Source organism: Citricoccus parietis, from assembly GCF_042433045.1.
Classification (GTDB): domain Bacteria; phylum Actinomycetota; class Actinomycetes; order Actinomycetales; family Micrococcaceae; genus Citricoccus; species Citricoccus parietis.
The window spans coordinates 56,891-172,233 of the sequence record NZ_JBHLWH010000027.1 but is presented as its reverse complement, the minus strand read 5'-3'; the positions used below and the strand labels follow the sequence as shown (position 1 = coordinate 172,233).

Below are 115,343 nucleotides of genomic sequence, written 5' to 3'. Positions count from 1 at the left end.
GGACACCGTCCCCGTTGACCTCGAGAGCAGCTTCGCCCCCGAGGAGTTCGGTGCCCGCATCCCGGACGAGGTCCCGGACGACTTCGGCCAGCTCGCCGGCAGCCACTGACCAAGACCGCAGCGCAGGACCGCAGACCCTCAGGGCTGCGGTCCTGTTGCTGTGCGCGGACGGAAGGGTCCCGAGATGAAGCACAGTGAGTTCCGCCGGTTGATGGACGACGAGTTCGGCCCCGGCAACGCCGGTGTGATCGCCGCGACCCTCGTGCTGCCCTCCCTCCTGGAGACCGCAGACCGGGCCCTCGAGGCGGGCGTGGACCCGCGGCGCGTGTGGCTCGACGTCTGCGACCTGCAGGGCGTCCCCGAGGGACGCCGCCTCGGCCGTGACCTCCCGGTGCGGGACCGCGCCCAGGACTGAGTCCGGGGCTGATCCGGGACGACTCTGAGGACACGCCGGGTCCGAGCTCTTCGAAAACATCTTCGAACAGCGGTAGGCTCCTCCACAGGACATGAACCGGGTCTGCCCCGGGCATGTCATCCACAGCACCAGCGGCGTTCCGCTAACCCGTCCGGGCGATCCAGTATGTTCGTCATCAGTACAGGGGAACGGCTCGAAGGCCGCCCGCCACCAGCACACGTAGGGGTGAATCATGGCGTCAGCCACTGACCGCGAGAAGGCTCTGGAAGCCGCACTGGCCCAGATCGACAAGCAGTACGGCAAGGGCTCGGTGATGCGCCTCGGGGACGAGGTCCGCGTCCCGATGGAGGTCATCCCCACCGGCTCCGTGGGCCTGGACGTCGCCCTGGGCATCGGCGGCCTGCCCCGGGGCCGTGTCGTGGAGATCTACGGGCCGGAATCCTCCGGCAAGACCACCGTCGCCCTGCACGCCGTGGCCAACGCCCAGCGCAATGGCGGCATTGCCGCGTTCATCGACGCCGAGCACGCGCTGGACCCTGAGTACGCGAAGAAGCTCGGCGTGGACACGGACGCCCTGTTGGTCTCGCAGCCGGACACGGGCGAGCAGGCCCTGGAGATCATGGACATGCTGATCGGCTCCGGCTCGCTGGACATCATCGTCATCGACTCCGTGGCGGCCCTGGTGCCCCGCGCCGAGATCGAGGGCGAGATGGGCGACAGTCACGTGGGTCTGCAGGCGCGCCTGATGTCCCAGGCCCTGCGCAAGATCACCGGTCGCCTGGCCCAGAGCAAGACCACTGCCATCTTCATCAACCAGCTGCGCGAGAAGATCGGCGTGTTCTTCGGCAGCCCCGAAACCACCACCGGTGGCAAGGCCCTGAAGTTCTACGCCTCCGTCCGGATCGACGTGCGCCGCATCGAGACCCTCAAGGAGGGCGGCAACCCCGTCGGCAACCGCACCCGCGCCAAGATCGTCAAGAACAAGATGGCCCCGCCCTTCAAGCAGGCTGAGTTCGACATCATCTACGGCGAGGGGATCTCCCGCCAGGGCTCCCTGATCGACATGGGTGTGGACGAGGGCATCGTCAAGAAGTCCGGCGCCTGGTACACCTACGACGGCGACCAGCTGGGCCAGGGCAAGGAGAACTCCCGCCGCTTCCTCAAGGACAACCCCGACCTCGCCGACGAGATCGAGACCCGCATCCTGGAGAAGCTCGGCATCGGCGTGGCGGCCGAGGACGAGGCCGCGGGCGAGCCGCAGCTGCGCGCGGTCTCGGGTCAGTCCCCGGCCTGATGACACGTCGCCACCTCCGCGCGGTACCGGACGTCCCCGAGCACCTCGCGGATGATCCGGAGCCGGCCGCCGCGGAGGTGGCGCGGACCATCGTGCTGCGCCAGCTCACCGCCTCGCCGAAGTCGCGGAAGCAGTTGGAGGAGAAACTCGCCGAGCGGGATGTCCCCGAGGACGTGGCCGCCGCCGTGCTGGACCGCCTCGAGGACGTCCGGCTCGTGGATGACACCGCCTATGCGGAGAACTTCGTCCGCACCCGCCAACGTTCCAAAGGCCTCGCCCGCGGAGCCCTGCGCAGGGAGCTCCAGCAGAAGGGCGTCTCCGGGGAAGCTGCCGAACAGGCCCTCGAGACGATCAGCGAGGATGCCGAACGGGAGGCTGCCGTTGAACTCGTCCAGCGCAAGATCCGCGGGCGCCAGCTCCCGTCCGGGGACGCGGTCGAGGACCGGGCCGAGCGGGACAAGACGGTCCGGCGCCTGGCCGGCATGCTCGCCCGCAAGGGATACCCGCCCGGCATGGCACTGGGCATCGTCAAGGACGTCCTCGGTGGACTCCAGGACGAGGCGGATGCTTTTGCCCTGGACGAGGACTAGAATACTGCGGTGACTTCCGCCCCCCACCGTCTCGATGAGCGCACCTACCAGGTCCGCACCTTCGGCTGCCAGATGAACGTGCACGACTCCGAGCGCATCTCCGGCCTGCTGGAGGACGCCGGGTACGCGCCGGCCGCGGGGACCGCCGATCCCGACCTCGTCGTGTTCAACACCTGTGCCGTCCGGGAGAACGCGGACAACAAGCTCTACGGGAACCTCGGCAATCTGCGCGCCGTCAAGGACAACCACCCCGGCATGCAGATCGCGGTGGGCGGCTGCCTGGCCCAGAAGGACCAGAAGACCATCATCGACAAGGCCCCGTGGGTCGATGTCGTGTTCGGCACCCACAACATCGGCTCGCTGCCGACCCTGTTGGAGCGGTCCCGCCACAACCAACAGGCCGAGCTTGAGATCCTGGAATCGCTGGAGACCTTCCCCTCCACCCTTCCGACCAAGCGGGACTCGACCTACTCCGGGTGGGTCTCCATCTCGGTGGGCTGCAACAACACCTGCACCTTCTGCATCGTCCCGGCCCTGCGCGGCAAGGAGAAGGACCGCCGTCCCGGCGAGATCCTCGCCGAGGTCCAGGCCCTCGTGGATGCCGGAGCCGTGGAGGTCACCCTGCTCGGCCAGAACGTGAACACCTACGGTGTCGAGTTCGGCGACCGCGGTGCCTTCGCGAAGCTGCTGCGCGCCTGCGGCTCGATCGAGGGACTGGAGCGGGTCCGCTTCACCAGTCCCCATCCGGCCTCCTTCACCGACGATGTCATCGATGCCATGGCCGAGACCCCCAACGTCATGCCGCAGTTGCACATGCCGCTGCAGTCCGGCTCGGACCGGATCCTCAAGGAGATGCGCCGTTCCTACCGTTCCCGGAAGTTCCTGGGCATCCTGGACAAGGTCCGGGAACGGATCCCGCACGCCGCCGTGACCACGGACATCATCGTCGGTTTCCCCGGGGAGACCGAGCAGGACTTCCAGGACACCCTGGACGTGGTGGAGGCCTCACGCTTCGCCTCGGCCTTCACCTTCCAGTACTCCATCCGCCCGGGGACCCCCGCCGGTGAGATGGAGAACCAGGTTCCCAAGGCGGTCGTCCAGGAACGCTTCGAGCGCCTGACCGCCCTGCAGGACCGCATCAGCGCCGAGGAGACGGCGAAGCTGGTGGGCACCCGCCAGGAGCTGCTGGTGACGAACCACTCCGGTTCCAAGGACGCCGCGACCGGCCGGTTGGCCGGCCGCGCCCCGGACAACCGGCTCGTGCACTTCAGTGTCCCGGAGGGTGCCGAGGTCCCGCGTCCCGGTGACGTCGTCACGGTGACGGTGACAGCATCGCATCCCTACTTCCTGATCGCGGATCCCACAGCGGAGGACCCGGAGGGCTATGTCCTGCGCCGGTCCCGCGCCGGCGACGCCTGGGACCTAGCCCAGGCCGCCTCCTGCGGTGTGCCCTCATCCGGCGCGGGGGCAGACGGTGCCGAGGGTACTGCCGGCTCGGCCGGCGTGAGCCTGGGCATGCCCACCCTGCGCCCCGCATGACCGACGCCGGCCGCGCACCGATCGTGGCCGTCGTCGGGCCCACGGGCACCGGGAAGTCCGAACTGGCCCTGGACCTGGCCGAGCGGCTGGGCGGGGAGATCGTGAACAGCGACGCCCTGCAGTTCTACCGCGGCATGGACATCGGGACGGCCAAGCTCCCGGTCTCCGGGCGGCGAGGGATACCCCACCACCTGCTGGATGTGCTCGACGTGACCGAGGAGGCCTCGGTAGCCCGTTTCCAGGCCGAGGTGCGGGCGGTGATCGGCGACATCCGGGCTCGTGGTCTCGTGCCGGTCCTCGTCGGCGGCTCCGGGCTGTACGTGCGGGCCGCACTGGACGAACTCGAGTTCCCCCCGACAGACCCGGATGTCAGGGCACGGATCGAGTCCGAAGGCCATCAGATCGGCCTGGAGGGCCTGCGGAAGCGGTTGCAGGCCGTGGATCCGGACAGCGCGGCACGTCTGGGGGATGCCCGGCGGATGGTGCGTGCCCTCGAGGTCTTCGAGCTCACCGGACGCACGTTCACCTCGTACATGCCCAAGCGGACCTACCTGCGGCCTACCGTGCAGGTGGGGTTGGACCTGGACCGGCCCCGACTGCACGAGCGGCTGCACGCGCGCGTGGTCGCCATGGCCGAGGCAGGCCTGCTGGACGAGGTCCGGGCCCTGGACGCCCTCGGGCTGCGGCAGGGCAGGACGGCCTCGCGGGCGATCGGCTACGCGCAGTTCCTCGCCGTCCTGGACGGTCAGGCGGACACGTCCTGGGCCATCGAGGACACCGCCACGGCGACCCGCCGCTTCGCCCGCCGCCAGATCACCTGGTTCCGGGCGGACCCGCGCGTCACGTGGTTCGATCCCACGCGTCCCGGCCTACTCGACGACGTGCTGGGACACCTGGCCCGGTCAACGGGGCCGCAGGCCGCCACCTAGACTGAGGTCATGACCCTGCCGATCGCCCAGGACCCCGACCGTCTGCGGACCGCCCTTGCCCAATTGGCCGGGCTGGCCTTCACGAAAGGGCACGGCACCGGAAACGACTTCATCCTCGTCCCCGACCTGAGCGGGGAGACCGAACTCGCCCCGGATCACGTGGAAGCCCTCTGCGACCGCCACTTCGGGATCGGTGCCGACGGGCTGATCCGTGTGGTCGAGTCCACGCACCTCATCGAGGGACGGGACCTGCTGGAGAACCACCCCGAGGCCACATGGTTCATGGACTACCGCAACGCCGACGGATCCGTCTCCGAGATGTGCGGCAACGGTGTGCGCGTCTTCGTGCACTACCTCGCCACCCGGGGCCTCGTGGACCTGGAGGTCGGACAGCAGGTGACGATCGGCACCCGCGCCGGCCTCCGCACCGTCACCCGGCTCGGCGAGGAGCGGTACTCCACTGACATGGGGCCGTGGAGCTACATCGACCCCGAACTGGCCGAGGAACGGGCCTCTGACTCCCTGGTGCTCGCCGCCGGGCTGGCCGACCCCCGCCCGGCCCTGAGCATCTCGATGGGCAACCCGCACACCGTCGTCGCGCTGGCCGAGGGCGCGGATCTGGCGGATCTGGACCTGGCGAAGCAGCCCAACGTGGAACCGGTCCCGCCGAACGGGACCAACGTGGAGTTCGTGGTGGCCGCCGACCCGCTCTTCCTGAACGGCGTCGGCCGACTGGACCTGCGCGTCCACGAGCGGGGGGTGGGGGAGACCCTCTCCTGCGGCACGGGGGCCTGTGCCGCCGCCACGGCCGTCCGCATCTGGGCCGGAGACCGTGACGCCCTGACCTGGGAGGTGGGCGTCCCGGGCGGCACCGTGGGCGTCGAGTTCACCCCCCAGGCCGACGGCACCGATAGCGTCATCCTGTCCGGGCCCGCCACCCTCGTCTTCGACGGAACGGTGGCCTGACAAGGGCCTGACCGACGGCTATCGGATTCGGTCCACCTGCAGGATCCGGAAGCCCTTCTCGCTGCCGAAGCGTGACGCGGTGAATTGCCCCGGGAGCCGTTCGTCGAGGGCCGCGGCCATCCACGGCAACAGCGAATCGGCCCCGAGGTTCTTCTGCACCACCAACAGGGCCCGGCCCCCGGGGGCCAGCCGGGGCAGCCACTGCAACAGGATCGAGTGCAGTGCCTCCTTGCCCACCCGGATCGGCGGATTGGACCAGATCAGGTCGAAGGTCCGTTCGGCCGGGACCTCGTCCGGCCGGTAGACGGAGACGTTGTCCAGGCCGAGGGCGGCGGCATTGTCCCGGCACAACTGCGCAGCACGGTCATTGACCTCCACCCCCGTGACCTGGGCGTCGGGGCTGGACAGCGCCAGCGTGAGGGCGAGCGGCCCCCATCCGGTGCCGATGTCCAGGAAGGAGCCCGACGACGGAGGGTCCGGTACCGTACGCAGCATCGCCGCGGTGCCCTTGTCCAGGCTGTCGGGGGAGAAGATGCCGCCCGCCGTCTCGACGGTGACGTCCCGGCCGGCCAAGGTGACGCTGAGCCGTCGTCGTTGTTCCGGGCCGACCGGCTCGGCGGAGAAGTAGTGTGCGGAATCCATCACGGCCGATGCTACCTCTGCTTGACAACGTCCCTATACTGGTTGGCATGTGGATTTACCTGCGTTGAGTCGGACGTGCCCCTGCGGCACCGACGCTCCGGACCCCGATCTCCCCGCTGTGCAGCGGGTCGAGACACCGTCCGTGATGGCACCCACTCTCCCCTGAGCCTGCGTGACCCGACTGTCCGGGTCCTGGTATGCCGCGATTCCTCGCGCCGATCCCACGCCGGCCCGACCCGTGAAGGAGGCCCTGGTGGCCCCGAAAACCCCCATCCACAGCGGCGACCTGAACACTCTCGGCGTCCCCGCCAGCGACTACCCTAGAGACCACACCTCATCCAAGGAGACCATGACCGAGACCACCCCGCAGGGGAACGAACAGCCCGCGAACGAGCAGCACGGGAACGAGTCCGAGATCCGGGACGTGATCGACCGGATCCTCGCGGCCGATGCAGCCAGTGCCGCCAAGAACGCCCCCGAACAGGGCCGGGCGCTCGCACTGTCTGAAGGCGGTGACGGGCACACCGAGGCGGACGGCGAGCAGTTCGACCTGGCCGAACGTCAGGCGTTGCGGCGCGTCAGCGGACTGTCCACCGAGCTCGAGGACATGAGCGAGGTCGAGTACCGTCAGCTGCGCCTGGAGCGGGTCGTTCTCGCCGGCCTCTGGTCCGAGGGGACCGCGGAGGACGCCGAGAACTCCCTGCGCGAGCTCGCGGCCCTGGCCGAGACGGCGGGGTCCGAGGTCCTGGACGGTCTGATCCAGCGCCGCCACCTGCCCGACCCGGCCACCTTCCTGGGCAAGGGCAAGGCCGAGGAGCTGCGCGGCATCGTGGCGATGACCGGGGCGGACACCGTCGTCGTGGACTCGGAGCTGGCACCCTCCCAGCGACGTGCCCTGGAGGACATCGTCCGCGTCAAGGTCATCGACCGCACGGCGCTGATCCTGGACATCTTCGCCCAGCACGCCCAGTCCCGTGAGGGCCGCGCCCAAGTGGAACTGGCGCAGCTGGAGTACCTGTTGCCGCGCCTGCGCGGTTGGGGTGAGTCCATGTCCCGCCAGGCCGGTGGCCGTGCCGCCGGCGGTGAGGGCATCGGCTCCCGCGGCCCCGGTGAGACCAAGATCGAGCTGGATCGCCGCCGCATCCGCACCCGCATGGCCAAGCTGCGCCGGGAGATCGCCGCGATGAAGCCGGCGCGTGAGACCAAGCGGGCCAACCGGCGTCGCAACCGGGTGCCTTCCGTGGCGATCGCCGGGTATACGAACGCCGGCAAGTCCTCCCTGCTCAACCGCCTCACGCATGCCGGTGTGCTCGTGGAGAACGCCCTGTTCGCCACACTGGATCCGACGGTGCGCAAATCCGTCACCCCGGACGGCATCGGCTACACGCTCTCGGACACGGTCGGCTTCGTCCGCTCGTTGCCGACACAGCTGGTCGAGGCCTTCCGCTCCACCCTGGAGGAGGTGGCCGACGCGGACGTGATCCTGCATGTCGTCGACGCCTCGCACCCAGATCCCGAGGGGCAGATCGCCGCCGTGCGATCCGTGCTCGCCGAGGTGGACGCCCGGCAGATCCCGGAGATCATCGTGCTGAACAAGGCCGACGCCGCCGACCCGGTGGTGGTGGCCCGGCTGCGTCAGAAGGAACCGCGGTCAGTGGTCGTCTCCGCCCGCACCGGGGAGGGGATCGAGGAACTCGAACGCGCCGTCTCGGACGCGATCCCGCGCCCGAACGTGGCCCTGGACCTGTTGATCCCGTTCACGGACGGGGACGTGGTCTCGCGCCTGCACTCGCCGGACGCGGACATCATCTCGGAGACCTACGAGGCCGAGGGCACGCGGCTCCGGGTACTGGTCCGAGAGGACATCGCCGAGGACCTGCGTCGCTATGCCGCCGAGAGGTCCGCGGACGGACAGGAGCGCGCCGGAGCATGACAGAGACGGTCGAGGAAGCCGCGCCGGCTGCCGTGGCGGGGCCCGCCGCCGAGCCCCGTACCGACGCCGAGCGTGAGGCCCTGCGGCTGCTGGACGCCGCCGTCACAGCCACCGGGGGTCAGCGCCGGGAAGGGCAGCGGCGCATGGTCGTGGAGGTCGCCCGGTCCCTGGAGACCGGGCAGCACCTGCTGGTGCAGGCGGGCACCGGCACCGGGAAGTCGTTGGCGTACCTGGTGCCGGCGCTCCAGCACGCCCTGGAGGCCGAGAACCCGGTGGTGGTGGCCACCGCCACCCTGGCGTTGCAGTCCCAGATCATGCGACGGGATGCGCCCAAGCTGCTGGAAGCCCTGCGGGACGAGCTGCCCCGTCCCATGAACATCGCCCTGGTCAAGGGCCGGTCCAACTACCTGTGCAAGCACAAGCTGGAGGGCGGCTTCCCGGAGGAGGACGGCCAGGCACTGTTCGGCATGGCCGACGACGGCGAGATGCTGTCCGGATCCGACGGTGGCCCGACCAGCCCCCTGGGCCGCGAGGTCCTGCGGCTGCGGGAATGGTCCGAGGAGACGGACACGGGGGACCGGGACGACCTCGATCCGGGCGTCACCGACCGCGCGTGGCGCCAGGTCTCGGTGTCCGCGGTGGACTGCCTGGGCGCCCAGAAGTGCCCGATGGCGGCCGAGTGCTTCTCCGAGCGGGCGCGCGCGGACGCCGGAGAGGCAGACGTGGTGGTCACCAATCACGCCATGCTCGCCATCGCCGCCTTCGAGGGACTCGCGGTGCTGCCCGAGTTCGAGGCCGTGGTGGTGGACGAGGCCCACGAACTCCAGGACCGCGTGACCGGGGCGGTGACCGGCCAGCTCTCCGGGGCCATCGTGCAGGCCGCGGCCTCCTCGGCCCGTAAGCACACGGCCATCGCCGTGGAGGACCTGGTGCAGGCCGGCGCCGGCCTTGACGCCGCCTTCACCGCCACCCCCACGGGCCTGATACCGCGTGGGCCGGACGAGGTCCAGCAGAACGCCCTGAAGGCTGTCCGTGATGCGGCCCGCCAGGGGCTCAGTGATTCCAAGCCGAGCGGGGGAGGTGCCGACTCCGCGGCCGACGGCGGGCGTCAGATGGCCCGATCCCGGATGCAGGACGTCCTGGACGTGGCCGAGCGGATGCTGGAGACCACCCCGGACACCAGTCACCCCGAGGTGCTCTGGGCGTCCCGTCCGGGCCACTTCGAGCCCGGCACCGGGTGGATCCCCGGGGACGAGTCCGCGGCTCCGATGCTCTACGTGGCCCCGCTGTCCGTGGCCGGCAAACTCCGTGAGGGACTCTTCGGCCAGGCCACGACCGTGCTGACCTCGGCCACGCTGGCCATCGGTGAGTCGTTCAACCCGGTGGCGGGATCCCTCGGCCTGATGGGCGAGGGGGCGCCGGCCTGGACCGGTCTGGACGTGGGCAGCCCCTTCGACTACCCGAGGCAGGGTGTGCTCTACGTGGCCCGGCATCTGCCGAAGCCGGGTCGGTTCGCTGCCCCCGAGGCCTATGACGAACTCGAGGCACTGCTCAGGGCGTCCGGCGGCGGCGCTCTGTGCCTGTTCTCCTCCAAACGAGCCGCCGAGGACGCTGCCGCCGAGATGCGCACGCGGCTCGGTCCGAAGCCCACGATCCTGTGCCAGGGCGACACCACGCTGACCGCCCTGGTGCGTCAGTTCGCCACGGAGGAGGACACCTGTCTGTTCGGGACCATGAGCCTGTGGCAGGGCGTGGACGTACCCGGCGAGTCCTGCCGCCTGGTGGTCATCGATCGGATCCCGTTCCCGCGACCGGACGATCCCCTGTCCACGGCGCGGTCCAGAGACATCAGCCGGCATGGCGGCAACGGGTTCATGGCGGTCTCCGCCTCCCATGCGGCGGTCCGCCTGGCGCAGGGCGCCGGCCGGCTCATCAGGACCGCGACGGACCGCGGTGTGGTGGCTGTCCTCGACTCCAGGCTCGCGACGGAACGGTACGGATCGTTCCTGCGTTCGACCCTGCCGGACTTCTGGCCGACGGCCGATCCCTCCGTGGTCCGCGGCGTGCTGGAGCGGCTCCGTCCCGCTGACTAGCGGATCAGCATCTCGAGGGCGCCGACCGTGCGAATGGCCCGCCATTCGATGCCGGGGGCCGGGCTCCAGGCCGGCCAGTCCACGGACCATCCGCCATCGGGCTCCTGGGCGGATGCGAGCCACCGGCGGTCCCGGGACATCACGGCCGCAGGGACCAGGCCGCCGTAGAGGTCCGAGGGGAAGGGGACCGTCCAAGGATGGTGGACCAGGTCGAGCGCATGGATGCTCTCGTCCTCAACGCCACCCTGCACGGGGAGGGAGCCGTTGGCGGACAACCGCTCACGAAGGGCTGCCAGAATCGGGCTGTCGACCGAGCCCGTGGGAAGGCCGTCCGCAGCGAGGAACCTCAGGGCGTACTTGGCCTCATAGGCGGGCAGGTCGCCGGCAGTCGCAGCCCGGGACAAGCGGAGGCGGCACCAGTCCGAGGCGGCCTCAGCCCACCCGCCCGCGAACCCCGTCAGCAGGGCTGCGGCGGCGAAGCCATACGTGAGGTGCGAACCGCCGGGAACCGGTTGGACCCACGGTGCATGGGGCCACTCGAGGGAGGCCTCGGTGACGAACGGCACGGAACCGTCCAGCCCGGAAGTCGAGGCCACCCATTCCAGTCCAGAGCGAACCCAGGGGTGCTCGGCCAGATCCCAACCGGCCAAGAGGTCCAGAGCCGTCAGCGTGGAGAGCGCCTCACTCTTCGGTGACTGCACATCGGGTTCGAGGCCGTGACCGAATCCACCGTCAGGATTGCGGTACGCCCCCAGGGCAGCCAGGACACCCTCGGTGCCGCCGCCGTGGAGCAGCAGGTCCACCCGGCGGCGTTCGAGCAGCCGCCCGTGGGTGTAGACGAACTCCTCGGCATCCGCCACGCGGACGCCCGGCGGCAGAGGCCGATGGTTCATGGGGCTCAGAGCGCCCGGAGTACCGTGACGACCTTGCCCATGACCGTCGCCTCGTCGCCGAGGATGGGCTCATACGCAGAGTTCTGCGGCAGCAGCCACGTGTGGCCATCCCGCTGCCGGAAGGTCTTGACGGTGGCCTCGTCGTCCAGCAACGCGGCGACGATGTCCCCGTTCTGTGCGTTGTTCTGCTGACGCACCACCACCCAGTCGCCGTCGCAGATGGCCGCATCGACCATGGAATCGCCGTAGACCTTCAGCATGAACAGTTCCCCCTCGCCGGTCAGTTGACGCGGCAGGGTCATGACGTCCTCGACCTGCTGGTCGGCGAGGATCGGCCCACCGGCGGCAATCCGGCCCACCAGGGGGACCGGGACGGCATCACCGTCGGCGGCCCCGGTGTGCAGGGTCCTCACCGCCCCCTCCGGCGTGGCTGCCGATTCGGGGGACGTGACGGCGGACTCGGCCACGAGGGCCAGGCCGTTCTCGTCCAGCAGGACCTCCATGGCCCGCGGGCGGCCCGGATCCTTGCGGATGTAGCCGAGCTTCTCCAGCTGACCCAGTTGATGGGTGACCGATGACAGCGAGGCCAAGCCGGCCGCATCTCCGATCTCCCGCATGGACGGCGGATACCCGTGTGCGGCGATCGCAGAGCGGATGGATCCGAGGATGATCCGCTGACGATCGGTGAGGGGCCGGACGCCGTGATCGTGGTGCGGGTCCGGGGCGGGAGTGGGAATCCGGGGGGCCATTCGACCATCCGTTCTTATCGTGTCCGTCGGTCTTGGTGAAGTGTCTCTTGCTGGTCGCTGGGTCCGACGGTACCGGAGTCACACCCTCGATTCAAAGATATGTTCGAATTTTTCTTGGCATGTTTCGAACAGGCGTGCTAGACATGACGTCGAAGCAGTCGAACACACGTTCTAGATGGCCCGGGGTTCCGGGAGGAGAGGCAGAAGAGCATGAGCACTGCAGCATCGGTCCAGATCCGCACGGCCGGCTCCGCCGGATTCCACCTGAACCGCCGTGGTCGTTTCCTCTTCGTGGGGTTCCCCGTCATCGTTCTGGCGGTCCTGGCCGCAGTGGCCGCCGTCTTCTTCGGCGCCCACGGGATGGCTCCGGCGGCGGCCTCCGATGACCAGCCGGCTGCGGACGTGGAGACGGTCACGGTGAACTATGGCGACACCTTGTGGGCCATCGCCGGGCGCACGGCCCCCGAGTCGCCCCGCAACGAGGCCATCCTGCGCATCGGCGAACTTAATGACCTCGACGGTGGCGACCTGCAGCCCGGTCAGGTGTTGTTCGTCCCCGCTGGGGCCTGAGTCTCCGCTGGCCCCGCAGGGAGTGCCGGGGGATTCGACTCCCTTCAGCCCGCCGCTAGGATGGCCTGGGTCCGTAGTGAGGCGGATCAACTGCTGATGACGGGGCACTCATGGGGAACAAGCGCAAGCAGATGAAGTCTGTGGCGACCCCGGTGGCCTTCTCCGCCGTCGGTGCCCTCGTGGCCACTGGTGCCTTCCTCTATCCCGGCTTCGACACGGCTGACCTCGACCTGCATGATGCCGGCATCTGGGTCACCCACAACAGTGGGGGATACGTCGGCCACCTGAACCACGAGTCCACCATCCTGGACGGTGGTTTCCGGCCCCCGGTGGAGGACTTCGAACTTCACCAGGAGGATGCCACCGCCCTCATGCTGGACCCGGCCTCCGGCGCCTTGACCTCCATTGACACCACCGCCATGGTCGCCGGCGACCAGGTCATGATGCCGGCCACCCAGGATTTCGCGCTGGGCGCCGGCGTCATCTCGGCCAGCAATCCCGCCGAGGGGGCCGTCTACGCGGGGACGGTGGACCCGACGCCCCAGGTCTCGACGGACGAACCGCTCTACGAGGCCGAGGGAGCCGTGACGTCGACGACCACGGTGGGTGGCGAGGTGTTCGTGGCGGACCTCGGCCGGGACACCGTGATTCGCTTCGCGGCCGAGGGCGAGCAGCCTGGTGCCCTGGTGGAGACCCGCCAGGACGGCCTCGAAGGGTTGTCCGGAATGCAGGAACCGCAGCTGGTGGCCGTGGGCGACGTTCCGGTGGTGGTGGACCCTGAGTCCGGCACCCTGTCCTGGCCAGGCCACTCCGTGCAGGATGAGCGGCTGGTGGGTGCGGTGCCACAGCCGTCCGGTCCTGAGGTGGACCAGGTGGCTTTGTCTACCGAGCGGGACCTGGTCACCGTGGCTCTGTCCAACGGGGACATTCAGGCCATGAGCATCGTCCCTCCCACGGACGCCTCCGCCGGATCGACCTCACCCGCTGGTGCTGACGGCAGTGTGGCGGCAACGGCCCCCGTTCGGGTAGCCGGTTGCCTTCATGCCGCCTCGGCCGTCACCGGGCACTACCTGCAGGACTGTGACGGTGAAGAACAGGATCAGATCGTCCCCATCCCCGAGCTGACGGCCGGCGCGGAGCTGGTCTTCCGGGTGAACCGCGATGTCGTGGTACTCAACGACACGACGTCCGGGACCAACTGGATGGTCCTCGACCAGATGAAGGTGGTCGCCAACTGGGACGACCTCGAACCGCCCCAGGGCGAGGGCGAGGAGACGGAGGAGGAATCCGACGAGGTCACCCAGGAGACCGCTCTGCCGGAGCGGCAGGAGGAGAACAGGCCGCCCGTGGCGGAGGATGACAGTTTCGGCGTGCGGCCCGGGCGGACCACGCAATTGCCCGTCCTGTTCAATGACTCCGACCCGGACGGTGATGTCCTGACGGTCTCCCTCGAGGGTGACCAGCCCTCAGTGGGCACGGTGCAGGAGATCATCGACGGCATCGGGTTGCAGGTCGTCGTCCCGAAATCCGCGAGCGGCCGGTCCGAGGTGTCCTATGTGGCCAACGACGGGCGTGGTGGCACGGATACGGCTCAGATCTCTCTGCAGGTGGTGCCGGACAGTGAGAATCGGGGGCCCACCCAGGAGCGCAAGGCGGTGCTGCGCGTGCCGGCCGGAGAATCTGTGACGAGCCAGGTCCTGACCGACTGGATCGACCCGGACGGTGACGACCTCCAGCTCGTGGGCGCCCTGGCAGAGGAGCCGGACACCGTGCGCACCCGTCCGGACGGCCAGCTCACGTACCAAGACAACACCGGCGAAGCCGGACGCCGGGACATCCAGGTCTCCGTGACCGACGGGCGCGAGACCACCACGGGCACGGTGCAGATCGAGGTCCTCGAACGCGGATCTGTCCATCCGCCGATCACCCAGGCAGACCACGTCACCGTCCAGGCGGGGCAGGAGATCACGTTCTACCCGCTCGAGAACGACACCGATCCACTGGGCGGCCAACTGCGCCTCGCCCAAGTGGCTGCTGTAGAGAATGCGGAGATCGACTACTCGGCCGCCGGGGGATCGGTGCAGTGGTCCTCGGATGTCGCCGACACCTACTACGTCGAGTATCTGGCGGCGAACGAGTACGACTCCGCCCCCGGGTTGATCCGCGTGGACGTCGTGGAGAGTGAGGAGAGCTCCGGACTGCCGGTGGCCGTGCGTGACATCGCGCTGTTGCCGGCGGGCGGTCAGACCCTCGTCAACGTCCTGGGCAATGACACCGACCCGACCGGAGGCGTGCTCGTGGTGCAGGGGGTCCAGGATGCCACGACCGAGTCCGGGGTGCCGGCCCCGTTGAAACTGGCCGTCGAGGACTTCAACCACATCCGGGTGGTGGACACCGGCGGGATGACCGGTCCCGCCACCTTCTCCTATTCAGTGTCGAACGCCCAGGGCACCTCCGAGGGTCAGGTCACCGTGGTGCCGCTGCCGGAACCGGAGGTCATGCAGCCGCCCATCGCCGTCGCGGATGCGGCGAACGTCCGCGTCGGTGATGTGGTCACCATCGACGTCCTGGCCAATGACACCCACCCCAACCAGGAAGAACTGAGCCTGAAGCCGGAACTCGACCGCCAGGTCGCCGAAGGCCGCGGGATCGGTTTCGTCTCCGATGGAAAGGTCAGGTTCCGCGCCGGCAGTGAGCCAGGGCGGGCCACTCTCGCCTACACGGTGCGTGCCCCGGACGGGCAGGCGGCCTCGGCCACCGTGGAGATCACCATGGTGCCGATGGATCGAGAGTCCAACAACCCGCCGGTGCCCCTCTCCGTGTCCGCCCGCGTGCTCTCCGGAGAAGCCGTGGCGGTGCCGATCCCGTTGGACGGGATCGATCCGGACGGAGACTCCGTGACCCTGGAGGGCGTGCAGTCGCCACCCACCCAGGGTTCCGTACGCATGGAGAAGGGTCGGCTGGTGTACACCGCCTCCAGTGCCGCCACTGGTTCTGACCACTTCACCTACTCGATCGTGGACCGGCTGGGCGCGCGGGCCACCGGCACCGTGACCATCGGGATCGCTCAGCCGCTGAGCACGAACCATCCGCCGGTCGCCTTGGACGACTCGGTCGAGGTCCGGCCCGGGCGCACCTTCACCACGAACGTCCTGGCCAACGACGCCGATCCCGACGGCGATCAGGTGACCCTGGTGCAGGACCGATTCGCCCCCAGCCAGCCGGAGGTGCCGGTGGACATCGTGGACGGACGGGTCCGCGTCGTCACCCCGGAGACCGAGGGTTTCCTCAACATCGGCTACACCATCGCCGACCCCGCCGGCGCCACCGCTACGGCCAACCTCTCCATCCGCGTGGATGAGGAAGCCCCGCTCATGCCGCCCATCGCCCGCGACGACCTCGTTGGGGTCGAGGAGATCGACGGTCGGGAGCAGATCTCCGTCTCGGTCCTGGACAACGACGAGGACCCCGATGGCGCCGTGGAGGACCTCGAGCTCGGCGTGGACGAGGCCGCCCAGGCGGCCGGTGCCCGTGTGGAGGGCACCAACGTGGTCGTCCCCGTGCAGCCGGCGGCACAGGTCATCATGTACACGGTGACGGACGTGGACGGCGGGGTGGGCCGTGCCTTCATCCTCGTGCCGGGCAATGACCACCGCGCGCCGTGGCTGACCACCACCGAACCGCTGCGCGTGGTGGCCGGTGAGGACCTCCGCGTGGACCTGACCGATCACATCGGTGTCCGTGACGGCCGCACGCCGCGGCTGACCGACGACAGCTCGGCGTCCGCCACCCCCGCGTCCGCCGCGTTCACCGTGCGATCGGCCACCGAGGTCCGGTTCACGGCTCCGGCCGACTATGCCGGTGGTGCGTCGGTCAACGTGACCGTGACGGATGGCGAGGATGGCTCGGACCCGAACGGGCTGGTGTCCACGCTGTCCATCCCCATCACCGTCGAGCCGCGTCCGGACGAGAACAATCCGCCGACGGTGCAGTCCAGCTCGTTGCAGATCGAGCAGGGCGGCGACCCCGTGACCCTGGACCTCAGCCCGCTGGCCTCGGATCCCGACGGCGACGAACTGACCTTCTCCCGCGGTCAGGTCAGCGGCGAGTTCGCGGCCGAACTCGACGGGACCGAGCTGACGGTGACCCCCTCCTCCAACGCGGAGCGGGGCACGACGGGCACCGTGGCGTTCACGGTGTCCGACGGCGAGGCCGAGCCCGTCGCCGCAGAGATCACCGTCGACGTGGTGGGCACCTCCCGGGCGCTCCCGCGCGCCCTCGATGACGAGGTCCCGGAGGCCCGGTCCGGCGAACCCGTCACGGTCAACGTGCTGGAGAACGACGTCAACCCGTTCGAGGGCGAGGCGCCGCTGACCGTGACCGCGGCCCAGGTCGCGACGGGCGAGGGGACCGCCGTGACGGACGGCTCCACCGTGACCGTCACCCCGGGACAGGACTACTCGGGCCGGATGCAGGTGACCTACACGATCCAGGACCTGACGGCCGACCCCACCCGGGAGGTCCAGGGCAACATCACCGTGATCGTCAAGGGCCGTCCGGACGCCCCCGGCGTTCCCCGGATCGAGTCCGTGGAGGACCAGACGGTCGAGCTCTCCTGGGCCGCCCCGCCGGACAACGGCGATCCGATCACCGGGTACACCGTGACGGACACGACCACCGGCTCCACCCAGCAGTGCTCCTCCACCGCGTGTTCCATCACCGGCCTGGAGAATGCCGTGGAACACCGCTTCACGGTGGTGGCCACCAACGGCGTGGGCGAATCGGAGGCCTCGGGCGTCTCGGCGCCCGCGATTCCGGACGTGCGTCCCGAGCAGCCGGCCCCGCCCACCGTGGACGCCGGTGACGGTCTCGTCACGGTGCAGTGGACGCCGCCGGTCAACCGCGGCTCGGCCATCACGGACTATCGCGTGCAGTTGAGCCCGGCACCGCCCGGTGGCGGCCTGCGCTCGTCTGGAGCCGGGACGTCCCTGAGCTGGGACGGCCTCACCAACGGCGTGGACTACCAATTCCGCATCCAGGCCGTGAACCAGGCCGACGAGCCGTCCGAATGGTCGGGCTGGTCGGTGGCCGCGACGCCGGCCGGCAAGCCCTTCGCCCCCGGGACCCCGTCGGCGGCCCGGGACACCTCGGCCGTCGACGGCGGCGTGGTCCGGCTGTCCTGGTCCGCCGCGGACGACAACGGCGCTGCCCTCCAGGGATACACCGTGACGGCACATTCCGGTCGTTCGAGTGTGTCCCGCGACGTGGCCGCGGGGACCACGTCGATGAACTGGTCCGGACTGGACAAGTCCACCGCCTACACGTTCTCCGTGATCGCGCGGAATGCCGAGGGCACCTCGCCGCCGTCCGGACGGTCCGCGGCCGTGACGCCCTATGGGCTGCCCGGGGCTGTGAGCGGGCTGACCACGTCGCCCACCGGAGCCAACCGCCAACTGGACATCTCCTTCTCGGGGGCGGCGAGCAACGGCTCACCGGTCTCCTACGAATACTCCCTCGGCAGCGGCTGGTCCAGTCTGGGGGCCTCGACCTCGGACACCATCACGGTCCCCGCCAACGGGAACAGCTACCAGCTCACGGTGCGCGCCACCAACGCCGCGGGCTCCGGGACGTCTCAAACGGTGGCCACCGACGTGGCGTACGGCCCCTTCAACATGCCCGCCCTTCAGGCGACACCCCAGCAGGGCTCCGTGAAGTTCACCTGGAGCCCCACCAGCGCCTCGAGCATCGGCAACGGCCGGTCCGTGACCGTCACGCCGAAGGTCAACTCCTCCACGGTGGACAACACCGGCTCCTTCACGACGGCACGGACGCGGGCGGCCACCAGCTACACCATGACCCTCCAAGTGTGCGTCACCGGGACCTCCACGTGTGACACCGTCACCACGTCGGCCACCTCGCGTGCCATCCCCAATCCGACAGTCAAGATCACCCAGGGCCCCGCCTTTGGCGATCCGGAGGCCTGCGGCGAGGACAACGCGTACAAGGACTGTCACTACACGAACTGGGCCCTGGACAACTTCGACCCGAACCAGCGGCTGACGGCCTACTGCGGCGGCCGGCGCCCCAACAACCCCGGCGTGGACGTCTATTGGAACAACACCCCTGGGCTCTCCCTGACCGCCGACGAGAATGGCTCGTTCAGGTCCGGGACCTATGGCTGCTACCCGACCGACCGCGTCAACCAAGTCTGGGTGGTCGTCAGCGACGGTTCGCGGGAGTACGTCTCGAACAAGATCTCCGCACCGTGGTGATCGTCGGTGACGGCCGGTCTCCTTTCGTCGCACGGCCGCGGCGGGAGGGGTGACGGCCTAGGCTGTCTCAGGTGAGTACTACGGATTCCCAGTCCACCCCGGAGGCCCTGGCTGCCTTGCCGCTGCGCGATAACCTGCGGGGCCTGAGTCCCTATGGCGCCCCGCAGCTGGATGTGCCCGTCACGTTGAACACCAACGAGAACACGCATCCCGTGCCGGACGAGGTGGTGCACGCGATCACGGCCTCCGTGGCCGAGGCCGCCGTGACACTGAACCGCTACCCGGACCGTGAGTTCACCGAACTGCGCAAGCGGCTGGCGGAGTACCTGGGTCATGGACTGTCTGAGACGCAGCTGTGGGCCGCCAACGGTTCCAACGAGATCCTGCAGCAGCTGCTCCAGGCCTTCGGGGGCCCCGGACGAACGGTCATGGGCTTTCCTCCCACCTACTCCATGTACCCGCTGCTGGCAGCGGGTACGGACACCGGCTACCTGGCCGGTGTGCGCGGGGAGAACTTCTCCCTGTCGGCCGCCTCGGCCGCACAGCAGGTGGCCGAGCACCGGCCGAACGTCGTGCTGCTGTGCTCGCCGAACAATCCCACCGGCACGGCCCTCGGCCTGGATGTGGTCGAGGCCGTCTACGAGGCAGCCGAGGCCCACCAGGGCATGGTCGTCGTGGACGAGGCGTACGCCGAGTTCGCCCTCGACGGCACCGCTTCGGCGCTGTCCCTGTTGCCGGGCCGGCCCCGTCTCGTGGTGACCCGCACCATGTCCAAGGCCTTCGCCCTCGCCGGTGCCCGTCTCGGATACCTGGCCGCCGCACCCGAGGTCACCGACGCCCTGCGCCTGGTGCGGTTGCCCTACCACCTCTCCGCCGTGTCCCAGGCGACGGCCAACGCCGCGCTGCAGCACTACGGCGTGCTGCTGGAGACCGTCGAGGACATCAAGCGCCAGCGGGACCGGATCGTCGAGGGCCTGCGTGCCCTGGGTCTCGATCCGGCCGTCTCGGACTCCAACTTCGTGTTCTTCGGCGGACTCGGGGATGCCCATGCCGTGTGGCAGGGGCTGCTGGACCGCGGGGTGCTGGTGCGCGACGTCGGCATCGCCCACCACCTGCGCGTCACCGCCGGTACCGAGACCGAGACCACGGCCTTCCTCGACGCCCTCGCGGAGGTCCTGGCCGTGTAGGGGCGCGGAGCCACCGATCTCCGGCCTACCTCCTGCGCGCCCGGAGTCCCGATGGAGCCCGATAGAATAGACCACCGAATCGCCTCACCGTGGCGGTCCGTCGTCGTCACGAGAGAGCATCCACCACAGCAAGGAGCTGAGCCGCCATGGGCGCAGAGCTGATATCCGGACGCAAGGCCCGGATCCAGCGGACCACTTCCGAGTCCGACGTCTACGTCGAGATGGACCTGGACGGAACCGGCACGTCGGAGATCTCCACCACGGTGCCGTTCTACGACCACATGCTGACGGCCCTGGCCAAGCACTCCCAGATCGACCTGACGGTGCGGGCCACGGGGGACATCGAGATCGATGTGCACCACACCGTCGAGGACGTGGCGATCTCCCTCGGCGAGGTCCTGAAGACCGCGCTGGGGGACAAGTCGGGCATCCGCCGCTTCGGCGAGGCCTCGGTGCCGCTGGACGAGGCGCTGGCGCGCGCCGTCGTCGACGTCTCCGGGCGCCCCTACCTGGTGCACGAGGGCGAGCCGGAAGGTCAGCAGTACCACCTGATCGGCGGTCACTTCACCGGGTCCATGACCCGCCACGTCTTCGAGGCCATCACCTACCACGCGTCCATCTGCCTGCACATGGACGTCGTCCGCGGCCGGGACCCCCACCACATCGTGGAAGCGCAGTTCAAGGCGTTCGCCCGGGCCCTGCGCGCCGCGGTGGAGGACGACCCGCGGGTGACCGGGGTGCCCTCCACGAAGGGAGCGCTATGACCGGAACTCGACCGACCGTCGCCGTCCTCGACTACGGCTCCGGCAACACGCACTCCGCCGTGCGCGCCCTCCAGCGGGCCGGGGCGGACGTCGAACTGACGGCGGACGCGGACACCGTGATGAACGCGGACGGACTCGTGGTCCCCGGCGTGGGCGCCTTCCAGTCCGTCATGGAGGCCCTCCAGGCCACCGGCGCCACCCGGTGGATCGGCCGCCGCGTGGCCGGCGGCCGGCCCGTGCTCGGCATCTGCGTGGGCCACCAGATCCTGTTCGACGCCGGCGTGGAGCACGGCGTACGCACCGAAGGCATGGCTGAGTGGCCCGGCGTGGTGGAGGCGCTGCCGGCCCCGATCGTGCCGCACATGGGCTGGAACACCGTGCGGCCGCCCGCCGGCTCGGACCTGTTCCGGGGCATCGAGGACGAGCGCTTCTACTTCGTGCACTCCTACGGGGTGCTGGACTGGACCTTCGACCAGACCCACCAGGCGATGAACCCGCCGCGGGTGACCTGGTCGAACCACGGGGCCGACTTCATCGCCGCCGTGGAGAACGGTCCGCTGTCCGCCACGCAGTTCCACCCGGAGAAGTCCGGGGACGCCGGCATGCAGCTGCTCACCAACTGGCTCGGAACCCTCTGATGCCGTACTGGACCACCCTGCTCATCGCGCTGGGCGGCCTGCTGCTCGGCGGGGCCTACTCCCTGCGCAAGCAGGAGTTCCCGGTGTGGCTGCAGATCGGATTCGTGGTCTGCGCCGTGATGGCGATCGTGGCCGGATTCCTGCTGCTCCCGTAGGCATCCGGCCCACGCCGAATCAATCGATTCACCCGAATCATCCGGATCACCCCCTGACCCTGTTGTCTTTACTGCTGTTGTCTCCATTTCCGCATTCCCGAAAGGACCCACGTTGACCGAGAAGAAGCTTGAACTGCTGCCCGCCGTGGACGTCCAGGACGGCCAAGCCGTCCGGCTCGTCCAGGGCGAGGCCGGCACCGCCACCGGGTACGGAGAACCCCTGGAGGCCGCTCTGGCCTTCCAGCAGGCCGGCGCCGAGTGGATCCACCTGGTGGACCTGGACGCCGCCTTCGGCCGTGGGGACAACCGCGAGGTCATGTCCCGCGTGGTCACCGAATTGGGTGTGAAGATCGAGCTCTCCGGCGGCATCCGGGACGACGCCTCGCTGGAGAACGCCCTGGAGATGGGCGCCACCCGCGTCAACCTCGGCACCGCCGCCCTGGAGGACCCCGAGTGGACCGCACGGGTCATCGAGCGCTTCGGTGACCAGATCGCCGTCGGGCTGGACGTGCGCGGCACCACCCTGGCCGCCCGCGGCTGGACGAAGGAGGGCGGGGACCTCTGGGAGGTGCTGGCCCGCCTCGAGGAGGCCGGCTGCGCCCGCTACGTGGTCACGGATGTCACCAAGGACGGCACGCTGAAGGGCCCGAACACCGAGCTGCTGGCGCAGGTCGCCGAGAAGACCGCCAAGCCCGTGGTGGCCTCCGGCGGTATCTCCTCGCTGGAGGACATCGCCGCGCTCTACGAGATGGTGGGCGTGGCCGGCTCTGCTGCTGCCGCCGGCGTTGAGGGCGCCATCATGGGCAAGGCCCTCTACGCCGGCCGGTTCACGCTCGAGCAGGCGCTCGCCGTCGCCTCCGGAGCCACCCTCGATGCGGCGGTGGCGGAGCACCCCGCCCCGTGACCGGTTCCGATTCCGGCCGTCACCTCCCCGGGCACATCCAGGCCGCCATCCAGCGCAACCTGGAGCGCCAGCACCGGGACGACGCCGGCCGCCCCGCCGACTCGGCCGGTCTCGCCTGGGAGGGCCGGGACCTCTCCGGAGAGGGGATCGACGGCTCCGCCAACCCGCTGCACGCGTTCGACACGGACGACGGCACCGCGGACCCCGCCTGGGGTCCGGTCCTGGACCGGTTGGCGGCCGGGAAAGCGGGGGAGCCTGACGTGGTGGACGTGCTGTCCCGCACGCGCGTGTTCGCCGCCGTGCTGCCCACCGTGGTGGAGATGGCTGAGGAGATGGCCGACGATCACCAGGGGCACGATCACGCCGACGTCCACCAGCACGGGGGCAAGCACGGGGACAAGGAGTCGGACATCGCCCTGGTGACGCTGAAAGCTCCGGACGGCCGGACGGCTCTGCCCGTCTTCACGAACGTCCCGGCCCTGACGGCCTGGCATCCGCAGGCCCGGCCCGTGGCCACGTGGATGCCGCGCGCGTGCCTGTCCGCGGTGGACGAGGGAGCCGAACTGGTCGTGGTGGATCCGGCGGCCGAGCGCACCTTCGTGGTGCGGCGCCCCGCCGTGTGGGCGCTCGCCCAGCAGCAGGTCTGGACGCCGTCATACGCGGATGAGGCCCTGGCCGGTGAACTGGCGTCCGTGGTGGACCTGGTGCCCGGACTGGAGCGCATCGGCCTGGCGCCGGGCTCCGGGGTGGCCTCCCGCACCGCCTCCGGTGCCGTGCTGCCCGGCGGTGGTTCCGGGCCCGAGCTGCGGCTGGTGGCCTACCCGCAGCTGGCGCTGAGTGCGGCCCAGGACGAGGCCGGGCTGCGGCTGATGGCCGCGACCCTGCAGCAGGTGCTCGGCGAGGTGCCCTCCCTGGCGGAGAAGGCGGACTCGGTGGAGATCACCGTCAGTCGCTGAGGGAGGCGGGCTCCTCGCCTTCCAACGACCGGCCCAGCCGGGAGAACACCCGGAGCAGCGTCTCGGCCTCGCCGTCCTCGAGGCGGTCCAGGAACAGGTCCTGCACCTGGCGCGAGTGCACGGCCGCAGCCTTGCGGAAGAGGTGCCGGCCGGCGTCGCTGATCACGGCCTCCGCCCCGCGGCGGTCCGTGGCCGCGGCGCACCGTTCCACCAGGCCGCGTTGCTCCAGGGTCTTGACCTGGTAGGTCACGCGGGAGGGGGAGAAGACCATCAGCCGGGCCAACTCACCCATGCGCAGCCGCCCCCCCGGCGCCTCGGAGAGCAGCAACAGCAGGTTGTAGTCGGCCAGGTGCAGTCCGGCCGACTCCTTCAGCGTCCGGTCGAGTCGGTCCTGCAGCAGGGCCGTGGCCTCGAAGTAGGCCCGCCACCCCTGGCGTTGCACACCGGTCTCGTGGGCGCCCGGGGCGGAGGTCCGGGACCAGGCGTCAGTTTCCGCGGAGGAGTTGGTCAAAGGGGATCACCTCCACGGGCTTGGCCTCGCCGGTGGCCCGGCGTGGGCGGGCCGGCAGCCGCCCGACCACCGAGGCCAGGTCGGCACCGGCGGCCTCGATGCGCGTCTGCAGCGGAGTGGTCCGGGCCGATTCCTGTCCGCCGGTGACCTCGCCCCAGTCGTCCGAGGCGGCGAACACCGAGGAGGACAGGACCTTGGAGCGCAGGTAGCTGAACAGCGGCCGCAGCGCGGTATCGATCATCAGCGAATGGCGGGGCGTGCCTCCGGTGGCGCCGAGCAGCACGGGGACGCCACGCAGGGCATCGTTGTCCACCAGGTCCCAGAAGGCCTTGAACAGGCCGGAGTAGCTGGCCTTGAAGGTGGGGGACACAGTGACGATGCCGTCGGCCTGCTCCACCTGGTCCAGTGCGGCCTGCAGGGCTGCGGACCGGGACGGGTTGACCGTGGCCTCGGCGATCTCCGTGGCCAGCAGTCGCAGCTCCACCACATGGATCTCGGGGACGATCCCCTCGGCGGAGAGGTGGTCCGCCGCGGCCGTGGCCATCCGGTTCGCCAGCATCAGCGAGGAGGACGGATCGCCGAGTCCGCCGGAGACCACCACGAGGTGCCGGGCCTGCGGCGTGAACGGGTCCGTGGCGGTGGGGGAGCCGAAGTCCGGGATCTCTTCCATGGCTCAACTCTCCTTCGTGCTGGTGCTCGGGGCGGCATCAGCGCTGGACGCGGCCTGGGCGGCACGTTCCTGCGCATCCTTCCAGGCCTGTGAGCCCTCCTTGCCTCCGGGGACGGGGGCCTCGCCGCGCCGCGCCCGCTCCACGAGGAACTCGTGGCTCGGGGCCTCGGGCACGTCCGCGGGCTTGAGGGCCGCGAACTCCCGGCGCAGCACCGGCAGCACCTCCTCGCCCATCAGGTCGATCTGCTCCAGCACCACGTCGGTCGGCAGGCCGGCGTGGTCCATGAGGAACATCTGCCGCTGGTAGTCACCCACCCAGTCGCGGAACTCCAGCGTGCGCTCGATGACCTGCTGCGGGGAACCCACCGTCAGCGGGGTCATCTTGGTGAACTGCTCCAAGGACGGGCCGTGGCCGTACACCGGGGCGTTGTCGAAGTACGGGCGGAACTGCTTCACGGCGTCCTGTGAGTTCTTGGCCATGAAGGTCTGGCCGCCCAGGCCCACGTAGGCCTGGTGGGCCTGGCCGTGGCCGTAGTACTCGTAGCGCTGACGGTAGAGCTGCACCATCTGGATGATGTGCTCCTTGTTCCAGAAGATGTTGTTGTGGAAGAACCCGTCACCGTAGTAGGCGGCCTGCTCGGCGATCTCCGCGGAGCGGATGGAGCCGTGCCAGACGAACGGTGCGACCCCGTCCAGGGGCTGTGGGGTCAGCGTGAAGTCCTGCAGCGGGGTGCGGAAGCGGCCCTGCCAGTCGATGGTCTCCTCGTGCCACAGGCGGTAGAGCAGGTGGTAGTTCTCCACGGCCAGAGGGATGCCCTGGCGGATGTCCTTGCCGAACCAGGGGTAGACCGGACCCGTGTTGCCGCGGCCCATGGTCAGGTCCACGCGGCCATCGGCCAGGTGCTGCAGGTAGGAGTAGTCCTCGGCCAGGCGCACCGGGTCCATGGTGGTGATCAGCGTGGTGGCGGTGGAGAGGATGAGTTTCTCGGTCTGTGCCGCCAGGAACGCCAGCAGGGTGGGCGGGTTGCCCGGGGCCACGAAGGGCGGGTTGTGGTGCTGGCCGGTGGCGAAGACCTCGAAGCCGGCCTGCTCGGCGTGCTTCGCGATCTTCACAGTGTCCTTGATGCGCTGGTGCTCGGTGGGCGTCGTCCCGTTGGTGGGGTCCGTGGTGATGTCGCTGATGGTGAAGATGCCGAACTGCATGGTTGCTCCTAGCTGGCTTCCGGGGTGGCCGCCGGTGGGCCTCGTTCTAAGTATTGCAAATTTGAATCATCTGGTCCAACGGTGGGACGCCGCGGACTATTCCCTGCTCGGCCCCTGCTCTGCTCCCTGCTCCTCACCGGCCCTCATCGCGCGTCCGGTTGAACCGTGCGGCCGGGGGAGGGGAGACTGGGCGCATGAACCCCACGAGCAGCCTGAGCGGTCAGAACCTGTTGGTGATGCAGCAGGTCACCGGCTTCATGTCCAACGACTTCGCGATCGAGAACGGCGAGGGGAACGTGGTGGCCCACGGTCACACTCGGGGCTCGGCGGCCTCACGGATGTTCCGCGGCAACCGCCAGTTCGAGATCCAGGACCTGGACGGCACCCCGCTGTTCCGGGTGGAGGATCCCATGACCCTCGGCCGGGACCGGTACCGGGTCACCGGCCCCCTCGGGGAACCCATCGCCGAGATCGTCCAGCGGATCTCCTTCTTCCGTACCTCCGTGGCGATCTCCGTGGTGGACGGCACGGACCTGCAGTTGGACGGTTCGCTGTCCGGGTTCTCCTTCCGCCTGATGGCGGGGCAGGCGCCGGTGGCCAGCGTGGACCGGAAGTGGGCCGGGTTCGGCAGGGCCATGCTGGGCCGCAGCCGCTATGCGATGGAGCTGGATCCCGGCATGCCGGAGGTGGTGCGTTACGCCGTCATCGGCAGCGTGATCGCCCTCGACCTGATCCGGGACAAGGCCAACAACAGCAACTGAGCCGTGCCCGCCCGGCTACGCCCGGGTAACCTGATGCCGTGAACTTCGCCGCCTACGGGCACCTGCTGCGGGACGTGCGCATCCGCCGTGTCCTGGGCGTGGGATTCATCGCGCGATTCCCCAATGCGGCCACGGGCATCATCCTGACCCTGCACGTGGCCGTGACCATGGACCTGGGCTACGGGGCGGCCGGCCTGGCCGTGGCGGCCATGACGCTGGGCATGGCCGTGGGCTCGCCGTGGCGCGGCCGGCTGGTGGACCGGCTCGGACTGCGCCGGGCCCTGGTTCCCTCCGTGGTCACGCTGGGGGCGGTGTGGACCGCCGTGCCCTTCCTGCCGTTCCCCTGGTTATTGTTCGGTGCCTTCCTCGGCGGACTGTTCGCCCTGCCCGTCTTCTCCGTGGTGCGTCAGTCCATCGGCGTGCTCACCCACGGTGCGCGGCGCGAGACTGCGTTCGCGCTGGACTCGATCATCACCGAGACCATCTTCATGGTCGGCCCCGCGCTGGGTGCCGTGGTCGCCACCAGCTGGTCGAGTGCCTGGGGGCTGGCGATCATCGGCTGGTCCGCCGTGGCCGCCGGACTCTACCTGATGTGGTTCAACCCGCCCACGCGCTCCTCCCAGCTCGGGACCTTCCTGGCCCAGCCCGGCACCGAGCGAGAATACTCCGCCGAGGAGGACCTGCGGCGGGCGGTGGACGGATCCGTGCAGGGGGCTCCGGCGCACCTGGACCTCACGGCCACCGAACTGGCCACCGGCGCACTGCCGGTGATCCGCTCCACACCCCAGCACGACGCCGGCCCGCGCCCGGATGCCCACGCTCACCCGGGTGCCGGTGCGGATTCCCGCGCGGACTCGCCGGCCGCTGCCGCGGCCCGGCCCGGTCCGCTGGCCCGGCTGCGCGCCTCCTTCGGCTGGCTCAGCGGCACCGCGCTCGCGGTGCTGGCCGTGTCCCTGGGCTCCGGGATGCTGATGTCCGGCACCGAGGTGGCGATCGTCGCGGAACTGGAACGCTCGGGCCAGGCCGCCCAGGCCGGCGTCGTGATCGCGTTCTGGTGCGGGGCCTCGGCCGTCGGCGGCATCCTCTATGGGGCCATGGGCCGGCGGATCTCCCCGTTGCTGCTGCTCGCACTCTTCGCCCTCGGCACGCTGCCGATGGCGCTCGTGGACGGCATGTGGGCGCTCGCGGTGGTCTCCCTGATCTCGGGACTGTTCACGGCACCGACCCTCGCGGCCGCCTCCGCCCTGATGTCCACCGTGGTGACCGAAGAGCGGCGCGGTGAGGCCTTGGGCTACTACGGTTCGGCCATGACCGCCGGTGCCGCGCTGGGCGCCCCGGTCTCCGGTGCCTTCATCGACGGCATCTCGCCCGAGGCGGGGTACCTGTTCGCCGGGCTGATCGCCCTGGCCATGGTGGGCCTGGCCGTGGCGGCACGTTTTCTCGTGCGGCGTCGCCGCGCGCGGCGCTGACCCGCTTCCCGGCGCGAGCCGGTTTCCGGTTCGACCCGGTGACTCAGCCCGAGACGCGTTCCAACGTGGCGAGCGTGCGTGCCAGGACCAGCTCGGTGGCGGCGGGGTCGAAGTCCGGGTGGCCCTGCTCGGTGAACAAGTGCTGGTCGCCCGGGTACTCGTAGACCTCGGCGACGTTCCCGGCCAGCCGCCAGGCCACCGGCCGGTCGTCCTCTCCCCACGGATCACTGCTCTTCAGGTGCAGGTCCAGCGCGACGCCATCTGGCCAGTGGGGTGCGAACTGGTCCACCGGCAGCGCCGCGGAGACGGCGATGCAGGCGCGGGCTGACGGCCGCGTCTGGGCTAGCCGGTAGGCCGGCAGGGCACCCAGGGAGATGCCGAGGAAAACCGTGGCCCCCGGGTGGGCGGCCGCCGCCTCGTCCGCCCGCTGCAGGATGCCGTCCACGCCCACGTCCTGCTCGGCATGGGCCACCCCCTCCTCGATGGTGCCGAAGGTACGGCCGGCGAAGAGGTCGGGGGTGTGCACCGTAGGCCCGGCGTCGGCGAGACGCCCGGCCAGCCAGCGGACGCCGTCGGTCAATCCCAGGGCGTGGTGGAACAGCAGGATCTCAGTCATGGTGAGGATTATTCGCCAGCGGCGGTGCGCGCGGTACCGCTGGCGGTCGCGGTGGTGCCCCGACGGGCGAACAGGGCGTCGACCCCGGCCGTGATGAGGTCGAGGCCCATGGAGTATTCGGCCTCGACGTCGGCTCGGTGGCGGCTTGCTCGGCAGCGTCAGGCCCGCTGACGCCGTCGGGTCCGTCGATGGGGTCACCCATAAAGCGGCCGGTCGAGACCATGGCGGCCAAGTGGGGGAAGTCCTCGGGCGTGATGACGGTGGAGAGGCGTTCCCCTGATGAACGGCAGGGATCCCGGGGCCGATCCCTGGATCGCCGTGGCCTGGTGCCTAGGGTTCATGGCAATCGCGATCTGGCTCATCGCCGTGGTGTTCCCGCGGAAGACGGCCCGGTGACCACGTCTGCGGGAGCGCCCGCCGTCAGCTGAACGGCGACGCCGGGAGCCGGGTGGTCCGGTGAGATCATGACCGCCCGCCCCGGAACCTCCTTCACGCGCTGCAACGTCGGCCACACCATCCGGTGTTCCGGGGTGGAGCCGGCCGGAAGGTAGAAACGCGTGGGAACCAGGCCCAGGATGCGACCACCGGCCAGTTCTCGGGCTCCGAACAGCGCGGCGGCCAGCACCTCGGGACCATGGTCCCGCAGGAGGATGGCCAGATGCTCCTCCACCGTCTCGTAGCCCGTTCCGACGCGTTGCGCCGACCAACGCCCCCACGAGGTCACCACGAGATGGACGAGGTGACGCCCTGCCAGGTGACCCTTTAACTGCTCCAGTAGGTCCGCCAGGTCCTGCGGGGTGGCCCGGTCTGCTGCGAGCACGCTCCAGGAATCCGGCGCCCCGAGCGAATCCGACACGCCATTGCCGTCCAGCACGAAGGTCGGGACGGCGGGGTCCAGGCGCGCGAGGTGGTCGAGAACGGCCCGCGCTGCCACGTCGACGCCTCCGGCCGTCGTGCCGATCCAGGCCACCGGGCCGTCCCGCCCCGGCAACCAGCGCACGACGCGCTGCGCCCTCTCGTGGTGAAGATCGGCCAGGCCCACGATGGCGGCCTCCGGCAGCTCCGACCGGTCCTGTGGCGTCGGGGTCCACTGTCCGGGGAGTGCGGGCGTGACAGCCTTTGCGGGAACCGGCAGGGCGCGGGAGACGGCCTCGGCGCCGATCCGGACCGTCAGGTCCCGCCAGGGCGCCGGATCGGCATCGGGCTCACCGTCGGTCCATCGGACCAGGGTCGGAGGGCCGGTCGTCACCGAGAACTGACCTGCCTGGAAGGGCCTTGGCGGTCCGCCGCCGTGCCTCAGATAGGCGCGTCCCGGGGAATCGGCGGCGATCGTCACGGCGTCGGCAGTGCCCAACAGGTCCCACGACTCCTGCTCGGTGGCCGTGCGCAGGCAGATCACGGTGCCCAGATTGGACCGGACATCGGGGCTGACGGCACCTTGTGCCCGCTGGGTGGCCAGGACGAGGTGGAATCCGAGTGATCGTCCTGTGGCGGCCAGCCGGGCCAGCAGCGCGGCGGCCTGGGGATGGTCGTCGACGAGAACACGGAGCTCATCGATGGCCACCACCAGGCGTGGCAGATCCGCGTTCGGGTGGGCATGCCGGTAGGCACGGAAGTCTGCTGCACCGGCGGCCAGGAACAGCTCTTCCCGGCGGCGCAGCTCGGCCGAGAGGGCATCGAAGGTGCGCAGCGACTCCGCTTCCGCGAGATTGGTCTCCACCGACATGGTGTGGGGTAGCCCGGCCAGGACTGCAAAGGACGATCCACCCTTGAAGTCCATCAGGACGAAGGACACCTCGGTGGGCGGATAGGCGGCGGCGAGGCCCGTCAACAAGGTCAGCAGCAGCTCCGATTTGCCCGAGCCAGTGGTGCCGGCGATGAGCAGGTGTGGCCCGTGGGCGACGAGGTCGATGGTCACGGGGTCTTCGCCAGGTGACAGCTCGGCCCGGAGGGACTCGACGCCCGGTTGTTCCATCAGGGGCTGAGGCAGGACCAAGCGGATCGGGTCCCGGTCCACCTCCGGTCGGTGTGCCGCGCCCATCTCGTCCAGCAACCAGGTTGCGGTCCGGGCGGTCATGCCGTGCCACCGCAGAGCCGCAAAATCCAGGCCTGCGAGCGATGCAACTCCGTGGTCCGCCTCCACCCGGTCGTCCTGGCCTGGCGTGCCGCCGGCCATGGCCTCAGGATGTTGTTCTCGACCTGCATCACAGAGCAGCACACGGTGCCATCCGGCAGGAAGGTCCCGGGCAGATGCCCCGGGCCAGCAGACGATGGTGCCGGCTGAGGCCTGGGACGCACCACCCCACGGGGTGTCACCCCGAGCCGTCCGCATCACCACGCCTCGGCCTGAGGCGATCCCGTCACGGCACAACTGCACGTGCAGCCACCGTCCCATGGCCTGCAAGGTGGAGGGCTGCCCCGTGACGACCGTCGTCCGGCCGGGGAGCAACACCGAACTGACGGGCAGATCCACTGTGGACCAGCGGGCCCACTGGTCGCCCTCTTTCGCGGACTCCACCCGGAGGCGGGCGGTCCCGGTGCCCCAGCGGATGACCGGACCGTCCGTTGGAACACCGTCCAGGCCGAAGCGATCCACGGAGTCGGCCCGCGCGGCTAGAGCGAGGCGCCCTGGGGTGGGCGCCAGATCATCGAGCCGCGCGGTGATCCGCTCGGCTTCATCCCGGATTCGCCGGCCGTGGCGCCGAGACGCCGCTCGGTGCTGGAACCCCATGACGGCCACGACGGCCACCGAGACGAGACTGAACAACAGGAAATACCACAGGCCGGTGACCACGGCCATGACCACTCCGATGACCAGGGGCCCGGCAGCCATGATGGCCTGGAGCACCGCATTCGGCCGAGCTGGTTCTGGCCCGGGGTCCACGACCGGGTCCGGGATCGATCGGATGGGTGACAGGGGGTCAGGCCGGTCGCGGACCAGGCGGAAGGTCGAGCTGCCGGCCGTGTAGTGCTGGTCCCCGGTCCAGAGCAGGTGTGCCGGACGCTGATCCGTATCCGCCTCGGTGACGAGCACACCTTCCGCATCGACCTCCAGCCGGAAATGTGGGGCGGACAGATAGGGATCGGTGACGAGCCATTCGGCGTGATTCCGGCCCACGGTGAGTCCGGAACGGGGCAGCGGGGCCAGCCGGCCGGCGTCGGGACCGTCTTCGGCCACCACCGTGACATCCGGCCCAAGGCCTCGGGTATTCGCGCTGTCTCCGGGGCGGGCGACCACGGTCAGGTGGTCCCGAGTGGGCAGCCGCCCGTCAGTAGGCCGACCAGGCCGGCCGGCGTCGCCGTCGACGCCCGAGAAGCGGTATCCGGGGAATCGGTCGCGCAATAGACCGTCAACCAAGCTGACGGAATCAGGACCGGCGGTTGGCGGGCCATTGACCACCTTCCACCATTGCCCTTCCGTCGCCGGCAGGCCCAGTATTCTCAACCACACGCCAGGTTGCCTCCCGCAGTGCTGATGTTCCTCACGCCAGAATGCCGTGAAGGCAGGTGGTCTGGGGATCGGGGTCAGCGAGAGTGTGGATAACAGGCTCGAAGCCTGGATATCCACAGTTCACTGGGGATGCAGTGGGTTGGGAGTCCAGAATTCTGTACGCTCAGTCCCAGGTTGAGGCCCGATCGGGTCGTCATGGAGGGGAAACCATGGAAGCCATTCGTATTCTCGAGGATGAGGTCCGCGAGCTGATCCGCCGACGGGGCATGGATCCGCAGCGTGAGCCGGAGGAGATGCGTCGTCTGGTGCAAGCCGCCACGGCGGACTATGACGCGCGTTCCTTGATCGGTTCGCTGCCGCTGCTGCCGGACCGTGACGACGCGGAGAAGACTGTCTTCGACTCCGTGGCCGGTTTCGGAGTGCTCCAGCCATTACTGGATGATGACACGGTGGAGGAGATCTGGATCAACTCGCCCACGGCCGTATTCTGCGCGCGGGGCGGTGTGTCCGAGCTGACCAACATTTCGTTGACCGAGGAGAACGTCCGGGACCTGGTCGAGCGCATGCTGAAGTCCTCGGGCCGCCGTCTGGACCTGTCCTCCCCGTTCGTGGACGCGGCTCTGCCGGACGGTTCACGCCTGCACGTGGTCATCCCGGATATCACTCGCCGGCATTGGTCCGTCAATATCAGGAAATTCGTGGTCCGAGCCCATAGGGTCGAGGACCTGGTGCGGTCCGGATCCCTGAGCGCGGATGCCGCGCGCTTCCTCGACGCGAGTGTGGACGCCGGATTGAACATCCTGGTGTCCGGAGCCACCCAGTCCGGCAAGACCACCATGCTCAATTGCCTGTCGGCCTCCATCGGCAGCCGGGAACGTGTGGTGACCGTCGAGGAGATCTTCGAACTCAAGCTGCCCTTGCGTGACGTGGTCCAGATGCAGTGCCGCCAGCCGAACCTGGAGGGCCACGGCGAGATTCCCCTGCGCCGTCTCGTGAAGGAGGCGCTGCGCATGCGCCCGGACCGGCTGATTGTGGGGGAGGTCCGCGAAGCCGAGAGCCTGGACATGCTCGTGGCCCTCAACAGTGGCCTTCCCGGTATGTGCACGTTGCATGCCAACAGTGCATCGGACGCCCTGACGAAGATCTGCACGCTGCCCCTGATGGCCGGCGAGAACATCTCCCGGAACTTCGTGGTCCCGACGGTGGCGTCCTGTTTCGACCTCGTGGTGCATTGTGCTCGGGACCGCCACGGCCGCCGGTACGTGGAGGAGATCCTGTCCGTCGGCAGCCGGGTGGAGGAGGGGATCATCGAGTCCTCGACCGTCTTCCACCGTGTTGACGGCCAACTGGTCCTCAGCCCCTCCGCCATGTTGGAGAACCGCAAACTCGAATCCCGGGGCTATGACGTGCGATCCGTGGTGGGGGTCGGCTGATGGCGCTGTTCCTGGGGTTGATGCTGGGAGCCGGATTGTTCCTGGTGTGGTGGTCGTTCTGGCCACGCGGGGACAAACCGGTGGTGATCCGCCGGGACAGCAACCTGCGGCAACTGCTCGCCCGCGCCGGCGTCGAGCAGGTCGGCCCTGCCGGTGTGGTGGCAGCGATGATCGGCTGCGGAATGGTGGCGCTGTTGCTGGTCTTCATCGTGACGCGGGCCCTGCCGATCGCGTTGTGCTTTGGCCTGTTCGGGGCGCTGGTGCCGTGGGTCGCGCTGAATTGGCAGGCGAAGAAGCGGCGCACCCTGCTGCGCGATGTGTGGCCAGACGCTGTGGACCACCTCCGCTCGGCCATCCGCGCCGGCCTGACACTGCCGGAGGCACTCATCCAGCTGGGGGACAAGGGGCCGGAGGAACTCCAGCCGGCCTTCCGCGAGTTCGCCCGGGACTACCGTTCGGGACTGCGGTTCATGGATGCCCTGGACAACCTCAAGTTCAGGATGGCCGATCCGGTGGCCGACCGCCTGATCGCCGCCCTGCGGCTGACCCGGGAGGTCGGCGGCGCGGACATCGGCAACCTGCTGTCCACCCTCGCCGAGTTCCTGCGCGAGGATGCCCGGACTCGCAGCGAACTGGAGTCCCGTCAGTCCTGGACCGTCAATGCGGCGCGCTTGGCCGTGGCGGCCCCGTGGATCGTGCTTCTGCTGTTGGGAACCCAGCCGGACGCAGTGCGCGTCTATCAAACCTTCACGGGCCTGCTGGTGCTGGCCGGCGGCCTCGTGATCTCCGTCATCTGCTATCAACTCATGCTGAGGATCGGTGCACTGCCGGAAGAGCAGAGGGTTCTGTAGATGACGACGTTGTCCCTGGCCCTGGTCTTGGGGCTCGCCCTCGGGTCCGGGCTGGCCCTGGTGCTGGTGGCGTTGCCCTGGGGGTGGCGGCCCTCGCTGGCACGTCGCGTCGAGCCCCAGCTGAGGCACCATGCACCTGCCTCATCACTGTTGGACGAGCAACAGGTCGTGTCCCCGTGGGGCGCCCTGGGCCGGATCATGCAACCGGTGCTGTCGGCTGGCGTACGGCAGTTGGGACGGTTCAACCTCGGCCACCAATCTCTCGAGCGCAAACTCGATGCCGCGGGATCCGGCCTCTCCGTCCAGGACTACCGGGCCCAGCAGCTCATCGCCGCGGCCGGAGGAGCCGCGTTGGGGGTGACCGGATGCGTGGCGCTCGCGGTCAACGGTGCCCTGAATCCGGTCGTCGGCGTCGTGCTCGTGGGGACCTTGGCCGTGGTGGCCTTCTTCCTCAGGGACAACCTGTTGACCGGCCAGATCAATCGCCGCCGCGCGAGGATCCTCAGCGAGTTCCCCTCCGTGGCGGAGCTGTTCGCGCTGTCCGTCAGCGCCGGGGACAGTGCGGCCGGGGCCCTGGAACGGGTCGCCACCTCGGCCAGGGGAGAACTGGCCGGGGAGTTCTCCACAGTCCTGTCTGACATGCGCTCCGGATCCTCCATCCATGCCGCCCTGAAAGCGTGTGCACGCCGGATCCAGCTGGCGCCGGTGGAACGGTTCATCGAGGGGGTCCTCGTGGCCCTGGAACGGGGCACGCCGCTCGCCGATGTGCTCCGGGCCCAGGCCAAGGACGTCCGTGAGCTGTCCAAGAGGGAGCTGCTGGAGTCCGCCGGCCGCAAGGAGATCGGAATGATGGCGCCCCTGGTCTTCGGCATCCTGCCCCTGACCGTCATCTTCGCCGTGTACCCCGGGATCTCGATCATGAATCTCGGCTTCTGAACCACCACCCGCCCAACAGAATCACTCAGCCGACAACCCTACCGACAACCCATCCTGGAGGGAACCATGACAGACAAGACCGAACCGAAGTACCGGGCCCTGGCAGCCCTGACCGCCTTCCTGGGCGAGGCCCGTGATGACGAGCGGGGAGACGTGCCCGGCTGGGTGATGATCACCTTGATGTCGGCCGTGCTCGTCGCCGGACTGCTGGCCATCGCGGGCCCGGCTCTGACGGACCTGTTCAACCAGGCGATCAGCCAGGTCACCCAGAACTGACCGTGCTGAACCCGCGTGAGGGCGAACGCGGATCGGCAGTGGCCGAATCCGTCATGGTGATGGCGCTGCTCTCGATCATCTTCGCCGCGATCCTCCAGTTCGGCATCATCATCCACGTCCGCAACACGTTGATCGATGCGGCCAGCGCCGGGGCCCGGTACGGAGCGCTGGGGGACCGGACGCCCGACGACGGCGCGGCCAGGACCCGAGAACTGCTCGCCGGGTCGATTCCGGGAGGCGGCCAAGCCGACGTGTCTGCGGAGACGACGGGCGGGGACGGAACCACCATCGTCAGGATCACCGTGCGCACGCAGATGCCCATGGTCGGCTTCCTGGCCGGTCCCGTGGGATTGGAGGCCGATGGCCATGCCTACCGCTACTGACACCGCTCCTGACACCGCTATCTTCACCACGATTGACGCTCGGCGAACGGAAGATCGGGGAGAGGAAGGCTCGGCCACGGTGGAGTTCGTGCTCCTGGCCGCGCTCCTGCTGATACCGGTGATCTACTTCCTGATGCTGACCAGTCAGATCCAATCCGCGGCCTATGCGTCCGTGGCCGCTGCAGACCAGGCGGCCAAGGCGATGGCTGGAGCCCCCGATGCCTCAAGTGCCGCCGGCCGTGCAGACGAAGTCGTCGCCTTGACGCTGGGGGACTACGGGTTGGATCCCTCTGTGGCGCAGTCCGCCCTGTCCTGCTCCACCAGCCCCTGCCTGGAGCCTGGTTCCTCCGTGTCGGTGGAGGTGTCGATCCGGGTGCCGGTGCCGTTGTTGCCGCAAGGGCTCGGCTGGGACGCCGCCGTCGCCACGGTCACCAGCAGCTCTCAGCAGCCCGTGCCGAGGTTCGGATGAGGGCCCGTCCGCCGTGGCAGGACCCGCGTCAGGACGAGGCAAAGCGGGACCAAGGCGTCATGGGAGCCGGTGACGAGGGACAGACCACGGTGCTGGTCGTGGGGCTGACGGTGGTCTGCCTGTTGCTGGCCACCGTGATCCTCGCCGTGACCACGGTCAACCTCGAGGCCCGCAAGCTGCTGTCCGCAGCGGATGGGGCCACCATGGCCGCAGCGGACAGCTTCACCATCACCATCGAGGAGGGCGGGCACGCGCCGGTGCTCGCTGACGCCGAGGCCGCTGAGGCGGTGGCCGGATATCTGGCCGCCGCCGGTTCGCACGGGCGGTTCGATGGGCTCGTGGTGGAATCCGTCTCCGTGGGCGACGGCGGCCAGACCGTCGACGTGGTGCTGACGGCCACCGCCCACCCGCCCATCGTGAACTGGATCGTGCCGGACGGCATCCGGATCGTGGCCACCAGTTCGTCCCGTACCGCCTTGACGCGCTGAGGAGACTCCATGCCCGCTGACAACACCGAGAACCCCGACAACACCGAGCACCCGGATCTGCAGCGCCTGCGCCGCTGGGAGGAGTCCGGGGGCACCTGGGTGGTGGCCGGCCGCCGTGCCACGTCCTCCGGTGAGACCGTGACCCTCTCCCTGATGACCTGCGACGGGGGAGAGGAGATGGACGTCTTCTCCTCCTCCGATCCGGGGCTGGTGGAGTACGTCTCGGGGGCCGCCGGATGACCGGCGGCCGGGCCGGCGTCGGACCCGGGAACAACACCGGCCCCGCCGCGCTGTAGGCTGGACCCCACCATGGCTGAGACTGACTACACCGCTGAAATCGCGCAACTGCGCTCCACGCTGTCCAACATCGAGCAGGTGTCGGACATGGAGCAGATCAAGGCGGACATCACCCGGCTGGAGGCGGAGGCCTCCGCCCCGGACCTCTGGGACGATCCGGAGGCGGCGCAGAAGATCACCTCCAAGCTGTCCCACCGGCAGACCGAACTCGAGCGCGTCGCCAAGCTGGAGCAGCGCATCGATGACATGGAGGTCCTGGTCGAGCTCGCGGCCGAGGAGGACGACGACGCGGCCCGCGAGGACGTCGCCAAGGAGCTCGAGGCCCTCCGCAAGACGATGTCCGACCTGGAGATCGTCACCCTGCTGTCCGGCGAGTACGACGAACGCGACGCGGTCATCACCATCCGCGCCGGTGCCGGTGGCGTGGACGCCGCCGACTTCGCCGAGATCCTGATGCGCATGTACCTGCGCTGGGCTGAGCAACGTGGCTGGGCCACCAAGGTCATGGACACCGCCTACGCCGAGGAGGCCGGGCTGAAGTCCGCGACCTTCGAGGTCAAGGCCCCCTACGCCTTCGGCACGCTGTCCGTGGAGGCCGGCACCCACCGCCTCGTGCGCATCAGCCCCTTCGACAACCAGGGCCGCCGGCAGACCTCCTTCGCGGCGGTGGAGGTCATCCCGCTCATCGAGTCCGACGACTCGGTCGAGATCCCGGAGTCCGAGCTGAAGGTCGACGTCTTCCGCTCCTCCGGCCCCGGCGGCCAGTCGGTGAACACCACCGACTCCGCCGTGCGCATGACGCACATCCCCACCGGGATCGTGGTCTCGATGCAGAACGAGAAGTCCCAGATCCAGAACCGCGCCGCCGCCCTGCGCGTCATGCAGTCCCGCCTGCTGCTGGTGCGCAAGGCCGAAGAGAGCGCGAAGAAGAAGGAGATGGCCGGGGACGTCAAGGCGTCCTGGGGCGATCAGATGCGTTCCTATGTCCTGAATCCATACCAGATGGTCAAGGACTTGCGCACCAACCACGAGGAGGGCAACCCCTCGTCGGTGTTCGACGGGGCGATCGACGGGTTCATCGACGCCGGCGTCCGCTGGCGCGCCGGCGCCCGCCACGGCGAGGACTGACCACCCGGTCCCTCCGCCGAACGGACTCTTGTTCCCTTGTCCGCGCCGGAACCCCCTGCCTACAGTGACCACGAGGCCCGATCCGGGCCGTGGGCCCGTCCCGGGCTCTCCCGTCACCATCCGCAGCAGGAGGCCGGCATCATGCGCGCAGCACGGTACTACGACGCCAAAGACATCCGCATCGAGGAGATCGACAACCCGACCGCGGGCCCCGGGCAGGTGCTCATCGACGTGGCCTGGTGCGGCATCTGCGGCACTGACCTGCACGAATACCTGGACGGTCCGATCTTCATCCCGCCGGCCGGGCATCCGCATCCCATCTCCGGGGAGTCGGCTCCGCTGACCATTGGCCACGAGATGTCCGGCACCGTAGCGGCACTGGGTGAGGGCGTGGAGGATCTGGAGATCGGCCAGAAGGTGGTGGTCGAGCCCTACGTGATCCGCGAGGAGCATGAGAACGACCAGGACTACCAGCTCTCCCCGGACATGAACTTCATCGGCCTGGGCGGTCACGGCGGGGGCCTGGCCGAACAGATCGCGGTGCGGCGGCGTTGGGTGCATCCGGTGGCAGACCACGTCAACCTGGACGAAGCCGCCCTGATTGAGCCACTGGCTGTGGCCCACCACGCCTTCGTCCGGTCCGGGGCAAAGGCCGGAGACGTGGCCGTCATCGGCGGCGCCGGGCCCATCGGGGCGCTCACCGCCGCCGTCCTCAAGGGCGAGGGCCTCACGGTCTACGTCTCCGAGCTCTCCGAGCTGCGACGGCAGCGGGTCCTGGACGCCGGCGTTGTGAACGACGCCTTCGACCCCCGAGAGGTGGACGTGGCCGCGAAGGTCAAGGAGCTGACGGGTGGTCGCGGCGCGGACGTGGGCTTCGAGGCCACCAGCGTGGACGTGGTGCTGGAGATGCTCCTGGAGGCGGTGCGCCCCGGGGGCGTGATCGTCAATGAGTCCATCTGGGGCCATGAACCGAAGGTCCCCCTCCACCAGCTCGTCCTCAAGGAGATCGACCTCCGCGGCACCATCGGGTACGCCTGGGACCATCCGGCCACGATCAAGCTGATTGAAGACGGCACCGTGGACGTCAAGCCATTCATCACTGGCAAGATCGGCCTGGACGACCTCATCGATGAGGGATTCGACACGCTCATCAACCACAACGAGACCGCGGTGAAGATCCTCGTCTCGCCCACCGGGAAGGGGCTCTGAGCTGGTGGCCGAGCAACCAGACCTGCCGCCCGTCGCCGAGCGCGTCGTCACCGCCGAACGGCACATCGCCGCTGACGCCGGGGACCTCTTCGAGCTGATCGCGGACCCGGCCCGTCAACCGGACTGGGACGGCAATGACAACCTGGCGGAGGCCGCACCCGGCCAGCGGGTCACCGCCGTCGGAGACGTGTTCACCATGGTCCTGACGAAGGACGGCGCCGTCCGGGAGAACCATGTGGTGGAGTTCGAGGAGGGCCGGCGGCTCGCCTGGCTGCCAGCCCCGGTGGGCGAGGAGCCCCTGGGCCATCGGTGGCGCTGGGAACTGGAGCCGGCCCCGGACGGCGGCACGGTGGTCCGGCACACCTATGACTGGACCCGGCTGACCGATGAAACCCGTTTCCGCCGGGCCCTGGCGACCACGGAAATCACCCTGACGGCGTCCATGGACCGGTTGGCCGCACTGGCAGAGTCAGCCGGCTAGGACGGGCGGACCGGACCTCCGCTCACCGGTCTGCGGGTCCGGGTGCGCGCGGTGGTGTGTCGGGGAAGCGGTCCAGGAGATCCTGGCCGACGTCACGGACATCGTCCGGCCGGCGCGCCGCAACAGCGCCAAGGTAGCCCTCCGGAGCGGGGATCACACAGGCCCACAACTCCTCCACATGCCGGTCCAGGGCCCGTTCCACGGGGTGCCAGGTCAGGGTGTGGACCCGGCCCGCCGAGTGAAACGTGGTCTCGGCCCGGCCGGGGCCCAGCAGGAGTTGGTCCGGGGGGTGGTCCAGCCCGGTCCCGGCGGCTTTCAGCACCGCCTCCTTGAGCACCCACAGGGCGATACGCCGCGTCACGGGACCGCCGGTCGGTGTGCCCGTCGGTGTGCCTGCCGGTGTGCCCGGTGATCCGCCGATCTGTAGGCCGGCGGTGTCTCCGCGGCCGGAGAACCGCTCGCGCTCGGCCGCGTGCAGGGCATAGTCGTCGAATCCCGGCATGGTTTGGTCCGGGATGCGCTCGAGGTCCACCCCGATCCGGTCCTGCTCCCGCGCCACGCCGGCCAGGACGGCGCCGCGCCGGCTGGCGGTGCTCAGGCTGAGGCCCGGCAGGGTGGGGCGTCCATGGCCGGTGCCACAGCGCGGACAGGTCCTGTCGATCGGCAACGTGCGGGCGACGTGGGGCGATTCGCCGCGTCGGTACGCCACCAGGAGCCGCAGCGCCGCCCGCCCGGCCAGCATGCGTTGACCATCGGCGGGATCCCGGCCCAGGCCAGCCTGGATCAGGTCGCCGGAGGAGACGACGTCGGACACCCGGCCGCCAGCCCATCCGGTCACCCGGGGCATGGCACGGACCAGGGCGCCGACACCGGTGGCCACCACGGTGATCACCGGCCGACGCGCCGGTACTGCGCCACGGCCAGGGGAGCGAAGACGGCGATGATCACCACGCAGCACAGGGCCGCATACAGCGGAGCGTTCTCGGCGGGCCAGCCGGCGGCAGCCTGGAAGCCCGCGGGGGCCTCGTTGCCGAATCCCTGGCGGGCGGCAGTGGCGACCGCCGTGACGGGATTCCATTCGGCGATCCCCTGCAGCGGGCCGGGCAACGAGGCGGGGGAGACGAAGGCGCCGGAGACGAAGCACACGGGGAAGAGCCACAGCAGCCCGAGGCTCTGGGCGACCTCCACGCTGCGGGCCGTCAGGGCGATGACCGCCCCGATCCAAGAGACGGCGAAGGCGAAGAACAGGAGCAGGCCCACCGTCCCCACCACCTGGAGCGGATCAGTCCCGACCCGCCAGCCGATGGCCAGCCCGCACGCCAGGATCACCAGCAGGGAGACCACACTGGTGGCGAGATCCGACCAGGTCCGCCCGAGCACGACGCCGACGCGGGACATCGGCAGGGCGCGGAATCGGTCGATGATGCCATGGTGCAGGTCCTTGGCCAGATAGACCGCGGTGAAGGACGAGTTGAAGGTCAGGGTCTGCGCCAGGATGCCGCCGATGAGGAACTCGCGGTACTCGCTGCCGCCCAGCGTGCCGCCGAAGACGAACGCCAGGATGAGCACGAACAGGATCGGCTGGGCCACCCCGGTGACCAGCGCGCCAGGGGTGCGGCGCACGACGGTGAGGTTGCGCCGGGCGATCACGCCGCCGTCGCGCACGGCCGACGCCACACCGGCGATCACGCCCGAGGGTCGGTGGGAGACGGTGGAAACGCTGGAGACCGTGGAAACGGCGGGGCTCATGCGGTGCTCTCCTGCAGGAGTTCGGAACGCCGCGCTCCGGCGGGGCTGCGGGTGATCCTGAGGAAGACCTCGTCCAGGGTCGGCTGGCGCAGAGCGGCCTCGGTCACGGGAATCCCGGCTGATGCGAGGACGTCCAGGACGCGCGTCAGGCTCCGGCCGCCGTCCGGGGCGGCCGCGGTGATCCGGCCGGACCGCTGCTCGGCGACGGCCTCCAACTGCAGCGGGCCCAACAGGTCCAGGGCCAGTGCCACCGGACCTCCGGCCTCCAGGACCAGGTCGATGCGGGCGCCGCCGGCCATGGACTTCAGGGAGGCCGAGGTTCCCTCGGCGACGATCCGGCCGCCGTCGATCACGGTGATGGAATCCGCCAGTTCGTCGGCTTCCTCCAGGTACTGCGTGGTGAGCAGCACGGTGGTCCCATCCCGCGCCAGCGAGGTGATGGCGTCCCAGGTGTCCCGGCGGCCGCGTGGGTCCAGTCCGGTGGTCGGTTCATCCAGGATGACCACCGGCGGGCGGGCCACGATGGCCCCGGCCAGGTCCAGGCGCCGGCGCATGCCCCCGGAGTAGGATCCGGCCCGCTGGGTGCGGGGCACTCCGTCGAGCCGGAACTGCTCCAGCAACGCGGCCGCACGGTCCCGGGCCTCACGCCGGCGCATGCCGTAGAGCTCGCCCACCATACGCAGGTTCTCGGGGCCGGTGAGCTTGTCATCCACCGCGGCGTACTGTCCGGAGACACCGAGGTTGGCTCGCACCAGGTCCGGGCGGCGCCGGACGCTGTGACCGGCCACCAGGGCGTCTCCGTGGTCCGGGGACAGCAACGTGGTCAGGACCCGGACGCTCGTGGTCTTGCCGGCCCCATTGGGCCCGAGCAGACCCTGGACGGTGCCGGCGGGCACCTCCAGGTCCACGTCGTCGAGCGCCGTGTACGTGCCGAAGCGTTTCGTCACGCCGCGCAGGGCGATCACGAGACCGCCAGATCTCGCGAGGACAGCGGCGTGATGTCCCGCCAGTGTTCCTCCACGTAGTCCAGGCAGGCCGGCCGCAGGGCGGGGCCGTGGACCACCACCCATCCCGGCGGCACGTCGGCGAACTCGGGCCACAGGGAGTGCTGGCCACGGTCGTTGACGAGCACTCGGAACTGGTCGTCGTCGCGGTCGAAGGGGTTGGTCATGATCTCTCCTGGTGATCGTGGGTGGCGCCGGATCGGCGGGTCTCATCAGGGGTTCGGGGCGGAACCGGCCGCGGATGGGTCGAGGCGGCAATTTCCTCCGGCCACCAGCGGTTTCTCACGGCAGCGAGAGCTGCAGGATCTCGGTCAGGGTCCGCAGGGACTCCGCCGTGCTGAGCAGGCCATCGTGCGAGGCGGCCAGACGATGGTGCTGGACGCGTCCGGAGACATGACGGTGCCAGGATTCCGGAGCGGGCCGGTCAGCCGGCACGTCCCGGGTCGCCTCGAACAGGACCAGGTCACCCTCGAACATGGGTACCGGGGTGGCATCGAGAAGGGATCCGATGGACCGGAAACGACGGACGATGCGGTCGATGCTGTCCTCGGGGACCTCTCCCAGGGGACTCCCGGCCCGCTGCAGCCGGTCTCGGACGGACGCGGCCGTCAGCCGGTCCCCGGATTCCGTGGCCACACCATTGGCCCCCAGGAAAGCGTGCCACAGGGCCTGGGAGTCCTCGACGCCGGCCATCGAGTGACCGGCCGGATAGGCATCCAGCACGGCCAGCAGTCCGACCCGCTGCCCCGCCGACTGCAGGGCAGCGGCGATGGCGTGGGCCAACCGCCCCCCAAGCGACCAGCCGACCAGGTGGTAGGGGCCGTCAGGCTGGATGCCGCGGATGACGCGCACGTACCGGTCCACCAGTTCCGCCAGGGTCTCCGGCTCGCTCTCGGCCGGAGCCTCCGGGGAGATCCCGCCCATCTGCAGGCCCATGATGGGACGGTCCGTGTCCAGACGGTCGGCGAGGGCGGAGTAGGACCAGGCCAGCCCGTTGCCCGGGTGCAGCGCGAACAGCGGTTCACCACGCCCGTCAGGACGCAGGGGCAGCACCGGCCGCAGGCTCGCGGCCACGGAATCCGCGCCGGCGGTGGCGAGGGCAGCCAGACCGGCCACGGTCGGAGCCTGGAAGAGCGCCCGCACCGGCAGCGTGGTGCCCAGGGCGGTGTTGAGCGCGGCGATGGCCGGCTGTGCGACGAAGGAGTGCCCGCCCAGGTCGAAGAACGAGTCGTCCGCCGAGACGTCGGCGACGCCCAGCACCTGGGTGAAGGCAGCGGCCACGGCCTGTTCGGCCGGTCCCTCCGGGGCCCGGCCCGAACCACTCCGGGATTGCGCCTCGGGCAGTGCCCGTTCGTCCACCTTTCCGTTGGCGGTGAGCGGTATCTCGCTGACCACCGCCACCGCTGCCGGGACCATGTAGGCCGGAACGCGGTTCTGCAGGGCGGCGACGACGGCGAACCGGACGCGGTCCTCGGACTCGCCACCTGCATCGCCATCGACCCCAGCATCGCCTCCGCCAGCACCGCCCGCACCGTCCACCCCGCGCTCACCGTGGGCGGCGGGGACCACCCAGGCCACGAGGACGGTGCCCTGCTCCGTCTGCCGGGCACGCACCACCGCCTGGACGGCCACACCGGTGGAGCGCAACAGTGACTCCACCTCGGCCGGCTCCACCCGATGACCACGGATCTTGACCTGGCCGTCCGCGCGGCCGATCATCCTGACCCGCAGCCGCCCGTCGAGGGCTCCCGACGCCGGACGTGCCGCCACCAGGTCGCCGGTGCGGTACATCCGGCTGCCATCCGCGGCGAACGGATCCGGGACGAATCGGGCGGCCGTCTCCCCGGGGCGCCCCCGGTAGCCGTGGGCCAGTTGGGGGCCGGCCAGCCAGAGCTCACCGATCGAGCCCGCGGGCACCGGCTGCAGGCGGGTGTCCAGCACATAGGCCCGCATGGCGGCGGTGGGGGAGCCCAGCTCTGGTGCTGGGTCTCCGGCCACCTCGGCCACCAGGGCGTCCACGCCGGCCTCGGTCGGGCCGTAGAGATTCCAGCTGCGGGTCCGCCGGAGGCGGCGCAGCCAGGCCCAGAGGTCCGGATCTACCGGCTCCCCACCGAGAAGCAGGGTGACGTCGGGGGTGTCCGGGTCGTCCAGGTAGCCGTCGAGGTCGGTGGCGGAGCGCACGGCGGAGACGTAGCTCGGGGTCGTCTCCCAGGCGCTGATCCGGTGGGCACGGAAATACGCCACCAGGGCCTCCGGGTCCCGGCGGGTCTGATCCGGAACCACGTGCACCTCGTGCCCGGCGACGGCCCAGAGCACCGGGTCCAGGGCGGCGTCGAAGCCGACGCCCGTGGTGTGGGCCATCCTCGCCCGAGCACCCTGTGCGCCCGGTGCATCCGGCATCACGGTGGCGCGGTGTGAGGCGAGCAGCTGGGCCAGGGCGGAGTGGGGCACCTGGACGCCCTTCGGACGGCCGGTGGTGCCGGAGGTGAAGATCACGTAGGCCGGGTCCCCGGGTGCCGGCAGCTCCGGTGCCGCGCCCGGCGCGGGTGGCATCGCTGCCACCTCGGCGCCCGGGGCGGGGGCCTGAGCCAGCTGGTCCGTACCGAGCACCTGATCGGGAGCCAGGCCGGCCTGCCGGGCCGCGTCCGCGGCGATCTGCGCGGTCGAGGGATCGTCCGGTGCGCGGTTGGAATCCGGGCCGTGCAGCACCAGGCGTGCGCCGGCGTCGGCCATCATGTCCGCCAGGCGGGCCGGCGGCAGGGTGGAGTCCACCGGCACGGCCACCGCTCCGACCTGCCAGACGGCCAGGAGCGCTGCCACCGTGTCCACGGACCGGGGCAGGCAGAGGGCCACCGCGTCGCCACGGCAGACGTGCCGGGCCCGCAGGCCAGCAGAGAGTGCGCCGACTCGGGTCCACAGGCTGGCGTAGTCGACGGCCTCCGTGGAGTCGACGAGGGCCGTGGACTGCGGCTGGCGGCGGACGGTCTGGGCGAAGTGCTCCAGCACCGGCACCGCGTCCTCCTCGGCCGGCCACGGATCCAGTCGTGTGGCGGCCCCGGCCATCTGCGTGTGGGCGAGGGACCGGTGCGGTGCCGAGGCGACCTCTTCCAAGAAGACCAGCCAGCGGTCCATCAGCCCGTGGACGGCCGCAGCGCTGAACAGCGAGCTGTTGTACTCCAGCACGGCGTCCACGGTCGGATCGTCACCACCGCGGGGCCGGAGGGTCATGGACAGGTCCAGTTTGGCGTGGCCGGTGGATTCCGAGGGCAGCGGCGTGGCCGTGACGCCGGGAAGCTCCGGCACCAGGTCGGTGGGCTCCTCGACCGAGAGCATGGTCTGGAACAGTGGATGACGGCCCAGCCGGCGTTCGGGGGCGAGCTCCTCCACGATCTGCTCGAAGGGCACCTGTTCGTCCTCCAGCGCCTCCAGCGTGACCTGACGGGCCAGGTCCACGGTCTCCGCGAAGCTGAGCCGGCCCTCCTGCAGTGACAGCCGCAGGGGAAGGGTGTTGACGAAGAACCCCACCATGTCCAGCACGTCCGGGTCCGACCGGCCGGCGGAAGGCGAGCCGATGACGAGGTCGTCGCCGGCCCCGATGCGGTACAGGTATCCGGCGAGGGCCGCCAGCCACGCGTGGAAGCCGCTGGCGGACCGGCCGGCGGCCACCCGGCCCAGGCGGCCGGCCAGCTCGCCGGGAATCTCGAAGCGGTACTGGGCCGCCGGCTGCGCCGAGGTGTCCCGCCGCCGTCCGTCGGCCGGCAGGTCCAGCTCCTGGGGTGCGCCGTCCAGCCGGTGGACCCAGCGGGCCAGGGCGTCCGGCCCGGTGCCTTCGGCCACCTGGCGCCGGGCGACGTCGGCCATCTGCACCCGCAGCGGCCGGCTCAGGGCGAGACCCGAGGATACCCGGGCCGCGTAGGCCGTGGCGAGGTCGCGGACCAGGGGCCGCAGGGACACCCCGTCAGTGGCGATGTGGTGGATGACCAGCTCCAGCCGCCAGCACTGCTGCCCTTCAGGGACCAGCGTTGCCCGCAGAGGCGGCTCGTGGGTGAGGTCGAAGCCGGCCGTGATGTCCACCGGGCCGGCGTCGAACAGCCGGTCCGGCACGGGGCCGACGCGCTGCACGGGCGAGCCCTGCACTGCCGGGTAGACGGTCCGCAGAACCTCGTGGCGCTCGACGACGTCCCGCAGGGCGGCCTCCAGGGCGTCCGGTTCCAGAGCCCCCTCCAGGCGCATCCGCACCACCACGTTGTACTCGGCGGTGCCCGGTTCCAGTTGGTTGAGGAACCACAACCGGGCCTGGCCCGCGGTCGGCGGCAGCGGGGCCGCCGGGTCGCGGGGGTGGGCGTCCACCCACTGGCTGAGGGACACGGCCCCGGCCGATCCGGTCGATCCGGCTGATGTCTCGACGTCCCGGACCTCGGACCGGTCCCCGCCGGCGGCGGCGAGGATCAGCGCCGGGGTGGGCGCCTCGAACACCGTCCGCAGGGGCAGGTGCAGCCCGGCCTCCTGCTGCAGGCGACCGACCAGGGTGACCGCCAGCAGGGAGTGGCCGCCCAAGGCGAAGAAGTCATCGTCCAGGCCGACCTCCGTGACGCCGAGCACCTCGCCCATCACCGAGCACACGGCACGCTCCACCTCTGTGACAGGCGCCGTGGAAAGGGCTCCGGCCGCTCCGTCTCGGAGGTCCGCCAGTGGATCCGGCAGGGCCGCCTCATCGATCTTCCCGTGGGCGGTCAAGGGCACGGCAGGGATCGTCATCGCCCGGGTGGGCACCAGGTAGGGAGGCAGTTCCAGGGCAGCGGCCCGACGAGCCTCCTCGGGGTCCCGGGAGCCGACCAGCCAGGCTGCCAGCTGCTCGGTCCCCTCGCCGCCGGGGGCCACCACCCGCACGACGGCGGACGTCACCCCGTCCAGCCGCTCCAGCACGGCCTCGACCTCGGCCGGTTCGATCCGGTAGCCGCGGATCTTGATCTGGCTGTCGTTGCGGCGCAGGAACTCCAGGGACCCGTCAGCCGACCGGCGCACCAGGTCACCGGTCCGGTACATCCGGGCACCCGGGTCCCCTGTGTAGGGATCGGCCACGAACCGGGCCGCCGTCTCCCCGGGGCAGCCACGGTAGCCGTGGGCCTCGGCCGGTCCGCTCAGGTACAGCTCACCGGCGACCCCCGGGGGGACCGGGGCGAGGGTGGAGTCGAGGACGCGTGCGGTGAGGTTCGCCACGGGGGAGCCCAAATGAGGGCGGTCGGCCTCGATGGGAGCCACGAGGGCGTCCACCGTGAATTCGCTGGGACCGTACAGGTTCCAGCCGCGGAGCACGGGGGACGCGGCCACGCGATCCCAGAGGACGGCGGGCAGGGGTTCCCCGCCCAGGGCCAGCAACAGGGTGCGGTCCTGCTCCTGGAGAACGTCCTCGAGCCCGATGGCGAGCAATTGCTGCGCGTAGGAAGGAGTGGTCTCCACGACGTCCACGGTGGCCAGCGCCTCCACCACGGCCTGGGCGTCCACCCGCTCGGCCTCCGAGGGCAGGACGAGCGTGGTTCCGGCCGCGAGCCACAGGATCGGGTCCCAGGCGGCGTCGAAGCCCAGTCCCGTCAGGTGCAGCATGCGGGGCAGGTCCGGAGCGGCGAGCTGCTGGCCGGCGTCGATGATCGTGCGCCGGTGGTGGGCCAGGAGGTTGGCCAGGGCACGGTGCGGTACCTGGACGCCCTTGGGCGTGCCCGTGGTGCCGGAGGTGTGGACCAGGTAGGCGGTGTCCTCGAGACCGGGGGTGGCCGGCAGTGGCAGCCGGCTCCGGGTCCCGGCGGTGCGGAGCGTGTCCGGCCCCACCCGGGGCGGATTCGCGTCCGGGGCGTCCTCACCGATCACCAGCCGTGGCGCGGCACTGGTGGTGATGTGCGCGATCCGCGCGGCCGGATAGGAGACGTCCACGGGCACCGCGATCGCGCCGACGCGCAGGGTGGCCAGCATACTGACCAGTGCCTGGGCGGATCGCGGCAGGCAGATCAGCACCCGGTCGCCGTGGGCCACCCCGTGGGCCACGAGGCCACCGGCCACCTGGTCGACGGTCTCCAGCAGCTCGCCGAAGGTCATCCGGCCGGCGTCGTCCTGCACGGCTGTCTCCTGGGGATGGCGTGCGGCAGACCGTTCGAAGGTCTCCAGAAGGGTGCTGGTCGCGGGTACGGACGGCCCCTGGCCCCATTCCGCCAGCCGGTCTCGCGTGGCCGGTCCCACGGCATCGAGCTCGGAGAGGTGGCGCTGCGCCGAGGTGGCGAAGGCCGTGACCACGCGGTCCAGGGCGTCGAGGATCCGCTGGGCTGTGCCCGCCTCGAACAGGGCGCGGTCGTATCCCAGCACCACCTGCAGCTGCCCGTCGTCACCCTCGGGGGTGCTGACATCGATCATCAGGTCCGTCTTGACTCCGGCGCTCGTCATCTGGGCGGGCACGGTGACGTTGACGCCGTCCAGGTCCAGCACCGCCGGCGGGGTGTTCTGCAGCGTCAGCATCACCTGGAACACCGGGTGGCGTCCGGCCACCCGGGGCGGGTTCACCGCATCGACCACGGCATCGAAGGGCAGGTCCTGGTGTCCGTAGGCCCGGGTATTGGCCTCCCTGACCCGCTCCAGCACCTGGGCCAGCGTCGGATTGTTGGCCACGTCCGTGCGCAGCACGAGGGTGTTGACGAAGAAGCCGACCAGGGGCTCCAGCGCCGGGTCGCCACGGCCCGCGACGGGGGTGCCCACGACGATGTCGTCCCCGGCGCCGTGCTGTCTCAGGGTCACGGCGACGGCGGACTGGAGCACCATGAAGAGGCTGCTGCGGTGCTGGGCGGCCAGGTGCCGCAGGGCGGCGTGACGACCGGGATCCACGGGAAGGCGGACCTCGCCCATACCGGACGGCGCCGCCTCTTCGCCGCGTGCCCGGTCCCGGGGCAGGTCGATCTCAGCGGGGGCGTCCTGCAGGGCCTGCTGCCAGTACCGGTGCATCTGACGGGGGAATGCCTCGCCGTCCCCGAGGAGCTCGCGCTGCCACAGCGTGAAATCGGCGTAGGAGACCTCCAGATCCGGCAACTGGGCGGCCCGGCCGTTCCGGCGCGCCGCATAGTAGGCGGCGAGATCCTGGGCGAAGGGAGCCAGGGACCATCCATCCGTGGCGATGTGGTGCATGACCACCACGAGGGTGTGCACCTGCTCCTCCGTCTGCAGCAGGACGGCCCGCAGGGGCGTCTGGGTGGTGATGTCGAAGGGGCGCTCCGCCTCCGCCTGGACCGCAGCGCCGAGACTGGCAGCGGGGATGCGCACCGCGGTGAAGGGTGGTGCGCCCGCCTCGGGGCCGAGCACCTGCTGCACCGGTTCGCCGTCCAGCAGGGGGAAGACGGTGCGCAGGGGTTCATGCCGCCCGACCACATCCTCCAGGGCCCCGCGCAAGGCATGGGCGTCCAGGTCTCCGGTCAGCTGCAGCACCAGCGGCACGTTGTAGGCCGCCGAGTCCGGGTCCATCCGGTTCAGGAACCAGAGCCGCCGCTGTGTCAGGGAGACGGGCAGCCGCTCGGGGCGCGTCATCGGCTGCAGTGTCAGTGGACTCGCGGTGCCGCGACGTTCTCCGAGTCGTCGGTCCAGGGCACCCACCGTGGGGCACTCGAAGATGTCCCGTACCGCCACCGGCATACCCAGCTCGGCCGTCAGGACCGCGGCGAGACGGGTGGCCAGCAGTGAATGTCCGCCCACGGCAAAGAAATCGTCGTCCAGGCCCAGCCCGGAGCCGGTGGCATCGTGGCCGAGCACCTCGGCGAAGGCCGCGGCGATCCGGCACTGGCGTGCCGTGCTCGGTCGCTGGGCCTCGTCCAGGACGCGGTCGGACGTGGATGAGGAGGATGCGTCGAGGGGATCGGGCAGGCGGTGCCGGTCGAGCTTCCCGTTCGTCGTGAGGGGCAGTTGCTCCAGCACCATCACCGTGCCGGGAACCATGTAGTCCGGCAGGGCCTGCCGCAGGCGGTCCCGGACGGTGACTCCGTCCAGGCGGTCCGGGGTGTCCGGCTCGGTCAGCGTGACGTAGCCGGCCAGCCGGGCCGTCTCGTCCCGGCCGTGCACCACGACGGCGGCCTGCGCCACCCCGACTTGGCGTTGCAACGCGCCCTCGACCTCACCGATCTCCACGCGGTAGCCGCGGATCTTGACCTGGTCGTCCAGTCGCCCGAGGAACCGGACCGAGCCGTCATGCCGGAGCCGTACGACGTCGCCGGTGCGGTACATCCGTGAGCCGTCTGCGGCGAAGGGGTCCGCCACGAAGCGTGCCGCGCTGAGACCCGGCTGGCCCACGTAGCCGCGGGCCATATTGGCACCGGCCAGGTACAGCTCGCCGACGGCACGTTCGGGGACCGGCCGCAAGGCCGCATCCAGGATGTAGTGGCGGCTGTTGCGCACGGGACGGCCCAGGTGGGGTTGCGTCTCCGGCGTGATCTGGGCGACGAGGCTGTCCACGGTGGTCTCGGTGGGACCGTAGAGGTTCACCGCGTGGACCCCGTCCAGGGAGGCGAGGCGCTGCCAGACCTCAGGACCGACCTCCTCACCGCCGACAGCGACCACGGTGGGATGGCCGTCCCGATCGAATAGCCCGGCGTCCAGCAGCGTCTGGACGAAGGACGGGGTGGTCTCGATCGAGTCGATCCGATGGTCGATCAGGTAATCGGCCAGTCGTTGCGGATCCCGCCGGACCTCCTCGTCCACCAGGTACAGAGGGTGGCCCGCCAACAGCCACAGGAGCGGGTCCCAGGAAGCGTCGAAGGAGAGTCCGGAGCTGTGGGCCACCCTGGCCGGCCGCCCCAGCCGTCGCTCCGTGGGCTCGAACAAGGTGCTGCGGTGGTCGAGGAAGAGGTTCCGCAGGGCCGCGCGGGGCACGCCGACCCCCTTGGGGCGCCCGGTGCTGCCGGAGGTGAAGATGATGTAGGCGAGGTCCTCATCGGAGACTCCGCCGACGGCGGGGACCAGCGCCAGTGGGTCGTCCGTGCAGCGCCGCCAGGCCGGCTCGGTGTCAGCGTCCACGGTGAGGCAGGGGACGTTCCAGTCGCCCCCGGCGGAACGGTCGGTGGCGGCCTGGCGACCCGTGGTCAGCAGCAGCACCGGGCCGGCGTCCTCGATCATCCCGTGCACCCGCTCCGCGGGATACTCGGGGTCCAGGGGCAGGTAGGCCGCCCCGGACTTCAGGACCGCCAGCACCAGGACCGGCAGGTGCACTCCACGCTCCACGCGCACGGCGACGGCGTCGCCGCGGCCGATCCCACGGTGCAGCAGATGGTGCGCCAGCCGATTCGAGGTGGAGTCCAGCTCCGCGAACGTCAACGCGCCGTCTGTCCCGACGACGGCGGTGGCCTCGGGACGCGAGGCCACGGTGCGGGCGAAGGAGGCCAGGACCGTCTCGTCCGCGGCAGGATGTTGCGGGCCGAGCCCGTCCTCCAGCAGCAGCCCGGCCTCCTGCGGGAGCGTGATCGGGAGCTGGGACAGGGCGGTGCCCTCCTCGGCGGCGAGGAGGCGGTCCAGGAAGGCGAGGAGGCGTTCGCCGTGGCCGCGCAGCGTGGAGGCGGTGTGCAGCTCGGCGTCACCCTCGAGCAACAGGGCAGCCTCGGCGGCGTCGCTGGTGAGCCCAGAGACCACGAAGGACAGATCGTGCACGGGCCCGGTCGAGAGGATGTGCACGGATCCGGTGGCCGCTCCGAGCCTCAGGTCCTCGACGAGGGGCAGCAGGTTGACCGAGGGGCCGGCATGTCCGGCGGCACCGGAGAGCCGTCCCGGGTGGAACTGCTGGTGTGCCACCGTTCCGCGCAGAGCCTCGGCCGTGGAGGCCATCAGGCTCTCCACGGTCGTCCCCGGGGTGGCTTCCACGGGCAGGGGAAGGATGGTGGAGAGCATGGACGGCGTCGACTTGGCGATCCGGCCCCGCCGTGCCGTGACGGGCAGCCCCACGGAGACCCGTTCATGTCCGGTGATCCGGGACAGGTAGTAGCCGATGGCGCCGATCAGCGTCCGGGAGGCGTTCCGGCCCTGACCGCGCAGGGAGGCGGTCTGGTGACCGGCCAGGGGGATCCGGACGCGCACCACCTCACGTGCCGGCCGGGTGGTGGTGCCCTCCAGGCCGTCCACCGTGGAGTCCCGCTGCAGGCTCTGGCGCCAGAACTCCTCATCCTTCACGTACTGTTCGGACGACTCGTAGTCCTCGAGGGCGGCGAGCAGGTCCCGGTGCCGGGGGAAGGGTGAGGGGATCCGGGCTGCCGTCCGGGCGATGCGCCCCGCCAGGGCGCGCACCGGCAGGGCCCGGGGCACCCGCTGCCGCAGTTCGGTGTAGACGCGGGCCAGATAGTGCAGTGCCAGCACCGCAGAGTATCCGTCGAGCTGGATGTGGTGCACGCGCTGGAAGAGCAGCGAACGGTCCGGAGACAACCGGAACAGCACGGCGCCGAACAGGTCGCCCCGCTCGATCGGACGAGCGGTGGTCATCTCCCGTTCCATCCGGTCCCGCGCCTGCTGCCACGCCACCTCCACGTCGGGCTCCTGCTGGAGGTCCACGACATGGAGGAGGTCGGCCGTCGGTTCGGGGCGGTCGAGCGTGGCGAAGGGGCCGGCGTCGTCCGCGGCGAAGCGCATCGACAACGCATCGATGTCCCGCACCGTCTTGGTCAGGGCCAGGGACAGGAGGTGGAGATCCACGGGGCCGGCGAGATCGAGGTACTGCCCGATCTGGTAGGTCGGATTCTCGGGATCCAACTGCTGCGCGTACCAGATGCCGTGCTGGGCCTCGGTGAGGGTGAGCGCCTCGGACCTGTTCGGTCGGGCGTGTCCGGCGGGCGGTGTCTGGCGGTGGGGCATGGCAGTGGGTCTCCTGGTCTCAGCGGCGGGCGGTGACAGCCCGGAGGTCTCGGTCGGAAAAAGCTCTCAGGAGGGCATCACTGCTGGAACTGGCCCAATTGCAGACCGTTCAGCAGGCCGCCCAGGTCGAGCAGGGGACCGTCCACCAGCGGACCGTTGATGAGGGTGAGGCCGGCCACCACCGCCTGTGTCAACGAGGCGGGATGGGCGCCGGTGATCAGGGCGTTCAGGATCATCAGTGCTGCCACAGCCAGCACAGCCAGCACGGCCCACTGGGCCGGGCGGGTGGACGGTCGGGTCATGGTGCGTTCACTCATGGTCTTCACTCCTGGTGTTCCGGTGAATACGCGCCCCGGGCGGGGCGTCGGTGAGTGTTCGGAGCGCCAGCCGGGACGGATGGGGTGAAGGACGAATGTGAACCAGATCACACGCGTTGCGACGCACGGTGGCGCGCTGAGGACGGGACTGGACCTACAGTGAGACCGTCATGGAACGGTGCGTCGGAAAGGCGGTGGACCACGTGGATCCCGTGCGGGCCCTCGTCGAGTCGCTCACGGCCGACGATGCCATCCTGGCCGAGACGGTCGAAGCCCTCCGCGCCTCGATCCCCGGGTACGAGGAGGTCCCCACCGAATCCCTCGAGGACTCCGTCCGCCGCAACCGCGCCTTGAGCATCCGCACCATCCTCGAGGGCCGGTCGCCGGAGCCCGAGGGGATCGATGAGGCCCAGGCGCTGACCGAGGAGCGGATGGCCCAGGGCGTCGATATCGCCAGCGTGCTGGCCGGATTCCGCGCCTGCATGACCATCATCCTGCGCCACCTGTTGGCGGCCGCGCCGCGCTATGGCGTTCCAGCGGAGACGGCCCTGTCCTTCTCCACGCTGCTGTGGTCCCTGGGAGACGCCTTCACCACCCGCGCCGTGGTCTCCTACCGGGACCGCACCATCGCGCAAGCCGTGGCGGATTCGACCCGGCGCGCGCACTGGCTCGGCTCCGCGTTGGCGGGGAGCCTGGGCCGGACCGAGTTGTTCGCCGGCGCCTCGGTCTTCGGCGTGCCCCGCAACCAGCCGGTCCGGGCCCTGTGCGCTGATGGAGCCGAGGTGCCCGCCGTCCAGGACTGGGCGGAGGGCGTGGGGGCCCGGGCGATCGTGGTGCCCCAGGGCACGGGCGCCATCGGCGTCCTTGTCGGCGAGCCCGACGCCGTCCACTCACCTGGCTCCGGCCTCTCACCGGGCTCTGGCCCGCCTGTCTCAAACCCGCCGCCCGCGGGATCGACCATCGCCCTCGGGTCCCCGGTGACCCTGGGGGAATTGCCGACCTCCTTCGACCTGGCCACCCACGTGCTGGCCTCTGCCCAGAGGGTCGGGACGGCCGGCGTCGTGGACCTGGAACGCCTCTCCTGGCGCATGGGTGTCTTCGCTAGCCCGGAGGCCACGGACCTGCTTGACGGCCTCTATCTGCAGCCGCTGCGGGCGGAGGGAGCCTTCGGAGAGCTCATCATCGAAGCCCTGCGCGCCTATCTGGGCCACCGGATGAACATCCCGGCTGCTGCTGGCTCCATCCCGATCCACGCCAACACCCTGCGGTACCGGCTCAAGCGTTACCGCGAGCTGACCGGGGCGGACCTGGGAGACCTGAACACACTCATCGGGGTCTCCTGGGCCCTCGCCGCGGACCAGGCCTGAACCCTTCCGAGGCACCCTGTCCCTGTTGTAGCCAGTGACGAAAGTTGCCACCACCTCTTGGGGATTGCGACGTGGCCTGAATCACCCATCGAGGGCAGGGTGGTAGGTGCGGCCCACCAGCGCCGTGACATCTCACCCACCGAGGAGAACCGAATGGTCTTGGGGATCATTGGCATCATCCTGTCCCTCGCCCTGTTGATCACCTTGGCGTACCGGGGCATGCCCGTCATCATCGCGGCGCCGATCGCGGCCGTCGTGGCCCTGGTGTTCTCCGGAGCGCCGATTCTCGCCTCCTACACGGAGATCTTCATGCCGGCCCTCGCCGGATTCGTGGGCCAGTACTTCCCGCTGTTCCTGCTCGGTGCCATGTTCGGCGTGCTGATGACGGTCACCGGCTATGCCGAGTCGATCGCCCGCACGGTGGCCCGCTGGATCGGCGCGCGGAACGCCCTGGCGGCCACCGTGGTCACCTCCGCCCTGATGACCTACGGCGGCATCAGCCTCTTCGTGGTGGCGTTCGTGATGTTCCCCCTGGCCCGCGAACTGTTCCGAGTGGCGGACATCCCGAAGCGACTGATCCCGGGCACCATCGCCCTGGGCATCTTCACGTTCACCATGACGGCCCTGCCGGGCTCGCCTCAGGTCCAGAACCTGATCCCGGGACAGTTCTTCGGCACCGACGGTTTCGCGGCCCCGGGGATCGGCCTCGTGGGGACCGTGATGATCCTCGGGCTCGGCCTGGCGTGGCTCGAGTTCCGGCGCCGCCGGCTCATGGCCAACGGTGAGCACTTCAGCGATGCCAGTCCCCGCCGCGGGCACGGTCCCGGTGCGGCGCTGGCCGGATCCGCGACGGATTCCGCGACGGATTCCGCAACCGCTTCTGGAGCGGGACACGGCTCCGGCGCCCAGGCCCAGGTCAAGGAGGCCGAGACCGGCACCTCCGGCGCCCTCATGACCCCGCGCAACGGGGTCGAGGCCTTCATCCCGCTGCTGGCCGTCATCATCGTGAACTTCGGCTGCACCCTGCTGGTCTTCCCGGCCCTGAACTGGGACTACCTGCAGGAGGAGAAGTTCGGCGCCATCGAGTTGAGCTCCCGCGCCGGCATCTGGGCTGTCATCGTCGCCCTGACCGTGGCCATCCTGGTCATCGTGGCCTTCAACATCCGCCGCTTCGGAGACCTGCGCAAGGCCTTCGTGGACGGGGCCAAGGGGTCCATGCTGCCGATCTTCTCCACGGCCTCGGAAGTCGGTTACGGTGCCGTCGTCGCCTCCGTGGCGGCCTTCGCCGTGGTCCGGGACTCCGTGTTCAACATGGGCGGCAACGCCTTGGTCACCTCGGTGTTCTCCACCTCGGTCACCGCCGCCATCACCGGCTCATCCTCGGGTGGCATGACCATCGCCCTGAACGCCTTCGGTGACGATCTCAAGGCGCTGGCCCTGGACCAGGGGGTGAGCCTGGAGGCCATGCACCGTCTGACCGCCATGGCTGCCGGCGGCCTGGACACCCTGCCCCACTCCGGTGCCGTGGTGACGCTGCTGATCGTCTGCGGCATGACCCACCGCCAGTCCTACAAGGACATCTTCATGGTCACCCTCGTCATGCCGGTCATCACGGTCGCCGTGCTCACCGCCGTGGTCTCGATGGTCGGGGCCTTCTGACGCACCCGGCCCGGCCGATCTAGGCTGGATGTCATCCACGCCACACCAAGACACGTCCCGCCTCACCCACAGGAGAACATCCATGACCACCACATCTTCTGCTCGCTCTGCCGCCCCTGCTGCCCACGACGCCGTGATCGTCGGCGGGGCCCGGACCCCGTTCACCCGGCTGCTGTCACAGCAGGCCTCCCTGACCGCTGTGGACCTCGGCGCCCACGCCATCAAGCACGCCCTGCAGCGTGCCGGCGTGGACGGCGCTGACGTGGACTCGGTCATCATGGGCCAGGTCGTCCAGGCCGGCCAGGGACAGAACCCGGCCCGCCAATCGGCCCTCGCCGCCGGACTGGACTGGAGCGTGCCGGCCACGACCATCAACAAGGTGTGCCTGTCCGGCCTCACCGCCGTCATCGATGCGGCGCGGCTCATCCGCCTGGGCGAGGCCGAGGTGGTGGTGGCCGGCGGCCAGGAGTCCATGACCAACGCTCCACACCTGCTGGTGGGAGCCCGGAAGGGCTACAAGTACGGCCCGACGACGGTGCTCGACTCGGTCGCCTACGACGGCCTGACCGATGCGCTCAGCAAGGAGGCGATGGGCGAGCTCACCGAGTCCGGCAACACGGAGCGGCAGATCGACCGCACCGCCCAGGACGAGGTCGCCGCCGCCTCCCACCGACGAGCCGCCGCCGCTCAGACCGACGGCACCTTCGACACGGAGATCGCCCCCATCGAGATCCCGCAGCGCAAGGGCGAGCCGGTCGTCCTGTCCCAGGACGAGGGCGTACGCCCGGACACCACCGTGGACTCCCTGGCCGGGTTGCGCCCGGCGTTCGCTCAGGACGGCGGCATCACCGCCGGCAACTCCTCGCCGCTCTCCGACGGCGCGGCCGCCCTGGTGGTCACCTCGAGGGCCTATGCGGAGGCCCAGGGGCTGACGGTGCTGGCGACCATCGGGGCGCCCGGTCAGGTCGCCGGACCGAAGGACTCCTCCCTGCACTCCCAGCCGTCCAATGCCATCCTGGCCGCTCTGGCCACGGCCGGCTGGTCCGTGGGGGAGTTGGACTTCATCGAGATCAACGAGGCCTTCGGCGCCGTGGCGGTCCAGTCCCTGAAGGACCTGGAGTACCCCCTGGAGCAGACCAACCTCCACGGCGGTGCCATCGCCCTGGGCCACCCCATCGGCGCCTCCGGGGCTCGGCTGGCCCTGACCGCTGCCCTGGAGCTGTCCCGGCGCGGCGGCGGCCGGACCGCCGTCAGCCTGTGCGGTGGCGGCGGCCAGGGCGAGGCCCTGCTGCTGAGCCTCTGAGAACCACCCCCCACCTCACCCACCACACCTCACCCCCCTCACCTCACCCCAGCCCAGAAGGCAGGAACGCCCCGTGACCGCATCAGTGACAGAGCATCAGCAGACCACCGGGATCTTCCGGGACGGCATCCTCGCCGGTCGTACCGCGGTGGTGACAGGAGGGGCCTCCGGGATCGGGGCGGCCTGCGTGCGTGCCCTGGCGGCGGCGGGGGCCACGGTGACCGTGGCCGATCTGAACGCGGAGGCGGCCGAAGCGCTCGCAACCGAGGTCGGCGGCACGGCCTGGGTGGCCGACCTCGCCGACACCGAGGCCCTCGACGACCTCCGGCTGGACACGGACATCCTCGTCAACAACGCCGGGATCCAGCGGATCGCCCCGATCCACGAGTTCGACCCCCAGGCGTGGAGGTTCATCCATCGGCTCATGCTGGAGTCGCCGTTCCTGCTCACCCGGGCCGTCCTGCCGGGCATGTATGAACGGGGCTTCGGCCGGATCATCAACCTCTCCTCCGCCCATGGGATGCGCGCCTCGGCCTTCAAGAGCGCGTATGTCTCCGCCAAGCACGGTCTCGAGGGCCTGTCCAAGGTGACCGCCCTGGAGGGCGCTGGGCACGGGGTGACGTCGAACTGCATCAACCCGTCCTATGTGCGCACGCCGCTGGTGGAGAAGCAGATCGCCGACCAGGCCAAGACCCATGGGATCTCCGAGGACGAGGTCGTGGAGAAGGTCATGCTGACCGAGTCGGCCGTCAAACGCCTCGTCGAGCCGGAGGAGGTCGCCTCGCTGGTGCTCTGGCTGGCTTCGGATGCCTCCGGGATGGCCACCGGCGCCTCATATGCGATGGACGGTGGCTGGACCGCCAGCTGAAACCTCAGAACACCAGACCAGCAGGCCAGCAGACCAGGAGAACGGAAGGACAGACCATGAGTGTGGACAAGACGGTGGGTACCGCGGCGGAGGCGGTGGCCGATATCGGTGACGGCTCCTCGTTGGCGGTGGGTGGATTCGGGTTGTCCGGCAACCCGGTCCAGTTGATCGAGGCGTTGAGGGACCAGGGTGCGAAGGCGCTGTCCATCGTGTCCAACAACTGCGGCGTGGATAGCTGGGGGCTCGGGCTGCTGCTGGCCTCCGGGCAGATCGCCAAGATGACCTCGTCCTATGTGGGGGAGAACAAGGAATTCGCCCGGCAGTACCTCGAGGGTGAGCTGGAGGTCGAGCTGGTGCCGCAGGGCACCCTGGCGGAGAAGCTGCGGGCCGGGGGAGCCGGCATTCCGGCGTTCTACACACGTTCCGGCGTCGGGACCCAGGTGGCCGATGGGGGCCTGCCGATGCGGTACAACACGGATGGGACGGTGGCGAAGGCCTCTGCGCCGAAGGACGTGCGCTCCTTCACCCTGGGCCAGACGGGGGAGAGGGACTACGTGCTGGAGGAGTCCATCGTGACGGACTTCGCGCTGGTCCACGCGGCGGTCGGCGACCGCCACGGCAACCTGGTCTTCAACAAGGCCACCCGCCAGTTCGCGCCGCCGGCGGCGATGTCCGCGACCGTGTGCATCGCCCAGGTGGAGAAGCTGGTCGAGCCCGGGGAGATCGATCCGGACCAGGTCCACCTGCCGGGGGTCTATGTGCACCGGATCGTGGAGGTCGGGCCGGACATCGAGAAGCCGATCGAGAAGCGAACCGTCCGCGCCGCCGGCCCGGACAGCCAAGAGGAGAACCGATGAGTTGGAGCCGAGATGAGATGGCGGCCCGGGCCGCGCAGGAGTTGCCGGACGGTGCCTATGTGAACCTGGGGATCGGGATGCCGACGCTGATCCCGAACCACATCCCGGAGGGGCGCACCGTGGTGCTGCAGTCCGAGAACGGGATCCTCGGGGTCGGCCCGTACCCGTTCGAGGAGGACGTGGATCCGGATCTGATCAATGCGGGCAAGGAGACGGTGACGGTCCGCCCGGGGGCCTCGTTCTTCGATTCGGCGTCCTCGTTCGGGATGATCCGCGGTGGCAAGATCGACGTCGCGGTGCTCGGTGGCATGCAGGTGGCCCAGAACGGGGACCTGGCCAATTGGATGGTGCCGGGCAAGATGGTCAAGGGCATGGGTGGGGCCATGGACCTGGTCCACGGTGCCGGCCGGGTGATCGTGCTGATGGACCACAACGCCCGGGACGGGGCCCCGAAGGTCCTCACGGAGTGTGACCTGCCGCTGACAGGCCAGGGGGTGGTGGACCGGATCATCACGGACAAGGCCGTGATCGATGTGGACAAGTCAACGGATCCCGGCGCCCCGCGCCTGGTGCTGGTCGAGACCGCTCCCGGGCTCACCGAGGACGAGGTCCGCCAGGCCACCGGCGCCACCCTGTACTGACGCACCCCACCACGGCCCGACGCCGGCCGGCGGGTACCTGGGGCCTGACCACCTTTCGCGGTGGTCGGGCCCCGTGCTCCGCGCCGACTCACCGCCCAGCATCCCACCGCTGTTATCGCTTCGTGACTACCGTGGGAAAGGTCGGCACCGAGACTTCCCCAACCCAGCCCCTGGTGCCGCGGGATGATCGCGTCCAGGGGCAAGTGTGGAACATGATCCGGTTCGAGCAGGTCTCCAAGGTCTATGACCGCCGTTCCCGTCCGGCATTGCACGACGTGACGGTGGAGTTCGAGCGGGGTGAGTTCGTCTTCCTCGTAGGTGCCTCCGGTTCCGGGAAGTCCACCTTCATCCGCCTGATGCTGCGTGAGGAACGCGCCAGCAGCGGTACGGTCTACGTGGTCGGCCGGAATGTGGCACGGATGCCCTCGTGGCGCGTGCCGAAGCTGCGCCGGGGGATCGGCGTGGTCTTCCAGGACTTCCGCCTGCTGCCCAACAAGACCGTCTATGCGAACGTGGCCTTCGCCATGCAGGTGCTCGGCAAGGGCCGGGCCCAGATCCGCCAGACCGTTCCCGAGGTCCTCGAGACCGTGGGCCTGGAGGGCAAGGAGAAGCGCATGCCGCACGAGCTGTCCGGCGGCGAGCAGCAGCGCGTGGCCATCGCCCGCGCCATCGTCAACCGGCCGGAGATCCTGCTGGCCGACGAGCCGACCGGCAACCTCGACCCGGAGACCTCCCTGGGCATCATGGCCGTGCTGGACAAGATCAACCAGAACGGCACCACCGTGGTCATGGCAACCCATGACGATGACATCGTGAACCAGATGCGCCGCCGCGTGGTGGAGCTGGATGCCGGCGGGATCGTCCGCGACGAGACCGGTGGCGGCTACCGGACGGAGGCGACGGCATGAGGTTCGCCTTCGTCCTCGGGGAGACGTTCTCCGGCATCCGCCGCAACCTGTCCATGGTCGTCTCGGTCGTGCTCGTGACCTTCATCTCGCTGACCTTCGTGGGGGCGGCGGGCCTGCTGCAGCAGCAGATCAACCAGATGAAGGGGTACTGGTATGACCGGGTCGAGGTGGCCATCTTCCTCTGCACGGACACCTCCACCACCACCTCGTGTGCTTCCGGTCCCGTCACGGACAGCCAACGCCAGGCCGTCCAGGACCTGCTGGAGTCACCCACGGCCGCCCCCTACGTCAAGAGCTTCGACTACGAGTCGCAGGACCAGGCCCTGGAGATCTTCCAGGAGCAGTTCAAGAACTCCGCCATGGCGGGCACCGTCACGGCAGACCAGTTGCCGGAGTCCTTCCGGGTGGCCCTGGTGGATCCGGAACAGTACGAGGTCGTCAACGAACTGTTCTCCTCCATGCCCGGCGTGGAGATCGTGTCCGACCAGCGCGAGTTGCTGGAGCAGATCTTCTCCCTGATGAACATGGCATCCGTCATCGCGGTCTCCGTGGCGGTGGTGATGCTGGTCTGTGCGGTGTTGCTGATCGCGACCACCATCCGGCTCTCCGCGTTCTCCCGCCGGCGGGAGACCGGAATCATGCGCCTGGTCGGCGCCTCGAAGACCATGATCCAACTGCCCTTCCTGTTGGAGGGGGTGATCGCCGCCCTCGCGGGCGCCGTCCTGGCCAGCGTCACCACGTGGGCCGTGGCGGAGTTCTTCATCGGGGACTGGCTCACCGGCCAGTATCCGGGAACCGGTTTCATCGCGGGCGGGGACGCCCTGATCCTGATCCCTCTGCTGCTGGGCGTCGCGGTCCTGCTGGCCGCGCTTTCGTCGATCCTCACCCTGAGGCGCTACCTTAAGGTGTGATGATGGTGAGACAGGTGCGACCCGTGTGACACTTGTGACCAGATGTTGTCCGATTCGAGATAGTACACCGCCTGATCCACCCGCAGGTCGCGGGCCCGCCCACCGGCCCACCGACCATCCCTGACCGTATTCCTGACGGAGGAACCCGTGAAGCCACGCCGACTCTCCCGCGCCATCATCGGTGCTGGACTGGTCACCTTTCTGACCCTGTCCATGGGCGGCACCGCCGCGGCACAGGACTCGATCGATGACCTGCAGCGCCAGATCGAACAGGCTGAGCGCCAGCAGTCCGAGATCGATGAGGAGATCGGCAACCTGGGCGGGGAACAGTCGGACCTGGAGGAGCGCCAGGGTGACCTCGATGCGTCCCTTGAGGGCCTGGACGCCGACATCGCCGACAAGATCCGGGAATTGAACTCGCTCCAGGACCAGTTGCCCGGAGCCCAGGAGGCGCTGACTGCGGCCGAAGGCCAGGTCTCGGCCGCCGCTGCGGAGGTCCAGTCACTCAATGAACGCGTGCGGCAGGCCGAATCGAGCCGATCCGAGATCCTCGCCGAGATCGCCGCGAGCGAGCAGGAGTTGGACGTGGCCTCCGCCGAGATCGGGCAGATCGCCAACCAGGCCTACAAGCAGGGTGGTGTCTCCTCGGACCTTGCCTTCATCCTGGGCATGAGCGACTCCTCGTTGCCGGACGCCATGGGACTGGCGAACCAGGCCATGCGGATCCAGAACAGCCGCATCTCCACCGTCTCGCAGAGCAAGTCCACGGACGTCAACGCCGAGGTGCGCCTGGCCGCCGTCGAGACGGAGATCCGGGACCTGCGGGCCCAGGCTGAGGACGCGCTCCGGCGCGAGGAGCAGGCCCGTGACGCCGCCGCCGCCGCCAAGCGTGAACTCGACCAGATGGTCTCCACCACGTCGGAGCTGACCGACGAGCTCAAGGCGCAGCGCCCTCAGATCCAGGCGCAGATCGACGCCAACCGAGCGGCTCAGGACCAGGTCAACGAACAGATCGCCGAGCGTCAACGGGCGCTGACGGCTCAGGCCGGCAAGGCCAGCGACCTGCAGGAACAGCACCGTGCGGCCGTGGCCGAGGCCGAGCGCAAGCGCCGCGAGGCCGAGGAGGCGGCCCGCAAGGCCCGGCAGGCCTCGGCGGCGAACCGGGCAGCCGCGCAGGCCTCGGCCGAGCAGGCCGAACGCGAGGCCAGCGCCGCGGAGGACCGGGCGAGCGAGGCCGAGAAGGCCGCCAGCACCTCGAGTGGCTGGGGCCTGCAGTGGCCGCTGAACACGTACATCACCTCGGGATTCGGCTGGCGCCCGACGCCGTCCGGCACCTTCGACTACGGGGGCGCCGGGGGGTACGTGCACACCGGCATGGACTTCGGCGGCGGCTGCGGCCTGCCGATCCGGGCCTCTGCGGACGGCGAGGTCTGGAACGCGGACTGGGCGGTGTGGACGTCGGGCAAGCGCGTGGTCATCTCCCACGGCGTGGTCAACGGGCGTGCCCTGGCCACCAAGTACCACCACATGACCCGGTACATCGTGTCCCCGGGGCAGAACGTCAAGCGCGGCCAGATCATCGGCTACACCGGCACCACCGGCAACTCCACCGGCTGCCACCTGCACTTCGAGACGATCCTGGACGGCCAGGCCGTCAACCCCGCCGGTCTGCTCTGAGGCTGGCCGGGTGCTGCCCCTTGACGGCGGCGGTACACTGGTAAGTCTGTGTAGTGAGCATCCGACCCGTCGGAGAGGAGGGGACCGGCTATGGCCAAGAAGTCCGCCGGCAAGTCCGGCAAGTCGTCCACCCCGGACGGCCGGCAGATCATTGCGACCAACCGCAAGGCCCGGCACAACTACCTCATCCTGGACACCTACGAGGCCGGGATCTCCCTGATGGGGACCGAGGTCAAGTCCCTGCGCGAGGGCAACGCCTCCCTGGTGGACGGATTCGCCGTCTTCTACGGGGACGAGCTCTACCTCGAGCAGGTCTACATCCCGGAATACCTCAACGGGTCCTGGACCAACCACGCTGCACGCCGGCGGCGCAAGCTGCTGCTGCACCGCCAGGAGTTGACCAAGATCTCCCGTCAGATCATGGAATCCGGACACACCATCGTTCCGCTGCAGCTGTACTTCAGGGACGGCCGGGTCAAGGTCGAGATCGGCATCGCCCAGGGCAAGAAGGACTATGACAAGCGCCATGCCCTGCGTGAGAAGCAGGACAACCGTGAGGCACAGCGTGCCATGAGGATCCGCAACCGCCGCGCAGCCTGATATCAGGAGACCGGCCGGAATACCGCGGGCCGGGGATGCGTTATACTGGACAATCCGGACCAGGCGTGGAATCAGAGAAGCCTCGCAGGGAACCGGTTGATTGAGAACAGAACATGGGGATGATCGGTTTCGACGATGTGAGTCGCGACAGGGGAAGCGGGCCGAGGATGCAGAGTTATCTCGGAAACGCTCTCTGCAAACCAACAAGTGCCGAATCTAAGCGCACTGACTTCGCTCTCGCTGCCTGATCAGTGAACGAGTCCGTCAACCTGAGGATGCTATCGCCCCAGGACCTGGCGTCGATTAGATAGCCAATGTCCACCACCCTCGCCGGGGGTCGTGGTGGAGACCTTAATCCGGCTGGGCCCGGGTTGGCTGCCTGTTTGCGGGACAGCCAGGGCCGAGTAACACCCACAGCAAACTGCGCCCGGAGAAGACCTGGCAACACTGCATCGGACGCGGGTTCAATTCCCGCCATCTCCACGGACCAAGCCCGGAACCCTCGTGGTTCCGGGCTTTTTCCTTGCCATTACAGGGAAGTAAGCCCATCGCCACATGTTCACAACTATTCAGGTGTGGTCACAAGGTACCATAGAACTAGTCACACAGTAGTAACTAGTTCAGGAGGTGGGCATGGCAACCAGCGGCAAGAAGCTCCCACGCGGCATTGACCGGCTACACAATGGCACCTATCGCGCCCGCCTCTTCGTGGGCGGGGTGCAGCACAGCCTAGGTGCGTATCAGACCATCGGAGACGCCCGTGCCGCCCTGGACATTGCCAGATCTGAGAAGGCCCGGGGCACATTCGTCCCGCCGGCAGACAAACGCCGTAACCAGAAGGTCGAGGCCGAACTGCGTGCGCGGAAGGCCACCGCCGATTCCCGAAGCGTCCGCGAGATGTTCACCGCCTGGAGCGAGTACCTAGAACACCGGGGCCTGAAGTTCGGCACCCGCTACACGTACGAGCGCCGACTAGAGGCCCACTTCCTGCCGGAGTTTGAGAACACCGGCGTGGGGCGCATCCTGGCCGAGGACGTAGCCGACTGGTTGGACCGACTGGAGAAGTCCAAGGGGTCCACTACGGCCGCGCCCGTCCACCAGACCGTTGCATCCATGTTCCGGTGGGCATCCGGCGACGCCCCGGATCTGCCCCGCAACTTCAAACCATGGGTGCTGGCATCTCCAGTCCCACCGCCGTCCGCTTCAAAGTTCCGTCGCCCCTCTAGCACCCCCGAGCGCAACCGAACCCCGGCGAGCATTGAGGACGTGGCCGCACTGGCATCCAACATGCCCCCGGCCGAGCGCATGGCCGTGCTGTTGTCCGGCTGGTGCGGATTGCGACTGGGGGAGGTGCTGGGACTGCGCCGCCGCCACATAACCACGAGTGGCAGCGGGGACAATGCCGTGTACTGGATCAAGGTAGAGACACAGGTGCAGGCTCGAGGTTCAGGTGTCCGCGAGGAAACCCCCAAGAGTAGGGCCGGCAGCCGAGACGTTCCCGTTCCGCCCGGACTGGCCCCCAAGCTGGTAGAGCACCTGGAACAGCACACGACGAAGGGCCGCAATGGACTGCTGTTCCCACGCCACCCCGGCGGCGACGTCCACCACCACCCCAACACCATCCGGTCACACTTCAACGAGGCCATGGAGTCCGTAAACGCCCCGAGGATCGCGGGGGAGGACCTTCGTGATCCGTTGGAGAACTTCACGTTCCACGGGCTCCGGCATAGCGCCCTAACGCGGTTAGGGCAGGCCGGTGCCACCACGGCCGAGCTGAAGGCATACGCCGGTCACAGCGACGGTGCCAGCGTCGAAAGATACCAGCACGCCGAGAGGTCCCGACTGGCCGCGCTGGCCGGCGCACTAACCACAACCGAGGGGAAAGAATGATCACCATCTATTGCGACAACGGACACAAGCCGTGGACCATAGGCAAGCTTGTGCGGTCTGGGGGAACGGGGGATTGGATGCAGGAAGGTGCTCAGTCATCCGACCTCCAACGTCAGCACGCCGTGCATATGGAGAAGCACCCCGGCATGGCTACGGACCTCACAGATTGGTTGGCGACCAGCCCGCCACAGTTGACAGACAAGCCGAAAGCCTGGAAGTCCATCCATGAAGGACAGGAGCAGACACCAGTGTTTGGTCCTGGCACTGGAGCCGCTGGGCAGGACCCCGGCCATGTCACATACACGTTCAAGTGCCCCAAGTGCGCCAACCGTCGCCGCCATGCCACCGTGACACGGCGCGAGGACAACCTGACGCCCATCCTGGAGCGACTGGAGCAGCACGGCATCGACAGGATCACCGTAGACGGTCTTGCACAAGCCGCCGGCCGATTCGACAAAGAAACTGACCACGAATGACAACCATGTAATACATGGGGTAACATGGGACCATACAGAGTCAGGCAGTGGACCTGACCCCGAGCGGCCGAAGGCCTCGGGAACTATTGCTCCGCCTCCCGCGCAGCGCTTACTAAGCGTGCCCGGGAGGCATTCTTGTCTAAGCGACCAGCTAGTCCACGCCTGTCCATCTCAGATGTAGCCGAGGAACGCGGCCTGTCCGAGTCCACGGTGCGCCGCCTCATCTCTCGTGGTGACTTACGGGCCTACCGAATCGGCAAGCGGATCATCCGCATCGACCCGGCGGACCTTGACGCCCTGTTCACCGAGGTCAATCCCGCCACGTACGCCATCGTTGGCGGTGGTGCCTCTTGATTGCCGTCACCGCTCACAGCACCCGCCGAGCCACGCCCGCCGGGAACATCACGGTAGATGAGTGCGCCGAGATGCAGGCCGCTATCCGTGACCTGTCCAAGCGAGATGCAGTGCGCATCATCTCGGACCACCTGCCGCACCTGTCCCGCTCGTGGATCAACCGCAACTTCGCCTACGTGGTCGAGCTGGACCCGGATGCCCTGGCCGTCGTGCTGACCTACTCCGACCCGACTGGCGAGCGCGCCGTGAACCGCACCATGAAGCGTGGTGGTGCACGTGTCTGAGGCAAAAGAAAACCGCCCCGGCGGTGAGACCGAGGCGGTTCGAAAGTCGTTTGGCGGCGACACTCTTAGTATAGCCGATCCGGACCCCGCGGGACTGGTGGATGGCGTGTACGTCGTCGTTGTTCACTCCCGTCCTGAAGGCCGTGCGCCGCGCTGGACCCGCCGCATCTACATGTCCCTTCACGCCGCCGATAAAGCACGCTCACGGGCCGCTATGCGCGGGGATCGTGCCTATCTGGTCCTGTGCCAACTGCAAGCCGTGGACACCCGGCTAGGGGGCGCACTTTGAATACCTCCGATTTGAAATCCGACCTCACTCGCTCCGTTGAGCAGGATCGTGCCCTTTACGCCGCCGGTTACCGCGCCGGCCTGGAGCAGGGACGTACCGAGGTCAGCTGCCCTCACATTCATCCGCAGATCGCCGCTTCTGTCCGCGAGATGTTCGCCGGCTGGGACGGGGAGCAAGCTGCACACCGCCGCTCCGTCGAGCGGTTCCGCGCCGAACAACGACAGGGGGTGACGTCGCGATGAGCTATTCACCCTTGGACCTGGAAGCGATTGATTCCTCGGATATCCACGCCGAGCCGTCCGCTTCGTCCGCTTCGTCCAGTCCGTCCGGTTCCTTATTGGGGGTGCTGGACAAGGTGGACGAGTGGATTAGCCGGTTCGTTCTGACGACCACTGCCGAGGACATCCACCTGATGACACTATGGGCCGCGCATACATATGTGGTCGAGCAGACCTATACGACGCCGCGCCTTCAGATTGATTCAGTGATGCCCGAATCGGGCAAGACGACTGCCTTGGAACACCTGCAACACCTGGTGCGCCGGCCGCTGTCTGCGTCCACCATCTCCTCCGAGGCGCTGTTGCCACGGGTGCTGGAGCGCGGAATCCGAACCATCTTGATTGACGAGGCAGACCGGTCCCTGGACCCGAAAAATCCCATCATGGCCGGAGTCATGGCCACCATCAACACCGGATACAAGCGTGGTGGCTCCCGTCCCGTGCTGGTCAAGGACAGTGAAGGCAACTGGACCGACCGGGAAATGTCCACGTTCGCCCCGGTCGCCCTGGCGGGCAATAACCCGTCACTGCCTGATGACACCCGCACTCGGTGCATCCGCGTCCTGCTGATGCCCGACTTCGAGGGGCTGGTGGAGTCATCCGACTGGGAAGACATCGAGGAAGACGCCGACCACCTGCGGATCGATCTGGAAATGGCCATGGAAGCCGCCCGTGAATCAGTCGGAAATGCACGCCCGACCCTGCCGGAGGACTGCAAAGGACGGATGCGTGAGAAGTGGCGCCCACTGGCCCGTGTTGCCCAAGCCGCTGGCGGACGGTGGCCCGGAATCATCAACACCCTCATTCACCGAGACATGGAGGAACGAAAGATGGAGCGAGCAGAGGGACTGCAGAACCTCCCATTGCGCGTGCACCTGATCCGGGACATTGCACAGGTCTGGCAGGCAGGAGATCAGTTCATGCCGTCCACGGAACTGGTGGACCTGTTGGCCGCAAGGTTCCCGACGCGGTGGGGGTTGCAGTCCACCAAGGGGCTGACCGTTCAGGGCATGGGCCGAATGCTGATGCAGGGCTACAAGATCAGTTCGGACCGTGAACCATCCGGGGCTCGCCGCCGTGGATACAGCCATCTCCAGTTCACCGAATCCTGGCGACGTTTCCAGGTCGAGCCACCCCACATCAAACCGGACGGACCGGACGAACAGGCCCAACTGGACGAGACGAGGAACCGATGACCACCACCAAGAAGACCGAGCTGGACCAGTGGAAGCAAGCCGCAGAGGACTCCCGGAACGTCCTGGCGTTCTACGAATCCCGGAACGACAAATTCAAAGCCCGCATCCGTTCCCTAGAAGCCCGAGTCCGCGACCTGACAGCAGCAGACGGCACCCACGAGGAAGCCCTGCCGACCACTGATCCCGAGAAGGAATGACCATGACAACCGACAAGACCGGAACTGACCGGCTGGCCGCCGCATACGAGCAGGCGGACAAGGACAACACCGACCCAGCCGAACACCCGGCAGGTACCGGCGTGGATCGCCTCGCCGCCGCACTCAACACCACCACCAACGAAGGGAACTGAACCATGACCACCACCGCCGAAGAGCTGCACGAGACCATCGCTGAGGGCCAGCGCATCCGTGACACCCTCACCGCGAAGGCCAGCAAGATCCAGCCCACCAAGGCCGAGGCTGAGAAGATCGCCGACGCCGAAGCCGCCCGTGATGAACTTGCCGAACGTGAGCAGGCCGAAGTCCAGCGCGTCCGAGCACGGGAATACCACTGGGCAGATTGGTTCATCCGCAAGGGCGGATACGAGCAAACCTCCAAGGCCGCAGCAGCCGAACGTACCGACGCTGAGAAGGCCTTGCGCGAAGCCCTGGACAACGACCCGGTCTATCAGGCCATGGCCCGATACAAGGCCACCGGGGACTACGGGGCACGGCTCTACGACCTGCGCGAGCGGGCAGTGAGCGCCCTCGGTCTGCAGCAGGACCCGCGAGGCTACCCCGCCAACGGCTTCAGCAACTACACCGAACCGAGCCGCACCATCGAGGAACACCAGAAGCGCCGAGCCACTGACGCGGTAGACGAGTGGTACGACGCCCTCCATGCCGCTGTGGACGCCCACGTGCGCAGCCACGACGACACACTGCCCGAGGCGCTGCCAACACCCGGAGCCGAGCGCCTAGACCGGGCCCAGCGCATGGCCACCACCGAGGCAGAGTTCCGCGCCCGTGTTCGGATCGAGGAGACCGCCACGTTCATGCCCGTGCCCAATGGCTGGATGTCCCGGAAGGTCCGCGTCCTCCACGACCTGGAGAACGGCGAGACCCTGCCACTCGATGACCCGAAGGACGCTGAGTCAGGTGTGTTCGGCTATGTCTTCGGGGATGAGTTCGTGCCCCTCGATGACCTCACGCCCGCACAGATCGAGGTAGCAGAACAGGCCGTCAAGCAGAACGACCCCGGCCGGTACTGGCGCATCCACCGCCCGAACTGACCCAGGGGGGTGACCCCCTGCTGTTTGCAACTGCAAAGGCCGCCGGGCAGGGAACACGCAGTCCAGAAGGCTGAGTTTTATTTACGCATCAACTATTCGGGCATCAAATATGGCGTAAACACCACTGGCGGGCGGGAAATGCCCGTGCCGGAGTGATGGGGACGAGCTACAGAGAATCCGGGCTGTGACTCCCCAGCGCCATGGGACCGCGTAAATGACGGACGGAACGAAAGGTGGAAACCCACCTCCTCCCGTTTCCGTGCGGTCCCACACATTCTTGCCGTTGCCTTTACTGGCGCGGCTGCTATCCACCACGGGGTGCGTCAACGTCACCCGCGCCTGTCTCCGTTCCTTTCCGGGCAGTGGGCCGATGGGCGGACAGACATAGAGCCGCCCAGCGCACCCCGTGGCTTCTCCGCATTGGCCCCGATGGTCGAGTGACTACCGGGGCATTTCTGTATCGACCATCCGAAGATTGGAACACATCATGACTGAACCGAACTATGAGAAGCCGATGAAAGAGATTCCCCTCGCGCCCGCCGCTCTGCAAGCGTGCGCGGATTGCCCGTGGAAGAAATCGAACCTAGACACGATGGATGCCCGCCGGGACGACACCGTTTTCGACCGGCACCACGCCACGGACTTCTGGCGAGACCTTGCCCAGAACGGTGCGACGTGCCGTTGCCACCTGACGACCCCCGGTTATTACCCCCACGATGAGACGGACGAGGCGGAGGGATTCAAGCGCCCGCATAAGTTCAAGGGCGAGGCTCACCGTCAATGCGCGGGCCAACTGGCAATAGTCCGCAATGAGCTGCGGAAGCTGGACCAATACGCGACACACGCGGAATACCTGGAAGCGAACCCCGCCGGCCTGACGGAGCCCATCGCCGAGCACTTCCGGGGCATCCTGGAAGATCCGGGGTCAGCCCCTATCCCGTTCCGGTGGCCCGCCCAGAAGGTGGATGACGTGGTGTTGGACCCGGCGGAGTTCGTGGACCTGGGCTCTAATGAGTGGAAGCGCGGACGGCACTGGGCTGCGGACATGCTCAACATCTTGCAGTTGACTGATCCGAGCCTTGCCGCCTGTGACTGCCGGTTCTGTTCCCAGCATGAGCAGATTCACCCGGCTGAGCAGGTCACCCTGGCCGGTGGTTCTGTAGTCCTGATCGACAAGGGCATTGCCGGGGTGGTGGCAGCGTTCAATGATGCTGGAATCCTCACGTCGGCATCCTGTGAGGCGCTGGCCCCGGCAATGTACGAGTTCGACCGGGCCGGTTTCCACACTCTGCGAGACGGCCCGTCGGGCAAGGTGAACTACTCCCGTCCACTTCTGGAAGGCGGTGCATTCGTGCGGTTCAGCAGCCGGACGAAAGCGGGCAAGCTGGCCGCCATGGTGCTGGGCAAGTTCTACGGCGTGGACCAGGCCGGCACGGTGGCACAGGTGACGTTCCCGCTGGAGGACGCCGAGAATGTCTGTCTGATCGTCCGCACCGCCGCTAAGAAGTCGGCAGCCTGAGAAGCCCGTGAAAAGTCCCCCGTCTGGTCATTGCGACCGGGCGGGGGACTTTGATTCGCCTGGAAACTGTGCGCCGATTTCTCACCATTACCAAGTAACCAAATATTGCAACTGGCCTCTCAGGATTGGATGCTATGTTTATCAAGCACACGCACACTTGGTGAATCCTGGAGGACCATGCCCGTTCCAAAACGGATTCGAGAGTGCGTGAGTTATGCCGAGCAATGCGGCTGGACCTATAAGGAGACCAGTGACGGACATCCACAACTGATTCCCCCCGCAGGTATGGACGATCCGTATCGTCCAGGAAGAAAAGCTGCTCCAGTAACGTTCTCCAAAACACCATCTGATCACCGATCAGACAAGAACGCTATAGCGATGCTCAGGCGGCTAGGAGTCGATATCCCACGAAAGGGAGACTCCAGCAAGAAAGGAAAGCGGCGATAATGAACGAATACACCCTCGAAGTGACGACCGCTCCGGTCATCAACGGTGATTGGTCTGTGCTTCGGAACGTCCTTGACATGGTGCCCGGTTCGATCCTGATTGAGGATCCCGAAGAGCCCATGTTGGTTGTGCCCGTGACTGCGGCCAACCCCATGAAGGCTGCCAAGTTCATGGACGGACTGTCGACCCTGATGGGATTCTCCCTGGTCTCTGGCAACATCACTCCGACTCCCACCGCCGAAGAACTCGGAATCGAGTTGGATGATGAAAGCCCGACGCACAAGACCGAGGTTGAGAAGGCTTTGGAGCGCTACGTTGAGAACGACACCTCTTTTAGTGGTCGACTGACCAGCGAAGGCCGTCTCGTTTCGGCCTAGAACTGATCCCTTAGATCTAATAGGACCCCACCCTGACTGGGTGGGGTCCTATTGTTTTTCTGCACCCTTATACGCTTAGGTTGCGCTCCCGGCCCTCGTCTGTGAGGGCGAGGCCGATCTGCTGTGCCCCGTACGCGAGGAAGTGAACCGCTTTGGCGAGTTCCGCCACTTCGGGATCGTTAGATGACTTCAGGCGGACCGATGACTCCGTCGCCGTCTTGAAGTTCTGAATGGCATCTAGAACTAGTTGTCGCTGACTATCCAAGTACATGGCTACTCCTACTGTCGGTGTGCTCCTGTACTTCCAACACTATGGCCGGGGTACGCGCTGGATGCGTACCCCGGCCCTTTGGTGTCCGTCAGAGCCCAACCACGCCGGCCGTATCCGCTGGCATCAGATCGAGGACCACTTTGACCAGGTCCATGATTGGAATGTCATTGTCATCAGAGATGCGGGCCAGATCGTAGACGGTCGGGTCCGACTTGACCGCTAGGACGGCTGCAGCCGCAACGGCGGCATCTCGGCTAATGGTGGTGTTCATAGTGATCTCCTTGGATTGGTCGGATTCGAGATCCGGGCAAAGGGTGTCGATTCAATCGACACCCTTGGGGATCTTGAATCGGGAAGGGTACGCGTTCAGTGAGTACCCCGAGGGCCGGACAACATACGGACCCTGGCGGGGCTGTGGCCTTGCAAGGTCCCCTGCCCCAAAGCTCCCGACGCCACCGCCCTCACTCAGCGTCATTCGCCCAGCGTTACGGAACCCCCGCTAATGGTGGAGGTTCGAGCGGCCGGCCCTGTGAACGGGTAGCAAAGCCGTTCACCCGCTGGCGGTTCAGCGCGTGGGGGAGGATGTACAGCACCGCGCCGTCTCTGAGTACGTGAGGACGGCAGGAACACGCGGGACAGACCCGGAAAGGCGCAGGTGACAAACTCTTTGTCACCTGGACCCATCCCAGCCGGTCCAGACAGCCCGCATTTCAAATGCGGGCTGCAGGAGGGCACGGGGACAAAAATGTCCGTCTATGCGGTCCCGGTGATGATGGACGGAGCAAACAGCGCGAAGAACAGCGCGGCCGTCGTCAGGGTCGAGAGGGTCGCATTTGAAATGCGACCGGCCTTCACAGCGAATCCTTCACGCGCTGCAACAGAGCAATGAAGTCGTCGAGGTGCCGTTTGTCGATGAGGAACGGTTGAGCGCCCTCTACGTTTTCGGCGTGACCCTCGTAGTCGAAGCGGTATCCGAGCTCGTAGTCACCGTCTGCCGAGATTCTGGCCTGGATGGTGTCGTAGCCATCGGCGAACTTCACGGCTGCAGTGAAGTGCTTCACGGGGTTCTCGCCAGAGTTGGCGAGAAGGTCGCCGCCTTCGGGGTTCTCCCCGTTTTGGGGGAGAACCTCCACCAGTTCCAGCTCATCGGTGGGCAGGAGGGCCACGCGGTCGCCGTTCTCATCCGGCTCAGGTAGGACAACGACGGTCCAGCCGGCGGCCGTCGAAGTCCCGCCGACGCGATAGGTCTTACCGGTCTCGCGGTCACGGACCGTGGAACCTTCAGGGAACGTGGGGGTGTTGGTAGTCTCGTGCATTGCAGTCACTTCCATTCAGTGGTTGCCATGCCCCGGAGTGTTGACGCACTGCCGGGGCCTATTAGTCACTGAATAGGTGTGAACGAAACTCCTGCAGGAAACGTGCAAGTCAGACGAGAAGCGGTGATATTCCCGCCATCTCCACCATCCCACCGCAAAGGCCCTGGGGCACCGTTCATCGGTGTCCCAAGGCCTTTGTCATATCCGGATTTCCCCTAGACTGGGCAATCATGCCAGATACCGCCGGTCCTGCCCTCCACGCCGTCCTTCTCTTCCTGCTCGAACTCGGACTCCTGGGTGCGGCGGGGTTCTGGGCGCTGACCGTGTTCTCCAGCCCCTGGGCGGCCGTCGTGGCCGTGATCGTGGTGGCGGCCGGTTGGGGCCTGCTTCTCTCGCCCAAGGCCCCGGCCCGGCCGCCGTGGCCCTGGCACGCCGTGGCCGCTCACGTACTGTTCGTCCTGGGCGCAGTAGTGCTCTTCGCCGTCGGCCAGCCGCTGATCGCCGCCGTCTACCTCGCGCTGATCCTCGTGTCCGTGGCCCTGACCGTCGTCTATCGAGACCGGATGGGCCCTGCAACAGAGCGGATCCGCGAGTCCGCCGCCCCCTCGGGCCGCCGCGCCGCCGGCCGGTAGGCCTCCGAGGCGGGTACGTCATCTCCGGCGGCCAGGTTATGGGCGGCCGGGTTGTGGGTGGCAGGCAGGCATCCTGCTACCGGAAGGCGCCACCAGTGGCGAGCCCCAGTCCGACGGCCAGCATGGCCAGGGCCAGGTGTGCGGACCAGGACCCGACGGCGGCGGCGAACCTCCCGGACAAGGCATCCCGCGCCGTGGAGACGGAGACGGTGGAGAAGGTGGTGAGGGCTCCGGCCAGGCCGACCACCCAGATCGCCTGGGCAGGGCCGGAGACTCCCGTGGTGGCCAGCCCGGCTACGAAGGAGCCGATCGCGTTGGCCACGAGGATGCCACGCGGCTGGAGATAGTGATCCGCGAGCAGCCGCAGGACCGCGCCGACGGCTCCCGCCAGGGCCAGGGCCAGCATCATCGTCAGTGACATCACCGGTGTCCTCCGGAGGCGTTCCCCTTCACGGGGGAGGACCACCCTCCCAGGCGCAGTCCGGCGGCGGCGCAGGCAGTCCCCAGGGTCGCTCCTGCCGCGAGGGCCAGGAGGGTGCCGGCCAGGCCCGCCACGAGCGCGATCCCGCCGGGGGAGCCGGTCTGGATGAATCCCGTGACGCCGAAGGCCGGGGCCACGGAGGCGGCCAGCACCACGGCGGACAGCGAGGTGTAAGCCCCCAGCACGCCGACGCCGAGGCCGGCCACAAGCCAGCGCGGCAGGGTCCGCCGCGAACTGACGCCGGCCAGCAGCCCCAGCAGGAAGGATCCGGACAGGTTCACCAGCCCGAGGCTGATCCATCCGGCCAGGGGTGAGCCGGCTTCCGGGGCCGGCGCCACGAGCAGCCAGCGCAGCAGCGTCCCGAGGGCCCCGCCGGCCGCCACGGCGCCGACGACGGCCCATCCGGGATGCCGTGGACGTCCCATCAGGCCTGCTGCTGGCCGATCAGCTCGGGATTGAGGGATTCGAGGGCATCCGGATGCAGCAGCCCGTTGGTGGCCAGGGCATTGCCGCCGAAGGGACCGTCCTCGCCCTCGAGCGAGGTGAAGCGCCCGCCGGCCTCGGTGATGATCGGCACCAGCGCCGCCATGTCATAGAGCTCGAGCTCCGGTTCACAGGCGATGTCCACGGCACCCTCGGCCACCATCATGTAGGACCAGAAGTCGCCGTAGGCGCGGGTCCGCCACACGGTGGAGGTCAGCTCGAGGAACTCGCGGATGTTGCCCCGCTCCCGCCATCCCTCCAGGGAGGAGTAGGACAGGGAGGCGTCCTCGATCCTGGAGACGTTCGAGACGTGGATGCGGCTGGCCGAGGCGATGGACTTGCCGGTGTAGGCGCCGGTGCCCTTGGCGGCCCACCAGCGGCGGTTCAGGGCCGGGGCGGAGACCACGCCGACCACGGGCACGCCGTCGTCGATCAGGGCGATGAGCGTGGCCCAGACGGGGACGCCGCGCACGAAGTTCTTGGTCCCGTCGATGGGGTCCACGACCCAGCGCCGTGGCCCGTGGCCGTGCTCGCCGAACTCCTCGCCGAGGACGGCATCACGCGGACGGGCCCGGGACAGGTTGCCGCGGATGAGCTCCTCGGCGCCGCGGTCCACGTCCGTCACGGGGGTCAGGTCCGGCTTCGTGTCGACCGTGAAGTCCTGCGCCTTGAAGCGGGCCATGGTCTGGGAGTCCACCGAGTCGGCCATGATGTGGGCCAGTCGAAGATCATCGGTGTAGTTCTTGGGCGCATCGGTCATGGAGGCCACGCTACCGTTCCCCGGCGGCCGCATCGGAACGCCCGTCGAGGAGGCGCCGCAATGACGCCAGCCGTTCGGGACCTGACGCCCCCGCGTGCCCCGCGGCCACCCAGGCGTCCAGGGCGCACCCGGGCTCTCCGGCGGCGTGCAGGCAGCCGCGGGGGCAGTCGGCCAATGCCGGTGCCAGGTCCTCGAAGGCCTCCACCACGCGGTCCCGGTCCACCAGCCCCAGCCCGAAGGATCGGATGCCGGGGGTGTCCACCAGCCAGGATCCGTCCGTGCCGTCCGTGCCGTCCGTGCCGCTCGAGTCCGGCAGCGGGATCGCCAGCGCCGAGGAGGAGGTGTGGCGGCCGCGGCCCGTGACGGCGTTGACGTGGCCGGTGGCACGCCGGGTTCCGGCCAGTGCGTTGAGCAGGGTGGACTTCCCGACGCCGGAGGGCCCCACGAGCACGGAGATGTGGCCTTCCAGGCGGGTCCTGAGGGTGGCGAGCAGGCCGGCGTCCAGGTCCGCGTCGCCGTCCGGCCCGTCCGTGCCATCCATCTTCGCCGACTCCGCGTCGCCCGTCCGGGCCGGCTCCGCGGCGCCCGAGGTGAGGACCTCGAGATCGAGGTGGCGGTAGTGGGAGAGCAGGTCGGCGGGATCCCGCAGGTCGGTCTTGGTGATGCACAGGATCGGCTCGATGCCGGCGTCATAGGCGGCCACCAGGGCCCGGTCGATGAACCCGGTGCGGGGTTCCGGATTGGCCGCGGCCACCATGATCACCAGGATGTCCACGTTGGCCACCACCACGCGCTCGTAGGCGTCCGAATCGTCGGCGGAGCGGCGCAGGACCGTGGACCGGTCCTCGATCCTCACGATCCGCGCGAGGCTCCCCTCGCGGCCGGAGAGGTCCCCGACGACGCCCACGAGGTCACCCGTGACCACGGGATTGCGGCGCAGTTCCTTGGCGCGCATGGCGGTGATGTCCCGGGTGCCGTCCTCATCGCCGATATGCACCGTGTACCGCCCGCGGTCCACCGTGACGACTCGCCCCACCACGGCCTCCCCGTGCGTGGGGCGGTCCTTGGTGCGGGGACGGGAACCCTTCTTGGAGGGGCGGGCACGGACATCGGACTCGTCCCACCGGCGCGGGTCGAAGTCGCGGCCGGGGCGGCTCATCCGCCCACCAGCCGGGTCCACATCTCCGGGAAGTCCGGCATCGTCTTCGCCGTGGTGGCGATGTTGCGGACGGTCACGTCCGGCACCGCCAGGCCCACGACGGCGGCGAAGGTCGCCATCCGGTGGTCCTCATAGGTCTCCAACATGGCCCCGTGCAGTGGTGCGGCCCCGGCGGGGAGGCCGGTGAACGCCAGGTGGTCACGGCCTTCCTCGACCGCACCGCCGAGGCGCGCGGCCTCGGTCGCCAGCGCCGTCAGGCGGTCCGTCTCATGGCCGCGCAGCTGGCCGATGCGGGTCAGCTGTCCCGGACCCTCCGCCAGCAGGCAGAGGGCCGCCACGGTGGGGGCCAGTTCGCCGGTATCCGCGATCTCGCCCGGGGCGGTGATGCGGGGTCCGCCGGTCACGGTGAGCGTGCCGGTGGCACCGTCCGGGACGGTGGGGGAGAAGTCCACGTGGGCGCCGAAGGCGGGCAGGATGCTGCGCCAGCGGTCACCGATCTGGGTGGTCCGGGCGGGCCAGTCGGGAATGGACACCGTGCCGGCCGTGGCGACGGCCGCCGCCAGGAAGGGCCCGGCGTTGGACAGATCCGGTTCCACGGCCGTGTCCAGGGCGCGGATGGGTCCGGGGGAGACCTTCCACTCGCCGGGCAGGGAATCGTCCACCTGGACACCGCAGCGCCGCAGCACCGCCACGGTCATGCCGACGTGCTCGGGGCTCGGCACCGTGTCCCCGGTGTGCACCAGGTGCAGACCATCGCGGAAGCGGGGGGCGGCCAGCAACAGGGCGGAGACGAACTGGCTCGAACCGGAGGCATCCACCTCGACCCGTCCGCCCTCCACTCCGCCGGTGCCGTGGACGGTGAAGGGCAGGGTGCCGGCGTCGAGCCCGGGGCCGTCCATCCGGATGCCAAGCCCGGCCAGGCCGTCCAGGACCGGACCCATGGGCCGGGACAGGGCGGCCTCGTCACCGGTGAACCGGACGGAGCCGGACACGAGCGCGGCCACCGGTGGGACGAACCGCATGACGGTGCCGGCCAGGCCGCAGTCGATGGTGACGTCGCCGAGCGGGCCGGCCGGGCCGGCGTCGGGCCCGGTGGTGGGAACGGGGGTGGGAAGAGGCGTGACCTCCACCGTGCCGGGCGCGACCTCCGTGATGGTGGCCCCGAGGGCGACGAGGGCCTGGACCATGAGCCGGGAGTCACGGCTGTCCAGCACGCCACGCAGGCGGCTGGGCCCGTCGGCCAGGGCGGCCAGCACCAGATAGCGGTTGGTGAGCGACTTGGAACCGGGCACGCGCACGGTGCCGGAGACGGGGCCGGAGGCTCGGGGTGCGGGCCAAGGATCGAGGGGGGTGGGAAAGGTGCTCACCCTGCCCAGATTACCGGCCGCGGAATATCCCTGCTGGTTGGGTTGCTGTACTCGCCAAGACCCAGCTGATCTCCAGCTGCTCTGCACCAGTCCAGAACAGTCCAGCACTGCCCAGTCGTCCCGGAAGGATGGTCCCCATGGCCCCAGCCGCAGTGTCGCTTGCCGAACGGCCCCTCCTGGCGGACCGGGCCGTAGACTGGCAGGCAATGGATACCAAAGACACCGCCTCGGTCCCCGCGGCGCACGACAACCCGGACGTGGACCTCGCCTCGGAGTCGGACGGCGCCCGGCGCATGCGCTTCGAGCGGGACGCCCTGGAGTACGTGGACCAGTTGTATTCGGCGGCCATGCGCATGACGCGCAACCCGCAGGACGCCGAGGACCTGGTCCAGGAGGCCTTCACCAAGGCGTACTCGTCCTTCCACCAGTACAAGCCGGGGACGAACCTCAAGGCATGGCTGTACCGGATCCTGACGAACACCTACATCAACCTGTACCGCAAGCGTCAGCGCCAGCCCCAGCAGGCGGCCACGGACACGGTCGAGGACTGGCAGATGGCCCAGGCCGCCGAGCACACGTCCAGCGGACTGCGGTCCGCCGAGACCGAGGCGTTGGACCACCTGCCCGATTCGGACGTCAAGGATGCCCTGCAGGCCATCCCGGAGGAGTTCCGCCTGGCCGTGTACTTCGCGGACGTGGAGGGCTTCGCCTACAAGGAGATCGCCGGGATCCTCGACATCCCCATCGGCACGGTCATGAGCCGGCTGCACCGCGGCCGCAAGCTGTTGCGCGGCCTGCTGACGGACTACGCCCGGGACCGCGGCATCAAGGTCGACCGGGCCGGCAAGAAGGCCCCCCAGGGCGGCGCGAAGAACCAGAAGAGTATTACCACGACGACAGACCACGAGACAGACCACAAGACGGACAAGGAGGCGGGCAGATGAGCGAGGACTGCCAGAAGATCGGCGACTGTGAGGATGCCCGCATCCAGCGGCTCTACGAGTACCTCGACGGTGCGCTGACCCACCAGGACCTCGAGGAGGTCAAGAACCACCTGGGTGAATGTACGGACTGCTCCCACGAGTACGACCTGGAGTGCATCATCCGCTCCGTGGTCAAGCGCAGCTGCTCCGAGAAGGCCCCCTCGACCCTGAAGGTCAGCATCATGGCCCGCATCAGCGAGATCAAGGTGGAAGCCGGCCATTGACCCCGCCGGTGGCGTGCTGGTCGCGAGAGCGGCCCGCGGCAACGGCTTCACGCAGGACGAGAACAGGCTTAAAGCAACAGACCCCGCCGGGGCGGACGGATCAACCGTCCCGATCGGCGGGGTCTAGTGCGTTGCAGGGCCTCAGGAGTTGGGCCGCTTGCCGTGGTTGGCGCTGCCCTTGCGGCGGTCCTTGCGCTTGCGTCCACGCTTGCTCATCGCGGTTCCTTCCGGTGATGGATGCCGTCATCGATACATGACAGCGTCCTCCAGTTTCGCACACGCCGGTTGCCCGGCCCAACTTGGGGGTGGCCCGGCTGGCGAGGGAACCGCGCCCGCACCGGTCAGGCGGTGGGCTCCGGCAGGTTCAGCCACTGGTACCAGCCGCGGTGCAGCACGAGCCAGGCGATGAGGCCGTAGCCGGCCTGACCGGGCAGGCCCTGACCTGCCGCCAGGTCATTGCGCCACTGCTCGTGGTTCACCAGCGGCGTGAAGGTGTCCACGTAGTAGTGGTGGCGCCGGTCCGCCACGTCCATGTAGGCCGTGTTCAGCTCCTGCAGCCGCGCATTGCGCTCACCGTCCAAGGATGGAACGGGACCCACCACGAGGGTGGCGATGTCCAGCTGCGCGGCCCGGTCCAGGATGTTGGCCAGGTTCAGGCGCGCACGGGCCGTGGAGGACTCCCGGTCCAGGTCGAGGTCGGACAACCCGATGACCAGCCGGTTCTCGGTCCCCTCGCCATAGCGCAGCGCCGTCTCCGACTGCCACCGCTGGGACAGGGCCTCGGTTCCCTCATCCGGGCGGGCGAGGACATAGCTCTCCAGGTGCACCCCGGGTGCCGAGGTCTTGGCCAGCACGCGGCCGAGCCAGCCCAGGGCGCGGGGGTCGCCCACGCCGGCCAGCAATTCATTGCCGACGGAGGCGATGCGGATCCGACGAATCTCCACTGTTTACCTTTCGATGGGGTGCCCGTCACTGTACCAAGGCCCACTGGGAGCCGTGTACGGAATCGGGGTCTGGAGGGAAGCGCTGGGGAGCACTCGGCCCGGCCACCTGAGGTGGTGGCCGGGCCGAATACCCCCGTCAGGGACTGGCGGTGACGCTCAGCGGCCGAAGGCCTGGTCCAGCAGGATGGAGGCCTCGTGATCGTGGCGGACCTTGGAGCCGGCCGACGTGGAGGCGGAGGCCGGACGGGACACCAGGGTGACCTTCCGGTCCAGTTCCGGCAGCAGGTTCAGTGCCATGAACGGCCACGGACCCTGGTTGGCGGGCTCGTCCTGGACCCAGGACACCGTGGCGTTCGGGTACTTGGCCAGCTCGGCCTGGATCTCCTCGGAGGGCAACGGGTAGAGCTGCTCCACGCGGATGATCGCCGTCTTGGTGTCCCCGTCCTTCTGGCGGCGGGCCAGCAGGTCGTAGTACAGGCGGCCGGAGACCAGCAGCACCTTCTCCACCGAGTTGCCGACCTCGTGGTCCGGGATGACCGCCTGGAAGCGGCCCTGGGTGAAGTCCTCGACCGTCGAGGAGGCGGCCTTCAGACGCAGCAGCTGCTTGGGCGTGAACACGATCAGCGGGCGGCGCGGACGCGCGTAGGCCTGCTCGCGGAGCAGGTGGAAGTGGTTCGCACCGTTGGACGGGTTGGCCACCCGCATGTTCTCCTGGGCGCACATCTGCAGGAAGCGCTCGATCCGTGCGGACGAGTGATCCGGCCCCTGGCCCTCATAGCCGTGCGGCAGCAGCAGCACGAGCGAGGAGTTCTGGCCCCACTTCTGCTCCGACGAGGAGAGGAACTCGTCGATCACGGTCTGGGCGCCGTTGACGAAGTCGCCGAACTGGGCCTCCCACAGCACGAGGGCATCGGAGCGCTCCACGGAGTAACCGTAGTCGAAGCCCATCGCGGCGTACTCGCTCAGGAGGGAGTCGTACGCCCAGAACTTGGCCTGGTCGTTGGACAGGTTACGGATCGGCGTCCACTCGTCGTCCGTCACGCGGTCGTGGAAGACCGCGTGACGCTGCACGAAGGTGCCGCGGCGCGAGTCCTGGCCCGCCAGTCGCACCGGCACGCCCTCCATGAGCAGCGAGCCGAAGGCCGCGAGCTCGGCGAAGCCCCAGTCGATGTCCCCGTTGACGGCCATCTTGGCACGCTTCTCGAGCAGCGACTTGAGCTTCGGGTGGATGGTGAAGTCCTCGGGGATCTCCAGGTGGGCCTGACCGATCCGCTGCAGGGTCTCCTCGGTGATCTTGGTGCCGTCCGGCGCCTCGGGAGTGCGGTCCTCATCGTCCGTGGTCTTCTCCAGGCCGGTGCCGATGACCGGGATGGGCGAGGTCTGAGCCTCATGGGTCTCCGCGAACACGCGTTCCAGGCGCTGCTGGTAGTCCTTGAGGGCCGAGTCCGCCTCGTCCTGGGTGATGTCACCGCGGCCGACCAGGTTCTCCACGTACAGCTTGCGCACCGAGCGCTTCTGCTCGATGAGGTTGTACATGCGCGGCTGGGTCATCGAGGGGTCGTCACCCTCGTTGTGGCCGCGGCGGCGGTAGCAGATCATGTCGATGACGACATCCTTGTTGAACCGCTGCCGGTACTGGTAGGCCAGCTGGGCCACGCGGACCACGGATTCCGGGTCGTCGCCGTTGACGTGGAAGACCGGCGCCTGGATGGTCTTGGCCACGTCCGTGGCGTAGACCGAGGACCGGGCGGAGGACGGCGGGGTGGTGAAGCCGACCTGGTTGTTGACCACCACGTGGATGGTGCCGCCGGTGCGGTAGCCGCGCAGCTGGGAGAGGTTCAGCGTCTCCGCCACCACGCCCTGGCCCGCGAAGGCGGCGTCCCCGTGCACCAGGATCGGCAGCACGGAGTAGGAGTTCACGGAGTCGCCCCCGCGGTCCAGGCGGTCCTGCTTGGCGCGGACCACGCCCTCCAGGACCGGGTTGACGGCCTCGAGGTGGGAGGGGTTGGCGGCCAGGTAGACCTTGGTGCGGTTGCCGCGGTCCGAGATGAAGGTGCCCTCGGTGCCGAGGTGGTACTTCACGTCACCGGAGCCCTCTACGGAACCCGGGATGGCGGTGCCCTCGAACTCGCGGAAGACCTGGGCGTAGGTCTTGCCCGCGATGTTGGTCAGCACGTTCAGGCGGCCGCGGTGGGCCATGCCGATCGCGACCTCGTCGAGGCCATCGTCGGCAGCACCGGACATCACCCCGTCCAGCAGGGCGATCAACGATTCACCGCCTTCCAGGGAGAAGCGCTTCTGGCCGACGAACTTGGTCTGCAGGAACGTCTCGAAGGCCTCGGCGGCGTTGAGGCGGCCGAGGATACGCAGCTGCTCCTCACGCGTGGGCTTGGCGTAGGGATGCTCCAGCTCGTCCTGGAACCACTTACGCTCGGCCGGGTCCTGGATGTGCATGTACTCCACGCCGGTGTTGCGGCAGTAGGCGTCCCGCAGCACACCGAGGATGCTGCGCAGTGGCAGCATGGGCTGGCCGCCGAAGCCGCCGGTGGGCCACTCGCGGTCCAGGTCCCACAGGGTCAGCCCGTGCTCCAGGATGTCCAGGTCCGGGTGCTTGCGCATCGTGTACTCGAGCGGGTCCACGTCCGCGATCAGGTGGCCACGCACGCGGTAGGAGTGGATCATCTGCTGGATCCGGGCGACCTTGTTAATCTGGTCTTCCGGGTTGACCTGCACATCCGGCTTCCACTGCACGGGCTCGTAGGGGATCCGCAGCGACTCGAAGATCTCCTCGTAGAAGCCCTGCTCACCGAGCAGCAGTCCGTGGATGATCTTCAGGAACTCACCGGAGGCGGCACCCTGGATCACGCGGTGGTCATAGGTGGAGGTCAGCGTGATCGTCTTGGAGACGGCCAGGCGGTTCAGGGTCTTCTCGGAGGCCCCCTGGAACTCGGCCGGGTAGTTCAGGGCGCCGACGCCGATGATCGCGGCCTGGCCCTCGGAGAGGCGCGGCACGGAGTGCACGGTGCCGATGCCGCCGGGGTTGGTCAGCGAGACGGTGGTGCCGGCGTAGTCGTCCAGGCCCAGCTTGTTGTCCCGGGCGCGCTTGACCAGGTCCTCGTAGGCGCGCCAGAAGTCGATGAAGTTCATGGACTCGGCGCCCTTGACGTTCGGGACCACGAGGGTGCGCGAGCCGTCCTTCTGCGGCAGGTCGATGGCCAGGCCGAAGTTGATGTGGGCCGGTTCCACGATGGAGGGCTTGCCGTCCACCTCCCGGTACAGGACGTTCATGGCCGGGTACTGGGCCAGGGCGCGGATCAGGGCGTAGCCGATCAGGTGCGTGAAGGAGACCTTGCCGCCGCGGCTGCGCTTGAGGTGGTTGTTGATGACCACGCGGTTGTCGATGAGCAGCTTGGCGGGGACGTCGCGAACCGTGGTCGCGGTAGGCATGGACAGCGAGGCGTCCATGTTCTTCGCCACGGCCCGGGACATTCCGCGCAGGGGGGAGACCTTGTCCTCGGTGGACTCGTCGGAGCCCTTCTTCTTGGTCTTCTCCGGCTCGGACGGGACGGGGGCGGTGGCCGGGGCACCGGACTTCTTCACGGCGGGGGATGCGGAGGCAGCGGACGGGGCGGCGGACGTCTCGGGCTTCTGCGGGTCCTCCGCCTTCCCGGCCGGTGCGGCCTTCGCTGTCCTCTCTGTATTCTCAGTCTTTTCAGTCTTTTCGCCGGCGCCGGCGGACTGGCCCGAACCGTTCGAATCGGCACGCTTGCCGACGTCGACGGCGGTGTCCTTCACGGCCTGCGAGGACGCCCTGGCCGGGGAGGCGGACGGCGCGGCTGTGGACGCCGGCGTGTCCGCTTCCAGCCGTTCGAAGATCTGGACCCACTTGGCATCCACGGAGGATCTGTCCGCCTTGTACTTGTCGTAGATTTCCGCGACGAGCCATTCGTTTCCGGGAAATTCCGCGGAAAGCCGGTCGGACGTGAGTTCTGGCACGGTGGTAACGCCTCTTCCGTAAGTTTCTGTGTGGTTCACCGGCGGGTGCATCCCTGCTGCGCGCCCCGCTCCGGTCCGCTCTGTTGGCGCGCCTCCCCAAGCATAGTGATAGTTCGGTGTCAGGTTCCAACGCACGCCGGGTTTTTCTGCCAGCCGACGGCGAACCGCGCGAGAACCAGCCGCGAACCACCCGCGAACCACTCGCGAATCGGTTCGTGGGACCATGGGGCCATGGAATTCCTCACGACGCCGACCACCGATCTCACCTATGCGGATGTGTTCCTGGTTCCCTCGAAATCCGAGGTCACGAGCCGGATGGACGTGGACATCTCCGCCGACGACGCCACCGGGGCGACCATCCCGCTGGTGTCCGCCAACATGACCGCCGTGACCGGCCGCCGCATGGTGGAGACGATGGCCCGGCGCGGCGGACTGGGCATCCTGCCGCAGGATGTGCCCCTGGACGTCATCGAGCAGGTGGCGGGCTGGGTGAAGCGCCGGCACCCCGTCTTCGAGACGCCGCTGCGGGTCCGTCCCACGGACACCGTGCTGGACGTGCTGCACCTGCTCGGCAAACGCAACCATCCGGCGGTCTGCGTGGTCGAGGGCGGGACGGGCGAGGACGGGACGGGCGAGGAAGAGGTCTTCGCAGGCATCGTCCGCCGCGAGGACTGCGAGGGCGTGGACCGCTTCTCCTCGGTGGCCTCGGTGCTCCGTTCACCGGCACTGACCTTCCAGGCCGGCACCTTCCCGCCCCTGCAGGAGGCCTTCGGCCAGCTGGACACGGCCGGTGTGGCCTATGCCCCGGTCCTGGACGGCACGTCGCTGGTGGGCGTGATGACGCCCTCGGGCGCCCTGCGCTCCGGGATGTTCGCCCCCGCGCTGGACCGGAACGGGGCGCTGGGTCTCGGCGCCGCCGTCGGGATCAACGGGGACGTGGCCGGACGGGCCGCCGCGCTGGTGGAGTACGGCGTGGACGTGCTCGTGCTGGACACCGCGCACGGCCACCAGCAGAAGATGCTGGACGCCCTGGCGGCCGTGAAGTCACTGGACCTGCCGGTGCCCGTGGTGGCCGGCAACGTGGTCTCGGCCGGCGGCGTGCGTGAGCTCGTGGCCGCGGGCGCGGACATCATCAAGGTCGGCGTGGGGCCGGGCGCCATGTGCACCACCCGGATGATGACCGCCGTGGGCCGGCCCCAGTTCTCCGCGGTGCTGGGCTGCGCAGCGGCCGCCCGGGACCTGGGCAAACATGTCTGGGCCGACGGCGGCGTCCGCTACCCGCGTGACGTCGCCCTGGCCCTGGCCGCAGGGGCCAGCCAGGTGATGATCGGCTCTTGGTTCGCGGGCACGGTCGAGTCCCCGGGGGACCTGGTGGCCGACGCCGACGGGCGTCAGTACAAGGAGAGCTTCGGCATGGCCTCGGCGCGGGCCGTGCAGAACCGCACCAAGGCGGAGGACGCCTATTCGCGGGCCCGCAAGGCCATGTTCGAGGAGGGCATCTCCACCTCGCGGATGTACCTGGACCCGGAGCGGCCCTCCGTGGAGGACCTGCTGGACATGATCACGGCCGGGGTGCGCTCCTCCATGAGCTACGCCGGCGCGAGTGACCTGGCCCAGTTCCGCGAGCGGGCCGTCGTCGGGGTGCAGTCCGCGGCCGGCTACGAGGAGGGGCGGCCGGTACGACAGTCCTGGTGAGACCCGGCGGGAAGTGTTCCGTATACTGGGGGCACTATGGACAGACACCGATCTGGTGCCACCGCCCGCCGCCGGGGATCCCTTCTGGATTCCGCCGTGGCCGGAACGGAGCCCTCTAGTACGTGCCCACTGAACGACCCGGCCGCTGACGGTCCCGCGGGGGGTGGGTGCTGACGTGGAATGGCTCCTGCTTGCCCTGGGCCTGCTGCTGGTCTTCGGGACCGGCTTCTTCGTGGCCGTGGAGTTCTCGATGATCGCCCTGGACGTCCCCACGGTCCAGCGTCTGGCGGACGAGGGCGACCGAGGCGCAGTGCCGCTGCTGAAGTGCCTGAAATCGCTCTCCACCCAGCTCTCCGCGTGCCAGCTCGGCATCACGCTGACGACCCTGCTGACGGGCTACCTGATGGAACCGTCCCTCGGCGCCCTCCTGGCGGGGCCGATGGCGGCCCTCGGGCTGAACGAGGCCACCGCCTCGACCGTCTCGATCGTGGTGGCCATGGTGGTGGCCACCCTCGCCTCGATGCTCATCGGCGAGCTGATCCCGAAGAACCTCTCGATCGCCCGGTCCATGCAGGTCGGCCGCGCCCTGGCGCGTCCCATGCTGGCGTTCTCGCTGGTCTTCCGGCCGGTGATCTTCATCCTGAACGGCTTCTCCAACCGGGTGCTGCACCTGTTCGGCATGGAGGCCAAGGAGGAGATCTCCGGTTCGCGCACCCCGGAGGAGCTCTCCTCCCTGATCCGCCGGTCCGCCGAGATGGGCACCCTGGACGAGAAGACCGCCGTGTTCGTGGACCGCACGCTGCGGTTCTCCGATCGCACCGCGGCCGACGTGATGACCCCGCGCATCAGGATGGAGTCGATCGAGGTCGACGAGCCCCTGGACGCCGTCATCGAGACCGCCCGCCGCACGGGCTACTCCCGGTTCCCGGTCATCGGTGACTCCCCGGATGACGTCCGTGGGGTGCTCCACGTCAAGAAGGCCGTGGCCGTGCCGCGCGCCAAGCGCCAGGAACTTGTGGCCGCCACCATCATGACCGACGTCGGCCGGGTGCCGGAGACCGTGCACCTGGACCAGCTGTTGACGGAGCTGCGCTCCTCCAGCCTCCAGGTCGCCATGGTCGTGGACGAGTACGGCGGCACCGCCGGCATGGTCACCCTCGAGGACCTCGTGGAGGAGATCGTCGGTGAGGTCTCCGACGAGCACGACCGGGTCACCCCGGGCGTGCTCCAGACCGCCTCCGGCAAGTGGTACTTCCCGGCCCTGATGCGCCCCGACGAGGTCGGTGCGCAGATCCCGGCCCTGAAGGTGCCCGAGGACGGTTCCTATGACACGGTCGGCGGCTACATCATGGCCGAGCTCGGCCGGGTGGCCGTGGCCGGGGACACGGTGAAGGCCGACGGCGGCACCCTGGTGGTGGAGCGGATGGACGGGCGCCGGGTGGACCGGGTCAAGTTCGTGCCGAGCGCACCGAACCTCGCCGCGGCCGAAGCAGCTGGTTCATCCAGTTCAGCCCGTGCAGCCGGAACAGCTGATCAGCGGAAGGCGGCTCACCGATGAACGCGCTCAACAACGACGTCATGGGCATCGTGTGGCTGGTGGTGCTGCTGATTGCCAACGCCTTCTTCGTGGCCGGCGAGTTCGCCGTCATGGGCGCCCGCCGCAGCCAGATCGAGCCCAGGGCCGACGCCGGCTCGGGCCGGGCCCGGACCGCCCTGTTCGCCATGGAGCACGTCAGCCAGATGCTCGCCGTGTGCCAGCTCGGCATCACGGTCTGCTCGCTGCTGATCCTCAACGTGTCCGAACCGGCCATCCATCACCTGCTCGTCATCCCGCTGGAGGGCATGGGGGTCCCGACGGCGGCCGCGGACGTCACGGCCTTCGTCATCGCCCTGCTGGTGGTCACCTTCCTCCACGTCACCTTCGGCGAGATGGTCCCGAAGAACGCCGCCGTCTCCATGGCGGACAAGGCGGTCATGCTCCTGGCCACCCCGCTGGTCTGGCTCAACAAGGCCCTGCACCCGGTGATCGTGGCCCTGAACTGGGCCGCCAACATCGTGCTGCGGGCCCTGAAGGTCGAGCCGCAGGACGAGGTGAACTCGACCTACACCCTCGAGGAGGTCCAGTCGATCGTGGCCGAGTCCACCAGGACCGGTCTCGTGGACGACGGCTCCGGCCTGATCTCCGGGGCACTGGAGTTCTCCGACTACACGGCCGAGATCGTCATGGTGCCGGTCTCCGACGTGGTCTCCCTGCCGGCCGACGTGGCACCCAAGGCCTTCGAGACGGCGGTGGGCCGCACTGGATTCTCCCGCTTCGTGCTGGAGGACGGCGATGGCTCCTACACCGGCTACCTGCACCTCAAGGACGTCATGACCGTTCCCGGGGAGCGGTACCGGGAGCCCGTGCCGGTGACCAAGGTCCGGTCGATGGCCAACGTGTCCGTCACGGACGAGATCGAGGACGCCCTGAGCCTGATGCAGCGCACCGGTTCCCACGTGGCCCGGGTCATCTCGGCCGAGGGAGAGACCGTCGGGGTGCTGTTCCTCGAGGACGTGCTCGAAATCCTGGTGGGCGAGATCCACGATGCGACCCAGTCCAGCAACCCCCTGAAGCTGCAGGCTCCGGGGCGGTAGCGGGGCCGAGGGCACCCACGGGCGTAGCGAGACTCCTGGCCTGACCGCAGCACGGATTATTGGCAACGGTTCGCAGCATGCTAAGTTGACAACCGTTCTCAATAGATCTCACCGCCCGGAAGGCACCTCATGCACGAGACCCCGTCGCCCGCCACCCGACCCGCCCCGGGGCGTTCGGGCAGAAGACGGTCCGGCACCGCGCGGAGGCGGGTCCTGTCCCTGACGGGACTCGCCCTGGCCGGCACCGTCTTGGCCGGATGTGCGGGTGGGGGCTCCGGGGAGGAGGCCGCCTCGGGCGGGACGGAACCCGTGGCCGTGGCCACCACCACCCAGCTCGGCAGCATCCTGGACAGCATCACCTCGTGCGCCGGGACCACCTCGTCCACGGTGATGGGCCCCGGTGACGACCCGCACGACTTCTCACCCTCTTCACGGCAGATCGCCGAGATGGCGGGTGCCGGCCTGGTCGTCACCAACGGCCTCGGCCTCGAGGCGGGGATGCAGACGGCGCTGGACAATGCCGCGGCGGACGGGGCACACCTGGTCGCGGTGGCCCCCGAAGTGGACCCGCTGCCGTTCGCGGGGCACGACGGGCATGAGGGCGGTTCCCATGAGGGCCACTCTCATGAAGGCGACGACCCGCACTTCTGGATGGACGTCGCCCGCATGGGCCAGGCGGCCGAGTTGATCGGGGCCGAACTCGCCGAGGTCACGGGAGACGAGCAGTATGCGGACTGCGGTACCCAGACGGCCGAGGAGCTGGCCGCGGTGGACGCCGAGGTGCGCCAGATCCTGGAGACCGTCCCCGAGGACCGCCGCACCCTGGTGACCGACCACGCCGCCTACAATTACTTCGCCGAGGCCTACGGGTTCGAGATCGCCGGCGTGGTCATCCCCGGGGGTTCGACGGACGCCGAACCGTCCTCCGGCGAGTTGGCCGGACTGGTGACCCAGATGAACCAGGAGGGGGTGGACGCCCTCGTCACGGGTGCCGGGTCCGGCAACAAGCTCGTGGCGGCGCTGTCCGCCGAGACCGGGGGAGAGGTCCCGGTGGTGGAACTCTACGAGGGAGGGATCGGTCCAGAGGGGTCCGGTGCCGAGACCTATGCCGACGCGATGGTGCTCAACGCCCGCACCCTCGCCGAGGCCCTACAGTGAGTGGCGTGCTGCTCACTGTGTTCCCTGTGTTCTCCGTGTTTTCTGTGGACTGGCTGGTCGAGCCCTTCGCCCTGGGTTTCCAGCAGCGCGCCCTCGTCGGCGGTCTCGTGGCCGCGGTGATGTGCTCCGTGGTCGGCGTGTGGCTGGTGCTGCGCGGCATGAGCTTCTTCGGTGACGCCTTCGTCCACGGCGTGATCCCCGGCATCGCCGCCGCCGTGCTCTTCGGGTTCTCCCCGTACCTGGGGGCCGCCATCGCCGCGGCCGCCATGGTGGGCGGGATGCAGCTGATCTACCGCACCACCACGCTCAAGGAGGACACCTCCATCGGCCTGCTGTTCGTGGGCATGATGGCCCTCGGCGTGGTCCTGATCTCCAAGTCCGAGTCCTATACGGGCTCGTTGACGGCCATCCTCTTCGGCGACGCGCTCGGTGTCAGCTGGGAGGACATCCGCACGCAGACCGTGATGGCCGTGGTGGTCATCGTCTTCGCCGTGCTGCTGTACCGGCCCCTGATGTCCCTCTCGTTCTCCCCGGCCAAGGCCCAGTCGCTCGGGATGCATCCGAAGCTCACGCACGGGCTGCTGCTCGTCCTCATCGCCACGGCCGTCATCGGCAGCTTCCAGGCCGTGGGGACGCTGCTGGTGTTCGGCCTGCTCGTCGGGCCGCCGGCCACCGCGGCCCTCGTCTCCCGCACGGTGCCGGTGATGATCACCTGGTCCGTGGCCATCGCGGTGGTCTCGGTCTGGTGCGGGCTGACCCTGAGCTATTACTGGGGGACAGCCGGCTCGGCGACCATGGCGCTGGTGCCGATCGTGCTGTTCTTCCTCGTGCTGGCCGTCCGGGAGGCGGTCCGACGGGTGCGGCGGCGTGGGCGCCCGGACGATCCGGCACATCCGTTGGACGACGGGACCAACGACGCGGTGGATGCGGCGGTGAGCGCATGAGCGGCGTCCTCGTCGAGGCGCGGGACCTCGTCCTTTCCCACGGCCACCAGATCGCCCTGCACGCTTCCTCGTTCCGGGTCCCGCTGGGCGGGATCACCGCTGTCATCGGGCCCAACGGGTCCGGCAAATCGACGCTCCTGCAGGCGATCGCGGGGGTGCTGGAGCCGGCGTCGGGCACCTTGACGGTGCTGGGCGGCTCGGTCCGGGACAGCCGGCAGCGCATCTCCTACGTCATGCAGTCCGTGGTCTTCCCGGTGGGCACGCCGATGACCGTGCGGGATGTGGTCCGGATGGGCCGCTATCCGGCCGCGGGGTGGCTGCGGCCGTTCACGAAGGCCGACCGTGCGGCCGTGCAGGAAGCCATGGAACAGATGAAGGTCGAGGACCTGGCGGGCCGCCACCTGGATGAACTCTCCGGCGGCCAGCGGCAGCGGGTCTACGTGGCCCAGGGGCTGGCCCAGGGGCACGAGGTGCTCATGCTGGACGAGCCGATGACCGGACTCGACATCACCTCGGCCCGCACCATCGACCGCATCATCCACGCCGAGACCACGCACGGACACTCCGTGGTCCTCACCACGCACGACCTGGACGAGGCGCGCGCCGCAGACCACGTCATCCTCGTGCACGGCCGGGTGGTGGCCTCCGGCCGCCCCGAGGACGTCATGACGCGCTCGAACCTGGAGGCCGTCTACGGCCTGGGCTCCCTGCACGGCTCCGCGGACGACGACGCCCCGGTCCTCGTGGACCCGGACTGCACGGCGGAAGAGGTTCAGGAGCGGGAGCAGTCGGGGCAGATCCCGTAGATCTCCACCGTGTGCTCCACCTCGGTGAACTCGTGTTCGGACGCGATCCGGGCCGCCCACTGCTCCACGGCGGGGGCCTCGATCTCCACCGCGCGGCCGCAGCGGCGGCAGACCAGGTGGTGGTGGTGGGTCTGGGCCTCGCAGCGGCGGAACAGCGATTCGCCGTCATCCGGATTCAGCACGTCCACCAGCCCGTCCTGCTGTTGTTGCTGGAGGACGCGGTACACCGTGGCCAGAGAGACCTGCTCGCCGCGCTCCTTGAGGACGGCGAAGAGTTCCTGGGCGCTGACGAAGTCGGTGAGCTCGTCCAGGGCCCGGTTCACGGCGGTCTTCTGCCGGGTGGAGCGGCTTTTCACAGGTCCGGCATTCATCCAGGCAAGGCTACCAGCGTCCTCGTCTGGCGGGGTCGGCGAGCCGGGCAGCATGAGACCGGCAGGGAACTCGTGCCTGACGTGGAGCACCTTCCTCCGTTAGGGTGGAGCGGTGCCTACCCAGATAGTCCTCACCAAGTACGGCCATGCGTGCATCCGGCTCGAGAAGGACGGGCGTCGCCTCGTCCTCGATCCGGGGAATTTCACCGATGTCCCCGTGGCCCTCGACGGCGTCGAACACATCCTCGTCACGCACGAGCACGCCGACCACCTCGACGACGGCCCGGTCCTGGAGCACCTGGCGGCACACCCGGACGTGACGGTGCGGGCGCCCGCCGCTGCGGTGGCCCGACTGGCCGCAGCGGCGCCGTCCGCCGGTGTGAATCCGGACCGGATCATCCCCACCGGGCCCGGGGAGGAATTCGAGACGGCCGGGTTCGCGGTGCAGACCGTGGGCGGCCAGCACGCCGTGATCCACCCGCAGATCCCCGTGGTGGCCAACACGGGGTATCTGATCGACGGCCTCGTCTACCACCCGGGGGACAGCTACATCGTCCCACCGGGCCCGGCCCCGGACACCCTGTTGGTACCCCTGAGTGCGCCCTGGAGCAAGCTGTCCGAGATGGTGGACTTCATCACCGCCGTCCGTCCCCGCCAGGCCATCCCGGTGCACGACGGCCTGCTCAACGACCGCGGGCTGCCGATGTACCGCCGGCAGGCCACCACCTTCGCCGACCGTTACGGCACCGAACTGACCGTCCTGGAGGAGGGGGAGAGCACGTGGATCTAGCATCCCAGCCGCCCGTCCTCGTCGACGTGCGGGTCCTGGCCTCCTGGCAGGGCCGTGACAGCTCGGTGCCGGCCGGCCTGCCGGCCGATCCGCGGGCCGAGCCGCCGGCCGGCTTCGTGGGACGCGAGCCCGCGCCGACGGAGGACACCCTCAAGATCCTGGACGTGCGGTGGACGCCGTTGGGCTCCGGCAACGGCCATGAGGAATACCTCCGCGGCCACATCCCCGGGGCGGTCTACGTGAGCATGGGCAGCCAGCTGGCCGGCCACTACGGGCCGAGGGAGGGCCGCCATCCGCTGCCCGACCCGGCCCGCTTCGGGGACACCGTGCGCATGCTCGGCCTCAACGACGGAGACACCGTGGTGGTCTACGACGACACCCACGGCACCTCCGCCGCCCGCGCCTGGTGGCTGTTGCGGCATGCCGGAGTGGAGAAGGCCTACCTCCTCGACGGCGGGCTGGCGGCCTGGCGGACGGCGAACCTGCCGCTGCAGGCCGGGGACGTCATCCCCCGGCCCGGACGGGTCCGGACCACGTGGGGACAGATGCCGGTGCTGACCATGGATGATGCCGCCGTGCTACCCGAGGACGGAGTGCTGCTCGACGCCCGTGCGGGGGAGCGCTACCGCGGAGAGGCCGAGCCGTTGGACCCCCGCGCCGGCCACATCCCCGGGGCGGTCAGCGCCCCGACCGCGGACAACCTGGATGAGACCGGGCACTTCCGGCCGGCCGGCGAGCTCGCCGAACGGTTCCGGGCGCTGGGCGTGGACGACGCCGGCATCGTGGGCGCCTACTGCGGGTCCGGCGTGAGCGCGGCCCACCAGATCGCGGCACTGCATGTCGCCGGGGTCCCGGCCGCCCTGTACCCGGGGTCCTGGTCGGCCTGGTCCAATACCCCGGGACGGCCCGTGGCCACCGGGGAACGGCCGTGACGCCGGCCCCGCGTGGACCGATGCCGGTCCCGCGGGGGAAGATCGAAGCAGCAGTGAGCACCAGTCCCGTACCAGGAGGCCCCACCATGAGCACCGTCTTCACCCGCATCATCAACGGAGAACTGCCCGGCCGGTTCGTCTGGAAGGACGAGACGTGCGTGGCGTTCCTCTCGATCGGACCCCTGACCGAGGGCCACACCCTCGTGGTGCCGCGGGCAGAGGTCGACCTCTGGACCGACGCCGAACCCGAGCTGGTCTCCCACCTGATGACCGTTGCGCAGGCCATCGGCCAGGTGCAGGTACAGGCCTTCAACGCGCACCGGGCGGGACTCATGGTGGCCGGCTACGAGATCCCGCACCTGCACGTGCACGTCTGGCCGTCGAACTCCCTTGATGACTTCGACCTGGACCAGGTGGACAACAACCCCGAGCCCGAGGACCTCGACGAGGCCGCCGACCGGATCCGGGCCGGGCTGCGGGTGGCCGGCCACACGGAGTACGTCCCCGAGGACTGAGCCGATCTCCGGGGTAGCCTGCTCGGCCCTGAAGCAGACGGGCTAGCCGGCAGTCTGCTTCAGGGCCTGGCGCACCCGCTTCTCCGAGACGGAGACGGCGGTCCCCAGGTCCTGCGCGAAGAAGCTGATGCGCAGTTCCTCGATGAGCCACCGGACCGCGTCCAACGCGGGCGGGGCGGACTGGCCGGCGGACAGCTTCCGTGCCTCAGCGTCGAAGGCGTCCTCGAGACCCTGCACCACGGCCATGTCCCGGGCATCGCGCTGCACCTGGCCGCCGGCCTTGAGCTTGTCGATCCGCCGGAGCATGCCCTGCAGGTACCGGGGCAGGTGCTGCAGGTGGGACCACCCGGTGGCGGCGACGAACCCCGGGAACACCAGCTGCTCCAGGTGGGCCTTGATGTCGTTCAGGGCGGGAGCCATGGCCAGGGACACCGACCCCTTGAGCTCCTTGCGCACCTGGGTGGCCCGGGACAGCACCTGCTCCACGATGGCCGTCACCGCGAAGACGGTGTCGATCAGCTCGGCCCGCACGGTGGTGAACAGCCGGCGGAACTCGGCCTCGGTGAACGGCAGGGACTCCGGTACCAGACGGTCCACGGCGGCGCGGGTGCAGTCGTTGATCAGCTGCTCCACCGAACCGTGGGGATTCTGCGTGAACGTCAGCTTCTCCCGGTTGTCCAGGTGGTCCAGGACGTAGCGCTGCGGGCTGGGCACCAGCGCCAACAACAGGTTCACGACGCCGGCCCGGTGCGCGGCCTGCTGGTCAGCCTCGGTGCGGAACACCGTCAGGCCTGCGGCGGGCGACCCGTCCGGGGCGGTCTCGGCGGTGAGTCCCGGGTAGCCGGTGATCCGCTGCCTGCCCGAGCCGGCCGAGATCTCGGTGTCCACCTTCCGGGGGATGTCCCCGACCACCCAGTCGGTCAGGCCGTGCCGCTCGGCGAAGGCAGTACTGGCCGGACTGTCGGTGGGGCGGTCGGCGGATCGGTTGGAGGAACGGGAGTGGGCACCGCGCCGGACGTGCTGCGGGGACGGCGAAGAGTCGGCGCCACCGCCTGCAACACCGCCGGCGCCACCACCACCGCCCGAGCCACCGGCGCGGGCGAGCGACTCCGCGATGGCCGTGCGGTTCGCCCCGGCCAGCCGGTCCTGGAGTGCGGCGAGGTCCTGGCCGGTGCCCATGATGGCACCACGGGCGTCCACCACGCGGTAGTCGGGCACCAGGTGTGGCGGGATGGCGGTCAGGTCCCAGGAACCCGGGGGGATGACCACGCCCTTCATCCGGCGCAGGGCCAGTTCCAGGGCGGGCAGCAGGTCGTCCGCAGCGGGGTCCGCGTCCCGGTCCAATTGCTCGACGGCGGCCCTCGCCACGTCCGGTGCCGGCACGAAGTTCTTGCGCACGGCCTTGGGCAGGGAGCGGATCAGGGCCGTCACGAGGTCGACACGCAGCCCCGGGACGAGCCAGCGGAACCGTTCCGGGTCCATCTGGTTGAGCATCAGGATCGGGATGAGGACGGTGATGCCGTCCGACTCGCCGGCCCCCGCCGCCGGGTTGAAGTCGTAGGACAGTTCGAGGTCGATTCCGCCCCCGTCCGTGGGGTGGTGGAACACCGTGGGGAACTGGTCGGTGTCCAGCTCCTCGGTGTCCACGGCCAGGAGCGACTGCTGATCGAGGTCCAGCAGGTCCGGGGACGTCTGCCGCGTCTTCTTCCACCAGGAGTCGAAGTGGCGCTCGGAGACGATCGTGGCGGGGATGCGCGCGTCGTAGAAGTCGAAGAGGTCCTGGTCTGAGACGCGGAGGTCGCGGCGGCGCAGGCGCGTCTCGAGCTCCTCGATCTCGGCCAGGGCCGTCCGGTTGCGTGCGAAGAAGTGGTGCCGGGTCTTCCAGTCGCCTTCCACCAGGGCGTGGCGGATGAACAGCTCACGGGAGCCGGCCGGGTCGATCCGCCAGAACTGGACCTGACGGTCCGGGATCAGGGTGATGCCGAACAGGGTGACCTTCTCCCGCGCGACCACCGAGCCGGAGCGCCGGGACCAGTGGGGCTCGTTGTAGGTCCTCTTCGCCAGGGCACCGGCGGCCTCCACGGCCCAGACCGGATCGATCTTCGCCACCATCCGGGCCCAGAGCCGGGAGGTCTCCACGAGCTCGGCCGCCATGACGAAGGCATGCCTCTTCTTGAACAGCGCCGAGCCCGGGAACACCGCGAACCGCGTGTTGCGGGCACCCTGGTAGTCGCGCTTGCGCTCGTCCCACGCCCCGATGTGGGACAGCAGTCCGGTCAGCAGGGACCGGTGCACGGGCTCATGCTGACCCACCGGGTCCACGGGCCCGGCGGAGACGGAGATGCCCAGCGGCTTGGCCAGCTGGCGCAGCTGCTGGACCAGGTCCTGCCACTCACGGACGCGCAGGTAGTTGATGTACTCGGTGCGGCACATCCGGCGGAACTGATTGCCGGAGAGCTCCTTCTGCTGCTCGCGCAGGTAGGCCCACAGGTTCAGCAGCGATGAGAAGTCCGAATTCTCGTCCTTGAAACGGGAGTGCTGCTCATCGGCCTGGGCGCGCTGTTCGGTGGGGCGTTCGCGTGGGTCCTGGATGGTCAGGGCCGCGGCGAGGACCATGACCTCGCGCACGCAGCCGCGCTCGCCGGCCTCCACGATCATCCGTCCCAAACGCGGGTCCACGGGCAGGCGGGCCAGTTTCCGGCCGACCGGCGTGATGGTGCCCTTGGGGTAGGACCTGCCGCGCTCATCGGGCTGACCGCTGTTCAGGGCCCCCAGCTCGGTCAGCAGGGCCGCACCGTCGGTGACCTGCCGGGAGTCCGGCGGCTGCAGGAAGGGGAAGTCGCCGACGTCGGCCGGGGTGGTCGCCACACCCATGGAGCACATCTGCAGGATGACGGCCGCGAGATTGGTGCGCAGGATCTCCGGGTCGGTGAACTCGGGGCGGGACTCGAAGTCCTCCTGCGAGTAGAGGCGGATCGTGATGCCGTCCGAGGTGCGGCCCGAACGCCCGGACCGCTGGTTGGCGCTGGCCTGGCTGATGCGCTCGATCGGCAGCCGCTGGACCTTGGTGCGGTGGGAGTACCGGGAGATGCGGGCCGTACCGGTGTCGATGACGTACTTGATTCCGGGAACGGTCAGCGAGGTCTCTGCCACGTTGGTCGCCAGGACGATGCGCCGCCGGGGGCCGGTGGAGAACACGCGGTGCTGTTCAGCCATGGACAGACGCCCGTAGAGAGGCAGGATCTCCGCGTTCCCGAGGCGGCGGTTGGCGGCGACCCGGGGCGCCAACGCCTCCGCGGCGTCACGGATCTCGCGCTCGCCGGAGAAGAACACGAGGATGTCCCCGTCCGGCTCGCGGGACAGCTCGTCCACGGCGTCGCAGACCGCGTCCACGGGATCGCGGGACTCCTCGTCCGTGTCAGCGTCGAATCCCGAGGAGCCGGCGGGGTCAGAGGAATCGTGGTCCTCGTCGCCGGCACCTCCTGCACTGCCAATACCATCCGCACTGCCTGGAGCGCCGTCACGGCGCGGGGCGTCCAGGGGCCGGTAGCGGATCTCCACGGGAAAGGTGCGGCCGGAGACCTCGATGATCGGGGCCGGTTCGTCCTGGCCTACGGCGTCGGGCAGCGCGAAGTGGGCGGCGAAGGACTCCGGATCGATGGTCGCGGAGGTGATGATGACGCGCAGGTCGGGGCGCCGGGGCAGCAGGCGCTTGAGGTATCCGAGCAGGAAGTCGATGTTGAGACTGCGTTCGTGGGCCTCATCGATGATGATCGCGGAGTACCTGGACAGCAACTGGTCATGCTGGATCTCGGCGAGCAGGATGCCGTCCGTCATGACCTTGACCCGGGTCCGTGCGGACGTCTGGGCCGTGAAGCGGACCTGGTAGCCGACGTCGGAGCCGATCTCCGTGCCGAGCTCGTGGGCGATGCGTTCGGCCACGGAGCGGGCCGCCAGACGCCGGGGCTGGGTGTGACCGACCATCCGCCCGGCATCCAGCACGCCCTCGTCGGCCAGCTCGAGGAGCATCTTGGGCAGCTGGGTGGTCTTCCCCGACCCGGTCTCGCCGGCCACGATGACGACCTGGTGGTCGCGGATGGCACCCATGATCCGCTCCCGTTCGGCGGAGACCGGCAGGTTCGGTGGGTACTCCAGGCGGATGGTGGAGGCGTGCACGGAGGGGTGCGTCGTGGCGTCGGACATGGCACCGGCCAGTCTACGGGGCGCGCGGGCCGGCGGGCATGCCGGCGCAGGGCGGTGCCAGATCAGTGGGGATGCCAGATCAGTGGGCATGCCGGCTCAGGCCGCCCGGTCGTCGGCGGAGGGTGGATGGCCGACGAGATGGAAGTCAACGGGGCCCCGGAACACGAGTCTCGGGAGGAATCCGGGACATGGATCAGTGTCAGAGGGCAATGGAGCGTCAGACGGTAGTCGAACGCGGTGTCCTGTGGTGTGGGTGGTGCCGGGCGGCTCCGTGGTCGCCCGGGCCCCTGGTGGTGCAGGCGGGGCCAGGCGTCGGGGCCGGCGGGTGTACCGGTGTCCGGTGGGGGTGGTGACGGTGAGCTCGTCCGGCGTGGAGCGGTGGGTCCAGCCGGGCTGTTCCTTGGTCTGGTTGCAGCGCACGCAGAGCCCGGAACCGTTGGCGTAGCTCGTGGTCCCGCCGTCACGGTGGGGTGTGGCGTGATCGAGGTGGCGGATCGGCGCTGCGCAGAACGGCGTGCGGCAGGTGTCGTCCCGGATCAGGATCATCTGACGCAGGCCGCCGGTGAAGGTGCGGCGGTGGGAGTCCATGGCTACGAGATGACCGTTCTCGGGTGCGGTGTAGAGGCGGCGCAGGAACACCTCGGCCTCGGTATCGGCGAGGACATCCCTGGCGGTCGCGGCGGGGATCGGCCCGAGACCGGGAATCCAGGCTGGAGTGTGGTCTCCGTCCAGCAGCGCCTGGTCGGTCATGACGAGCTGGATCTCGACCGGGACGGAACCGGCCTCGGTCTGCCCCGTGAGCCGTTCGACGAAGGTGTCCGTGAGGACCTGCTGCGGTGTGCGATCGCCGGCGTCACCACCGGCGATCAGGGTGGCGGCGGCAGCGGTGAGGCTCTGATGGCAGGCCGCTGCCTGGGCCAGGGGCAGCAGTGCGGTGAGGTAGGCCATGCCGGGACTGGTCTCGGCCGGTTTCAGGCTGAGGTGCCGGTCCCGGCAGGCCTGCTCCTGGTGCTCGACGGCCGCAGCCGGGTCCTGCCCCTGGGCATGGGCCTGGGCCTCACGGGTCAGCTCGCGGTGACTGAGATGGCCGAGCCGGTCCGTCAGTGCGGCGTCCACGGCGTGCCGGTGGTGGGGATCGAGCCAGTGGGTCTGGCGGTCGACGGCCGCGGCCTGGTCCTCCGTGATGGTCCCGCTGGTCAGCGCGTCCAGGGTGTGGGGGAGGTGCTGGACGAGGTTCAGGGCCAGGCGCAGGTGGTGGGAGCCGCGGGAGTGGGCCGCCTTGCGTGCCAGGGCGACCTCGCCCGGAAGGCCGCGGCCCCGCCGGGACACGGGGACGCCGCGGACTTCCTCGGCGCGGGTGCGGTGGGCGTGCAGGGCGGCCGTCTCACGGGCCTGGGCGGCGGCGCAGGCGGCCTTGAGCGCCTCCAGGGCGTGGATGCGGTCAATGGCCTCGGCCTCGGGTCCGTCCGGTGAGGCGATGGCGTTCGGAGGGGCGCTGGAGTCCTTGCCGGGAGAATCCGCCTCGACCAGGTCGTCATGGTCGAGGGTCGCGGCCGGGACCATCAGCGCCAGGGCCCGGCGTAGTCCGATGAGGTCCAGGGCGTTGACCGGAGCGGGACCGGTGGCGGGAGCGCTACCGGGGGCGCCGCCGTCGGGCGTGGGGTCCTGCCTGATTCCTTCGAACATGTGTACTACTCTATGGAGGAGCCCGGACACGATAAGCGCCCCGCAGTGGAACGGTGGATGAGGCCGGTCGTCCGGTCGCCTGTGGAGGAGCACCCCCCCTCTCCACGGCATTGTCCTCCACGGCATTGTCCGCGTCCGCGAAGATCTCCGTGCGTGGTGCCTGACTGTATGACGTGGGACACGACTATGGTGGGTTACCGTCGTACCCCGGATCCCTCGCACCGGCGCACCAGCGTCCACCCGGCGTACGCGGTGGTGAAAGGACCCCCATGATGCTCGGTAGTCAGAAGAACCGCACCGGACTCCGTGCAGGAGCGCTGCTCGCCGTCTCCGCACTCGCCCTGACGGCCTGCGGCAACGAGGGAGGCGACGGCGGCTCCGCAACCGAGGGCGGTGACGGCGCCGAGTCCTACTCGATCGGTGTGTCCCAGTTCCTCTCCCACGCCTCCCTGGACGCGGCACGCTCCGGGTTCGAGGCACGGATCGAGGAGTCCGGCCTGGACATCACCCTGGATGTCCAGAACGCCCAGGGTGACCAGGCGACCGCCAACACCATCGCCGGCTCCTTCGCCTCCGCGGACCACGATCTGGTGCTCGCGATCGCCACCCCGTCCGCACAGACCGCCGCCCAGGCCATCACCGACGTCCCGGTGCTCTTCACCGCCGTGACCGACCCGGTCTCCGCCAACCTGGTGGAGTCGAACGAGGCCCCCGGCGGCAATGTCACCGGTACCTCCGATGCCAACCCCGTGCTGGAGCAGCTGACCCTGCTGACCGAGCTGGACCCGGAGGCCCAGACGGTCGGCATCGTCTACTCCTCCGGTGAGGTCAACTCCGAGGTCCAGGTCGAATGGGCCAAGGAGGCCGCTGAGGAATTGGGCCTGGAGATCGTCGAGGCCACCGTCTCCAACTCCTCCGAGGTGCAGCAGGCCGCGAACTCGCTCTCCGACGTCGACGCCCTGTATGTGCCCACCGACAATGCGGTGGTGTCCGCCCTGGAGACACTGATCGGTGTGGCCCAGGACCGCCAGATCCCGCTGATCCCCGCCGAGGGCGATTCAGTGGAACGCGGCGGCGTGGCCACGTACGGCCTGAGCTACGACCAGCTCGGTGCGCAGACGGCGGACATGGCCCTCCGTATCCTGTCCGAGGGCGCAGACCCGGCCACCATGCCGGTGGAGACCCTGACCGAACCGGAGCTGTACGTGAACCCGGCTGCCGCCGAGGCCATGGGCGTGGAGATCCCGCAGTCGATGATCGACGAGGCCGACCACGTGGTGGGCCAGGAGTAGGCGTCCCTTCATGAACACCGCCATCGAACTGGGCCTGATCTACGCGATCATGGCCCTCGGGGTCTACGTGACCTTCCGCATCCTCGACTTCCCAGACCTGACGGTGGACGGCTCGTTCACCACGGGCGCGGCCGTCGCCGCCATCTCGATCGTCAACGGGGTGAACCCGTATCTGACCTTCCTGCTGGCGTTCGTGGCGGGATTCCTGGCGGGCGTGATCACGGGCCTGCTGCACACCAAGGGACGCATCAACGGCCTGCTGGCCGGGATCCTCACCCAGATCGCGCTGTACTCGATCAACCTGCGGATCATGGCCAAGGCCAACGTCCCCCTGCTGGGCGAGGAGACGGCCATCAGCCCGCTCAAGGACGCCGGCCTGATCGGCGGCTGGGGTTCCATCGGCATCTTCGCGGCCGTGGCCATCCTGCTGGCGCTCATCCTGGCCTGGTTCCTGCACACGGACCTCGGCCTGGCGATGCAGGCCACCGGGGACAACGAGAAGATGATCCGCTCCTACGGGGTCAACACGGACAACCAGAAGATCCTGGGCCTGGCCCTGTCCAACGCCCTCGTCGGACTCAGCGGGGCCGTGGTCGCCCAGTTCCAGGGCTTCGCGGACATCGGCATGGGCATCGGCCTCATCATCGCCGGCCTGGCCTCCGTGATCCTCGGCCAGGCCATCTTCGGCACGCGCTCGATCCTCGTGGCCGTCCTGGCCGTCATCGCCGGTTCCGTCCTCTACCGGGTGGCCATCCAACTGGCCCTCACGGTGGGACTGGACCCGAACGACATGAAGCTCGTCTCGGCCGTGCTGGTGGTGATCGCCCTGGTGCTACCCCAGATGCCCTTCTTCCGGCGCCGCAAGGCGCTGGTGAACCGGGCCGACCCGGGCGGTGCCGCCGCCGCGGGAGCCGAGGCGCCGACGTCGCCGGCCGGCGCGACCGCCGGGGCGTCCGCAGGCGCACCGGACGCCCCCACGGCAGGAGGAACCCGCTGATGCTGACTCTGACGGACGTGAACAAGACGTTCTTCCCGGGCACCGTCAACGAGCGGCGCGCCCTGCGGGGGATCGAGCTGCACCTGCGCGAGGGCGACTTCGTCACGGTGATCGGCTCCAACGGGGCCGGCAAGTCCACGGTGCTGAACGTGATCTCGGGCGGACTGGCGCCGGACTCCGGCACCGTGACGATCGACGGCCGCAATGTCACGCGGCTCAAGGACCACCGCCGGGCCGCCCTGGTGGGCCGGGTCTTCCAGGACCCGATGGCGGGAACCGCGCCGCACCTGAGCATCGAGGAGAACATGGCGATCGCGGACAAGCGCGGCGCCACCCGGATGCTGGGTCGAGGCGTCACCAACGCCAAGCGCCGCCGTTTCAGGGAGGCGCTCTCCGTGCTCGAACTGGGCCTCGAGAACCGGCTCAAGGCCAAGGTCGGACTGCTCTCCGGTGGCCAGCGGCAGGCCCTCAGCCTGCTCATGGCCACGTTCTCGGACCCGCGGATCCTGCTGCTGGACGAGCACACCGCCGCCCTGGATCCGCAGCGTGCCGAGCTCGTGACGCGGCTGACCGAGCAGATCGTCACGGACCAGGGGCTCACCACGCTGATGGTCACGCACAACATGGAGCAGGCGCTGCGGGTGGGCAACCGACTGGTCATGATGCACGACGGCCAGATCATCCTCGACCTCGACGAGGAGCAGAAGCGCGGCAAGACCGTGCGGGACCTGCTCGGCGAGTTCGAGAAGATCAAGGGGGCCACGCTGGACGACAAGACCCTGCTGCAGTAGGAGACCTCCATGGACACCACCTTCAAACTCATAGCGATCCTGTTGTACTTCGCCGCGATGCTGGCCATCGGCTTCTACGCGTCCCGGAAGAACAACGACCTCGACGACTACATGCTGGCCGGTCGCAAGCTCCCCCCGTTCGTGGCGGCGCTCTCCGCCGGCGCCTCGGACATGTCCGGCTGGCTGCTCCTCGGCCTGCCCGGTGCGGTCTACGCCGCTGGCCTGGTCGAAGCCTGGATCGCCGTCGGCCTGACCATCGGCGCCTGGCTGAACTGGAAGTTCATCGCGCCGCGGCTGCGGGCCTACACCGAGGTGGCCCGGAACTCCATCACCATCCCCTCGTTCCTGGAGAACCGCTTCCGTGACCGCACGCACCTGCTGCGGATCGTGGCCGGTGGGATCGTGCTGGTGTACTTCACCTTCTACGTGTCCTCCGGCATGGTGGCGGGCGGCAAGTTCTTCGAGTCCTCGTTCGGCTCGACCTACCTCGTCGGCATGCTGCTCGTGGCCGGCGTGACCATCGTCTACACCCTGTTCGGCGGTTTCCTCGGCGCCTCGCTCACGGACGTGGCGCAGGGCCTGCTCATGCTGGCCGCACTCATCGCCGTCCCGGTGGTCGCCATCATCAACGTGGGTGGCTGGGGCGAGATGGTCAACCTGATCGGGTCCGCGGACGCCGGGATGGAGGAGGGCACCAACCGGCTGTCCTTCCTCGCCAACGCCACGTGGGTCGGCGTGATCTCCGCCTTGGCCTGGGGCCTGGGCTACTTCGGGCAGCCCCATATCATCGTCCGCTTCATGGCCCTGCGTTCGGCGAAGGACGCCGTGGCCGGACGTCGCATCGGCGTGGCCTGGATGGCCATCTGTGCCTTCGGCGCCATCATGACCGCACTGGTGGGCATCGCCTACTTCCAGGCGAATCCCGGCACCTCGCTGGACGATCCGGAGACGGTGTTCCTGGTCCTGGCCCAGATCCTGTTCCACCCCTTCGTGGCCGGACTGGTCCTCGCGGCCGTGCTGGCCGCCGTGATGTCCACGATCTCCTCCCAACTGATCGTGTGCTCCTCCGCCCTGGTGGAGGACCTCTACAAGCTCTTCGGTCGCAAGGCCAGCGCCCGGAACGAGCTGTGGCTGGGCCGCGGCGGGGTCATCCTGGTGGCCATCATCGCGATCCTCATCGCCCTCGATCCCGAGGCCAGTGTCCTGGACCTCGTCAGCTTCGCCTGGGCCGGCTTCGGCGCCTCCTTCGGGCCGGTGGTGATCCTGGCCCTGTTCTGGAAGAAGTTCAACGCCTGGGGCTCCCTGTCCTCGCTGGTGGTCGGCGCCGTCATCGTCTTCTGGTGGGGCAACATGCCGGACGAGGCCTGGGGTGGGGTCTTCGAGATGTACGAGATCGTGCCCGGCTTCGTGCTGGCCGCAGTCGTGGGCATCATCGTCTCCCTGGTGACCCACCGCTCGGAGGCCGCGGAAACGGCCGAGATCAGCGCCGAGTTCGACGAGGCCGTCGCAGTGTCCAAGGGCAAGGAGTTCGTCGCCTCGGAGGCCTGAGATGCACGGTAGGGCGGATCACCCGGGGTGCTGAGCCGTCACCCGCGGCCCCCGGTAGCCGCGCAGTGCCGCGTCCGGCCGCATCCCCAGGGACAGGTACAGTGCGTGCGCCGCCGCCCGGGACTCGCGCACCGTCAGGTGCAGCATCCCGGGGTCTCCCGCAGCCAGGAGCCGTTCGGCGAGGCCGATGACGAGCCGGCGGCCCAATCCGTGGCGCCGGGCCTCGGGGACCACGGCCGTGAAGTCCACATAGGCCTGGCCGTCGTCCTGGAGAGAGCCTGCAGCGTAGCCCAGCACCGTTCCCGTGGAATCCTCGGCCACCACGGTGTGGTGGCGGGAGAGCAATTGGGCGGCCGTCGCGTAGGCCGCGCCGAACTCGGCCGTGTGCAGAGGTTCCAGGAGCCCGACGTCGGCCGGTTCTGCCAGCCGGATACGCACCGGTTCCCGGAGACGCACCGGCGGCGCCGCGCCGGCGTCGGACCCGGTGTGCTGTTCGGCTTGTTCGGCTTGTTTGGTCTGTTCCGTCTGTTCCGTCTGTTCCGCCTGTGCTGCCGGCTCCGTCCATCGCGCCGCTGTACGGGCCGGGACCACCATGGCGTAGTTCACCTCCGTGGCGGTCCAGCCGAGGTCGGCGGCCAGGGCGGCCATGGACCCGTTCGCCACGTGGCCGCACATCTCGAAGCGTTCGATGCCCGCCGGGACGGCGTTGCACACCGCAGCCACCAGGGCGGCCCCGTGGCGGGCCACCTGCTCGGGAGCGCCCCACGGGCCGTGGACCCAGGCCATCGACGGCTCCGGGTCCCAGTCGACGGTGCACGCGGCGATGACGGTGCCGTCCTGTTCCACGACCCTCAGGCCCCGCAACCAGGGCTGGTCCAGGCCCTCGAGTTCGGCCTCGATCCCGGCGGGATCCTCCCCGAGGAACGCGGTGCCGGTGGCGGGGTCCTGTTGGCAGGCGATGATGAAGGCGAGGGCGGCGCTTCTCTCCGCTGTGTTTCTCTCCGCTGTGTTTCTCTCCACAGTGCTGCCCTCCACCGCGTCTCCCGCCACCGGGTTTCTCTCGACCATGGGGGAATCGTCTGCCCTACGATGGCGTGATGGAAGAGCTCGCCGCCGAACTCATCGATCACCGTTGGGGCTCCGACGCCCCGGGCCAACCGTGGTTGGGCTTCGAGGCCGGGGGCCGGCTGCACGGTTCCGACGGCTGCAATCGCCTGATGGGGGAGTGGACCCTGACGGCGGAGCGGGTCGACTTCAGCCGTCTGGTCTCGACGATGATGTTCTGCAAGGGCGTGGACACCTGGCTCAACGGCGCCGTGTCCGCACTGCTCCTCCATGACTCTTCCGGAGACCGGCTCGAGGTCCTCGATGCGGCCGGCCGGGTCATCGGCGCCCTGCCGCGGGCCGCCCCGGACTCCGGGACCACCGCGTGACGTTCAGGCTGTGGGTGACGCCGGCGACGCGGCCGTGAGGAGAGAGAAGAGGAGATGATGGTGCCCCCGGCAGGAATCGAACCTGCGGCCTTCTGCTCCGGAGGCAGACGCTCTATCCCCTGAGCTACGGAGGCGGGGGTCTCTCAATCGGCGGGCCGATCGGGACTTGATAACCCTACCCCATGCGGGGCCGGTGCGGGAAACCGGCCAGCGGTCCCACGCCGGTTACGGACGGGGACCGCCAGAACATTAGACTGTCGCGGGTGACCCCCGAAGACCTTTCCACAGCCCTGGCCGCTTGCCTGCAGGATGCCGTTGATTCCGGCGAGATCTCTGTGGAGGTGCCCACCACGATCAAGGTGGAGCGACCGAAGAACCGAGAGCACGGCGACTGGGCCACCAACGTGGCCATGCAGCTGGGCAAGAAGGCCGGCCTGGCCCCGCGTGACCTCGCGGCGCTGCTCGCCGAGAAGTTGGCGCAGGTCCCCGGCGTGGCTCGGGTGGACATCGCCGGCCCGGGCTTCCTGAACATCACGCTCGACGCCGCGGCCGCGGGGGAGCTGGCCCGCACCGTCGTCGAGGCCGGAGCAGCCTACGGCCGGAACACCGCCCTGGCGGGCAGCGTGGTCAATATGGAGTTCGTCTCCGCGAACCCCACGGGCCCCCTGCACATCGGCCATACCCGCTGGGCCGCGCTCGGGGACGCGATCTCCCGGCTGCTGCGCGCCTCCGGAGCCGAGGTCACGGCCGAGTACTACATCAACGATGCCGGCAACCAGATGAACGTGTTCGCCCAGTCGGTCTACAACCGCTTGCACGGCCTGCCCGTGCCGGAGGGCGGCTACCCGGGGGAGTACATCCAGGACCTGGCCACCCAGGTGCGCACCGAACACCCGGACATCACCACCCTCACCGAGGAGGCGGCCGTCCCGGTCATCCGCGAGGCGGCCTACCGCCACCAGATGCAGGACATCCGGGACACGCTCGAGACCTTCGGCGTGCACTTCGATGTCTGGTTCTCGGAGAAGGAGCTGCACGAGTCCGGCGCCATCGGCCATGCCGTGCAGCGGCTGCGCGAGCAGGGCCACATCGACGACCGTGAGGGCGCCGTCTGGCTGCGCACCACCGACTTCGGGGATGACAAGGACCGCGTGCTCATCCGCGCCAACGGCGAGCCCACCTATTTCGCCGCGGATGCCGCCTACTACCTGTCCAAGAAGGACCGCGGCTTCATCGAGAAGATCTACCTGCTCGGCGCGGACCACCACGGCTACGTCGGCCGCCTCAAGGCCATCGCCGCCTGCGCCGGTGATGATCCGGCACGCAACATCGAGGTGCTCATCGGCCAGCTGATCTCCGTCAACGGAGCCAAGCTGTCCAAGCGGGCCGGCAACATCATCGAGCTCAAGGACCTCATCGACTGGCTCGGGGCGGACGCGCTGCGCTACTCACTGGCCCGGTACCCGGCGGATTCCCCGATCACCATCGACCCGGAGATCCTCACGTCGAAGACCAATGACAACCCGGTGTTCTACGTGCAGTACGCCCATGCCCGGTCCCGGGGCGCGGCACGCACGGCCGAGGCGGCCGGCGTCGACCGTTCCGTCTTCGATGCCGCGCTGCTGACGCACGCGACCGAATCGGACCTGCTGGCCCGGCTCGGCGAATTCCCCTCGATCGTGGCCCAGGCCGCCGAATTCCGCGAACCGCACCGCGTGGCCCGCCACCTCGAGGTCATCGCCGGCGCCTACCATTCCTGGTATGCCGCGTGCCGGATCGTGCCCGTGGCCGAGGACCGCGCCGGAGACGTCCAGCCGGGGGAGATCACCGACCTCAACCGCACCCGCCTGTGGCTCAACGAGGCCACCGCGCAGGTGCTCGCCAATGGACTCGACCTGCTGGGCGTGAGCGCCCCGGAACGGATGTGACCGTGACTGCTTCGACTGCCCACGCCTCGCCCCTGGCACCCGACTGGCTCGACTACCCCGAAGACCCGAACGCCCTGGTCACCAAGCTCTGGGCCTCCGGAGTGGAACGGAACGACGACGGCGAGATCGCCGTCCAGGGCCTGCCCGCCTCCCAGCTGGCCCGGGACTACGGGACACCGCTCCTGGTCCTCGACGAGGACGACTTCCGCTCCCGGGCCCGTGCCTTCCGCGACGCCTTCAACGAGGCCTTCGCGGACCTGTGCGGGGGCGTGGACGTCTACTACGCCGGCAAGTCGTTCCTCTGCACCCCCGCGGCCCGCTGGGTGACGGAGGAGGGCCTGCGCCTGGACACCGCCTCCGGGGGCGAGATGGCCACCGCGCTGCGGGCCGGCGTCGATCCGGCGCACATCGGACTGCACGGCAACAACAAGTCCGATGACGAGATGCGCCGGGCCCTGGCCGCCGGGGTGGGGCGGATCGTCGTGGACTCCCTGGACGAGTTGGACCGGCTCACGGAGCTGGCCGCCGAGGCCGGCGCGGTCGCCCCCGTGATGCTGCGGCTGACACCCGGCGTGCACGCCCACACCCATGAGTTCATCGCCACCGCCCACGAGGACCAGAAGTTCGGGCTCTCGATGGCGGGGCCGGCCGGGCTGGCTGGAACCGACGGGGCGGCTGGAACGGCCGGGTCGCCGGCCGCCGAGGCCGTGGCCCGTGCCCTGGCCGCCGGGTCCATCGACCTGCGCGGACTGCACTGTCACATCGGCTCGCAGATCTTCGAGCCCGAGGGCTTCGGCGTGGCCGCCGAGAAGCTGTTGGGCTTCCTCGCCGAGATCAAGGCGGAGCACGGCGTCGAGCTGGAGGAGCTGGACCTCGGCGGCGGGCACGGCATCGCCTACACCGCCGCGGACACCCCGCGGACGCCGCAGGACATCGCCACCACGCTGGCCGGCGTGGTCGGCGCGGCCTGCTCGGCGCTGGGGATGGCCTGCCCCCGGATCTCGATCGAGCCCGGCCGTGCCATCTCCGGCCCGGCCGCCTTCACCCTGTACGAGGCCGGTGTCCGCAAGACCGTGACCGTGGACGGTGACCAGGGCACCACCCATCCGCGCCGGTACCTCTCCGTGGATGGAGGCATGTCAGATAATGCCCGCCCGGTCCTCTACGAGGCTGACTACTCCGTGGCGCTGGCCTCCCGTGCCTCCGGCGCCCCGGCGGTCCTCTCCCGGGTGGTCGGCAAGCACTGTGAGTCCGGGGATATCGTCGTCAAGGACGCCTACCTGCCGGACGACGTGGCCCGCGGCGACCTGCTGGCCGTGCCCGCCACCGGTGCGTACTGCCATTCGCTGTCCAGCAACTACAACATGCTCACCAGGCCGGCCGTCGTCGCGGTCCAGGGCGGGCAGGCCCGCGTGATCATCCGCCGCGAGACCGAAGAGGACCTCTTCGCCCGCGAGACCGGTCTCTAGCGGAGCCGACTTTTCCGCCCTGACTTTTCCACCCTGACTTCTCCACCCCGACTTTTCCATCTCCCAGAATCAACGGAGGACCATGACCGTCACGACCCCGTCCGCGCCGAACACCCCGCAGCCGGCCCTGAAGATCGCGCTGCTGGGCGCCGGCACCGTCGGCTCGCAGGTGGCGCGGATCCTCACGGAGGACGCCGAGATGCTGGCCGCCCGCGTAGGCAGGCGCCTGGAGCTGGCCGGCGTCTTCGTCCGTAACCCGGACGGTCGTCGCGACTACCAGCTGCCCCGCGAGCTGTACACCACGGACGCCGAGGCGCTGGTGGATTCCGCCGACATCGTGCTGGAGCTGATGGGTGGCATCGAGCCCGCCAAGTCGCTCATCGAACGGGCCATCGGCAACGGCTCGGCCGTGGTCACCGGCAACAAGGCCCTGCTCGCCCAGTCCGGCTCGGAGTTGTTCGCGGCCGCCGCGGAGGCCGGCACCCAGCTCTCCTTCGAGGCGTCCGTGGCCGGGGCCATCCCCATCCTGCGCCCGCTGCGGGACTCCCTGGCGGGGGACACCGTCACCCGCGTGATGGGCATCGCCAACGGCACGACGAACTACATCCTGGACCAGATGGACACCACCGGGGCAGCCTTTGACGATGCCCTCGCCGATGCCCAGGAGCTCGGCTACGCCGAGGCTGACCCGACGGCGGACATCGAGGGCCATGACGCGGCCGCCAAGGCTGCGATCCTGGCCAACCTGGCGTTCCACGCACCGTTCCGGATCGACGAGGTCTACTGCGAGGGCATCACCAGGATCACCGCCGCGGACAACCAGGCCGCCTCCGAGGCCGGCTACGTCATCAAGCTGCTGGCGATCGCCGAGCGGATCACGGCTGGTGACGGGACCGCCGGCGCCGTGCTGCGCGTGCATCCGACCCTGTTGCCACGCGAACACCCGCTGGCCGCCGTCCGTGGTGCGTTCAACGCCGTGTTCGTCGAGGCGCAGAACGCCGGTGAACTGATGTTCTACGGCCCCGGTGCCGGCGGGGCCCCCACGGCCAGCGCCGTCATGGGGGACACCGTCTCCATCGCCCGCCGGCTGGTCCGCGGCGGTGCCGGGCGCACGCACACCCCGCGCTCCGTGGTGCCGGCCCTGCCCGTGGGGGAGGCCCGCACCAGCTACATGGTGGTCATCCGGGTGGCCGACCGCCCCGGAGTGCTGGCCGCCATCGCCTCGGCCGTCGCCGAACACGGTGTCTCGATCGTGTCCATGCGCCAGGTCCCCCTGGCGGAGGACGACCTCGTCGTCGAGGAATCCGACGAGGCCTACACCGATGAGGCTCCCGAGTCGCTCCTGCGCATCATCACGCACGAGGCCAAGGAGCAGAACCTGGCGGCCACCGTGGCCACCATCAAGGAACTGGACGTGGTGACCGAAGTGGTCTCGGTCCTGCGAGTCGAAGGGAACTGAACACAGTGGCACACCAATGGCGCGGGGTCATCCGCGAATACGCCGACCGCCTGCCCGTCAGCAAGAGCACCCGGGTGGTCACCCTGGGCGAGGGCGGCACGCCGCTGATCGAGGCCCCGGCCCTGTCCCAGCTCGTGGACGGTGAGGTGTGGGTGAAGTTCGAGGGCATGAACCCCACCGGCTCCTTCAAGGACCGCGGCATGACCATGGCCATCACCGCTGCCGTGGAGCAGGGCGCCCAGGCCGTGGTCTGCGCCTCCACCGGCAACACCTCGGCCTCCGCCGCCGCCTACGCGACCCAGGCCGGGCTGACCTGCGCCGTGCTGGTACCGGACGGCAAGATCGCCATGGGCAAGCTCTCGCAGGCCATCGCCCACGGCGCCACGCTGCTGCAGGTGGACGGCAATTTCGACAACTGCCTCGACGTGGCCCGCAAGCTCTCCGAGAACTATCCGGTCTTCCTCGTGAACTCCGTGAACCCGAACCGCATCGAGGGGCAGAAGACCGGTGCGTTCGAGGTCGTGGACGCCCTCGGTGACGCGCCGGACTACCACCTGCTGCCCGTCGGCAACGCCGGCAACATCACCGCCTACTGGAAGGGCTACCAGGAGTACTCCCGGCCCTACACGAACCCCCACCCCGGTGCCGCACCAGCCGGGTCCGAGCCGGTCGAGCTGCCCGCCGTGGCCACCCGGACCCCCACGATGTGGGGCTTCCAGGCCGCCGGTGCGGCTCCGATCGTCCTCGGTCATCCCGTGACCGAGCCGGACACCATCGCCACCGCCATCCGGATCGGCAACCCGGCCTCCTGGGAGCAGGCCGAGGCGGCGCGCGACGAGTCCGGGGGCATGATCGACTCCGTCACCGATGACGAGATCCTTGCCGCCCACCGCTGGCTGTCCGCCCGGGAGGGCGTCTTCGTGGAGCCCGCCTCCGCCGCCGGCGTGGCCGGACTCATCAAGCACCACGCCCTCGGCAACGTCCCGGCCGGCAAACGCTGGGTCATCACCGTGACCGGTCACGGACTCAAGGACCCGCAGTGGGCCCTGAGGAATGCGGACGGCTCGGACGTCGAACCGCAGAAGGTGCCGTTCGACGTCGTGGCCGTGGCCGAGGCCCTGGGGCTCTCCTGATGCCGAACCGGCCGGAACCGCGCCTGGAACAGGGTCTGAGGAGCGTGCCCGCCGGGGTCACCGTGCGTGTCACCGTCCCGGCGACCTCGGCGAACCTCGGCCCCGGATTCGACTCCATGGGACTCGCCCTCGACCTGCGGGACGACGTGGAAGTGACCGCCGTGGACGAGGGTTTCTCGGCCGTGGTGCAGGGCGAGGGGGCCGGCGTCGTGCCCACCGACGCCTCGCACCTGGTGATCGCCACGCTGCGCGGATACCTGCTCGAGCGCGGCTGGGAGGTGCCCGGGCTGGCACTGGTGGCCACCAACCGGATCCCGCATGGCCGTGGGCTCGGCTCCTCGGCCGCGGCCCACGCCAGCGCCATCCTGCTCGCCGACGCCCTGCTGCCGGAGGACGAACGCGCCTCCGAGGCGGACCTGCTCAACGCGGCCTCGCACCTGGAGGGCCACCCTGACAACGTGGCGCCGGCCCTGACCGGGGGACTCACCGTCTCCTGGGAGGAGGACGGTCGCTACCGTTCCTCGGCCATGAGGCCGCATCCCGCGGTGGTGCCCGTGGTGGCGATCCCCGCGCAGCCGCTGAGCACCGAGACGGCCCGCGGGCTGTTGCCCGCGCAGGTCCCGCACCACGTGGCCGCCGCGAACGCCGGCCGGGTGGGACTGCTGGTGCACGCCCTGACGCAGGAGCCGTCACTGCTGCTGGCCGGCACACGCGACTGGCTGCACCAGGACCAGAGGGAGTCGGCCATGCCGGAGTCCGTCGGACTGGTGCGGGACCTGCGCCGGCAGGGCCTGGCCGCCGTGGTCTCGGGGGCCGGCCCGACCGTCATGGTGCTCGCCGACGGCATGGACCAGGCGGAGACTGCCCGGTTGGCCATGCAAGCCAGTCTCGACCGGTCCGCGCAGCCGTGGCGTGTCAGCATTCTGCCCGTGGACGCCGCGGGTGCTAGGGTGGAGACACACCGCTCAGGCCAGCCCATCTCGGGCTGATGTCGACCGGGTTCCGCTGAGAGTGCGGATCCCGTGGTCGGTGGGAATCCAGGCTCCACGCGGACCAGTTCGGTCCCAGCGGGCTTCGGCCTGTCTTGGCTCCCTGGATTGCACTTTCCCGGATCGAGTCCGATCCGGTACTGAATCCCGGTTTTCAGCCACCTGTTCAGGTGGCAGCCGGTACACACTTCGCGGGATCCCTCCAGTCGGATCCTGCCTGACGAGGGAGAAGGAACCTTCGTGACCGAAACCACTGAACTGCCCACGGCCTCCGCGGGCAATTCCACCGAGGCACCAGCCGCGGCAGCCACCACCGCCGCCCAGGCGGGTGGCGGCCTGGCGGGCCTGAAGCTGGCACAGCTGCAGGCCCTGGCCTCCCAGCTCGGCATCACCGGGGGATCCCGGATGCGCAAATCCGACCTGGTGGCCGCCATCTCCAGTCACCAGCGCGGCGGCTCCGTCGCGGACCGCAAGCAGGCTGAGGACACGTCCGGCGCCGCGGCCGGATCGGACAGCAAGGCCGGTGCCGACAGCAAGTCCACCGGTGCCGACGACGGCGCGGCCGCACCGAAGCGCCGGTCCCGCGGCACCAAGACCGCCGGCGCCCAGGCCGAGCAGAAGCAGGCTGATCAGTCAGCTGACCAGAAGCAGGCTGACTCGTCGGCCGACCAGAATCAGCCCGCGACGTCGGCTGCGGACACCGAGGGCGGCGCTCCCGAGCGTCCGGCCCGCCGG

General features: G+C 69.2%; 102 protein-coding genes, 1 tRNA gene and 1 other RNA gene (2 of these 104 running past the window's edge). 75 read left to right on the top strand and 29 right to left on the bottom strand.

The annotated features are described in order from the left end of the window. The 7 genes from ACFFIO_RS09865 to dapF all read left to right on the top strand — a co-directional run. Positions 1-109 carry the final stretch of a helix-turn-helix domain-containing protein gene (locus ACFFIO_RS09865; protein ID WP_378041413.1) on the top strand. The gene continues 344 nt to the left of window position 1, outside the view, so 109 of the gene's 453 nt are visible here — the last part of the coding sequence; the start codon falls outside the window, past its left edge; the stop codon is at positions 107-109. A 75-nt stretch (positions 110-184) separates the two neighbouring features. Continuing rightward, complete coding sequence (locus ACFFIO_RS09860) at positions 185-415, top strand: DUF3046 domain-containing protein (RefSeq protein WP_378041411.1); 231 nt, start codon at positions 185-187, stop codon at positions 413-415. A gap of 232 nt (positions 416-647) precedes the next feature. Further along, the gene (gene recA / locus ACFFIO_RS09855; RefSeq protein ID WP_378041409.1) at positions 648-1,709 is read left to right on the top strand and encodes a recombinase RecA; all 1,062 of its coding nucleotides are present in this window, start codon (positions 648-650) and stop codon (positions 1,707-1,709) included. Continuing rightward, positions 1,709-2,299, top strand: a complete 591-nt coding sequence (locus tag ACFFIO_RS09850; RefSeq protein ID WP_378041407.1) for a regulatory protein RecX — start codon at positions 1,709-1,711, stop codon at positions 2,297-2,299. The genes recA and ACFFIO_RS09850 overlap by 1 nt, the downstream gene beginning before the upstream one ends. A gap of 9 nt (positions 2,300-2,308) precedes the next feature. Next, on the top strand, positions 2,309-3,838 hold the full coding sequence (gene miaB / locus ACFFIO_RS09845; RefSeq protein ID WP_378041405.1) for a tRNA (N6-isopentenyl adenosine(37)-C2)-methylthiotransferase MiaB: 1,530 nt from the start codon (positions 2,309-2,311) through the stop codon (positions 3,836-3,838). Further along, a complete protein-coding gene (gene miaA / locus ACFFIO_RS09840; RefSeq protein WP_378041403.1) occupies positions 3,835-4,767 on the top strand; it encodes a tRNA (adenosine(37)-N6)-dimethylallyltransferase MiaA in 933 nt (310 codons plus the stop codon). The genes miaB and miaA overlap by 4 nt, the downstream gene beginning before the upstream one ends. A gap of 9 nt (positions 4,768-4,776) precedes the next feature. After that, positions 4,777-5,733: a diaminopimelate epimerase gene (dapF, locus tag ACFFIO_RS09835; protein ID WP_378041401.1), complete on the top strand. Its 957-nt coding sequence runs from the start codon at positions 4,777-4,779 to the stop codon at positions 5,731-5,733. 18 nt (positions 5,734-5,751) lie between these two features. Here dapF and ACFFIO_RS09830 read toward each other — a convergent pair whose 3' ends face one another. Then, positions 5,752-6,375 (bottom strand): class I SAM-dependent methyltransferase, encoded by a 624-nt coding sequence (locus tag ACFFIO_RS09830; protein ID WP_378041399.1) that lies wholly within the window; start codon positions 6,373-6,375, stop codon positions 5,752-5,754. Between the two features lie 349 nt (positions 6,376-6,724). On the opposite strand from ACFFIO_RS09830, the gene hflX reads away from it, so the two are divergent. Next, a complete protein-coding gene (hflX, locus tag ACFFIO_RS09825; protein WP_378041576.1) occupies positions 6,725-8,308 on the top strand; it encodes a GTPase HflX in 1,584 nt (527 codons plus the stop codon). Next, positions 8,305-10,401, top strand: a complete 2,097-nt coding sequence (locus ACFFIO_RS09820) for an ATP-dependent DNA helicase (RefSeq protein ID WP_378041397.1) — start codon at positions 8,305-8,307, stop codon at positions 10,399-10,401. The genes hflX and ACFFIO_RS09820 overlap by 4 nt, the downstream gene beginning before the upstream one ends. On the opposite strand, the gene ACFFIO_RS09815 is transcribed toward ACFFIO_RS09820, so the two are convergent. Beyond that, positions 10,398-11,294: a hypothetical protein gene (locus ACFFIO_RS09815; RefSeq protein ID WP_378041396.1), complete on the bottom strand. Its 897-nt coding sequence runs from the start codon at positions 11,292-11,294 to the stop codon at positions 10,398-10,400. The two genes, ACFFIO_RS09820 and ACFFIO_RS09815, sit on opposite strands and share 4 nt — an antisense overlap. A 5-nt stretch (positions 11,295-11,299) precedes the next feature. Beyond that, positions 11,300-12,043, bottom strand: a complete 744-nt coding sequence (gene lexA, locus ACFFIO_RS09810; protein WP_378041395.1) for a transcriptional repressor LexA — start codon at positions 12,041-12,043, stop codon at positions 11,300-11,302. Between the two features lie 210 nt (positions 12,044-12,253). On the opposite strand from lexA, the gene ACFFIO_RS09805 reads away from it, so the two are divergent. The 8 genes from ACFFIO_RS09805 (at position 12,254) to ACFFIO_RS09770 (ending at position 23,489) form a co-directional block, all read left to right on the top strand. After that, positions 12,254-12,613, top strand: a complete 360-nt coding sequence (locus ACFFIO_RS09805; RefSeq protein ID WP_378041394.1) for a LysM peptidoglycan-binding domain-containing protein — start codon at positions 12,254-12,256, stop codon at positions 12,611-12,613. Between the two features lie 110 nt (positions 12,614-12,723). Beyond that, entirely contained in the window at positions 12,724-18,885 is a 6,162-nt protein-coding gene (locus ACFFIO_RS09800) for an Ig-like domain-containing protein (protein ID WP_378041392.1), read from the top strand. Between the two features lie 71 nt (positions 18,886-18,956). Next, on the top strand, positions 18,957-20,072 hold the full coding sequence (locus ACFFIO_RS09795; RefSeq protein ID WP_378041390.1) for a histidinol-phosphate transaminase: 1,116 nt from the start codon (positions 18,957-18,959) through the stop codon (positions 20,070-20,072). Positions 20,073-20,218: 146 nt separating this feature from the next. Next, positions 20,219-20,836: an imidazoleglycerol-phosphate dehydratase HisB gene (gene hisB, locus ACFFIO_RS09790; protein ID WP_378041388.1), complete on the top strand. Its 618-nt coding sequence runs from the start codon at positions 20,219-20,221 to the stop codon at positions 20,834-20,836. Then, complete coding sequence (hisH, locus tag ACFFIO_RS09785; protein WP_378041386.1) at positions 20,833-21,474, top strand: imidazole glycerol phosphate synthase subunit HisH; 642 nt, start codon at positions 20,833-20,835, stop codon at positions 21,472-21,474. The genes hisB and hisH overlap by 4 nt, the downstream gene beginning before the upstream one ends. Further along, complete coding sequence (locus ACFFIO_RS09780) at positions 21,474-21,629, top strand: CG2302 family histidine operon protein (RefSeq protein WP_170144506.1); 156 nt, start codon at positions 21,474-21,476, stop codon at positions 21,627-21,629. Before hisH ends, ACFFIO_RS09780 begins: the two co-directional genes overlap by 1 nt. Before the next feature lie 112 nt (positions 21,630-21,741). After that, positions 21,742-22,533, top strand: a complete 792-nt coding sequence (gene priA, locus ACFFIO_RS09775; RefSeq protein ID WP_378041384.1) for a bifunctional 1-(5-phosphoribosyl)-5-((5-phosphoribosylamino)methylideneamino)imidazole-4-carboxamide isomerase/phosphoribosylanthranilate isomerase PriA — start codon at positions 21,742-21,744, stop codon at positions 22,531-22,533. Beyond that, complete coding sequence (locus ACFFIO_RS09770) at positions 22,530-23,489, top strand: SseB family protein (RefSeq protein WP_378041382.1); 960 nt, start codon at positions 22,530-22,532, stop codon at positions 23,487-23,489. Before priA ends, ACFFIO_RS09770 begins: the two co-directional genes overlap by 4 nt. Here the strand turns inward: ACFFIO_RS09770 and ACFFIO_RS09765 are convergent. Genes ACFFIO_RS09765 through ACFFIO_RS09755 form a run of 3 tightly spaced genes read right to left on the bottom strand, consistent with a single transcriptional unit; the run spans position 23,479 to position 25,873 of the window. After that, on the bottom strand, positions 23,479-24,000 hold the full coding sequence (locus ACFFIO_RS09765; protein ID WP_378041380.1) for a MarR family winged helix-turn-helix transcriptional regulator: 522 nt from the start codon (positions 23,998-24,000) through the stop codon (positions 23,479-23,481). The genes ACFFIO_RS09770 and ACFFIO_RS09765 overlap by 11 nt on opposite strands. Continuing rightward, positions 23,975-24,670, bottom strand: coding sequence for a CE1759 family FMN reductase (locus tag ACFFIO_RS09760; RefSeq protein ID WP_378041379.1), 696 nt, complete (start codon positions 24,668-24,670; stop codon positions 23,975-23,977). Before ACFFIO_RS09760 ends, ACFFIO_RS09765 begins: the two co-directional genes overlap by 26 nt. 3 nt (positions 24,671-24,673) lie before the next feature. Beyond that, positions 24,674-25,873 (bottom strand): LLM class flavin-dependent oxidoreductase, encoded by a 1,200-nt coding sequence (locus ACFFIO_RS09755; protein ID WP_378041377.1) that lies wholly within the window; start codon positions 25,871-25,873, stop codon positions 24,674-24,676. A gap of 194 nt (positions 25,874-26,067) precedes the next feature. Here ACFFIO_RS09755 and ACFFIO_RS09750 point away from each other — a divergent pair, with 194 nt between their 5' ends. Both ACFFIO_RS09750 and ACFFIO_RS09745 read left to right on the top strand, forming a co-directional pair. Continuing rightward, entirely contained in the window at positions 26,068-26,634 is a 567-nt protein-coding gene (locus ACFFIO_RS09750; RefSeq protein WP_378041375.1) for an LURP-one-related/scramblase family protein, read from the top strand. Positions 26,635-26,672: 38 nt separating this feature from the next. Further along, the gene (locus ACFFIO_RS09745; RefSeq protein WP_378041373.1) at positions 26,673-28,103 is read left to right on the top strand and encodes an MFS transporter; all 1,431 of its coding nucleotides are present in this window, start codon (positions 26,673-26,675) and stop codon (positions 28,101-28,103) included. A gap of 43 nt (positions 28,104-28,146) precedes the next feature. Here the strand turns inward: ACFFIO_RS09745 and ACFFIO_RS09740 are convergent, their stop codons facing one another. Then, on the bottom strand, positions 28,147-28,719 hold the full coding sequence (locus tag ACFFIO_RS09740) for a dienelactone hydrolase family protein (RefSeq protein WP_378041371.1): 573 nt from the start codon (positions 28,717-28,719) through the stop codon (positions 28,147-28,149). 358 nt (positions 28,720-29,077) lie between these two features. Further along, entirely contained in the window at positions 29,078-32,062 is a 2,985-nt protein-coding gene (locus ACFFIO_RS09735) for an FtsK/SpoIIIE domain-containing protein (RefSeq protein ID WP_378041369.1), read from the bottom strand. 317 nt (positions 32,063-32,379) lie between these two features. Between ACFFIO_RS09735 and ACFFIO_RS09730 the strand changes: the two genes are divergently transcribed. From ACFFIO_RS09730 to ACFFIO_RS09680, 11 genes are all read left to right on the top strand, one after another. Beyond that, positions 32,380-33,603 (top strand): TadA family conjugal transfer-associated ATPase, encoded by a 1,224-nt coding sequence (locus ACFFIO_RS09730; RefSeq protein ID WP_378041367.1) that lies wholly within the window; start codon positions 32,380-32,382, stop codon positions 33,601-33,603. Continuing rightward, positions 33,603-34,454, top strand: coding sequence for a type II secretion system F family protein (locus ACFFIO_RS09725; RefSeq protein WP_378041366.1), 852 nt, complete (start codon positions 33,603-33,605; stop codon positions 34,452-34,454). Before ACFFIO_RS09730 ends, ACFFIO_RS09725 begins: the two co-directional genes overlap by 1 nt. Next, the gene (locus tag ACFFIO_RS09720) at positions 34,455-35,390 is read left to right on the top strand and encodes a type II secretion system F family protein (RefSeq protein WP_378041365.1); all 936 of its coding nucleotides are present in this window, start codon (positions 34,455-34,457) and stop codon (positions 35,388-35,390) included. Positions 35,391-35,456: 66 nt separating this feature from the next. Next, positions 35,457-35,666, top strand: a complete 210-nt coding sequence (locus ACFFIO_RS09715; RefSeq protein ID WP_159549978.1) for a hypothetical protein — start codon at positions 35,457-35,459, stop codon at positions 35,664-35,666. Between the two features lie 2 nt (positions 35,667-35,668). Further along, positions 35,669-36,049, top strand: a complete 381-nt coding sequence (locus tag ACFFIO_RS09710) for a TadE family protein (protein WP_378041364.1) — start codon at positions 35,669-35,671, stop codon at positions 36,047-36,049. Further along, a complete protein-coding gene (locus ACFFIO_RS09705) occupies positions 36,033-36,518 on the top strand; it encodes a hypothetical protein (protein WP_378041363.1) in 486 nt (161 codons plus the stop codon). Before ACFFIO_RS09710 ends, ACFFIO_RS09705 begins: the two co-directional genes overlap by 17 nt. Before the next feature lie 59 nt (positions 36,519-36,577). Continuing rightward, positions 36,578-37,006, top strand: coding sequence for a pilus assembly protein TadG-related protein (locus ACFFIO_RS09700; protein WP_378041362.1), 429 nt, complete (start codon positions 36,578-36,580; stop codon positions 37,004-37,006). A gap of 9 nt (positions 37,007-37,015) precedes the next feature. Next, positions 37,016-37,246 carry a hypothetical protein gene (locus tag ACFFIO_RS09695; RefSeq protein ID WP_378041361.1) on the top strand — a complete coding sequence of 77 codons (231 nt, stop codon included), beginning with the start codon at positions 37,016-37,018 and terminating at the stop codon, positions 37,244-37,246. A 69-nt stretch (positions 37,247-37,315) separates the two neighbouring features. Then, positions 37,316-38,431: a peptide chain release factor 2 gene (gene prfB / locus ACFFIO_RS09690; RefSeq protein ID WP_378041360.1), complete on the top strand. Its 1,116-nt coding sequence runs from the start codon at positions 37,316-37,318 to the stop codon at positions 38,429-38,431. 141 nt (positions 38,432-38,572) lie between these two features. Continuing rightward, positions 38,573-39,640 (top strand): 2,3-butanediol dehydrogenase, encoded by a 1,068-nt coding sequence (locus tag ACFFIO_RS09685; protein WP_378041359.1) that lies wholly within the window; start codon positions 38,573-38,575, stop codon positions 39,638-39,640. 4 nt (positions 39,641-39,644) lie between these two features. After that, positions 39,645-40,121, top strand: coding sequence for an SRPBCC family protein (locus ACFFIO_RS09680; RefSeq protein ID WP_378041358.1), 477 nt, complete (start codon positions 39,645-39,647; stop codon positions 40,119-40,121). 22 nt (positions 40,122-40,143) lie between these two features. Here the strand turns inward: ACFFIO_RS09680 and ACFFIO_RS09675 are convergent, their stop codons facing one another. The 6 genes from ACFFIO_RS09675 to ACFFIO_RS09650 form a co-directional block, all read right to left on the bottom strand. Then, positions 40,144-41,001, bottom strand: coding sequence for a 4'-phosphopantetheinyl transferase family protein (locus ACFFIO_RS09675; protein WP_378041357.1), 858 nt, complete (start codon positions 40,999-41,001; stop codon positions 40,144-40,146). A gap of 8 nt (positions 41,002-41,009) precedes the next feature. Further along, a complete protein-coding gene (locus ACFFIO_RS09670; RefSeq protein WP_378041356.1) occupies positions 41,010-41,870 on the bottom strand; it encodes an ABC transporter permease in 861 nt (286 codons plus the stop codon). After that, positions 41,867-42,835 (bottom strand): ATP-binding cassette domain-containing protein, encoded by a 969-nt coding sequence (locus ACFFIO_RS09665; RefSeq protein WP_378041355.1) that lies wholly within the window; start codon positions 42,833-42,835, stop codon positions 41,867-41,869. Before ACFFIO_RS09665 ends, ACFFIO_RS09670 begins: the two co-directional genes overlap by 4 nt. Continuing rightward, positions 42,832-43,041: an MbtH family protein gene (locus ACFFIO_RS09660; protein WP_378041354.1), complete on the bottom strand. Its 210-nt coding sequence runs from the start codon at positions 43,039-43,041 to the stop codon at positions 42,832-42,834. Before ACFFIO_RS09660 ends, ACFFIO_RS09665 begins: the two co-directional genes overlap by 4 nt. A 115-nt stretch (positions 43,042-43,156) precedes the next feature. Then, on the bottom strand, positions 43,157-53,731 hold the full coding sequence (locus ACFFIO_RS09655; RefSeq protein ID WP_378041353.1) for a non-ribosomal peptide synthetase: 10,575 nt from the start codon (positions 53,729-53,731) through the stop codon (positions 43,157-43,159). A 77-nt stretch (positions 53,732-53,808) separates the two neighbouring features. Further along, entirely contained in the window at positions 53,809-54,048 is a 240-nt protein-coding gene (locus ACFFIO_RS09650) for a hypothetical protein (protein ID WP_378041352.1), read from the bottom strand. Between the two features lie 170 nt (positions 54,049-54,218). Between ACFFIO_RS09650 and ACFFIO_RS09645 the strand changes: the two genes are divergently transcribed. The 22 genes from ACFFIO_RS09645 to ACFFIO_RS09540 all read left to right on the top strand — a co-directional run bounded on the left by ACFFIO_RS09645 (position 54,219) and on the right by ACFFIO_RS09540 (position 73,219). After that, positions 54,219-55,415, top strand: a complete 1,197-nt coding sequence (locus ACFFIO_RS09645) for a PucR family transcriptional regulator (protein ID WP_378041351.1) — start codon at positions 54,219-54,221, stop codon at positions 55,413-55,415. A gap of 153 nt (positions 55,416-55,568) precedes the next feature. Next, entirely contained in the window at positions 55,569-57,074 is a 1,506-nt protein-coding gene (locus tag ACFFIO_RS09640; RefSeq protein WP_378041350.1) for a GntP family permease, read from the top strand. Between the two features lie 82 nt (positions 57,075-57,156). After that, positions 57,157-58,377: an acetyl-CoA C-acetyltransferase gene (locus ACFFIO_RS09635; RefSeq protein WP_378041349.1), complete on the top strand. Its 1,221-nt coding sequence runs from the start codon at positions 57,157-57,159 to the stop codon at positions 58,375-58,377. A 73-nt stretch (positions 58,378-58,450) separates the two neighbouring features. After that, the gene (locus ACFFIO_RS09630) at positions 58,451-59,245 is read left to right on the top strand and encodes a 3-hydroxybutyrate dehydrogenase (RefSeq protein ID WP_378041348.1); all 795 of its coding nucleotides are present in this window, start codon (positions 58,451-58,453) and stop codon (positions 59,243-59,245) included. Positions 59,246-59,301: 56 nt separating this feature from the next. Next, entirely contained in the window at positions 59,302-60,102 is an 801-nt protein-coding gene (locus ACFFIO_RS09625) for a CoA transferase subunit A (protein WP_378041347.1), read from the top strand. After that, on the top strand, positions 60,099-60,743 hold the full coding sequence (locus ACFFIO_RS09620; protein ID WP_378041346.1) for a CoA transferase subunit B: 645 nt from the start codon (positions 60,099-60,101) through the stop codon (positions 60,741-60,743). Before ACFFIO_RS09625 ends, ACFFIO_RS09620 begins: the two co-directional genes overlap by 4 nt. 212 nt (positions 60,744-60,955) lie before the next feature. Further along, positions 60,956-61,651, top strand: coding sequence for a cell division ATP-binding protein FtsE (gene ftsE, locus ACFFIO_RS09615; protein ID WP_378041574.1), 696 nt, complete (start codon positions 60,956-60,958; stop codon positions 61,649-61,651). Next, positions 61,648-62,562 carry a permease-like cell division protein FtsX gene (ftsX, locus tag ACFFIO_RS09610; RefSeq protein WP_378041345.1) on the top strand — a complete coding sequence of 305 codons (915 nt, stop codon included), beginning with the start codon at positions 61,648-61,650 and terminating at the stop codon, positions 62,560-62,562. Before ftsE ends, ftsX begins: the two co-directional genes overlap by 4 nt. Positions 62,563-62,709: 147 nt before the next feature. Continuing rightward, positions 62,710-64,239: a M23 family metallopeptidase gene (locus tag ACFFIO_RS09605; protein ID WP_378041344.1), complete on the top strand. Its 1,530-nt coding sequence runs from the start codon at positions 62,710-62,712 to the stop codon at positions 64,237-64,239. Positions 64,240-64,329: 90 nt separating this feature from the next. Further along, a complete protein-coding gene (gene smpB, locus ACFFIO_RS09600) occupies positions 64,330-64,839 on the top strand; it encodes an SsrA-binding protein SmpB (RefSeq protein WP_378041343.1) in 510 nt (169 codons plus the stop codon). A gap of 115 nt (positions 64,840-64,954) precedes the next feature. Beyond that, positions 64,955-65,325: a transfer-messenger RNA gene (ssrA, locus tag ACFFIO_RS09595) on the top strand. A 147-nt stretch (positions 65,326-65,472) separates the two neighbouring features. Then, positions 65,473-66,729 (top strand): tyrosine-type recombinase/integrase, encoded by a 1,257-nt coding sequence (locus ACFFIO_RS09590; RefSeq protein WP_378041342.1) that lies wholly within the window; start codon positions 65,473-65,475, stop codon positions 66,727-66,729. Further along, positions 66,726-67,205: a hypothetical protein gene (locus tag ACFFIO_RS09585; RefSeq protein WP_378041341.1), complete on the top strand. Its 480-nt coding sequence runs from the start codon at positions 66,726-66,728 to the stop codon at positions 67,203-67,205. Before ACFFIO_RS09590 ends, ACFFIO_RS09585 begins: the two co-directional genes overlap by 4 nt. Before the next feature lie 135 nt (positions 67,206-67,340). Further along, positions 67,341-67,559, top strand: a complete 219-nt coding sequence (locus ACFFIO_RS09580) for a helix-turn-helix domain-containing protein (protein ID WP_378041340.1) — start codon at positions 67,341-67,343, stop codon at positions 67,557-67,559. A gap of 71 nt (positions 67,560-67,630) precedes the next feature. Further along, positions 67,631-67,843: a hypothetical protein gene (locus tag ACFFIO_RS09575; protein WP_378041339.1), complete on the top strand. Its 213-nt coding sequence runs from the start codon at positions 67,631-67,633 to the stop codon at positions 67,841-67,843. A gap of 285 nt (positions 67,844-68,128) precedes the next feature. Next, on the top strand, positions 68,129-68,374 hold the full coding sequence (locus ACFFIO_RS09570) for a hypothetical protein (RefSeq protein WP_378041338.1): 246 nt from the start codon (positions 68,129-68,131) through the stop codon (positions 68,372-68,374). A gap of 11 nt (positions 68,375-68,385) precedes the next feature. Further along, complete coding sequence (locus tag ACFFIO_RS09565; RefSeq protein WP_378041337.1) at positions 68,386-69,606, top strand: DUF3631 domain-containing protein; 1,221 nt, start codon at positions 68,386-68,388, stop codon at positions 69,604-69,606. After that, a complete protein-coding gene (locus ACFFIO_RS09560) occupies positions 69,603-69,803 on the top strand; it encodes a hypothetical protein (RefSeq protein WP_378041336.1) in 201 nt (66 codons plus the stop codon). Before ACFFIO_RS09565 ends, ACFFIO_RS09560 begins: the two co-directional genes overlap by 4 nt. A 2-nt stretch (positions 69,804-69,805) precedes the next feature. After that, complete coding sequence (locus tag ACFFIO_RS09555; RefSeq protein ID WP_378041335.1) at positions 69,806-69,955, top strand: hypothetical protein; 150 nt, start codon at positions 69,806-69,808, stop codon at positions 69,953-69,955. Positions 69,956-69,958: 3 nt separating this feature from the next. Continuing rightward, positions 69,959-70,876 (top strand): hypothetical protein, encoded by a 918-nt coding sequence (locus ACFFIO_RS09550; protein WP_378041334.1) that lies wholly within the window; start codon positions 69,959-69,961, stop codon positions 70,874-70,876. A gap of 487 nt (positions 70,877-71,363) precedes the next feature. Next, entirely contained in the window at positions 71,364-72,395 is a 1,032-nt protein-coding gene (locus tag ACFFIO_RS09545) for a hypothetical protein (RefSeq protein ID WP_378041333.1), read from the top strand. Between the two features lie 446 nt (positions 72,396-72,841). Beyond that, positions 72,842-73,219, top strand: coding sequence for a hypothetical protein (locus ACFFIO_RS09540; RefSeq protein ID WP_378041332.1), 378 nt, complete (start codon positions 72,842-72,844; stop codon positions 73,217-73,219). A gap of 359 nt (positions 73,220-73,578) precedes the next feature. Here ACFFIO_RS09540 and ACFFIO_RS09535 read toward each other — a convergent pair whose 3' ends face one another. Next, positions 73,579-73,761: a hypothetical protein gene (locus ACFFIO_RS09535; protein WP_378041331.1), complete on the bottom strand. Its 183-nt coding sequence runs from the start codon at positions 73,759-73,761 to the stop codon at positions 73,579-73,581. A gap of 580 nt (positions 73,762-74,341) precedes the next feature. Next, complete coding sequence (locus ACFFIO_RS09530; protein WP_378041330.1) at positions 74,342-74,806, bottom strand: hypothetical protein; 465 nt, start codon at positions 74,804-74,806, stop codon at positions 74,342-74,344. A 230-nt stretch (positions 74,807-75,036) separates the two neighbouring features. Here ACFFIO_RS09530 and ACFFIO_RS09525 point away from each other — a divergent pair, with 230 nt between their 5' ends. After that, positions 75,037-75,438 (top strand): DUF2568 domain-containing protein, encoded by a 402-nt coding sequence (locus ACFFIO_RS09525; protein ID WP_378041329.1) that lies wholly within the window; start codon positions 75,037-75,039, stop codon positions 75,436-75,438. Positions 75,439-75,514: 76 nt separating this feature from the next. On the opposite strand, the gene ACFFIO_RS09520 is transcribed toward ACFFIO_RS09525, so the two are convergent. From ACFFIO_RS09520 to aroA, 5 genes are read right to left on the bottom strand one after another with little or no spacing between them, the layout of a single operon-like run. Beyond that, positions 75,515-75,859 (bottom strand): fluoride efflux transporter FluC, encoded by a 345-nt coding sequence (locus ACFFIO_RS09520; protein WP_378041328.1) that lies wholly within the window; start codon positions 75,857-75,859, stop codon positions 75,515-75,517. Then, complete coding sequence (locus ACFFIO_RS09515) at positions 75,859-76,344, bottom strand: CrcB family protein (protein WP_378041327.1); 486 nt, start codon at positions 76,342-76,344, stop codon at positions 75,859-75,861. Before ACFFIO_RS09515 ends, ACFFIO_RS09520 begins: the two co-directional genes overlap by 1 nt. Further along, the gene (hisN, locus tag ACFFIO_RS09510) at positions 76,344-77,162 is read right to left on the bottom strand and encodes a histidinol-phosphatase (RefSeq protein WP_378041326.1); all 819 of its coding nucleotides are present in this window, start codon (positions 77,160-77,162) and stop codon (positions 76,344-76,346) included. The genes ACFFIO_RS09515 and hisN overlap by 1 nt, the downstream gene beginning before the upstream one ends. Before the next feature lie 10 nt (positions 77,163-77,172). Further along, positions 77,173-78,321, bottom strand: coding sequence for a ribosome small subunit-dependent GTPase A (gene rsgA / locus ACFFIO_RS09505; protein WP_378041325.1), 1,149 nt, complete (start codon positions 78,319-78,321; stop codon positions 77,173-77,175). After that, positions 78,318-79,688 (bottom strand): 3-phosphoshikimate 1-carboxyvinyltransferase, encoded by a 1,371-nt coding sequence (gene aroA / locus ACFFIO_RS09500; RefSeq protein WP_378041324.1) that lies wholly within the window; start codon positions 79,686-79,688, stop codon positions 78,318-78,320. The genes rsgA and aroA overlap by 4 nt, the downstream gene beginning before the upstream one ends. A gap of 206 nt (positions 79,689-79,894) precedes the next feature. Between aroA and ACFFIO_RS09495 the strand changes: the two genes are divergently transcribed. Together ACFFIO_RS09495 and rsrA are read left to right on the top strand one after the other, a co-directional pair. Further along, the gene (locus tag ACFFIO_RS09495) at positions 79,895-80,632 is read left to right on the top strand and encodes a sigma-70 family RNA polymerase sigma factor (RefSeq protein WP_378041323.1); all 738 of its coding nucleotides are present in this window, start codon (positions 79,895-79,897) and stop codon (positions 80,630-80,632) included. Continuing rightward, positions 80,629-80,895, top strand: coding sequence for a mycothiol system anti-sigma-R factor (gene rsrA, locus ACFFIO_RS09490; protein WP_159550047.1), 267 nt, complete (start codon positions 80,629-80,631; stop codon positions 80,893-80,895). Before ACFFIO_RS09495 ends, rsrA begins: the two co-directional genes overlap by 4 nt. Before the next feature lie 141 nt (positions 80,896-81,036). On the opposite strand, the gene ACFFIO_RS09485 is transcribed toward rsrA, so the two are convergent. The 3 genes from ACFFIO_RS09485 to ACFFIO_RS09475 all read right to left on the bottom strand — a co-directional run bounded on the left by ACFFIO_RS09485 (position 81,037) and on the right by ACFFIO_RS09475 (position 85,835). Further along, positions 81,037-81,111 (bottom strand): 50S ribosomal protein bL37, encoded by a 75-nt coding sequence (locus tag ACFFIO_RS09485; protein ID WP_371300742.1) that lies wholly within the window; start codon positions 81,109-81,111, stop codon positions 81,037-81,039. A 125-nt stretch (positions 81,112-81,236) separates the two neighbouring features. Beyond that, complete coding sequence (locus ACFFIO_RS09480) at positions 81,237-81,839, bottom strand: GDSL-type esterase/lipase family protein (RefSeq protein WP_378041322.1); 603 nt, start codon at positions 81,837-81,839, stop codon at positions 81,237-81,239. Positions 81,840-81,995: 156 nt separating this feature from the next. Beyond that, positions 81,996-85,835: a multifunctional oxoglutarate decarboxylase/oxoglutarate dehydrogenase thiamine pyrophosphate-binding subunit/dihydrolipoyllysine-residue succinyltransferase subunit gene (locus ACFFIO_RS09475; protein ID WP_378041321.1), complete on the bottom strand. Its 3,840-nt coding sequence runs from the start codon at positions 85,833-85,835 to the stop codon at positions 81,996-81,998. Positions 85,836-86,066: 231 nt separating this feature from the next. Between ACFFIO_RS09475 and guaB1 the strand changes: the two genes are divergently transcribed. The 6 genes from guaB1 to ACFFIO_RS09445 all read left to right on the top strand — a co-directional run bounded on the left by guaB1 (position 86,067) and on the right by ACFFIO_RS09445 (position 93,072). After that, positions 86,067-87,530 (top strand): GMP reductase, encoded by a 1,464-nt coding sequence (gene guaB1, locus ACFFIO_RS09470; protein WP_378041320.1) that lies wholly within the window; start codon positions 86,067-86,069, stop codon positions 87,528-87,530. 175 nt (positions 87,531-87,705) lie between these two features. Further along, positions 87,706-89,088, top strand: a complete 1,383-nt coding sequence (locus ACFFIO_RS09465) for a hemolysin family protein (protein ID WP_378041319.1) — start codon at positions 87,706-87,708, stop codon at positions 89,086-89,088. Continuing rightward, entirely contained in the window at positions 89,085-90,164 is a 1,080-nt protein-coding gene (locus ACFFIO_RS09460) for a hemolysin family protein (RefSeq protein ID WP_378041318.1), read from the top strand. Before ACFFIO_RS09465 ends, ACFFIO_RS09460 begins: the two co-directional genes overlap by 4 nt. Before the next feature lie 129 nt (positions 90,165-90,293). Then, entirely contained in the window at positions 90,294-91,322 is a 1,029-nt protein-coding gene (locus ACFFIO_RS09455; RefSeq protein WP_378041317.1) for a metal ABC transporter substrate-binding protein, read from the top strand. Positions 91,323-91,327: 5 nt separating this feature from the next. Continuing rightward, a complete protein-coding gene (locus ACFFIO_RS09450) occupies positions 91,328-92,266 on the top strand; it encodes a metal ABC transporter permease (RefSeq protein WP_378041316.1) in 939 nt (312 codons plus the stop codon). Continuing rightward, positions 92,263-93,072 (top strand): metal ABC transporter ATP-binding protein, encoded by an 810-nt coding sequence (locus ACFFIO_RS09445; RefSeq protein ID WP_378041315.1) that lies wholly within the window; start codon positions 92,263-92,265, stop codon positions 93,070-93,072. Before ACFFIO_RS09450 ends, ACFFIO_RS09445 begins: the two co-directional genes overlap by 4 nt. Here ACFFIO_RS09445 and ACFFIO_RS09440 read toward each other — a convergent pair. Then, complete coding sequence (locus ACFFIO_RS09440; RefSeq protein ID WP_188803350.1) at positions 93,039-93,443, bottom strand: Fur family transcriptional regulator; 405 nt, start codon at positions 93,441-93,443, stop codon at positions 93,039-93,041. The genes ACFFIO_RS09445 and ACFFIO_RS09440 overlap by 34 nt on opposite strands. A gap of 112 nt (positions 93,444-93,555) precedes the next feature. Between ACFFIO_RS09440 and ACFFIO_RS09435 the strand changes: the two genes are divergently transcribed. The 3 genes from ACFFIO_RS09435 (at position 93,556) to ACFFIO_RS09425 (ending at position 95,680) form a co-directional block, all read left to right on the top strand. Further along, a complete protein-coding gene (locus ACFFIO_RS09435; protein WP_378041314.1) occupies positions 93,556-94,233 on the top strand; it encodes an MBL fold metallo-hydrolase in 678 nt (225 codons plus the stop codon). 116 nt (positions 94,234-94,349) lie between these two features. After that, positions 94,350-95,165: a sulfurtransferase gene (locus ACFFIO_RS09430; protein ID WP_378041572.1), complete on the top strand. Its 816-nt coding sequence runs from the start codon at positions 94,350-94,352 to the stop codon at positions 95,163-95,165. Positions 95,166-95,251: 86 nt separating this feature from the next. Next, entirely contained in the window at positions 95,252-95,680 is a 429-nt protein-coding gene (locus ACFFIO_RS09425) for an HIT family protein (protein WP_378041313.1), read from the top strand. Positions 95,681-95,722: 42 nt separating this feature from the next. Here ACFFIO_RS09425 and hrpA read toward each other — a convergent pair whose 3' ends face one another. Beyond that, on the bottom strand, positions 95,723-99,883 hold the full coding sequence (hrpA, locus tag ACFFIO_RS09420) for an ATP-dependent RNA helicase HrpA (protein WP_378041312.1): 4,161 nt from the start codon (positions 99,881-99,883) through the stop codon (positions 95,723-95,725). 96 nt (positions 99,884-99,979) lie between these two features. Continuing rightward, positions 99,980-101,569, bottom strand: a complete 1,590-nt coding sequence (locus ACFFIO_RS09415) for an HNH endonuclease (protein WP_378041311.1) — start codon at positions 101,567-101,569, stop codon at positions 99,980-99,982. A 269-nt stretch (positions 101,570-101,838) separates the two neighbouring features. Between ACFFIO_RS09415 and ACFFIO_RS09410 the strand changes: the two genes are divergently transcribed. Genes ACFFIO_RS09410 through putP form a run of 4 tightly spaced genes read left to right on the top strand, consistent with a single transcriptional unit; the run spans position 101,839 to position 106,197 of the window. Beyond that, entirely contained in the window at positions 101,839-102,861 is a 1,023-nt protein-coding gene (locus ACFFIO_RS09410; protein WP_378041310.1) for an ABC transporter substrate-binding protein, read from the top strand. A 10-nt stretch (positions 102,862-102,871) separates the two neighbouring features. Further along, positions 102,872-103,858, top strand: coding sequence for an ABC transporter permease (locus ACFFIO_RS09405; protein WP_378041309.1), 987 nt, complete (start codon positions 102,872-102,874; stop codon positions 103,856-103,858). After that, entirely contained in the window at positions 103,858-104,649 is a 792-nt protein-coding gene (locus ACFFIO_RS09400) for an ABC transporter ATP-binding protein (protein ID WP_378041308.1), read from the top strand. The genes ACFFIO_RS09405 and ACFFIO_RS09400 overlap by 1 nt, the downstream gene beginning before the upstream one ends. 9 nt (positions 104,650-104,658) lie before the next feature. After that, positions 104,659-106,197 (top strand): sodium/proline symporter PutP, encoded by a 1,539-nt coding sequence (gene putP / locus ACFFIO_RS09395; protein WP_378041307.1) that lies wholly within the window; start codon positions 104,659-104,661, stop codon positions 106,195-106,197. A gap of 18 nt (positions 106,198-106,215) precedes the next feature. Here putP and ACFFIO_RS09390 read toward each other — a convergent pair whose 3' ends face one another. Further along, entirely contained in the window at positions 106,216-107,265 is a 1,050-nt protein-coding gene (locus tag ACFFIO_RS09390; RefSeq protein WP_378041306.1) for a GNAT family N-acetyltransferase, read from the bottom strand. A gap of 29 nt (positions 107,266-107,294) precedes the next feature. Between ACFFIO_RS09390 and ACFFIO_RS09385 the strand changes: the two genes are divergently transcribed. Further along, positions 107,295-107,630, top strand: coding sequence for an META domain-containing protein (locus ACFFIO_RS09385; RefSeq protein ID WP_378041305.1), 336 nt, complete (start codon positions 107,295-107,297; stop codon positions 107,628-107,630). Between the two features lie 58 nt (positions 107,631-107,688). Here the strand turns inward: ACFFIO_RS09385 and ACFFIO_RS09380 are convergent. Further along, positions 107,689-107,764, bottom strand: a tRNA-Arg gene (locus ACFFIO_RS09380). Positions 107,765-107,893: 129 nt separating this feature from the next. Here ACFFIO_RS09380 and argS point away from each other — a divergent pair. The 6 genes from argS to rho all read left to right on the top strand — a co-directional run. Then, a complete protein-coding gene (argS, locus tag ACFFIO_RS09375; protein WP_378041304.1) occupies positions 107,894-109,558 on the top strand; it encodes an arginine--tRNA ligase in 1,665 nt (554 codons plus the stop codon). Positions 109,559-109,560: 2 nt separating this feature from the next. Beyond that, positions 109,561-111,027 (top strand): diaminopimelate decarboxylase, encoded by a 1,467-nt coding sequence (gene lysA, locus ACFFIO_RS09370; RefSeq protein WP_378041303.1) that lies wholly within the window; start codon positions 109,561-109,563, stop codon positions 111,025-111,027. Positions 111,028-111,109: 82 nt separating this feature from the next. After that, the gene (locus tag ACFFIO_RS09365; RefSeq protein WP_378041302.1) at positions 111,110-112,486 is read left to right on the top strand and encodes a homoserine dehydrogenase; all 1,377 of its coding nucleotides are present in this window, start codon (positions 111,110-111,112) and stop codon (positions 112,484-112,486) included. Positions 112,487-112,491: 5 nt separating this feature from the next. Next, positions 112,492-113,619, top strand: a complete 1,128-nt coding sequence (gene thrC / locus ACFFIO_RS09360) for a threonine synthase (RefSeq protein WP_378041301.1) — start codon at positions 112,492-112,494, stop codon at positions 113,617-113,619. After that, on the top strand, positions 113,619-114,608 hold the full coding sequence (gene thrB / locus ACFFIO_RS09355; RefSeq protein ID WP_378041300.1) for a homoserine kinase: 990 nt from the start codon (positions 113,619-113,621) through the stop codon (positions 114,606-114,608). The genes thrC and thrB overlap by 1 nt, the downstream gene beginning before the upstream one ends. A 240-nt stretch (positions 114,609-114,848) precedes the next feature. Then, positions 114,849-115,343, top strand: partial view of a transcription termination factor Rho gene (gene rho, locus ACFFIO_RS09350; RefSeq protein WP_378041299.1) — the 5' portion only. Its footprint extends 1,722 nt past the window's final position; the window shows 495 of its 2,217 coding nt (coding positions 1-495); it begins with the start codon at positions 114,849-114,851; its stop codon lies beyond the right edge, outside the window.

What these genes read in the sequence shown, in the direction of transcription:
- ACFFIO_RS09820 (WP_378041397.1), top strand. Translation starts at nt 8,305, where the DNA reads ATGACAGAGACGGTCGAGGAAGCCGCGCCGGCTGCCGTGGCGGGGCCC.
- ACFFIO_RS09590 (WP_378041342.1), top strand. Translation starts at nt 65,473, where the DNA reads ATGGCAACCAGCGGCAAGAAGCTCCCACGCGGCATTGACCGGCTACAC.
- miaA (WP_378041403.1), top strand. Translation starts at nt 3,835, where the DNA reads ATGACCGACGCCGGCCGCGCACCGATCGTGGCCGTCGTCGGGCCCACG.
- ACFFIO_RS09760 (WP_378041379.1), bottom strand. Translation starts at nt 24,670, where the DNA reads ATGGAAGAGATCCCGGACTTCGGCTCCCCCACCGCCACGGACCCGTTC.
- ACFFIO_RS09750 (WP_378041375.1), top strand. Translation starts at nt 26,068, where the DNA reads ATGAACCCCACGAGCAGCCTGAGCGGTCAGAACCTGTTGGTGATGCAG.
- hrpA (WP_378041312.1), bottom strand. Translation starts at nt 99,883, where the DNA reads ATGTCCGACGCCACGACGCACCCCTCCGTGCACGCCTCCACCATCCGC.
- ACFFIO_RS09555 (WP_378041335.1), top strand. Translation starts at nt 69,806, where the DNA reads ATGACAACCGACAAGACCGGAACTGACCGGCTGGCCGCCGCATACGAG.
- thrB (WP_378041300.1), top strand. Translation starts at nt 113,619, where the DNA reads ATGCCGAACCGGCCGGAACCGCGCCTGGAACAGGGTCTGAGGAGCGTG.
- ACFFIO_RS09645 (WP_378041351.1), top strand. Translation starts at nt 54,219, where the DNA reads ATGGAACGGTGCGTCGGAAAGGCGGTGGACCACGTGGATCCCGTGCGG.
- ACFFIO_RS09515 (WP_378041327.1), bottom strand. Translation starts at nt 76,344, where the DNA reads ATGGGACGTCCACGGCATCCCGGATGGGCCGTCGTCGGCGCCGTGGCG.
- ACFFIO_RS09535 (WP_378041331.1), bottom strand. Translation starts at nt 73,761, where the DNA reads ATGAACACCACCATTAGCCGAGATGCCGCCGTTGCGGCTGCAGCCGTC.
- ACFFIO_RS09655 (WP_378041353.1), bottom strand. Translation starts at nt 53,731, where the DNA reads ATGCCCCACCGCCAGACACCGCCCGCCGGACACGCCCGACCGAACAGG.
- hisH (WP_378041386.1), top strand. Translation starts at nt 20,833, where the DNA reads ATGACCGGAACTCGACCGACCGTCGCCGTCCTCGACTACGGCTCCGGC.
- ftsX (WP_378041345.1), top strand. Translation starts at nt 61,648, where the DNA reads ATGAGGTTCGCCTTCGTCCTCGGGGAGACGTTCTCCGGCATCCGCCGC.
- ACFFIO_RS09525 (WP_378041329.1), top strand. Translation starts at nt 75,037, where the DNA reads ATGCCAGATACCGCCGGTCCTGCCCTCCACGCCGTCCTTCTCTTCCTG.
- ACFFIO_RS09670 (WP_378041356.1), bottom strand. Translation starts at nt 41,870, where the DNA reads ATGAGCCCCGCCGTTTCCACGGTCTCCAGCGTTTCCACCGTCTCCCAC.
- ACFFIO_RS09560 (WP_378041336.1), top strand. Translation starts at nt 69,603, where the DNA reads ATGACCACCACCAAGAAGACCGAGCTGGACCAGTGGAAGCAAGCCGCA.
- ACFFIO_RS09425 (WP_378041313.1), top strand. Translation starts at nt 95,252, where the DNA reads ATGAGCACCGTCTTCACCCGCATCATCAACGGAGAACTGCCCGGCCGG.
- ACFFIO_RS09705 (WP_378041363.1), top strand. Translation starts at nt 36,033, where the DNA reads ATGCCTACCGCTACTGACACCGCTCCTGACACCGCTATCTTCACCACG.
- ACFFIO_RS09625 (WP_378041347.1), top strand. Translation starts at nt 59,302, where the DNA reads ATGAGTGTGGACAAGACGGTGGGTACCGCGGCGGAGGCGGTGGCCGAT.
- hisN (WP_378041326.1), bottom strand. Translation starts at nt 77,162, where the DNA reads ATGACCGATGCGCCCAAGAACTACACCGATGATCTTCGACTGGCCCAC.
- ACFFIO_RS09545 (WP_378041333.1), top strand. Translation starts at nt 71,364, where the DNA reads ATGACTGAACCGAACTATGAGAAGCCGATGAAAGAGATTCCCCTCGCG.
- ACFFIO_RS09660 (WP_378041354.1), bottom strand. Translation starts at nt 43,041, where the DNA reads ATGACCAACCCCTTCGACCGCGACGACGACCAGTTCCGAGTGCTCGTC.
- ACFFIO_RS09640 (WP_378041350.1), top strand. Translation starts at nt 55,569, where the DNA reads ATGGTCTTGGGGATCATTGGCATCATCCTGTCCCTCGCCCTGTTGATC.
- ACFFIO_RS09550 (WP_378041334.1), top strand. Translation starts at nt 69,959, where the DNA reads ATGACCACCACCGCCGAAGAGCTGCACGAGACCATCGCTGAGGGCCAG.
- ACFFIO_RS09620 (WP_378041346.1), top strand. Translation starts at nt 60,099, where the DNA reads ATGAGTTGGAGCCGAGATGAGATGGCGGCCCGGGCCGCGCAGGAGTTG.
- recA (WP_378041409.1), top strand. Translation starts at nt 648, where the DNA reads ATGGCGTCAGCCACTGACCGCGAGAAGGCTCTGGAAGCCGCACTGGCC.
- ACFFIO_RS09405 (WP_378041309.1), top strand. Translation starts at nt 102,872, where the DNA reads ATGAACACCGCCATCGAACTGGGCCTGATCTACGCGATCATGGCCCTC.
- ACFFIO_RS09850 (WP_378041407.1), top strand. Translation starts at nt 1,709, where the DNA reads ATGACACGTCGCCACCTCCGCGCGGTACCGGACGTCCCCGAGCACCTC.
- rsgA (WP_378041325.1), bottom strand. Translation starts at nt 78,321, where the DNA reads ATGAGCCGCCCCGGCCGCGACTTCGACCCGCGCCGGTGGGACGAGTCC.
- ACFFIO_RS09805 (WP_378041394.1), top strand. Translation starts at nt 12,254, where the DNA reads ATGAGCACTGCAGCATCGGTCCAGATCCGCACGGCCGGCTCCGCCGGA.
- ACFFIO_RS09415 (WP_378041311.1), bottom strand. Translation starts at nt 101,569, where the DNA reads ATGTTCGAAGGAATCAGGCAGGACCCCACGCCCGACGGCGGCGCCCCC.
- ACFFIO_RS09455 (WP_378041317.1), top strand. Translation starts at nt 90,294, where the DNA reads ATGCACGAGACCCCGTCGCCCGCCACCCGACCCGCCCCGGGGCGTTCG.
- ACFFIO_RS09695 (WP_378041361.1), top strand. Translation starts at nt 37,016, where the DNA reads ATGCCCGCTGACAACACCGAGAACCCCGACAACACCGAGCACCCGGAT.
- lexA (WP_378041395.1), bottom strand. Translation starts at nt 12,043, where the DNA reads ATGGCCCCCCGGATTCCCACTCCCGCCCCGGACCCGCACCACGATCAC.
- ACFFIO_RS09720 (WP_378041365.1), top strand. Translation starts at nt 34,455, where the DNA reads ATGACGACGTTGTCCCTGGCCCTGGTCTTGGGGCTCGCCCTCGGGTCC.
- hisB (WP_378041388.1), top strand. Translation starts at nt 20,219, where the DNA reads ATGGGCGCAGAGCTGATATCCGGACGCAAGGCCCGGATCCAGCGGACC.
- ftsE (WP_378041574.1), top strand. Translation starts at nt 60,956, where the DNA reads ATGATCCGGTTCGAGCAGGTCTCCAAGGTCTATGACCGCCGTTCCCGT.
- ACFFIO_RS09730 (WP_378041367.1), top strand. Translation starts at nt 32,380, where the DNA reads ATGGAAGCCATTCGTATTCTCGAGGATGAGGTCCGCGAGCTGATCCGC.
- ACFFIO_RS09725 (WP_378041366.1), top strand. Translation starts at nt 33,603, where the DNA reads ATGGCGCTGTTCCTGGGGTTGATGCTGGGAGCCGGATTGTTCCTGGTG.
- rsrA (WP_159550047.1), top strand. Translation starts at nt 80,629, where the DNA reads ATGAGCGAGGACTGCCAGAAGATCGGCGACTGTGAGGATGCCCGCATC.
- ACFFIO_RS09385 (WP_378041305.1), top strand. Translation starts at nt 107,295, where the DNA reads ATGGAAGAGCTCGCCGCCGAACTCATCGATCACCGTTGGGGCTCCGAC.
- ACFFIO_RS09740 (WP_378041371.1), bottom strand. Translation starts at nt 28,719, where the DNA reads ATGACTGAGATCCTGCTGTTCCACCACGCCCTGGGATTGACCGACGGC.
- ACFFIO_RS09700 (WP_378041362.1), top strand. Translation starts at nt 36,578, where the DNA reads ATGGGAGCCGGTGACGAGGGACAGACCACGGTGCTGGTCGTGGGGCTG.
- ACFFIO_RS09780 (WP_170144506.1), top strand. Translation starts at nt 21,474, where the DNA reads ATGCCGTACTGGACCACCCTGCTCATCGCGCTGGGCGGCCTGCTGCTC.
- ACFFIO_RS09715 (WP_159549978.1), top strand. Translation starts at nt 35,457, where the DNA reads ATGACAGACAAGACCGAACCGAAGTACCGGGCCCTGGCAGCCCTGACC.
- ACFFIO_RS09755 (WP_378041377.1), bottom strand. Translation starts at nt 25,873, where the DNA reads ATGCAGTTCGGCATCTTCACCATCAGCGACATCACCACGGACCCCACC.
- ACFFIO_RS09440 (WP_188803350.1), bottom strand. Translation starts at nt 93,443, where the DNA reads ATGAATGCCGGACCTGTGAAAAGCCGCTCCACCCGGCAGAAGACCGCC.
- guaB1 (WP_378041320.1), top strand. Translation starts at nt 86,067, where the DNA reads ATGGAATTCCTCACGACGCCGACCACCGATCTCACCTATGCGGATGTG.
- putP (WP_378041307.1), top strand. Translation starts at nt 104,659, where the DNA reads ATGGACACCACCTTCAAACTCATAGCGATCCTGTTGTACTTCGCCGCG.
- ACFFIO_RS09635 (WP_378041349.1), top strand. Translation starts at nt 57,157, where the DNA reads ATGACCACCACATCTTCTGCTCGCTCTGCCGCCCCTGCTGCCCACGAC.
- ACFFIO_RS09390 (WP_378041306.1), bottom strand. Translation starts at nt 107,265, where the DNA reads ATGGTCGAGAGAAACCCGGTGGCGGGAGACGCGGTGGAGGGCAGCACT.
- ACFFIO_RS09650 (WP_378041352.1), bottom strand. Translation starts at nt 54,048, where the DNA reads ATGAGTGAACGCACCATGACCCGACCGTCCACCCGCCCGGCCCAGTGG.
- prfB (WP_378041360.1), top strand. Translation starts at nt 37,316, where the DNA reads ATGGCTGAGACTGACTACACCGCTGAAATCGCGCAACTGCGCTCCACG.
- ACFFIO_RS09685 (WP_378041359.1), top strand. Translation starts at nt 38,573, where the DNA reads ATGCGCGCAGCACGGTACTACGACGCCAAAGACATCCGCATCGAGGAG.
- ACFFIO_RS09800 (WP_378041392.1), top strand. Translation starts at nt 12,724, where the DNA reads ATGGGGAACAAGCGCAAGCAGATGAAGTCTGTGGCGACCCCGGTGGCC.
- hflX (WP_378041576.1), top strand. Translation starts at nt 6,725, where the DNA reads ATGACCGAGACCACCCCGCAGGGGAACGAACAGCCCGCGAACGAGCAG.
- ACFFIO_RS09860 (WP_378041411.1), top strand. Translation starts at nt 185, where the DNA reads ATGAAGCACAGTGAGTTCCGCCGGTTGATGGACGACGAGTTCGGCCCC.
- dapF (WP_378041401.1), top strand. Translation starts at nt 4,777, where the DNA reads ATGACCCTGCCGATCGCCCAGGACCCCGACCGTCTGCGGACCGCCCTT.
- ACFFIO_RS09585 (WP_378041341.1), top strand. Translation starts at nt 66,726, where the DNA reads ATGATCACCATCTATTGCGACAACGGACACAAGCCGTGGACCATAGGC.
- ACFFIO_RS09365 (WP_378041302.1), top strand. Translation starts at nt 111,110, where the DNA reads ATGACCGTCACGACCCCGTCCGCGCCGAACACCCCGCAGCCGGCCCTG.
- ACFFIO_RS09460 (WP_378041318.1), top strand. Translation starts at nt 89,085, where the DNA reads ATGAACGCGCTCAACAACGACGTCATGGGCATCGTGTGGCTGGTGGTG.
- ACFFIO_RS09520 (WP_378041328.1), bottom strand. Translation starts at nt 75,859, where the DNA reads ATGTCACTGACGATGATGCTGGCCCTGGCCCTGGCGGGAGCCGTCGGC.
- ACFFIO_RS09575 (WP_378041339.1), top strand. Translation starts at nt 67,631, where the DNA reads ATGCAGGCCGCTATCCGTGACCTGTCCAAGCGAGATGCAGTGCGCATC.
- ACFFIO_RS09815 (WP_378041396.1), bottom strand. Translation starts at nt 11,294, where the DNA reads ATGAACCATCGGCCTCTGCCGCCGGGCGTCCGCGTGGCGGATGCCGAG.
- ACFFIO_RS09530 (WP_378041330.1), bottom strand. Translation starts at nt 74,806, where the DNA reads ATGCACGAGACTACCAACACCCCCACGTTCCCTGAAGGTTCCACGGTC.
- ACFFIO_RS09495 (WP_378041323.1), top strand. Translation starts at nt 79,895, where the DNA reads ATGGATACCAAAGACACCGCCTCGGTCCCCGCGGCGCACGACAACCCG.
- smpB (WP_378041343.1), top strand. Translation starts at nt 64,330, where the DNA reads ATGGCCAAGAAGTCCGCCGGCAAGTCCGGCAAGTCGTCCACCCCGGAC.
- ACFFIO_RS09445 (WP_378041315.1), top strand. Translation starts at nt 92,263, where the DNA reads ATGAGCGGCGTCCTCGTCGAGGCGCGGGACCTCGTCCTTTCCCACGGC.
- ACFFIO_RS09410 (WP_378041310.1), top strand. Translation starts at nt 101,839, where the DNA reads ATGATGCTCGGTAGTCAGAAGAACCGCACCGGACTCCGTGCAGGAGCG.
- ACFFIO_RS09540 (WP_378041332.1), top strand. Translation starts at nt 72,842, where the DNA reads ATGAACGAATACACCCTCGAAGTGACGACCGCTCCGGTCATCAACGGT.
- ACFFIO_RS09830 (WP_378041399.1), bottom strand. Translation starts at nt 6,375, where the DNA reads ATGGATTCCGCACACTACTTCTCCGCCGAGCCGGTCGGCCCGGAACAA.
- ACFFIO_RS09400 (WP_378041308.1), top strand. Translation starts at nt 103,858, where the DNA reads ATGCTGACTCTGACGGACGTGAACAAGACGTTCTTCCCGGGCACCGTC.